Annotated in this window: 76 protein-coding genes (1 of these 76 running past the window's edge); 51 read left to right on the forward strand and 25 right to left on the reverse strand. The window is 69.5% G+C overall.

Features of this window, described 5'->3' with window-relative positions:
- Positions 1-27 precede the first annotated feature (27 nt).
- From AC07PR_RS02305 to AC07PR_RS02315, 3 genes are all read left to right on the forward strand, one after another.
- Positions 28-1,221: an elongation factor Tu gene (locus AC07PR_RS02305; protein ID WP_495134263.1), complete on the forward strand. Its 1,194-nt coding sequence runs from the start codon at positions 28-30 to the stop codon at positions 1,219-1,221.
- Positions 1,222-1,947: 726 nt separating this feature from the next.
- Positions 1,948-2,430, forward strand: coding sequence for a GreA/GreB family elongation factor (locus tag AC07PR_RS02310; RefSeq protein ID WP_495134264.1), 483 nt, complete (start codon positions 1,948-1,950; stop codon positions 2,428-2,430).
- Entirely contained in the window at positions 2,430-3,113 is a 684-nt protein-coding gene (locus AC07PR_RS02315; RefSeq protein WP_495134265.1) for a glutathione S-transferase, read from the forward strand. The genes AC07PR_RS02310 and AC07PR_RS02315 overlap by 1 nt, the downstream gene beginning before the upstream one ends.
- A 293-nt stretch (positions 3,114-3,406) precedes the next feature.
- Here the strand turns inward: AC07PR_RS02315 and AC07PR_RS02320 are convergent, their stop codons facing one another.
- Complete coding sequence (locus AC07PR_RS02320; protein ID WP_495134266.1) at positions 3,407-3,946, reverse strand: hypothetical protein; 540 nt, start codon at positions 3,944-3,946, stop codon at positions 3,407-3,409.
- Positions 3,947-4,085: 139 nt separating this feature from the next.
- Between AC07PR_RS02320 and AC07PR_RS02325 the strand changes: the two genes are divergently transcribed.
- Entirely contained in the window at positions 4,086-4,679 is a 594-nt protein-coding gene (locus tag AC07PR_RS02325; RefSeq protein ID WP_495134267.1) for a hypothetical protein, read from the forward strand.
- Positions 4,680-4,718: 39 nt separating this feature from the next.
- Here AC07PR_RS02325 and AC07PR_RS02330 read toward each other — a convergent pair whose 3' ends face one another.
- The 9 genes from AC07PR_RS02330 to AC07PR_RS02370 all read right to left on the reverse strand — a co-directional run bounded on the left by AC07PR_RS02330 (position 4,719) and on the right by AC07PR_RS02370 (position 41,165).
- Complete coding sequence (locus AC07PR_RS02330) at positions 4,719-4,934, reverse strand: putative motility protein (RefSeq protein ID WP_431103573.1); 216 nt, start codon at positions 4,932-4,934, stop codon at positions 4,719-4,721.
- Between the two features lie 43 nt (positions 4,935-4,977).
- The gene (locus tag AC07PR_RS02335; RefSeq protein WP_495134268.1) at positions 4,978-16,890 is read right to left on the reverse strand and encodes an amino acid adenylation domain-containing protein; all 11,913 of its coding nucleotides are present in this window, start codon (positions 16,888-16,890) and stop codon (positions 4,978-4,980) included.
- Complete coding sequence (locus AC07PR_RS02340; RefSeq protein ID WP_495134269.1) at positions 16,891-30,522, reverse strand: non-ribosomal peptide synthetase; 13,632 nt, start codon at positions 30,520-30,522, stop codon at positions 16,891-16,893. It lies immediately after the preceding gene.
- Between the two features lie 25 nt (positions 30,523-30,547).
- On the reverse strand, positions 30,548-34,039 hold the full coding sequence (locus AC07PR_RS02345; RefSeq protein WP_495134270.1) for a non-ribosomal peptide synthetase: 3,492 nt from the start codon (positions 34,037-34,039) through the stop codon (positions 30,548-30,550).
- Positions 34,040-34,043: 4 nt separating this feature from the next.
- The gene (locus AC07PR_RS02350) at positions 34,044-38,993 is read right to left on the reverse strand and encodes a condensation domain-containing protein (RefSeq protein ID WP_495134271.1); all 4,950 of its coding nucleotides are present in this window, start codon (positions 38,991-38,993) and stop codon (positions 34,044-34,046) included.
- 62 nt (positions 38,994-39,055) lie between these two features.
- The gene (locus AC07PR_RS02355) at positions 39,056-39,817 is read right to left on the reverse strand and encodes a thioesterase II family protein (RefSeq protein WP_495134272.1); all 762 of its coding nucleotides are present in this window, start codon (positions 39,815-39,817) and stop codon (positions 39,056-39,058) included.
- Positions 39,818-39,822: 5 nt separating this feature from the next.
- A complete protein-coding gene (locus AC07PR_RS02360) occupies positions 39,823-40,071 on the reverse strand; it encodes an MbtH family protein (protein WP_377155079.1) in 249 nt (82 codons plus the stop codon).
- A gap of 157 nt (positions 40,072-40,228) precedes the next feature.
- Positions 40,229-40,492, reverse strand: coding sequence for a DUF4880 domain-containing protein (locus tag AC07PR_RS02365; RefSeq protein WP_377155080.1), 264 nt, complete (start codon positions 40,490-40,492; stop codon positions 40,229-40,231).
- Between the two features lie 148 nt (positions 40,493-40,640).
- The gene (locus tag AC07PR_RS02370) at positions 40,641-41,165 is read right to left on the reverse strand and encodes a sigma-70 family RNA polymerase sigma factor (protein ID WP_495134273.1); all 525 of its coding nucleotides are present in this window, start codon (positions 41,163-41,165) and stop codon (positions 40,641-40,643) included.
- 115 nt (positions 41,166-41,280) lie between these two features.
- On the opposite strand from AC07PR_RS02370, the gene AC07PR_RS02375 reads away from it, so the two are divergent.
- From AC07PR_RS02375 to AC07PR_RS02420, 10 genes are all read left to right on the forward strand, one after another.
- Complete coding sequence (locus tag AC07PR_RS02375) at positions 41,281-42,093, forward strand: 4'-phosphopantetheinyl transferase family protein (RefSeq protein ID WP_495134274.1); 813 nt, start codon at positions 41,281-41,283, stop codon at positions 42,091-42,093.
- 97 nt (positions 42,094-42,190) lie between these two features.
- Positions 42,191-42,481, forward strand: coding sequence for a hypothetical protein (locus AC07PR_RS02380; protein WP_495134275.1), 291 nt, complete (start codon positions 42,191-42,193; stop codon positions 42,479-42,481).
- Complete coding sequence (locus tag AC07PR_RS02385) at positions 42,471-42,743, forward strand: hypothetical protein (RefSeq protein WP_377155084.1); 273 nt, start codon at positions 42,471-42,473, stop codon at positions 42,741-42,743. Before AC07PR_RS02380 ends, AC07PR_RS02385 begins: the two co-directional genes overlap by 11 nt.
- Positions 42,740-44,311 carry a PepSY-associated TM helix domain-containing protein gene (locus AC07PR_RS02390; protein WP_495134276.1) on the forward strand — a complete coding sequence of 524 codons (1,572 nt, stop codon included), beginning with the start codon at positions 42,740-42,742 and terminating at the stop codon, positions 44,309-44,311. The genes AC07PR_RS02385 and AC07PR_RS02390 overlap by 4 nt, the downstream gene beginning before the upstream one ends.
- Positions 44,312-44,349: 38 nt before the next feature.
- On the forward strand, positions 44,350-44,655 hold the full coding sequence (locus tag AC07PR_RS02395) for an NIPSNAP family protein (protein ID WP_495134277.1): 306 nt from the start codon (positions 44,350-44,352) through the stop codon (positions 44,653-44,655).
- A 331-nt stretch (positions 44,656-44,986) separates the two neighbouring features.
- Entirely contained in the window at positions 44,987-47,515 is a 2,529-nt protein-coding gene (locus AC07PR_RS02400; protein ID WP_483106396.1) for a hypothetical protein, read from the forward strand.
- A gap of 63 nt (positions 47,516-47,578) precedes the next feature.
- Positions 47,579-49,405: a GMC family oxidoreductase gene (locus AC07PR_RS02405; RefSeq protein ID WP_495134278.1), complete on the forward strand. Its 1,827-nt coding sequence runs from the start codon at positions 47,579-47,581 to the stop codon at positions 49,403-49,405.
- 53 nt (positions 49,406-49,458) lie between these two features.
- A complete protein-coding gene (locus AC07PR_RS02410; RefSeq protein ID WP_495134279.1) occupies positions 49,459-49,890 on the forward strand; it encodes a hypothetical protein in 432 nt (143 codons plus the stop codon).
- A 31-nt stretch (positions 49,891-49,921) separates the two neighbouring features.
- Positions 49,922-51,232 carry a hypothetical protein gene (locus AC07PR_RS02415; protein WP_495134280.1) on the forward strand — a complete coding sequence of 437 codons (1,311 nt, stop codon included), beginning with the start codon at positions 49,922-49,924 and terminating at the stop codon, positions 51,230-51,232.
- Positions 51,214-53,913, forward strand: coding sequence for a hypothetical protein (locus AC07PR_RS02420; protein WP_495134281.1), 2,700 nt, complete (start codon positions 51,214-51,216; stop codon positions 53,911-53,913). The genes AC07PR_RS02415 and AC07PR_RS02420 overlap by 19 nt, the downstream gene beginning before the upstream one ends.
- A 51-nt stretch (positions 53,914-53,964) precedes the next feature.
- Here AC07PR_RS02420 and AC07PR_RS02425 read toward each other — a convergent pair whose 3' ends face one another.
- Positions 53,965-56,814 carry a hypothetical protein gene (locus tag AC07PR_RS02425; protein ID WP_495134282.1) on the reverse strand — a complete coding sequence of 950 codons (2,850 nt, stop codon included), beginning with the start codon at positions 56,812-56,814 and terminating at the stop codon, positions 53,965-53,967.
- Positions 56,815-57,093: 279 nt separating this feature from the next.
- On the opposite strand from AC07PR_RS02425, the gene AC07PR_RS02430 reads away from it, so the two are divergent.
- Positions 57,094-58,740, forward strand: a complete 1,647-nt coding sequence (locus AC07PR_RS02430; RefSeq protein ID WP_495134283.1) for a lectin — start codon at positions 57,094-57,096, stop codon at positions 58,738-58,740.
- Between the two features lie 18 nt (positions 58,741-58,758).
- Here the strand turns inward: AC07PR_RS02430 and AC07PR_RS02435 are convergent, their stop codons facing one another.
- Positions 58,759-59,367 carry an aspartyl/asparaginyl beta-hydroxylase domain-containing protein gene (locus AC07PR_RS02435; RefSeq protein WP_495134284.1) on the reverse strand — a complete coding sequence of 203 codons (609 nt, stop codon included), beginning with the start codon at positions 59,365-59,367 and terminating at the stop codon, positions 58,759-58,761.
- Positions 59,368-59,532: 165 nt separating this feature from the next.
- On the opposite strand from AC07PR_RS02435, the gene AC07PR_RS02440 reads away from it, so the two are divergent.
- The 5 genes from AC07PR_RS02440 (at position 59,533) to AC07PR_RS02460 (ending at position 66,254) form a co-directional block, all read left to right on the forward strand.
- Positions 59,533-60,516, forward strand: coding sequence for a Tll0287-like domain-containing protein (locus AC07PR_RS02440; protein ID WP_495134285.1), 984 nt, complete (start codon positions 59,533-59,535; stop codon positions 60,514-60,516).
- Positions 60,513-61,826: a serine/threonine-protein kinase gene (locus tag AC07PR_RS02445; protein ID WP_495134286.1), complete on the forward strand. Its 1,314-nt coding sequence runs from the start codon at positions 60,513-60,515 to the stop codon at positions 61,824-61,826. Before AC07PR_RS02440 ends, AC07PR_RS02445 begins: the two co-directional genes overlap by 4 nt.
- 76 nt (positions 61,827-61,902) lie before the next feature.
- A complete protein-coding gene (locus AC07PR_RS02450; RefSeq protein WP_495134287.1) occupies positions 61,903-64,248 on the forward strand; it encodes a helicase C-terminal domain-containing protein in 2,346 nt (781 codons plus the stop codon).
- Between the two features lie 33 nt (positions 64,249-64,281).
- On the forward strand, positions 64,282-65,364 hold the full coding sequence (locus AC07PR_RS02455) for a zinc-binding metallopeptidase family protein (RefSeq protein ID WP_377155101.1): 1,083 nt from the start codon (positions 64,282-64,284) through the stop codon (positions 65,362-65,364).
- A complete protein-coding gene (locus AC07PR_RS02460; RefSeq protein WP_431103553.1) occupies positions 65,361-66,254 on the forward strand; it encodes a transglutaminase-like domain-containing protein in 894 nt (297 codons plus the stop codon). Before AC07PR_RS02455 ends, AC07PR_RS02460 begins: the two co-directional genes overlap by 4 nt.
- Before the next feature lie 34 nt (positions 66,255-66,288).
- On the opposite strand, the gene AC07PR_RS02465 is transcribed toward AC07PR_RS02460, so the two are convergent.
- Entirely contained in the window at positions 66,289-67,371 is a 1,083-nt protein-coding gene (locus AC07PR_RS02465; RefSeq protein WP_495134288.1) for a helix-turn-helix domain-containing protein, read from the reverse strand.
- On the opposite strand from AC07PR_RS02465, the gene AC07PR_RS02470 reads away from it, so the two are divergent.
- The 7 genes from AC07PR_RS02470 to AC07PR_RS02500 all read left to right on the forward strand — a co-directional run bounded on the left by AC07PR_RS02470 (position 67,370) and on the right by AC07PR_RS02500 (position 74,159).
- A complete protein-coding gene (locus tag AC07PR_RS02470) occupies positions 67,370-68,395 on the forward strand; it encodes an SDR family NAD(P)-dependent oxidoreductase (protein WP_495134289.1) in 1,026 nt (341 codons plus the stop codon). The genes AC07PR_RS02465 and AC07PR_RS02470 overlap by 2 nt on opposite strands.
- A gap of 11 nt (positions 68,396-68,406) precedes the next feature.
- Complete coding sequence (locus AC07PR_RS02475) at positions 68,407-68,703, forward strand: YciI family protein (RefSeq protein WP_495134290.1); 297 nt, start codon at positions 68,407-68,409, stop codon at positions 68,701-68,703.
- Between the two features lie 191 nt (positions 68,704-68,894).
- The gene (locus AC07PR_RS02480) at positions 68,895-69,623 is read left to right on the forward strand and encodes a GntR family transcriptional regulator (protein ID WP_483106383.1); all 729 of its coding nucleotides are present in this window, start codon (positions 68,895-68,897) and stop codon (positions 69,621-69,623) included.
- 108 nt (positions 69,624-69,731) lie between these two features.
- On the forward strand, positions 69,732-70,706 hold the full coding sequence (locus AC07PR_RS02485; protein ID WP_483106382.1) for a Bug family tripartite tricarboxylate transporter substrate binding protein: 975 nt from the start codon (positions 69,732-69,734) through the stop codon (positions 70,704-70,706).
- A 110-nt stretch (positions 70,707-70,816) separates the two neighbouring features.
- Complete coding sequence (locus AC07PR_RS02490) at positions 70,817-72,187, forward strand: MmgE/PrpD family protein (protein ID WP_495134291.1); 1,371 nt, start codon at positions 70,817-70,819, stop codon at positions 72,185-72,187.
- Positions 72,188-72,243: 56 nt separating this feature from the next.
- Complete coding sequence (locus AC07PR_RS02495; RefSeq protein ID WP_495134292.1) at positions 72,244-73,248, forward strand: zinc-binding dehydrogenase; 1,005 nt, start codon at positions 72,244-72,246, stop codon at positions 73,246-73,248.
- Between the two features lie 20 nt (positions 73,249-73,268).
- Positions 73,269-74,159, forward strand: coding sequence for an ABC transporter substrate-binding protein (locus tag AC07PR_RS02500; RefSeq protein WP_495134293.1), 891 nt, complete (start codon positions 73,269-73,271; stop codon positions 74,157-74,159).
- 13 nt (positions 74,160-74,172) lie between these two features.
- Here AC07PR_RS02500 and AC07PR_RS02505 read toward each other — a convergent pair whose 3' ends face one another.
- Together AC07PR_RS02505 and AC07PR_RS02510 are read right to left on the reverse strand one after the other, a co-directional pair.
- Complete coding sequence (locus tag AC07PR_RS02505) at positions 74,173-75,585, reverse strand: MBL fold metallo-hydrolase (RefSeq protein WP_495134294.1); 1,413 nt, start codon at positions 75,583-75,585, stop codon at positions 74,173-74,175.
- 3 nt (positions 75,586-75,588) lie between these two features.
- Complete coding sequence (locus AC07PR_RS02510) at positions 75,589-77,457, reverse strand: gluzincin family metallopeptidase (protein ID WP_483106377.1); 1,869 nt, start codon at positions 77,455-77,457, stop codon at positions 75,589-75,591.
- A 279-nt stretch (positions 77,458-77,736) separates the two neighbouring features.
- Here AC07PR_RS02510 and AC07PR_RS02515 point away from each other — a divergent pair, with 279 nt between their 5' ends.
- From AC07PR_RS02515 to AC07PR_RS02525, 3 genes are all read left to right on the forward strand, one after another.
- On the forward strand, positions 77,737-77,967 hold the full coding sequence (locus AC07PR_RS02515) for a DUF2789 domain-containing protein (RefSeq protein ID WP_377155107.1): 231 nt from the start codon (positions 77,737-77,739) through the stop codon (positions 77,965-77,967).
- A 119-nt stretch (positions 77,968-78,086) separates the two neighbouring features.
- Entirely contained in the window at positions 78,087-78,548 is a 462-nt protein-coding gene (locus AC07PR_RS02520; protein ID WP_377155108.1) for a DUF421 domain-containing protein, read from the forward strand.
- Between the two features lie 16 nt (positions 78,549-78,564).
- The gene (locus AC07PR_RS02525) at positions 78,565-79,125 is read left to right on the forward strand and encodes a DNA-3-methyladenine glycosylase (protein ID WP_483106376.1); all 561 of its coding nucleotides are present in this window, start codon (positions 78,565-78,567) and stop codon (positions 79,123-79,125) included.
- A gap of 84 nt (positions 79,126-79,209) precedes the next feature.
- On the opposite strand, the gene AC07PR_RS02530 is transcribed toward AC07PR_RS02525, so the two are convergent.
- Positions 79,210-79,596, reverse strand: coding sequence for a response regulator (locus tag AC07PR_RS02530; protein WP_483106375.1), 387 nt, complete (start codon positions 79,594-79,596; stop codon positions 79,210-79,212).
- A 55-nt stretch (positions 79,597-79,651) separates the two neighbouring features.
- On the opposite strand from AC07PR_RS02530, the gene AC07PR_RS02535 reads away from it, so the two are divergent.
- Positions 79,652-82,579 carry a hybrid sensor histidine kinase/response regulator gene (locus AC07PR_RS02535; RefSeq protein ID WP_495134295.1) on the forward strand — a complete coding sequence of 976 codons (2,928 nt, stop codon included), beginning with the start codon at positions 79,652-79,654 and terminating at the stop codon, positions 82,577-82,579.
- Here the strand turns inward: AC07PR_RS02535 and AC07PR_RS02540 are convergent.
- Entirely contained in the window at positions 82,485-83,495 is a 1,011-nt protein-coding gene (locus AC07PR_RS02540) for a YihY/virulence factor BrkB family protein (protein WP_495134296.1), read from the reverse strand. The genes AC07PR_RS02535 and AC07PR_RS02540 overlap by 95 nt on opposite strands.
- Before the next feature lie 219 nt (positions 83,496-83,714).
- On the opposite strand from AC07PR_RS02540, the gene yqhD reads away from it, so the two are divergent.
- The 6 genes from yqhD (at position 83,715) to arsH (ending at position 88,310) form a co-directional block, all read left to right on the forward strand.
- On the forward strand, positions 83,715-84,878 hold the full coding sequence (gene yqhD, locus AC07PR_RS02545; protein ID WP_495134297.1) for an alcohol dehydrogenase: 1,164 nt from the start codon (positions 83,715-83,717) through the stop codon (positions 84,876-84,878).
- 97 nt (positions 84,879-84,975) lie between these two features.
- A complete protein-coding gene (locus tag AC07PR_RS02550; protein ID WP_495134298.1) occupies positions 84,976-85,893 on the forward strand; it encodes an AraC family transcriptional regulator in 918 nt (305 codons plus the stop codon).
- A gap of 77 nt (positions 85,894-85,970) precedes the next feature.
- Entirely contained in the window at positions 85,971-86,297 is a 327-nt protein-coding gene (locus AC07PR_RS02555) for an ArsR/SmtB family transcription factor (protein WP_495134299.1), read from the forward strand.
- A 13-nt stretch (positions 86,298-86,310) separates the two neighbouring features.
- Positions 86,311-86,823: an arsenate reductase ArsC gene (locus tag AC07PR_RS02560; RefSeq protein WP_495134300.1), complete on the forward strand. Its 513-nt coding sequence runs from the start codon at positions 86,311-86,313 to the stop codon at positions 86,821-86,823.
- A gap of 4 nt (positions 86,824-86,827) precedes the next feature.
- On the forward strand, positions 86,828-87,526 hold the full coding sequence (locus tag AC07PR_RS02565; RefSeq protein WP_377155117.1) for an aquaporin: 699 nt from the start codon (positions 86,828-86,830) through the stop codon (positions 87,524-87,526).
- The gene (arsH, locus tag AC07PR_RS02570) at positions 87,519-88,310 is read left to right on the forward strand and encodes an arsenical resistance protein ArsH (protein WP_495134301.1); all 792 of its coding nucleotides are present in this window, start codon (positions 87,519-87,521) and stop codon (positions 88,308-88,310) included. Before AC07PR_RS02565 ends, arsH begins: the two co-directional genes overlap by 8 nt.
- Positions 88,311-88,334: 24 nt before the next feature.
- On the opposite strand, the gene AC07PR_RS02575 is transcribed toward arsH, so the two are convergent.
- A complete protein-coding gene (locus AC07PR_RS02575) occupies positions 88,335-90,095 on the reverse strand; it encodes a methyl-accepting chemotaxis protein (RefSeq protein WP_495134302.1) in 1,761 nt (586 codons plus the stop codon).
- Between the two features lie 358 nt (positions 90,096-90,453).
- Between AC07PR_RS02575 and AC07PR_RS02580 the strand changes: the two genes are divergently transcribed.
- Genes AC07PR_RS02580 through AC07PR_RS02595 form a run of 4 tightly spaced genes read left to right on the forward strand, consistent with a single transcriptional unit; the run spans position 90,454 to position 94,945 of the window.
- Complete coding sequence (locus AC07PR_RS02580; protein ID WP_495134303.1) at positions 90,454-90,828, forward strand: response regulator; 375 nt, start codon at positions 90,454-90,456, stop codon at positions 90,826-90,828.
- Positions 90,825-91,577 carry an HD-GYP domain-containing protein gene (locus AC07PR_RS02585; RefSeq protein ID WP_495134304.1) on the forward strand — a complete coding sequence of 251 codons (753 nt, stop codon included), beginning with the start codon at positions 90,825-90,827 and terminating at the stop codon, positions 91,575-91,577. The genes AC07PR_RS02580 and AC07PR_RS02585 overlap by 4 nt, the downstream gene beginning before the upstream one ends.
- Before the next feature lie 29 nt (positions 91,578-91,606).
- Positions 91,607-92,461, forward strand: a complete 855-nt coding sequence (locus AC07PR_RS02590; RefSeq protein WP_495134305.1) for an ABC transporter substrate-binding protein — start codon at positions 91,607-91,609, stop codon at positions 92,459-92,461.
- A 3-nt stretch (positions 92,462-92,464) separates the two neighbouring features.
- On the forward strand, positions 92,465-94,945 hold the full coding sequence (locus AC07PR_RS02595) for an ATP-binding protein (RefSeq protein WP_495134306.1): 2,481 nt from the start codon (positions 92,465-92,467) through the stop codon (positions 94,943-94,945).
- Between the two features lie 33 nt (positions 94,946-94,978).
- Here AC07PR_RS02595 and AC07PR_RS02600 read toward each other — a convergent pair whose 3' ends face one another.
- The 4 genes from AC07PR_RS02600 to AC07PR_RS02615 all read right to left on the reverse strand — a co-directional run bounded on the left by AC07PR_RS02600 (position 94,979) and on the right by AC07PR_RS02615 (position 104,116).
- A complete protein-coding gene (locus tag AC07PR_RS02600; RefSeq protein ID WP_495134307.1) occupies positions 94,979-100,168 on the reverse strand; it encodes a hypothetical protein in 5,190 nt (1,729 codons plus the stop codon).
- A gap of 345 nt (positions 100,169-100,513) precedes the next feature.
- On the reverse strand, positions 100,514-101,656 hold the full coding sequence (locus AC07PR_RS02605) for a hypothetical protein (RefSeq protein ID WP_495134308.1): 1,143 nt from the start codon (positions 101,654-101,656) through the stop codon (positions 100,514-100,516).
- 192 nt (positions 101,657-101,848) lie between these two features.
- Positions 101,849-102,550 carry a hypothetical protein gene (locus AC07PR_RS02610; protein ID WP_495134309.1) on the reverse strand — a complete coding sequence of 234 codons (702 nt, stop codon included), beginning with the start codon at positions 102,548-102,550 and terminating at the stop codon, positions 101,849-101,851.
- 9 nt (positions 102,551-102,559) lie between these two features.
- Positions 102,560-104,116 carry a helix-turn-helix domain-containing protein gene (locus AC07PR_RS02615; RefSeq protein WP_495134310.1) on the reverse strand — a complete coding sequence of 519 codons (1,557 nt, stop codon included), beginning with the start codon at positions 104,114-104,116 and terminating at the stop codon, positions 102,560-102,562.
- Positions 104,117-104,427: 311 nt separating this feature from the next.
- On the opposite strand from AC07PR_RS02615, the gene AC07PR_RS02620 reads away from it, so the two are divergent.
- The 9 genes from AC07PR_RS02620 (at position 104,428) to AC07PR_RS02660 (ending at position 112,564) form a co-directional block, all read left to right on the forward strand.
- Positions 104,428-105,156 carry a GNAT family N-acetyltransferase gene (locus tag AC07PR_RS02620; RefSeq protein WP_495134311.1) on the forward strand — a complete coding sequence of 243 codons (729 nt, stop codon included), beginning with the start codon at positions 104,428-104,430 and terminating at the stop codon, positions 105,154-105,156.
- 3 nt (positions 105,157-105,159) lie between these two features.
- On the forward strand, positions 105,160-106,269 hold the full coding sequence (sctU, locus tag AC07PR_RS02625; protein ID WP_483106362.1) for a type III secretion system export apparatus subunit SctU: 1,110 nt from the start codon (positions 105,160-105,162) through the stop codon (positions 106,267-106,269).
- Positions 106,266-108,332 (forward strand): type III secretion system export apparatus subunit SctV, encoded by a 2,067-nt coding sequence (gene sctV / locus AC07PR_RS02630; RefSeq protein WP_495134312.1) that lies wholly within the window; start codon positions 106,266-106,268, stop codon positions 108,330-108,332. Before sctU ends, sctV begins: the two co-directional genes overlap by 4 nt.
- A gap of 16 nt (positions 108,333-108,348) precedes the next feature.
- Positions 108,349-109,140, forward strand: a complete 792-nt coding sequence (locus AC07PR_RS02635) for a type III secretion HpaP family protein (RefSeq protein WP_495134313.1) — start codon at positions 108,349-108,351, stop codon at positions 109,138-109,140.
- The gene (locus AC07PR_RS02640; RefSeq protein ID WP_495134314.1) at positions 109,137-110,243 is read left to right on the forward strand and encodes a FliM/FliN family flagellar motor switch protein; all 1,107 of its coding nucleotides are present in this window, start codon (positions 109,137-109,139) and stop codon (positions 110,241-110,243) included. Before AC07PR_RS02635 ends, AC07PR_RS02640 begins: the two co-directional genes overlap by 4 nt.
- A complete protein-coding gene (gene sctR / locus AC07PR_RS02645) occupies positions 110,221-110,889 on the forward strand; it encodes a type III secretion system export apparatus subunit SctR (RefSeq protein ID WP_483106358.1) in 669 nt (222 codons plus the stop codon). Before AC07PR_RS02640 ends, sctR begins: the two co-directional genes overlap by 23 nt.
- A gap of 84 nt (positions 110,890-110,973) precedes the next feature.
- The gene (gene sctS, locus AC07PR_RS02650) at positions 110,974-111,237 is read left to right on the forward strand and encodes a type III secretion system export apparatus subunit SctS (protein WP_088404105.1); all 264 of its coding nucleotides are present in this window, start codon (positions 110,974-110,976) and stop codon (positions 111,235-111,237) included.
- Complete coding sequence (locus AC07PR_RS02655; protein WP_495134315.1) at positions 111,234-112,112, forward strand: hypothetical protein; 879 nt, start codon at positions 111,234-111,236, stop codon at positions 112,110-112,112. Before sctS ends, AC07PR_RS02655 begins: the two co-directional genes overlap by 4 nt.
- Entirely contained in the window at positions 112,109-112,564 is a 456-nt protein-coding gene (locus AC07PR_RS02660; RefSeq protein WP_377155129.1) for a CesT family type III secretion system chaperone, read from the forward strand. Before AC07PR_RS02655 ends, AC07PR_RS02660 begins: the two co-directional genes overlap by 4 nt.
- Before the next feature lie 331 nt (positions 112,565-112,895).
- On the opposite strand, the gene AC07PR_RS02665 is transcribed toward AC07PR_RS02660, so the two are convergent.
- The 3 genes from AC07PR_RS02665 to AC07PR_RS02675 all read right to left on the reverse strand — a co-directional run bounded on the left by AC07PR_RS02665 (position 112,896) and on the right by AC07PR_RS02675 (position 114,445).
- A complete protein-coding gene (locus AC07PR_RS02665) occupies positions 112,896-113,390 on the reverse strand; it encodes a hypothetical protein (protein WP_495134316.1) in 495 nt (164 codons plus the stop codon).
- Positions 113,391-113,394: 4 nt separating this feature from the next.
- Complete coding sequence (locus tag AC07PR_RS02670; RefSeq protein WP_483106352.1) at positions 113,395-113,517, reverse strand: hypothetical protein; 123 nt, start codon at positions 113,515-113,517, stop codon at positions 113,395-113,397.
- Between the two features lie 244 nt (positions 113,518-113,761).
- Positions 113,762-114,445, reverse strand: a complete 684-nt coding sequence (locus tag AC07PR_RS02675; protein WP_495134317.1) for a PEP-CTERM sorting domain-containing protein — start codon at positions 114,443-114,445, stop codon at positions 113,762-113,764.
- Between the two features lie 250 nt (positions 114,446-114,695).
- Between AC07PR_RS02675 and AC07PR_RS02680 the strand changes: the two genes are divergently transcribed.
- A protein-coding gene (locus AC07PR_RS02680; protein WP_495134318.1) for a hypothetical protein crosses the window boundary here: on the forward strand, positions 114,696-115,343 show its 5' end (the start). 873 nt of this gene lie beyond the right edge of the window; only the first 648 of its 1,521 coding nucleotides appear in the window; the start codon lies at positions 114,696-114,698; its stop codon lies off the right edge, out of view.

The raw sequence follows: 115,343 nt of genomic DNA on the forward strand, positions 1-115,343 counted from the left end.
CACTCATCAACGAACTGGAGAAACATCATGACCACCAAGGTCCACGTCAACGTCGGCACGATCGGTCACGTCGATCACGGCAAGACGACGCTGACGGCCGCCCTCACCGCCGTGCAGGCCGCACGCTTTGGCGGCCGCGCCCTGTCCTACGGACAGATCGACAACGCCAAGGAAGAGCGCGAGCGCGGCATCACGATCAACACCTCGCACGTCGAGTACGAGTCGGACAGGCGCCACTACGCGCACATCGACTGCCCGGGCCACGCCGACTACATCAAGAACATGATCACCGGCGCCTCGCAGATGGACGGTGCCATCCTGCTGGTGGACGGCACCGAAGGCGCCGCCCGGCAGACCATCGAACACGTGCTGCTGGCGCGCCAGGTGAACGTGGGCCACATGGTGGTGTTCGTGAACAAGATGGACCTGGTGCCCGAGAGCGACCGCACCGACATTGCCGAGCTGATCGAGATGGAGATCGGCGCCCTGCTGGCCACCCATGGTTATCTGGAGCCCGCCTTCGTCTTCGGCAGCGCCATGAAGGCGCTGGCTGCGGCCGAGCGCGGCGAGCTGGATGGCCCGGACGTGCAATGCATCGTCGAGCTGGTGAACGCCCTGGACGCGCGCATCCCTGACCCGGTGCGCGACTACGCCAGCCCGTTCATGATGCCCGTCGAGGCGGTGCACACCATCGCGGGCCGCGGCACCGTCATCAGCGGCCGTGTCGAGCGCGGCGTGATCCGCGTGGGCGACTCTCTGGAGATCGTCGGCCTCAGCTCGTCCGGCGACGACCCTGTCGTCGTCACCGGCGTGCAGTCCTTCCACAAGGACGTGGCCGAAGGTCGTGCCGGCATGAACGTGGGCCTGCTGCTGCGCGGCGTCAAGCGCGATGATGTCGTGCGCGGTCAGGTCGTGGTGAAGCCCGGTGCGCTGAAGCCCTACCGCGCGGGGCGTGCCCAGATCTTCGTCCTCAGCAAGGAAGAAGGTGGCCGCCACACGCCGTTCGGCTCGGGCTACCAGCCGCAGTTCTTCTTCGGCCCGACTGACGTGACCGGTGTCATCAGCGTCGACGCCGACGCCGGCGTTGTCGAACCCGGCGCGCAGGCCTTGATCAGTTTCGAGCTGAACAAGCCCGTCGCGATCGAGAACGGCATGCGGTTCGCCATGCGCGAGGGCGGCAAGACCGTCGGCGCTGGCATCGTGACTGAAGTGCTCAGCTGAAAGGCTCAGTTGAAAGGCTGAGCGCTCCCCGCCCCTGTTGCTTGCTTGTCAGGCAGCAGGGGCTTTTTTTCTTCGGCCGCTACTCGACACCTTGCTGAGCGCCCTCTGCTGGAACAGGCATAGGCGCCGCCTTCCTGAAGAGCCTCGGATAGAGTGCTCCATTCCACGAAGGTTGGCGAAGGAATCCAGTGACTGACACCCCCATGGCACTTCCTGAACGATTCGAAGTGCAACGATCCGAACGATGGGAGTTTCTTGCCGCGCCTTGGCTGTTCATCGCCTTGGCAGCGTTCTTCGTCGCCATGCCCTTCCTTCCCGGCGATGGGAAGCCGCGCAATGAAGCTTTCGTGTTGGGCTTCGCTGTCGTCGGTTGTCTCGCCTTCAGCGTCTGTGCGTGGTACGCCCGGCAGCTCGTTCGACAGCCTGGTCGGGGGCGGGAAGCCAGTGAAGCTCAAGGCGCTTGGCGTCCAGGCCGTGGAACTGCATCAGGTGCTTCAGACTTGCACCGGGGCAACGCCTGACCCTCCCAGGTGCCGTGGAATGCCTCCACGAGCACCGCCGCCCCTGCCCAGCAGCGCTTGCAGCAGCGATGCTTCGCTTTTCCTCGAAGACCTATCATCAACTCGCTCACGCTCCGTGACACGAAGCGGTCATCGGCTCAACTGACTGGGCCGTGGCATTCACACTCAAGAGGCCTCCGCTTGTTCGAGATGCCTACCTTTCATCATGGATAAATTCTTGCTGCAGCAGCAGGTGCTGGAACGGCTTGCCGAAGACCTGCTGCAAGCCGAACAGGCTGCACGCGTGGCGCATGAAACGGCGACTCACGAAGAAAACATCGCCGAGAACAAGTACGACACGCTGGGTCTCGAAGCCGCCTACCTGGCCACCGGCCAGGCTCGTCGCGCCGAAGCCATCCGCCAGGCGATGGCCAATTGGCGCCAGTTCCGCCCGCCCGCCTACGACGCCAGGTTGGGCATCCAGATCGGCGCGCTGGTCTGCCTGGTCGATGCCGATGACAAGCAGCAACAGCTCTTCCTCGGCCCGGATGGCGGCAGCATGAAGTTGGTGAGCGGCGCTCAGCTCGTTCAGGTCATCAGCAGCGAAGCCCCGTTGGGCAGGGCCATGCTGGGCAAATGTGAAGGTGATGAGGTGTCGATCCAGGTCGGTTCAATCCGACAGCAGTTTGAGGTGATGTGGGTTCATTGATGCTGACACCGCACGCGCCACTCGCCACCCCAATTCCGCAGTTGCCGCGGCTCTACACCTTTCGCCGCTGCCCCTACGCCATGCGCGCACGGATGGCGCTGCTGCAGGCCGGGCGGGCCTTCGACGCGGTGGAGGTCAGCTTGCGCGACAAGCCGGCAAGCTTGCTCGCCTTGTCTCCCAAGGCGACGGTACCCGTGCTGCAGTTGCCCGATGGCAGCGTGATCGAGGAGAGTTGGGACATCATGCGCTGGGCACTGGCTGCGCCCGATGCGCAGGGCTGGTGGGCGCGGGCGCAATCGCCCGCGAACCTCGACCTGGTACAGCGAAACGACGGCGACTTCAAGCATCACCTGGACCGCTGGAAGTACCCCCAGCGCTACGCGAGTGAGACCCTCACGCCAGACGCACACCGCGACAGGGCGCTGGATGTGCTTCTGCGGCCGTTGGAGGCACGGCTGCACAGCGAGCCCTTCCTTGGCGGCGCCACGCCATGCGCCACCGACTTGGCAGTGTTCCCCTTCGTCCGCCAGTTCGCCGCAGTGGAGCCGGAATGGTTTGCAACGTTGGACTTGCCATCGGTACGGTCCTGGCTGAACGGCTGGCTCGACAGCCCGCTATTCGTTTCGTGCATGTACAAGTTGCCCGCGGAAGGGGCGAATCGCTTTCCGCCGCTCCAGCGATAGCCGACAGACTCCTTCGGGAAGCGCAGCTGGAGTCTGCGCCTCTGGAACGCCGCATGAAGTCAAGGCTTGCGCATGACTCGCTGCCGGTAGCGGGTGTCCTCTGCAGCCTTGAACTCGAGCTTTGCACACCACGTCAAGAAGTACTGAGCGTCTTCGCTGCCGCACGGCACGCCGTCCACAACCAACCCGGACCGTTCAGCGAAGGCCGCTGCAGACCTGATCGTCAGAAGGGCTAGCAGCTATCGAAGACAAGTCTGGCGTCGGGCCAGTGCGTTGCACACGCACCGAACGCCCTACTTCGTCCCGCTCAGATAGGCGCCCACGAGACTCTTCGCGATGTCGCTCGCCACCAGGCGATCCAGGGTCTCCTTCGTCAACGGGTCCGCCTGCTCCTTCTTGAACGTCTCCTGACCAATCGCGTAGCTGGTTCCCGCCGGGGATTCCCGCTTCTCAGCGGTGACCGGATTGACCCGAAGCGTGCTCATGAACTGATGCGTCTGCTGATCCGCGTACATGGAGGCACTGACGATCAGATCGCAGCCTTCCTGTTGAGCCCTTTTCAGGAGGCGATCCGTGTTGGCAGCCATGTCGGTCGCCTCCACGGGATGGGGCATCTCGATCACCTTTCTGCCGGCGCCCTTGAACTCCGCGGACACGAACTGCCCGAAGCTGTTGTTCAGTTGATTCCACATCCGATTGACCTGCGGATCGCTGGAGGACATGTTCTTCCCTCGGCTGAAGACGACCACGCATTTGGATTCGGAAGCCTCCTGCGCGTGTGTGGCGCCGGATGCCAATGCCAGAAGGATGCTCAGCGAGAAAGTGAAGCGCATGGTGGTCGGTGCGAGACGGGGCGGACCGGATCCTAGCCGACGCGGCGGAGCGACAAGCCGCGGTGATCGGGGCACACTGCGTGAGCCCGCGAATCGCACTGGTCCGATTCGCGGTATCTCTTCCTCGTGGACCACGCAGATGCAACACCTGACCCGATGCATGGCGTCCTTGCTCATCGCGGGATATGCCGCCGCTTCTTTCGCGCAGTCCGCGGCCCGGCAGGATAGCCAGGCCGCGTCAGCCAGCGACCCCATCGACTGCGCGACGAAGTACAACGAAGTCGGTCCGGTGGCGACCAAGCTGCCGTATTGGGAGTTCGACCAGACCGAGAAAGGCTGGCGCTCGCTGGGCAACTGCTATCCGGAACAGACGCAACTGCTCAAGCGCTACATCAAGCGCCAGGAGTACGAAATGCGCGGTGTGCGCTGGCACCTCGCGCAGACGCTGGCGATGACCGGTGACAACGCTGCGGCCGCCGAGCAGGCCTTGCTGTCGGTCAATCCGGACGAAGCCACCCAGACGCCTGGTTTCAGCTGGAACACCTACGTGCTGGCGACGGCGGCCTTCCTTCGCAAGGACCGGATCGCGTTCGACGTGCAGTACGAGGCCCACCGCCGCGCGACCGAGACCAACGCCGAGAACGCGACCAACCTGAAGGTGTTGGCGGGACTGGCGGCGTGCTTCGACAAGCCGTACCGGGAGGCCTACGGCAAGTGCAGACCCCGCGATTGACCCGGCTTCCCACCCGCACCGGGTGGCGAAGCGACCGGGTCAGGCGTAGGTGTTGATGTTGCGGCCGAGACTGCCTTCGGTGGCCAGGGCAGTCGGCTGCGGCAGCGCCGCCAGCAGCGCGGCGGCGCCGGCTTCCTGGACGTCCATGGCCTTGCGGAGCACCAGCAGGCCGGCCGCGTTGCCGACCGTGCCTGGCGTGCCGTTGGATGCATTGCTGACCGCCGCGGCGACGCTGGGGGAATTGGTGATGACCATCCCTGCAATATCGGCGATTCCTGCGCGAGCTTGAGCACAGATCTCACGAGACCACGGCGCCGATGGGGTGAGTCCCGCAGTGCCCGATCAGCTCGACCAGCTGCGCCCGGAAGCCCTGCGCCAACCCCTCCATCGTCTCCGGCCTGAACATCCGATCGCTGTAGGACCAGTTCATCGTCAACACGCCGTCCATCACCTGGCCGATCACCTCGATCCAGTTCGGCAGCGGGCCGTTCTCGTCGCGCGCCATGCCGCCGGAATCGCGGGCGCGCGTGAAGCCGGTGCCCTCCTTCAAGGTCTGGTCGAACTGCCCCAGGTAGTTGAACGCGATGCCCGGCCGCACCGCCGCGAGCGAGTCGCGCACCGCCGCGTCGGCGTGCAGGTAGCGCAGCGCGCCGAAACCGACGCCTCGGTTCGGTACCGCGCGCAGATGCGCGGACACCGCCGGGATCGCCTCTGCCCACGGCCGGCCGTGTCCGGACAGGCGCACGGGATAGGCGCTGGTGAACCAGCCCACCGTGCGGCTCAGGTCGAGGTCTGCAGCGTCGCCCTCGCGGCCATGGCCCTCGAGCAGCACCAGCGCCTCCGGATGCCCGGTCCACGCGGACAGCGTGCGTCCCAGCGCGGTCAGCAGCAGCGCATCGATGCCGCTGCCGTAGGCGGCAGGCGCAACGCGGAGGAGCTGCTGCGTGAGCGCCGCGTCGAGCGACATCGACGCCGTGCGCCGGTCCCTGATCCAGCCGGGCGCCTCCGGGTCGTCGCGCGGGAGGTCCGGGATCGCGGCGATCTCGCGTTGCCAACGCGGCAGCTCGGCAGCCAAGGTCTCCGACTTCGCCCACTGCTGCAGATGCTCCGCCCACGCCTTGAACGGCGCGCTGCGGACCGGCAGTGTCGGCTCCGTGCCCGCCGCCAACGCCAGGTACAGCGACTGCAGATCCTCCAGCAGCACGCGCCAGGACACGCCGTCGATCGTCAGGTGATGCACCGCGATCAGCAGCCGTGCGCTGCCGTCGGCATGTCGCAGGTGAAGCATCCGCCAGAGCGGGCCCTGCGCGAGGTCCAGGCTGCGCTGCGCGAGGTCCGCCTCGCGTCGGATGTCGTCCGGGCTGGCCACATCGCGTGTCCACAGGACCTCCACGGCATCCGCCGACGAAGCATCCTCGTAGCGCTGCGTCCAGGTGCCGTCCGCATCCTGCTGGAAGCGCAGGCGCAGTCCGTCGTGATGCCGCGCGAGCAGCGTGATCACGCGTCGCAGCCGGTCCTCGTCGAGCCAGACCGGCGCCTGCAGCATCACCGACTGGTTGTAGTGGTGGCGCGCGGGAATGGGCTCGTCGAAGAACCAGTGCTGGATCGGCGTCAGAGGGACGACACCTTCTGCAACGGCGTCGTCGGTCACAGCGGTGGCGGAGGCGGAACCCGCCTGCGTCAGCGACTCGCTGTCCGACGTTGCCGACGTTGCTGTTGCTCTTGCTGTTGCTCTTGCTGTTGCCGTTGCTGTTGCCGTTGCCGTTGCGGACGCCGTGGCGGCCGCCACCGCGACGGCGGCACTCAGCCCCTCGATCGTCTGGTGGCGGATCAGGTCGCGCAGCCGCAGCTCGAAGCCGAGCTTGGCGTTGCGCACCCGCGAGATCACCTGCAGGCTCAGGATGGAGTCGCCGCCCAGTTCAAAGAAGTTGTCGCCGATGCCGACCTGCTCGAGGCCCAGCACTTCCTGCCAGATCGCCGCCAGCCGGCGTTCGACCTCGTTGCGCGGAGCGCGATGGGCGCCGTCGGTGCTCGCGATCGGATCGGGCAGCGCGCTGCGGTCCAGCTTGCCGCTGATGAGTCGCGGCAGGCGCGGCAGGACCACCAGATGCGCCGGCGCCATGTGCTCCGGCAACTGCTCGGCGATCCGCTGGCGGATGCGTGGCAGCAGCGCCGCCTCGGTGACATCGGGCAGCGCGACGACGTAGGCCACGAGCTGCTTGCCCGAGGGGCTCTCGCGCGCGACGACCGCAGCCTCGAGCACGCCCGGCACCTCGCACAGGCAGGTCTCGATCTCGCCCAGCTCGATGCGGAAGCCGCGGATCTTGACCTGGTGGTCGGCGCGGCCGATGTATTCGATGTTGCCGTCCGCCATCCAGCGGACCAGGTCACCGGTGCGGTACAGCCGGCCGCCGGCGGCGTCGAACGGATCGGCGACGAAGCGTTGCGCCGTCAGCCCCGCGCGGCCCAGGTAGCCGCGCGCCAGGCCGTAGCCGCCGATGTAGAGCTCGCCGACGACGCCCGCCGGCACCGGCTGCAGATCGGTGTCGAGCACATGGATCGCGCGGTCGCCCACCGGCCTGCCGATCGGGGCGTAGGCGCAGTCGAAGCTCTCCGTGGCGGCGGACTTCCAGATCAGCGGCGTGATCACGCACTCGGTCGGGCCGTAGCCGTTGATCATCGTGCGCGGGCGCAGGTGGCGGCAGACCTTGTCGTAGGCGGCCTTGGGCATGGCCTCGCCGCCGAAGACGTAGAGCTCCACCGGCGGCGCATCGCCCCGCATGCCGGCCCAATCGGCGATCTGGCCGAGGTAGGCCGGCGGGAACGCGGCGTTCGTGACCTCGTAGCGGTACAGCGCTTCGCTCGTCTGCTCGGCGGTCCAGAGTTCGTTGTCGCGCAGCGCCAGGCCCGCGCCGATGCACAGCGGCGTCAGCCAGCGCTCATGCGCGCCGTCGAACGAGAACGACATGAAGTGCAGCTCGCACGATTCGGCGCTCATGCCGTAGATCTCCGCCGTGGCCAGGCAGTGCATGGCCAGCGGACCGTGCGTCACCGCCACGCCCTTGGGCAGGCCGGTGGAGCCGGAGGTGTAGATCACATAGGCCAGGTGATCGGGATGGTCCGGCAGGTCGAGATTGGCGCCGTCGCCATCGGCGTCGCCCTCCTCTTCCATCGTGACGACGGCCAGTCCGTCGATGACCGGCAGACGCGATCGCAGCGCACGCTGCGTCAGCAGCAGCGACGCACCGCTGTCCCGCAACATGAACGCCAGGCGGTCGGCGGGATAGGCCGGATCGAGCGGGACATAGGCCGCCCCTGCCTTCAGCACCGCGAGCAGGCCGACGATGCTGTCCAGCGATCGCTCCAGCGCCACGCCGACACGCGCGTCGCGTTGCACGCCCAGGCGCACGAGGCGGCGCGCCAGGCGATTCGCGCGGGCGTTGAGTTGGGCGTAGCTCAGTTCGTCGTCGCCGAACAGCAGCGCGATCGCGTCGCCGCGTTCCGCGGCCTGGCGTTCGATCAGGCGGTGCACCGGGACCGGACGCGGCGCGGCCAGACCGTCGCGGCTCCGCCCGAGTTCACGCACCGTCGCGGTCGCGGTGTCGTCCAGCCAGCTCAGCTCGCCGAGCGGCGCGGAAGCGTCGGCGCTCATGCGGGCGAGCAGCGTCTCCATCTGCGCGCGCAGTTCCTCGACGAAGGCATCGTCGAAGTCGCGGCGGCTGTAGCAGTACTCGATGACCAGCCGGTCGCCGGCGACCACCTGCAGGTCCATCGCATAGCCGGTGAGGCCCTCGCCGCCGATCTCGGCGAACGCCAGGCCGTACTGGCTCAGCTGGCGCAAGGCGCGGTCGATCGGGGCGTTCTCGAAGACGATGATGCTGTCGAACAGCGGCCGGCCGGACGAGCCCGCCCAGCGCTGCACGTCGGCCAGCGCGGCGTGCTCGTGGTCGCGCAGCTGGAGGTTGGTGTCCTGCACGGCGCGCAGGTAGTCGCCGACCCGCTGGCCGGCGTCCCAGCGCACGGGCACCGGCACCGTGTTGATGAACAGGCCCAGCATCTCTTCGGCGCCCGGCAAGGTCGCGGGTCGGCCGGCCACGGTCGCGCCGAAGACGACGCGGTCGCGGCCCGTGTGCCGATGCAGCAGCACGGCCCACGCGGCTTGCACCAGCGTGTTCACGGTCACGCGCTCGCGCTGCGCGAAGGCCTGCAGCGACGCCGTGCCGTCGATGTCGAAGCGCGTGTACAGCTTCTGGAAGCCGGAACGGCCCGCCGCGGCGCGGGTGGACTCGGCCAGCAGCGTGGGCCCGTCCAGCTGCGCCAGCGCCGAGGTCCAGAACGCCTCGGGCGCGCCGGCGTCCTGGCGCTGCAGCCAGCGGACGAAGTCGCCGTACCGGGGCGGCTCGGCGGGCGGCGCTTCGCCGGCGTAGCAGCGCAGCCACTCGGCCATCAGGCGCGAATCGCTCCAGCCATCCGACAGCAGGTGATGGCGCGTCCACACCAGTTGATGACGGTCCTCGTCCAGCCGGATCACGGCGACACGCGACAGCGGCGGGCGCAGCCAGTCGATGGGGCGTACGAGCTCGGCACGGGCGAAGTCGGCGATGCGACGGGCCACCGCAACCGGGTCGCCGGAACCAACTGAACCGGCTGAAGAGTCGAGATCGCGCCAATCGAGCCGTTCCATCACGGCCGGCGCCTCGCGCAGCACCAGCTGCAACGGACGAGCCATGCCAGACTGCCAGAGCACCACCGTGCGCAGCATCGCGTGGCGGGCGACCATCACGCGCCATGCGGCCTCGAGGCGATCAGGATCCAGATGGCGGACCTCGACGTTCAGCTGATTCACGTAGAGCCCGGAGTCCGGCGCCTCCACCGAGTGAAGCAGCATGCCCTCCTGGGTCGGCACCAGCGGGTAGACGTCCTCGATCATCGAGGCGTCGATGCCAAGCGCGGCGATGGCCGTATCGTCGAGGAAGTCGCTCAAGTGGCCGCGCGCAGCGGGCGCATCGGCGGCAAGGCTGCTGCCATTGCCCGACGTGTCGTGCTCGACCAGACGCTCGGCCACCCCGCCCAGTCGCGCGACGGTCTGCAGCTCGAAGACCTGGCGCGGCGTGAGTCGCCAGCCCGCACGCCGCAGGCGCGAGATGATCTGCAGGCTGAGGATCGAATCACCGCCCACTTCGAAGAAGTTGTCGTGACGGCCCACGCGCGTCGCGTTCAGCACCTCCGCCCAGATGGCCGCGATGGCAAGCTCGACCTCGCCCTGCGGCGCTTCGTACTCGATGGCGGCCGCGACCTCCGGCTGCGGCAGCGCCTTGCGGTCGACCTTGCCGCTGGGGTTCAGCGGCAGCGTGTCCAGCACGACGATGACGGCGGGGACCATGTACTCCGGCAGCGCCCGGCTCAGCGCCTCGCGCAGGGTCAACACGTCGATCGAGCCGACGGCGCCAGCGTCGCCACCAACGCCATCAACGCGTCCGACACCGGCAATGCCGGCGGTCTCGGCGCTTGCCCCATCGTCCATTCCGGGCGTGACCGTGGCATTCGCGTGCGCCGACACGTACGCAATGAGCCGAGCACCCGTCGGCGCCGGCTGCGCCACGACGACGGCCTCGCGAACTCCCGGCTGAGCGAGCAGCTGCGCTTCGATCTCGCCGAGCTCGATGCGGAAGCCGCGGATCTTGACCTGATGGTCGATGCGACCGAGGTAGTCGAGCTGACTTTCAGCATTCCAACGCACGAGGTCGCCCGTGCGGTAGAGACGACTGCCTGCCGAAGCACCCGGAAGATCCCGCGCGGAATCGTTCACCGCGTCTTTGGCAACCGTGGCCATCGGGTTGGCGACGAATCGTTCGGACGTCAGCCCGGCGCGACCGTGATAACCACGCGCCAGTCCGATGCCACCGAGGTAGAGCTCGCCCGGCACGCCGGGCGGGACCGGGTTGAGGTCACCGTCCAGCACCCAGGTCGAGATGCCGGCGATCGGCGCGCCGATCGGCACCTGGCTGCGGCCGTCATCGCGGCACGTCCAATGCGTGACGTCGATGGCGGCCTCGGTGGGCCCGTAGAGATTGAACAGCCCCGCCTGCGGCAGTCGCCGGAACACGCCGGCCTGTGCTTCCGCCGGCAGCGCTTCGCCGCTGCACACGATGCTGCGCAGCGAGGTGCAGACCTCGACGCCGTCGTGCGCCAGGAACGCTTGAAGCATCGACGGGACGAAGTGGATCGTCGTGACCTGGTGCGCCTCGATCAGCGCCACCAGGCGTGCCGGATCGCGATGGTCGCCCGGGCCTGCGATGGCCAGCCGGGCACCTTCGGCCAACGCCCAGAAGAGCTCCCACACCGAGACGTCGAAGCTCAATGGCGTCTTCTGAAGCACCGTGTCCGACGCGTCGAGCGTGTACGCCTCCTGCATCCACGCCAGGCGGTTGTGCAGCGCCACATGGCGGTTCGCCGCGCCCTTCGGACGCCCGGTCGATCCGGACGTATAGATCACATAGGCGAGATTCTCGCCGTGCACCTCGACATCGGGGTTGACGGCTGATTGCTCCGAGACATCGATGGTGTCGATGTCGACGAAGCGGCGCCCTCCCCCGTCCGGCAGCCGTGAGCGCAAGTGCGACTGGGTCAGCACCAGAGACACATCACTGTCCTCGAGCATGTAGGCCAGCCGATCCGCCGGCAGCTCGGGATCGAGCGGCACGTAGGCGCCGCCGGCCTTCAGGATCGCCAGCACGCCGACCATCATGTCGAGCGAGCGCTCGACCGCCAGACCCACGCGCGCGTCGGCACGCACGCCCAGGGCGATCAGGCGATGCGCGAGCCGGTTCGCGCGCAGGTTGAGCTCGCCCCGCGTCAGCGCGGTGTTGCCGAACACCAGTGCCGGCGCATCGGGATCGATCGCCGCCTGGCGCTCGATGAGGCGATGCATCGTCGATGCGCTGGCAACAGCCTTCGAGCCTTCGCTCCATCGCGCCAAGGTCGCCATCTCGGCATCACCGAGCAACGGCAGCGCATGCAACGGCCGCTCGCCGCCGGCCGCCAGCGCGTCGACGATCCCGCGCACGGCGGCATCCAGGTAGCCGGCCATGCGCTCGGCACGCACCGAGCGCTCGACCTGGAGCACCAGCTCGAAGACCTCACCGCGGTCGTTGACCGACAGCGTGATCGGATAGTTGGTGCGCTCCTTCGCCCCGACCAGCGTCATGCCTTCCCAGGTCGTCTCCGCGCCCACCGTGTCGTTTGCGCCGCACGCGTCGTTTGCCTCATGCGTTCCATGCGCCTCATGTACGCCCCCGGAGCTTTCATCGCCTCGACGCGGGCCGCTGTGGCGATAGTTCAGCAGGCTGGAGAACAACGGCGTTCCACCCGGCAACCCACTGCAGCGCTGCGCCAGCGACAGCGGTGCGTGCTCGTGATGCAGCAGGCCGGTCAGGCGTTCGTGCGTCTCGCGCAGGCCCTGCGCGACGCTGCGGCCGCCAAGCCGCACCCGCAGCGGCAGCGTGTTGATGAACATCCCCATCGCGCGGTGCGCGTCCTCGCCGCCCTGCATGCGGCCGAAGAGCACCGTGCCGAAGACGACGTCGTCGCGCCCGGCGGTGCGGGCCAGCACCAGCGCCCAGGCGAGATGGAAGAGCGTCGCCGCACTGACGCCCTGGCGCCGCGCCTGCTCGCGCAGCGCCGTCGACAGCGTCGTGGGCAGCGTCAGTCGCGACTCCTCGTTGGCGCTGCTGTCCAGCCGCGCGTCCGCGAGCCCGAAAGGCGCGGTCAACTCGTCCACGTCGCCCAGCTGCGCGCGGAAGAAGGCCTCATGCGCGGCCGTGTCGATGCCGCCGCGCGCCTGCGCGACATAGCGGCGGTACGGGACCGGTTCCGGCAGCTCGGCCTGCCGGCCCTGGAGGATCAGCGCGATCTCCTCGATCATCAGCTTCTCGGCCGTGTGGTCGAGCGCCAGATGGTGGCTCGGCAACTGCAGCAGCCATTGACCGGCCGGCGCATCGTGCACGGCAATCGCGCGCACCAGCGGCGCGCGGCGGACGTCGATGCGGAAGCTGCGACGATCCACGTGCGCCGCCAGCCGCTCGGCCGCGAGACCCGCGGCGCGATCCGCCTCGTCGATCTCCAGCCACTCGAGCCGCAGCGGCGCCTCGCGGCAGACCACCTGGACCGGCGTCCGCAACCCTTCCCACAGGACGGCGGTGCGCAGGATGTCGTGGCGCGCGATGACCTCGTTGAGGGCGCCGATGAAGCGCAGCAGTCGCGGCTGCGAATCGAATCGCAGCAGCAGCGAGATGACGTAGGCGTCGCCCTGCTCCTGCATCAGGTGATGGAACAGCATCCCTTCCTGCAGCGGCGCGAGCGGATAGAGGTCCTGGATGTTGCCGGCTCCGCCGGGGATGGCGGATTCGATGCGACGCAGTTCGTCCGCGTCGAGGTCGATCAGCGGCAGCATGCCAGGCTCGATCGCGGCGCAGCCCGGAGGGATGGTGGCGGCGCTGTCGTCGATCGGCACGGTGTCCGACGACGACGCGCGGGCCGTCGCTACTGCGGCAGCGGCTGCGAAATCCGCCAGGCGCGGATGCAGGAACAACTCGCGCATCTCGGAGTGCCAACCGGCCTGCCGCATCCGCGCCTGCAGCTGGATCGCCAGCAGCGAATGACCGCCGAGTTCGAAGAAGTTGTCCTGGCGACCGACGCGCTCGACGGCCAGCAGGTCCGCCCAGATCGCGGCGATGGCGAGCTCGGCATCACCTTGCGGCGCTTCATACTCGACCGATGAAGCGGCCTCGGGCTGCGGCAGCGCCTTGCGATCGACCTTTCCGCTGGGGTTCAGCGGCAGCGTGTCCAGCACGACGATGACGGCGGGGACCATGTACTCCGGCAGCGCGCGGCCCAGCGCCTCGCGCAGGGTCGACACGTCGATCGAGCCGACGGCGCCAGCGTCGCCACCAACGCCATCAACGCGTCCGACACCGGCAATGCCGGCGGTCTCGGCGCTTGCCCCATCGTCCATTCCGTGCGTGGTCACCGCCCTGGCGTGCGCCGACACGTACGCGATGAGCCGAGCACCCGTCGGCGCCTGCTGCGCCACAACGACGGCCTCGCGAACGCTCGGCTGAGCGAGGAGCTGCGCTTCGATCTCGCCGAGCTCGATGCGGAAGCCGCGGATCTTGACCTGATGATCGATGCGGCCGAGGTAGTCGAGCTGTCCGTCGGCGTTCCAGCGCACGAGGTCGCCGGTTCGATAGAGCCGGCTTCCTGCCGATGCAAGCGACGCAGGCGAGCCACCCGCCGCATTCGTGGCCATCGGGTTGGCGACGAATCGCTCGGACGTCAGCCCGGCGCGATCGTGATAGCCACGTGCAAGTCCAATGCCGCCAAGGTACAGCTCGCCCGGAACACCGGGCGGGACCGGGTTGAGATCCCCATCCAGCACCCAGGTCGAGATGCCCGTGATCGGCGCGCCGATCGGCACCTGGCTGCGGCCGTCGTCGCGACACGTCCAATGCGTGACGTCGATGGCGGCCTCGGTCGGGCCGTACAGGTTGTAGAGGCTCGCCTTCGGAAGCCGCCGGAACACGCCGGCTTGCGCCTCCGCCGGCAGCGCTTCGCCGCTGCACACAATGCACCGGAGCGAGGTGCAGGCCTCGACGCCGTCGTGCGCGAGGAAGGCCTGCAGCATCGACGGCACGAAGTGGATCGTCGTGACCTGATGCGCCTCGATGAGCGCCACCAGGCGCGCCGGGTCGCGATGATCGCCCGGCGCGGCGATGGCCAGCCGGGCGCCTTCGGCGAGCGCCCAGAACAGCTCCCACACCGACACGTCGAAGCTCAACGGTGTCTTCTGCAGCACGGTGTCGGAGGCATCGAGCGCGTACGCCTCCTGCATCCACGCCAAGCGGTTGTGCAACGCCGCGTGGCGGTTGGCCGCGCCCTTCGGACGCCCGGTCGATCCGGACGTGTAGATCACGTAGGCGAGGCTCTCGCCGTGCAGCTCGACATCCGGATTCGCGTCAGCTCTCGTGTCTCGGTCCGCGTCCGACCGGGCGCTGAGTTCGATCGTGTCGATGTCGACGGCGCTACGCCCTGCCCCGACCGGCAACCGCGCGCGCAGATGTGACTGCGTTAGAACCAGCGACACCCCACTGTCTTCGAGCATGTAGGCCAGCCGGTCCGCCGGCAGTTCGGGGTCGAGCGGCACATAGGCGCCACCGGCCTTCAGGATGGCCAGCACGCCGACCATCATGTCGAGCGAGCGCTCCACCGCCAGACCCACGCGCGAGTCCGGGCGAACTCCCAGCGCGATGAGGCGATGCGCCAGACGGTTCGCGCGGACGTTGAGCTCACCGCGCGTCAACGACGAGGTCGCCGACACCGACAGCACCGACGCCGACGCCGATGAAGATGAAGATGAAGATGACTTCGCGTCGCCGAACACCAGCGCCGGTGCATCGGGATCCGCCGCCGCCTGCCGCTCGATGAGCCGATGTACAGGCTCCGCCGCGGCGACCGGCTCGGTGTTGACGCTGAGCTGCGCGAGCCAGTCCGATTCGACTGTCGACATCAGCGCGACATCGCCGACCGCGATCTGCGGCGTGTCGGCGATCGCCGCCAGCATCGCGGCGAAGTGGCCGGCCATGCGCTCGATGGCCGCGGGCTCGAACAGCTCGGCCGCGTAGCTGAAGCTCGCGCGCACCGTGCCGTCGGCGTTCTCGGTGGTCGTCAGCATCAGCTCGAACTGCGCGGCCTGCTCGCCGGAGGCATACGGTGTGACCGTCAGCCCCGGCAGCACCGCCTCGCCCTGGGCCCCACCGCGGCCGTGGTTGAACATCACCTGGAACAGCGGATGCACGCCGAGCGAGCGCTCGGGCTGCAGCGCATCGACCAGTTGCTCGAAGGGCAGGTCCTGATGCGCCTGCGCGCCGAGCGCGGCCTCCCGGGCCTGATCGAGCACCTGCCCCAGCGTGCGGCGCCCCTCCACGCGATTGCTGAGCACCTGCGTGTTGACGAAGAAGCCGACGACCCCTTCGGTCTCCGGCCGCTGCCGATTGGCCACGGGCACGCCGACACGGATGTCCGCCTGTCCGGCATGGCGGGCCAGCACCGCCTGGTAGCCGGCCAGCAGCGCCATGAACAGCGTGGCGCCGTGCTCCAGCGCGCGCTGTCGCAGCGCGCCCACCAGCGGCGCGGGCAGCGTCGTCACATGCTGGGCGGCGCGATACCGCCCATCCGATCGTCGGGGATGATCCGCCGGCAGCTGCAGCACCGGCTGCTCGCCGCCCAGCCGGTCCCTCCAGTAGCTCAACTGCCGGTCCTTCTCGCCGGCCTCCAGCCAGTGGCGCTGCCATGCGGCGTAGTCCGCGTACTGGATCGGCAAGGCCGGCGCCGTCGGCGTCTCGCCACGCACCCGCGCGCCGTACTGCACGACGAATTCGTCGACGATCACCTTCATCGACCAGCCGTCCGACACGATGTGATGCATCACGACGACGAGGACGTGGCGCTCCGCGCTCTGCCGCAGCAAGGCCACGCGCAGCAGCGGTCCCGCGCCGAGGTCAAACGGGCGGTCCACCAGACGCCGCGCCATCGCCCGCGTGCGCGCCTCCAGGTCACCGTCGACATCGACATCGACATCGATCGTTTCGACCTGGAAGCCCGTCTTCCCGGCCTCATGCACTCGCTGAGCCACTTGGCCGCGCTCATCTGCGTGGAAGGTCGTGCGGAGCGACTCATGGCGCTCGATCAGCGCCTCGAAGCTGGCGCGCAACGCCGCCTCGTCGAGTGCTCCCTGCAGGGTCAATGCGCCCGACAGGTGATACGCCGTGCTGCTCGGATCCAGCGTCCACAGGAACCACTGGCGCAACTGGGCGTGCGAGAGCGGCCGCGCGTCGAGGCGAGCAGCCTGGTCATCGCCGGAGGCCTCCACCACCGAAGATGCGTCCGCGACCACGGCGCCGGCCGCCACGCGCGGCGCAGGCACGATCGGCAGCATCGCGAAGTCGATGCCCTGCGCCTTCAGCGCCTGCAGGAACCCGCGCTGCTTGTCCGCGGGAAGACGCGCGAAGCGCTCCGCCAGCGCCCGCTTGGGATCCGCAGGAGCTGCGCCCGCCGGTGCGGCCGCGGCTGAGGTCGACGGCGAGACCGCTGCCGGCGTCGACGGTGCGACCGCCGGTGCGGTCGACGAGGCGTCGTTCTTGTCGATGATGCTCATTCAGTTCTCCCAGGTGTCCAGCAGTGCCGCCATGCGATCGAGATCGCCGCGCTGCGCCGACGCCGTCGCGTCGACCTCGCGCTGCACCGCCCCGGCCGCGTCGGCCAGCGTCGGGCTCTCGAAGTACGCGCGCAGCGGCAGCTGCACGCCGAAGCGCCGCTGCACCTTCATCTGCAGTTTCAGCAGGGCCAGCGAATGCCCGCCCAGTTCAAAGAAGTTGTCGTCGCGACCGACGCGTTCCACGGCCAGCGTCTCCGCCCACAGCGCGGCCAGCGCCGTCTCGGTCTCACCGCGCGGCGGCTCGTGCGCGCGGTCGACGTCGGCCTCGGGCGCCGGCAGCGCCTTGCGGTCGACCTTGCCGTTGGGGTTCAGCGGCAATGCGTCCAGCACGATGAACAGCCCCGGCACCATGTGGTCCGGCAACACGCGCGCGAGGCCCTCCCGCAGCGCGCGCGGCGCCAGCGCATGACCGGGCAGCGGCGACACGTAGGCCACCAGCCGCGCGCCGGCCACGCCGTCGGCGGCGACCGCCACCGCCTCGCGCACGCCGGGCTGCAGGCGCAGCTGCGATTCCACCTCGCCCAGCTCGATGCGGAAGCCGCGCACCTTCACCTGATGGTCGATGCGGCCGAGGTACTCGAGCTCCCCGCGCGCGTTCCAGCGCACCAGGTCGCCGGTGCGGTACATGCGTCCTCCGGCGCCAACGGACCGCTCGCCGATTGGATCGCCGAATGAAGCGTCGAATGGCGCGCCGGTTGGATCGCCGAATACATCGGCGAACGGATCGGCGACGAAGCGCTCCGCGCTCGCGTCGGGCCGTCCGAGGTAGCCGCGCGCCAGACCGCCCGCCAGGTACAGCTCGCCCGGCACGCCGGGCGGGCACAGGTTCAGGTCGCCATCGAGCACGTAGGCGCTGCGGTCGCCCACCGGCTTGCCGATCGGCATGTAGGACGCGTCGGAGCGCTCGCCGGCCAGCGCGATGCCCACCGTCGGCGTGATCACGGTCTCGGTCGGACCGTAGCCGTTGATGATGCGCGGCGGCTTCAGCACGGCCTGCACGAGATCGAGATTCGCGCGGGACATGGCCTCGCCGCCGACGGTGTAGGACCGGATCGGCAGCCGGCTCGCCGACTCCCCGAGCAGCTCGGCCATCTGCGTCAGGTAGCCCGGCGTGAAGCAGGCGATCGTGATGCCGTGGCGTTCGATCTCGGCGGCGGTCCGCTCCGCGGGCCACAGTTCCTGGTCGCGCGGCATCAGCGCCGCGCCGAAGGCCAGCGGCACCCAGGTGCGTTCATGTGCGCCGTCGAACGCGATCGACGCGAACTGCAGCTCGCGGTCCTCCGGCGTCATGCCGTAGACCTCGCCGATCGATTGCACGTGCATCGCCAGCGGCCCGTGCGTGACGGCCACGCCCTTCGGCCGCCCCGTGGAGCCCGAGGTGTAGATCACGTAGGCCAGATGCTCCGGGTGGAGTTCGACGGCGGGATCCGTGTCCGCGCCGGTGAAGGCGTCGCCGCCGTCCAGCGTCAGCACCTCGAGTCCGTCGTGGACCGGCAGCCGCGATGCGATCGCCTCCTGCGTCAGCAGCAGACGCAGACCGCTGTCCTCGACCATGTAGGCCAGGCGCTCGGCCGGATAGCTCGGATCCAGCGGCACGTACGCGGCGCCGGCCTTCAGGATCGCCAGCAGGGCGACCATCATGTCCATCGACCGCTGCACGGCCAGGCCGATGCGGTCCTCCGGTTGAACGCCCAGCGCGATCAGCCGGTGCGCGAGGCGATTGGCCCGGGCGTTGAACTGCGCGTAGGTGAGCTGTTGATCGCCGGAGATCAAGGCGACCGCGTCGGGCCGTTCGGCGGCCTGGCGTTCGACCAGACGCGGCACCGGCGGCGTCCGGCCGTAGCGATGCTCGTTGAGGCCCCAGCCCTTCAACCGGGCGAGCGAGGTGGGATCGAGCACGTCCAGCTCGCTCAACGTCTTCGCCGGCCGGTGCGCCAGCGCGTCCACCAGGCTGCCCACGACGGCCTGCATCAGCTCGCAGACATGGTCCGCATCCAGCGATTCGTGCACCTGCGCGACGAGACCGAAGCCTTGTCCATCGTCGTCCACCGAGAGGCCGAACGGGTAGTTCGACCGCTCCTGGGCGGCGCCGATCTCCATGCCTTCCCAGGCGCTCGAGGACGCATCGCGTCGACGGCCCGCATGCCGGTAGTTGAGCAGCGCCGAGAACAACGGCGTGCCGCCGGACAGCCCACTGCAGCGTTGCGCGAGCGACAGGCTCGCATGCTCGTGACGGAGCAGCGCGGACAGCGCCGCATGGGCCCCGCGCAAACCATCCGCGACGGACTGCGTGCCGACGCGCAGGCGCAGCGGCAGCGTGTTGATCGAAAGACCCAGCGCGCGTTCGGCGCCGCCTTCGGCCCGCAGTCGGCCCAGCAGCACGGTACCGAAGACCACGTCGGTGCGGCCCGTCGTGCGGCCCAGCACCAGCGCCCACGCGAGGTGGAACAGCGAGGCGACGCCGACGCCATGACGACGCGCCTGCCGGCGGGCCTCGGCCGCCAGCGAAGCGGGAAGCGCATGACGCGCCTGCCGCAGGCGCGAGCCGTCACCGCGGACATCGGCCACGCCGAACGGCGCGGTGGGCTCGGTGACATCGCGCAGCATGGCGTTGAAGAAGGCCTCATGCTCGGCGCGGCTGATACCGAGGCGAGCCTGCGCCACGAAGCGGCGGAACGGCACCGGCTCGGGCAGCTCGGCTGTCCGGCCCTGCTGGATCAGCGTGATCTCCTCGACGACACCGGCCAGCGTGCTGTGGTCCGTCACCAGGTGATGGCTGGGGAGTTGCAGCAGCCAGCGGCCCTGCGCCGCATCGAAGCCCGCGATCGCGCGGAGCAGCGGCGCGCGACGCACGTCGATGCGGCAGCGGCCGGGGCGCCCCACGGCCTCGAGCCGCGCGGCCACCTCACCGTCCTCGGGGGACAGCCACTCAATGTCGAGGCGCGCCTCGCGGCACACGACCTGCACCGGCTCCTCGAGGCCTTCCCACAACACGGCGGTACGCAGGATGTCGTGGCGCTCGATAACGCGGTTGAAGCTGTCGACGAAACGGCGCAGTCGCGCCTCGCTGTCGAAGCTGATCAGGTGGGCGGTGACGTAGGCGTCGGCATCGGGTTGCAGCAGGTGGTGGAACAGGATGCCTTCCTGCAGCGGCGCGAGCGGGTAGACGTCCTGGATGTTGGCGGCGCCGCCGGGGATGGCGGCTTCGATGCGGCGGGTCTCGTCGGGAGTCAGGGCGATCAGCGCCGCCCCGTCATCGATGGAGGCCGAAGTCGAAGTCGATGGGGAATCCGACTCCGACTCAGACTCCGACGTCGATGTCGATTGAGCCGACGTCGACACCGGTGATGCCGACTTCGGTGACGCCGACGACGCGATCGATTCGGCGAATGCCGCGAGTTCCGCGTGCAGGAAGATCTGACGGACCTCGGTGCGATATCCCCGTGTGCGCAGGCGCTCCAGCACGCGCAGGGCCAGCAACGAGTGGCCGCCCAGCGCGAAGAAGTTGTCGCGACGGCCGACGCGTTCGACGTCGAGGACCTCGGTCCAGATCGCGGCGACCGTCTCCTCGATCTCACCGCGCGGCGCTTCGTACTCAACGGCGGACGCGGACTCCGGCTGCGGCAGCGCCTTGCGGTCGACCTTCCCGCTGGGATTCAGCGGCAGCGTGTCCAGCACGACGATGACGGCGGGGACCATGTACTCGGGCAGCGCGCGGCCCAGCGCCTCGCGCAGGATCGACACGTCGATCGAGCCGACGGCGGCAGTGGCGCCAACGACGCCATCAACGCTTCCGACACCGGCAATGCCGGCGGTCTCGGCGCTTGCCCCATCGTCCATTCCGTGCGTGGTCGCTGCCCTGGCGTGCGCCGACACGTACGCGATGAGCCGAGCACCCGTCGGCGCCTGCTGCGCCACAACGACGGCCTCGCGAACGCTCGGCTGAGCGAGCAGCTGCGCCTCGATCTCGCCGAGCTCGATGCGGAAGCCGCGGATCTTGACCTGATGATCGATGCGGCCGAGGTAGTCGAGCTGTCCGTCGGCGTTCCAGCACACGAGGTCGCCGGTGCGGTAGAGGCGGCTGCCGTCGGCGGCCATGGGATTCGCGACGAATCGCTCGGACGTCAGCCCTGCGCGATCGTGATAACCGCGAGCCAATCCGATGCCGCCGAGGTAAAGCTCGCCCGGGATGCCGGGCGGGACCGGGTTGAGATCGCCATCCAGCACCCAGGTCGAGATGCCCGTGATCGGCGCGCCGATCGGCACCTGGCTGCGGCCGTCGTCGCGACACGTCCAATGCGTGACGTCGATGGCGGCCTCAGTCGGTCCGTACAGGTTGTAGAGGCCTGCATTCGGCAGCCGCCGGAACACGCCGGCTTGCGCCTCCGCCGGCAGCGCCTCGCCGCTGCACACGATGCGACGCAGCGAAGTGCAGGCTTCGACGCCGTCATGCGCCAGGAACGCCTGCAGCATGGACGGCACGAAGTGGATCGTCGTGACCTGATGCGCCTCGATGAGCGCCACCAGGCGCGCCGGGTCGCGATGATCGCCCGGCGCGGCGATGGCCAGCCGGGCGCCTTCGGCGAGCGCCCAGAACAGCTCCCACACCGACACGTCGAAGCTCAGCGGTGTCTTCTGCAGCACGGTGTCGGAAGCATCGAGCGAATACGCCTCCTGCATCCACGCCAGACGGTTGTGCAGCGCCACGTGGCGGTTGGCCGCGCCCTTCGGACGGCCGGTCGACCCGGACGTGTAGATCATGTAAGCGAGGTTCTCGCCGTGCAGCTCGACATCCGGATTCGCTGTCGAATGCGCCGAAACATCGATGGTGTCGATGTTGACGAACGTTCGCCCTTCCCCGCTCGGCATCCGAGCGCGCAGATGCGACTGCGTCAGCACCAGCGCCACGCCGCTGTCCTCGAGCATGTAGGCCAGCCGGTCCGTCGGCAGCTCGGGATCGAGCGGCACGTAGGCGCCACCAGCCTTCAGGATGGCCAGCACGCCGACCATCATGTCGAGCGAGCGCTCCACCGCCAGACCCACGCGCGTGTCCGGGCGTACGCCCAGTGCGATGAGACGATGCGCCAGACGGTTGGCGCGGACGTTGAGCTCACCGCGTGTCAACGATGAGGTTGCCGCCGACGCCGACGCCGACGCCGACGCCGATGTCGATGTCGATGTCGATGTCGATGTCGACGACGTCGCGTCGCCGAACACCAGCACGGGCGCCGTCGGATCCGCCGCGGCCAAGCGTTCGATGCGCCGGTGCACCGGCTCCGCCGCCGCGACCGGCGCGGTGTTGACGCTGAGTTGCGCGAGCCGTTCTGCTTCCCCCGTCGACATCAACGCCACATCGCCGACGGCGATCTGCGGCGTGTCGGCGATCGCCGTCAGCATCGCGGCGAAGTGGCCCGCCATGCGCTCGATGGCCGCGGGCTCGAACAGCTCCGCCGCGTAGCTGAAGCTCGCGCTGACGCTGCCGTCCTCCAGCTCCGTCGTGTGCAGCGCGAGCTCGAACTGCGCAGCGCGTTCCGCGACTTCCACCGGCTCGATGGCCAGTCCGGTCAATTGCCGTGCCGACAGATCCTGGCCGCGCTGGTGGTTGAACAGCACCTGGAACAGCGGATGAACTCCCAGCGAGCGCTCCGGCTGGAGCGCCTCGACCAGTTGCTCGAAGGGCAGATCGGGATTCGCCTGCGCGCCGATCGCCGCCTCGCGCGCCTGCGCCAGCACCTGCGTGAGCGGCAGCCGCGTGGCGATGCGGTTGTCCAGCACCTGCGTGTTGACGAAGAAGCCCACCACCGGCGCGATCTCGGGCCGGTCGCGGTTGGCGATGGGCACGCCGACGCGGATGTCCGTCTGGCCCGTCCACCGGGCCAGGACGGCCTGGAAGCCGGCCAGCAGCACCATGAACGGCGTCGCACCCGCGTCCCGCGCGCGCTGTCGCAGACGCTCCGCCAATGCCGGCGGCAGCGCGAGCGTGTGCCGCGCCGCGCGGTACCGGCCGTCGGCGCGGCGCGGATGATCGGTCGGCATCTGCAGCACCGGCTGGTCGCCGCCGAGCCTTCCCAACCAGTGATCGAGCTGCCGCTGCTGCTCGCCGTCGACCATGCGATGACGCTGCCACGCGGCGTAGTCCGCGTACTGGATCGGCCACGGGACCAGCATCGACTGCTCGCCGCGCAACGCGGCCTCGTAGTCGGCCAGGACTTCGTCCACGACGATGCGCATCGATCCGCCATCGGACACGATGTGGTGCATCACCACCACCAGCAGATGGCGGTCCGCGTCCCGCCGCTGCAGCCCGACGCGGATCAGCGGTCCCGCGCCGAGGTCGAACGGCGTGTCGACAAGCCGCCGCGCCTGCGCATCGTCCGAGAGCTCCGTCAGCGTGATCACCGCTTCGCCCGGACCTCGGACGCGCTGCATCACCGCGCCGTCCGGCGACGCGTGGAAGGTGGTCCGCAGCGATTCATGCCGGCGGACGAGCGCCTCGAAGCTCGCGCGCAGGGCCGCGACGTCCAGCGCGCCGCGCAGCGTCAGCGCGCCGGCGATGTGGTACGCGGTGCTCGTGGGATCGAGCTGCCAGAGGAACCACTGACGCTCCTGCGCAAAGGACGCCGGCATCGCCGCAGACCGCTCGGCGGCTGGCAGCACAGTGATGGCAAGACGCGGGGATCGACCGTCCACGGCGCGCGCGAGCGCGGCCACGGTCGGGTGCTCGAACACCTCCCGCGGCGAGAGCTGCCAGCCCCGACGGTGAGCCAGCGAGATCAGCTTCAAGCTCAGGATCGAATCCCCGCCGAGCGCGAAAAAGTGATCGTCACGCCCGACCCGCGACACGCCGAGAACGTCGGCGAAGAGCGCCGCGACGGCCGCTTCGGTGTCGCCGCGAGGTGCCTCGTAGGCACCCACCGAGCCGAGTTCGGGATCGGGCAGCGCGCGCCGGTCGACCTTGCCGTTCGGGTTGAGCGGCAACGCGTCCAGCACGACCACCAAGCTCGGCACCATGTAGTCAGGCAGTACCGCGGCCGCGCGTTCTCGCACCCCTTCCACGTTCTCAGTGTCCAGCACATGGCCGGCCCGTGCCACGACGTAGGCCACCAGCCGCGTGCCGGACGGGCCCGGCGCGGCGACGGCCACCGCCTCGCGCACGGCGGGCTGCGAGGTCAATGCGGCCTCGACCTCGCCGAGCTCGATGCGGAAGCCGCGCACCTTGACCTGGTGGTCGACGCGGCCGAGGTACTCGAGCTCGCCGTCCGCACTCCAGCGCACCAGATCGCCGGTGCGGTACATGCGCGCACCCGGTGCGCCGAACGGATCGGCGACGAAGCGCTCGGCGGTCTGGCCGCCGCGATCGAGGTAGCCGCGCGCCAGTCCGGTGCCGCCGAGGTAGAGCTCGCCCGGCACGCCGGGCGGGCAAGGCGACAGGTGGCTGTCGAGCACCCAGGCGGCACGATCACCGACGGGATGGCCGATCGGTGCGACCGGCCGGTCGCCGAGGCGTGCGATGTCGGCCGAGGGAACGCGCCACGCGCACGGCGTGATGACGGCCTCCGTCGGTCCGTAGGAATTCACCAGCCGCTGCGGCACGAAGGCGTCACGCGCCGCGCGCAGGTCGGCGGCGGGCCAGGCCTCGCCGCCCGCGATGCACAGCCGTACCGGCAGACCGCCGCCCGCGTGCTCGGCCGCCAGTTGGCGCAGGTAGGCCGGCGGCAGGTGGATGGCGGTCACGCCGTCGCGCCGGATCGTGCGCGCGACCTCGGCGGTCGACCAACCGTCCTGCGGCAGCAGCACGACGGCCGCGCCCCGGATCAGCGGCGCCATCCACTGCGAACCGGCCGCGTCGAAACTGATCGACGCGAACTGCAGCATGCGGTCGTCCGTCTGGAGGCTGAAGCGCTCCACCACCGCTTGCAGGTGCATGGCGAGCGGTCCGTGCGCCACCGCCACACCCTTGGGTCGGCCAGTCGATCCGGACGTGTAGATCACATAGGCCAGATGGTCGGGCGACAGCGTCACCTGAGGCGGCGAGGTCCACGCCGACGCCGCCGGGTCAACACGCGCCGGGTCAACACGCGCGGGGTCAACACGCGCGGGATCGACACGCGCGGGATCGAAACGCGCGGGATCGACATGCGCCGAGTCGATGCCTGCCGACTCCGCCTCCGGATGGAGCGCCGGATCGAGACTCGACAGGCGATCGAGCGTGCAGTCGGGCGCCGACTCGAGCGCTTCGATGCACAACGCCGTGAGACCGTCGCGCATCGGCAGGCGCGCCGCCATCGCATCGCTGGTGAGCAGCAGCGTGATCCCGCTGTCCGCCATCATGTGCTGCAGGCGCTCGGCCGGATACGCGGGATCCAAGGGCACGTAAGCGCCGCCGGCCTTGAGGATGGAGAGCAGTCCCACCACCATCTCCACCGACCTCGGGACGGCCAGCCCGACTCGCGATTCGGGCCGGACACCGTGTGCGATGAGTTGATGCGCCAGGCGATTCGCCCGCGCGTCCAACCGGGCGTAGCTGATCCGCTGTCCGTCGGCGATCAGCGCGATCGCATCGGGCCGTTCGGCCGCGCGGCGCTCGAAGAGCCTCGGTATCGGCAGCCGCTCCGGATGCAGGCCGATCCGGCCTTCTGTCGCATCCGAGCCGTCGCCCGCACCCGTGCCCGTGCCCGTGCCGGTGCCGGTGCCGGTGCCGGTGCCCGTGCCGGTGCCGGTGCCGGTATCGGCGTCGGTGCCCATCGCAATGCCACCGTCCCCCGTGGCCCACGCGCGCCATTGTGCGAGTGCTGCCGGCTCGATGCCGCCGAGCTCACACAGCGGCCGTTCCGGCTGCTCCGCGAGCGCACGCGTGATGTCCTCCACCGCCGCCAGCACGGACGCGGCGATGCGGTCCGGATCCAGCGAACGATGCACCTGCGCCACCAGCCCGAAGCCGTCGCCGAAGTCGTCGACGGACAGCGCGAACGGGTAGTTCGTGCGCTCCTCGCCGTCGAGCAGCCGCACGCCTTCGCCCAGCTGTACGCCGACGGGCAGGCGACGGCTGTGACGGTAGTTCAACAGCGCGGAGAACAACGGCGTCCCGCCCTGCAATCCGCTGCAACGCTGCGCCAACGACAGCGGCGCGTGCTCGTGCCGGAGCAGGTCCGCCAGCGCGGCGTGCGCGCGGCGCAGGCTCGCGGCGACGCCATGCGCGCCCACGCGCAGGCGCAGCGGCAGCGTGTTGATGAACAGCCCCAGCGCGCGGCTCGCGTCCTGTCCGGCCTGCATGCGGCCCAGCAGCACGGTGCCGAAGACGACGTCGTCGCGACCGGTTGCGCGCGCCAGCACCAGCGACCACGCGAGGTGGAAAACGGCAGAAGCGCCGACGCCATGGCGCTGCGCCTGGCGCCGGACGGCCGCGACCAGGTCGTCGTCCAAGGTCAGCCGAGACTCGCCCACGCCGGACCCGTCGCCCAGCACGTCGACCAGCCCGTAGGGCGCCGTCGGTTCGACGACATCGCCCAGCAGGCCGAAGAAGAAGGCCTCGTGCTCGCCACGGCCAAGGCCGAGCCGCGCGCGGGCGACCAGGTTGCGGAACGGGATCGGCGCCGGCAGCTCGGCATCGGCGCCGCGCTGCATCAGGCCGATCTCCTCGACGATCCGTTCCAACGTCGTGTGATCGGACACCAGGTGGTGGCGCGACAGCTGCAGCAGCCAGGAGTCCGATGCAGCCCCCTGCACCGCCGTCGCGCGGATCATCGGCGCCGTGCGCACGTCGATGCGCAGGCGGCTGCGATGCACATGGTCCCGCAGCCGCTGGGCAGCGTCCGCCGTCGGCGCGGCGCCCTCCCCGTCCAGCCACTGCAGCACGAGTGGCGCCGTCCGATGCACGATCTGCACCGGCTCCCGCAGTCCTTCCCAGGCAATCGATGTGCGCAGGATGTCGTGGCGAGCGATCACCGCGTCCAGATGCGCGACGAAACGTTCCAGCCGCTCCCGGCTGTCGAAGGCGAGCCCGCGCGAGGTCACGTAGGCATCGCCCTGCGCCTGCATCAGGTGGTGGAACAGGATGCCTTCCTGCAGCGGCGCCAGCGGATAGATGTCCTGGATGTTGGCGGCGCCGCCCGGCACCGCGGCCTCGATGCGCCGGAGCTCCTCCGGCGTGAGCGCCACCAGCGGCAGCATGGCCGGCTCGATGGCGGTGCAGCCGTCAGGAACGGCGTTCGGTGGAACGACGACCTCCGCCTCATCGGCGCTGCTCGCGATGGCGCGCGCGAAGTCGTCCAGGCGGGGATGCTCGAACACCTGACGCACCTGCGCGCGGTGCCCCTCGCGGCGCAGCCGTTCGATCAGGCGCAGCGCCAGCAGCGAATGGCCGCCCAGCTCGAAGAAGTGGTCGCGCCGGCCGATGCGCGCCGCGCCCAGCACCTCGGCCCAGGCCGTGGCGACTGCAGTCTCGACCGGACCGTCCGGCGGCTCGTGGTCGCCGGAACCGGCGGTCTCCGCGTCCGGCAGCGCGCGGCGATCGACCTTGCCATTGGGTGTGAGCGGCAGCGCGTCCATCACGACGAAGGCCGCGGGCAGCATCGCATCGGTCAGCACGCGGGAAAGGCGCTCGCGCAGCGCGGCGACATCGGGCGCAACGCCCTCGCGCCCGGTGACGTGCGCCACCAGCCGCGTGCCGCCCAGGCCCTCCTGGGCCGTGACGACGGCCTCGCCGATGGCGGGATCCGCACGCAGCTGGGCCTCCACTTCGCCGAGCTCGACGCGGAAGCCGCGCACCTTCACCTGGTGGTCGACCCGCCCCAGGTATTCCAGTTGACCGTCCGCCGTCCACCGCACCAGATCGCCGGTGCGGTACATCCGCCCGCCGAGGGCGTCGAACGGATCGGCGACGAAGCGCTCCGCCGTCTGGCCGGACCGCTGGTGGTAACCGCGTGCCAGGCCGTGCCCGGCGACATACAGCTCGCCGGGCAGGCCGGGCGGCAACGGCTGCAGATCCGCGTCCAGCACGCGCATCGCGCTGCCCGGCAGCGGGCGACCGATCGGCAGCGTCGCCGCCGAGCGGTCCGCCTGCGCCGCATCCTGCGTGAGCGTGCCGACGGTGGTTTCCGTCGGCCCGTAGTGGTTGAACACGCGCAGGTCGGGCCGCAACGACCGGATGCGCTCCAGCAGCGCCCACGGCGTCGCCTCACCGCCCAGCACCAGCCGGCGGCGCGGCAGGACCTCGACCGCGTCCCGCGCGCCCATCAGCGCCTGCAGGTGGCTCGGGGTGATCTTCAGCACGTCGATCGCACGGCGCCGCATCAGGGCCGCGAAGCCGTCCGGATCGAAGGCCCGCGCCGCGGAGACCAGGTGCAGCGTTGTCCCGGCGCAGAGCGCGCCGAAGAGCACGGTGTGCCCCAGGTCCGCCGCGACGGTCGACACCATGGCCATGCTGGTCACGCCGCTGACGGCGCTCTGGGTATTGGCTGCGGCATCGGTTTTTCCGCCTGCCGTCAGCACACCGGCGTTGCCGCCCTCCGCCTGGCGCTCGATGCCCAGGCGATGCAGCACACCGTCCACGTAATGCGCCAGCGCGCCGTGGCTGACGACCACGCCCTTGGGGCGTCCTGTCGAGCCTGAGGTGTAGATCAGGTACGCAGCCTGAGCCGCGTGCACCGGTGCGGCGCGATCGGACTCACCGCGCTCGACGATGTCGTCGGCGCCGTCGATCGCATCGATCGCATCGACGACTTCCGCCGGCAGCGCCATGATCTCGACGCCGTCGGTCCACGCGGGATCGGCGTCGCCGATCACCAGCGTCGCGCCGCTGTCGCGCAGCTGGAACGCACGCCGCTCCTCGGGCAGCGCCGGGTCCAGCGGCACCACCGCCGCGCCGGCGCGCATCACGCCGAGCATCGCGACCACCATGTCGATCGAGCGCTCGAAGGCCAGCCCCACGCGCGCGTCGGCGCCGATGCCGCGCGCGCGCAGCAGTGAGGCCAATCGGCCCGCACGGCGATCCAGCGCGGACCAGGTCAGCGACTCGTCCTCATGGACCAGTGCGGTCGCATGCGGCTGGCGGCGCGCGTGTTCTCGCACCCGCTCGTGCACCGGCACGATGGCAGGCACGGGCGCACGTGCGGTCGCCATCGTGTCGCGGCGCTCAGCCGTGCCCCAGTCGCTGAGCCGCCGCAAGTCGTCCGCGTCGGCCAGGCTGATCGATCCCACCACCCGGTCCGGCTCGCGCAGCACGGCCTCGAGCATCGCCACGCATCCGCGGATCAGGCGACGCGCAGTCGCCGGTCCGAACAGATCCGTGTTGTAGGCCAGCCGGCCGCCGGTGCGCGCGGTGCCGACCTGGAAGTTCATCGACAGGTCGAACTTGGCGTTGACGTCGCCCTGCTCGACGAATTCGACGGCCACGCCGTCGAAGGACAGGGCCGGGAGATCGCCCATCTGGACGCCGAACAGCACCTGGAACAGCGGCGAGCGCGTCGGATCACGGCGCTCGCCGCGCTGGGCGAGCAGCAGGTCCAGCGGCAGGTCGGGATGGGACATCGCGGCCAGCGCGTCGCCGCGGATCTGGCGGCACAGCTGGCGCAGCGTCTTTCCGGACGACAGCCGGGCCCGATAGACATGGGTGTTGACGAAGAAGCCGATCAGGCCGAAGACGTCCTCGTCCTGACGTCCCGCGTGCGGCACGCCGACGGCGAACTCGGACTGGCGCGCGAAACGCGCGAGCAGCAACTGCCAGGCCGCGAACAGGGCGACGAAAGGCGTGCAGCGCTCGGCGCGGCAGAACTGCCGCAGCGCGGCGTCCAGCGCGGGATCGAGGTCGAAGGCGATCGACGTGCCCCGGAAGGTCGGCATCGCCGGTCGCGGGGCATCGGTCGGCAGCTCCAGGGCCGGGACCTCGGGACCGAGGTGCGCGTTCCAGTGCGCGAGCGCGCGATCGAACGCGCCGCGCGCCATCGCGGCGCGCTGACGCACCGCGTGGTCGGCGTACTGCAGCGGCAATTCCGGCAGTCGGACCGGTCCGGCGTGCTTCAGCGCCAGCGCGTAGGCGGTCGACAGGTCGGCGGCGAAGACCGGGTTCGACCAGGCGTCGGACACGATGTGATGCAGGCACAACGCGAGGACGTGCTCCTCCGCCCCGAGCCGGATCAGCCGCGCCACCATCGCCGGCGCCGCGCCCAGATCGAAGACGTGGTTCAGCGTGGCCTCGACCTCGCGCGCGAGCGCGGCCTCGCGGGCTGGTGCCGGCTCGCCCGACAGGTCCACCTGGTCGAGCAGGAACGGCACGCTGGCCTGCGCCACCGCCATCGGCACGCCGTCGCGTTCGAAGAAGCGCGTGCGCAGGATCGAGTGGCGGGCGATCACCGCGTCGAAGGCGCGCCGCAGCGCCTCGATGCGCAGCGGCCCGCGCAGCCGCATCACGCGCGGCAGGTTGTAGGCGGTCATCCGCGCGCCGAGCCGCTGCAGGATCCACAGCGGCTCCTGCGTGAACGACAGCCGGACCGCGTCGCCGTCGGCCACCCGGAGGTGCTTGGAATGGGCGGACGCGCTCAGGTCGTCCCCGGCGGGCACGGGCGGAAGGGTCATGTCGTTCATCGGTCAGCCTGATGCGTCAATGGGGAACGGTCGCCGTTTCGGCGCTCTGCCAATCGGTGGCGGCCAGGCGCTCGAAGCCGGAGGTATCCCAGGGGCCGGCGCGCAGCGCGGCGGCGAGCTCGGCCACGGTGGGGTGGTCGAAGACCAGGCCGGGTTCGATCTCGATGCCCAGCAGCTTGCGCAGCCGCGCCACCAGCCGGATCACCATCAGCGAGTGGCCACCGAGCTCGAAGAAGTCCTCGTCGATGCCGATCGGGCCGCGGCCCAGCAGCAGGCCCATGCCCTGCGACAGCACGCTCTCCAACGCGTCGCGCGGCGCGCGCGGTGCGGCGGCATCGCCATCCCGCGACGATTCGAGAGCCGATGCGGTGGCACCGGCCGCCAGCGCGACGATCGCGGCACGATCGAGCTTGCCGTTCGCCAGTCGCGGGAAGGCGTCAAGCGCATGAAGGCGCGTCGGCACCATGTGCGACGGCAGCAGCGCCTTCAGCACCTCGCGCAGGTGCCCCGTGCGACCAGCTTGATCCGCTTGATGCGCGCGGTTCGTCGCGGCACCGGTGGCGTCGCCGCCAGACGTGTCCAGCACCACGCACGCCACCAGCTCGACCTCTCCAGCCGCGCCCTGCTCCGTGAGCACCGCGGCCTGCCGCACCGCGGGCAAGGTCAGCAACGCGACCTCGATCTCCGCTGGATCGACGCGAAAGCCGCGCACCTTCACCTGATGGTCGGCGCGTCCCACCAGGCGCAGGCCGCCCTCGGCCAGGACCTGCGCGATATCGCCGGTGCGATACAGCCGTTCGCCGGGATGGAAGGGGTCATCGACGAAGGCGCCCGGCGTGCGACCACTTGCGCCGTTCCCGCCGCCATCGCCGCGTTGGTCTCCATGGCCGCTCGGCTCGTTCATCTGGCCCAGGTAGCCGCGGCAGACCTGCGGACCTCCGACATGGACCTGACCCTGCCCGCCCGCGGGCACGAGCCGCATCGCCTCGTCCAGCACCAGGACGCGGTTGTTGGCCAGCACCTGCGTCAGCGGGAGCGCGTCGCCGCCCGGCAGATCGGACGCGCGGACGCGATGCACGAGCACGCCGACCGTGGTTTCGGTCGGTCCGTAGTGGTTGTGAATCGCCGTGTCGGGCGCCAGGCGCCGCAGGCGCTCGATGAGCGCGCGCGGCGCGGCCTCGCCGCCCAGCACCAGCGTGCGCGGCACGCGCGGCGCCTCACCTGCCGCCTCGCCTTCAAGCAGCGCCTCCAGGTGCGACGGCACGATCTTCAGCGCGTCGATACCCGCCGTCTCGACGAAGCGCGCGAAGGCGGCCGGGCTCCGCGTGTTGTCCTCGCTGGCGACGATCAGGCAGGCACCGTTGAAGAGCGCGCCGAACAGCGCCGTGTTGCCCAGGTCGGCGACGACCGAACTGGTCAGGCCCCAGCGTCGGCTGGCGGCGAGGTCCATCGCCGCGGTGCTCGCGACGACGTAGTTCAGCAGCTGGCCGTGCTCGATGGCCACGCCCTTGGGCCGGCCGGTTGATCCGGACGTGTAGAGCACATACGCCAGGTCGCCCAGCCGAGGCTGAGTGGCCGGAAGAGCACCGTCCAGCTCGCGCAGGTCGATCGCGGCCTGGCCGGCGGACGTCAGGACATCGCCTGTCAGGGTCGCTGCGCGGACCGACGGCTCGCTCGACTGCGGTGTCGCGGACAGGACCAGGGCGGGCGCGGCGTCCGACAGGAGCGCACGACGACGAGCCTCAGGCCAGCCGGGTTCCAGCGGCAGGTAGGCCGCGCCGGCTCGCCAGGCGGCCAGCATCGCGACGATGAGGTCCGCGCCACGCGGCAAGTTCAGCGCGACCAGCGATCCCGGCGTCACGCCCAGTGACGCCATCGCACGAGCGAGGCGGTTGGCGCGCTGGTTCAACGCGCGGTAGTCGAGCACGATCCCGCCGGCCTCGAGCGCCGGGGCCTGCGGCGACAACGCGGCCCATTCGGCCACATGCTGCGACACCGTCAGCGCGCCGACGTGGCGGCGCTCGCCCTGCGCCCCGCGCAGCAGGGCCGCGCGCTCCTCGGCGCCGACGGGATCGAGCTCGCGCACCGCCGCGTGCGGCCGATCGAGCACCTGCTCGACGAGCGTCGTGAACTGGCCCAGCAGGCGTTCGACCGCCTGCTGCGAATGACGCAGGCCGTCGGCGTTCAGCACCAGCTCGACGCGCTCGCCCCAGTGCACCTCCAGCGTGAGCGCGGAGCGATCGCCATCGCCATCGTCACCCTGCTCGACTGCACCCTCGACCGACGGCACGGACCAGCCCACGCCAGGCGCGGCGACACGCTGCCAACGGAACACCGCTTCCCGGAGAGACGTCGTGGCGGGCGACTCGACCGACCAGTACTCCTGAGCGTCGACGTGCGCGGCCACCGTGGCCGCGCAGTGCGTCAACCAGTCCTCGACACGCGTGTCCCCGGTCAGCGTCACCGCCATCGGCAGCACTTTCTCGAAGACGCCGACGGCGCCGCGCATCACCTCGTAGTCGTCGCGGCAGTCGTGGCGCCAGCCGGAGAGGAACCGCTCGAAGCCGTTCAGCCGTGCGAGCAGCAGCAGCCAGACGGCGTGCAGCAGCGGCTCGGCGCCAACCGTCGAAGCGACGATGCGGGCCACCACCGCCGAGTCAAGCACGGTCCGCGCTTCGACACGGCCGGCGCGCGGCGCCAGGGGTTGCGGCAGTCGCGGGCCCTGCCAGTCGGCATCGAGGTCGTCCGGCACGGCAGTCCCAGCGACACCAATGCCGAGATGCGCGCGCCAATAAGCCGCGCCGGTCCGGGCCTCCTCCCCGCTCGCCAGTTCGGCGCGCCATTCGACGTACTGGCCGTACTGGAAGACCTCCTCGGCGTCGAAGCCGATTGCATCTCCGCGCTCTCCGCGCTTTCCCCGTTCTCCGCGCTCTCCGACGCAGGCCGTCGCGATCGTTGCCAGCAGCGTGCGCAGGCTGCCTTCGTCCGCCACCAGCGCACTCGCATGCAGCGCCAGCACGTGCCGCGTGTCGGACACGCATGCGAGACCTGCGCGCAAGACCTGTCCCTCGACGATCGCCAGCGGCGCGGCCAATCGCGCGAGCCAGTCCTGCAACGCCGCCTCGTCCATGCCCCGCAGATCGGCGCTCGACCAGTCGAGCGCCGGCCGCACCGGCAGCAGCCATTGGCGCAGCCCGCGATAGCCGTCCACTGGCCCGAAGGCGGTGCGCAGCATCTCGTGCGCGCCCACGGCCTGATCGACCGCGTGACGCAGCGCGTCGCCATTGAAGCCGCCATCTGGGCCAGCAAGGTCAGCAAGGGCATCAAGAGCCCCATCGATCGTGACGCGCGCCGTCAGGCCGGGCACGGCCGCGAGGCGCGCCGCATCGATCCCCGCAGCATCCAGGTGCGTCGCATGCAGGTGCCGGACGACCGCGCGCTGCTCAGGGCTCAATCCGCTGCTGACGATTTCCTCGGCGGGCAGGCCGGGGGTATGGATCGCATTCATCGGATCACGCCTCCCCGCCCAGCGCCGCGCGATCGAACATCGCGCCCATCGCCACGACGATCTTGCGCGGTCCCTCGTACGGGTCGCGCGCATGGGCCGCCAGCATGTTGTCCAGCATGATGATGTCGCCCTGCCGCCAATCGAGCCGCACCGCGCAGGCCTCATAGGCCTCGCCGACGATGGCCATCGTGGCGTCCGGGATCGTCGAGCCGTCCCCGAAGGTGACGTGCCGCGGCATGCGGTCCAGCCCGACCAGGCCGAGCAGGTCCTCGCGCACATCCGGCTCCAGGCAGCTGACGTGGTGCAGCTGCACCTGGTTGAAGAAGACACGCTCCCCGGTCAGCGGATGCTTGACCACGGCCGGGCAGCGGGTGCGGGTCTGCAGCGTGTCGGCGTCCAGCCATCGGAAGGCGGTGCCGGCCCGCGTGAGCCGAGCCTCCACCTCCCCGCGATCGGTGGTCTTGAAGAAGTCCTGCCACGACACGTCCAGCCGCGGCGTGAAGGTGCGGACGTAGAGCAGGCCCTTGTGTTCGAACTCGTCGACGAGGTCGGCGGGCAGCCGGCGCAGCATCTCGCGGCAGTCGACGATCGGCGTCGCGCCGCCGACCGGCGACGGCAGCTCGCAGAAGAACCACTGCTTGCGCGGCCAGCGCTCCAGGTGGGCGCTCTCGTTGTGGAACAGGATCATCTGCCGCTCGGGATACGGCGTGGAGCGGTAGGTGTTGCGGCCGCCCTCCTTCTTCGGCAGGTCGCCGTAGCCGCCGAACAGCTCGGGCTCGATGGACTCGGCGAAAGCCTCGAACTCCTGCGGCGTCCTCAGCCCGAAGTTGCGGAACAGCAGACCCGCGTGCGTGAGCAGCGAGGTCTCGACGACGTCGCGGTTGGCGCGCGCCCAGGCGACGGCGTCGAGGTCGGGGCGCGTGGCCTCGACGATCAGGGGGAAGGGGCGATCGTCCGCGAACGTGGTCATTCGGACGGCGGGCACCGGGGTAGCAGCCGTCGCCGAAGCGCCGACGGCGCCCGGTCCCGCCCGCTTGCCGAGCGCGGCCAGTTTGCCCAGCTTGTCGAGCTTGCCCGGCTTGTCGACGACGGGAGGAGGAAGGGAAGACATGGTCGGCTCCTGGTGATGCGGAGGAGAAGAAGGTGGCGGGCCGGAGGACGGCTGGCTCGATGGCGACGGTCCCGAACGTTCCAAGCCGTCCAGCAGCGCGTCGATCGCCGTGTCCGGCTCGGCGGCGGCACGGCGCAGCAGCGTCCGCCAGTCCTGGGCGGCGGCTTCGACGGTGGCGCGCTCGTAAAGGGACGTCGCGAACACCCACTCGGCGCGGACGCCGTCGGCGGTGTCGGTGACGAAGACGGCGAGGTCGAACTTCGAGGTGACCGGAGGCCGCGATTCGAGGCGGACCGCCAACCCGGGCAGATCGAAGCGCGCGGCGGGGGTGTTCTGGACCACGAACAAGGTCTGCACCAGTGGCCCGTGCCGGCGCGAGCGCGGCACGCCCGCCGCGTCGACGATCTGGTCGAACGGCATCGCGGCGTGCTCGAACGCCGTCAGGCCGAGCTCGCGCACCCGTGCCAGCCACTCGGTGAAGGTCTCGCCGCGTTTGTCATCGGCACCGTCGGCACCATTCGCACTGTTGGTACTGTCGGCACTGTGGGTGCCGTTGGTGCCGCTGTTGCGATCGACGCCGATCCGCCGCGAGCGCAGCGGCACGACGTTGACGAAGAATCCGATCAGCGGTTCGAGCGCGGGCAGGTCGCGGCCCGCAACGTCGGTGCCGACCACGAGATCGTCGCTGCCGGTACGCCGGTGCATCAGCGCCAGGAAGGCCGCCATCATCACCAGGAAAGGCGTGCTGCCTTGCGACCGGGCCAGTCGCGTGATTGCATCGGTCTCCGTGCTCGACATCGTGATCGACACGGCATCGCCGGCCATCGATGCGACCGCCGGTCGCTCGCGATCGGGCGGCAGCGTGGACAGCGCGGGCGCGCCGCGCAAGGCCTCGCGCCAGAACGCGGCCAGCGCCGACTGCGTCGCGGCGAGCTGGCGCGTCTGCCATTGCGCATAGTCCGCGTACTGCACCGCCAGCGGCAACCAGGCCGGCGCCGTATCTCTCCGGATCGCCGCATAGGCGACGGTGAGATCACGGACGAACACGCCCACCGACCAGCCGTCGAAGGCGATGTGATGAACGCACAGCAACAGCACATGCCGGTCGGATGAGAGTCGCAGCAGCTCCGCACGCAACAAGGCATCGCTGGCGAGATCGAAGGCGCGGCCCTCTTGCGCGGCCAGCGCCGCGTCAACTGCGGCGTGCCGTTGCGGCTCCGGCAGCGCCGACAGACCGCGCAGCGGCAGATCGACGCGCGCGGCGGGCCGCGACTCGGCGATCGGTTCGCCCTCGTCGTTCTCCGGATAGACGGTGCGCAGCACCTCGTGCCGGTCCACCAGCGCGTCGAGCGCGCCTTGCAGCGCCGCCACGTCCAGATCGCCGTCCAGATGCAGCGCGGCGGCCATGTTGTAGGCCGGATGGGCTTCGCGCGCGGCGCGCGGCGTCAGGCGCTCGACCAGCCACAGGCGGCGCTGCGTCGGCGACAGGACCCGCTCTGCGGTCCGATCAACCGGAACCAACGAAACCAGCGGAACCATCGGCACGTGGTGTGCGTGGTGTGCGTGGTGTGCGTGGGGCACTCCCGCAAGAGCGCTAGGCGTCGCGGTGCCGGACATCGCGGCGGCGCGCCGCGCATCGATGCGCGCGGCGAGGTCGCCCAGCACCGGGCATTCGAAAAGATCGCGCAAGCCCAGCGTCACGCCCAGCCGCGCGGACACGCGCGAAGCCAGCTTTACCGCGGTCAACGAATTGCCGCCCGCGACGAAGAAGTTCGTGCTTCGCGCCGGCATCGCGGCGTCGGAGAGCGCCAGAGATTCGTGCCAGATCCCGGCCAGGACCTGTTCGGTCTCGCTGTAGGGCAGTTGCTCCGCGACGCCATGTCCCGCGACGGGCGACGACACGGGGTCGCCTTCTCCCCCTGACACGAAGCGACCCTCGGCATGTATCGCGAAGGCATCCAGCGTGCCATCGCGCCAGCCCTGCCGCGCCGCGGAGCGCTGGATCTTCCCGCTGGACGTCTTGGGCAGACCGCCCGGGTTGAGAAGGATCGTGACGCGCGGCGCTTCGCCGCAGTGCTCACCGACGACGGCACCGATCGCGGCCACCAGCGCCTGCGCCGTCATCGACTTGCGCGTGGCGCGCGACACCTCGGCCGCGACGCCGATGCCATCGCCGTCGGGTCCCGGCACCGCGAACGCCGCCACGCGTCCCTGACGCACGAGATCGGGCTGGCGCTCGATCGCCGCCTCGATGTCCTGCGGATACACGTTGTGGCCGCGGAGGATGATCAGGTCCTTGATGCGACCGGTCACGTAGAGCTCGCCGTCGCGCAGGAAACCCAGGTCGCCGGTGCGAAGCCAGCGCTCGGGGCCTTGCTCGATGAAGGTCTCGGCGCTGACCTCCGGCCGTCCCCAGTAGCCCTGAGCGACGCTGGGCCCGCGCACGCGGATCTCACCGACCTGCGCCTCGTCCAAGGCGACGCCGGTGGCCCGATCGACGATGCGCACCTCATGGTCGCGTGCGACCGCGCCGCAACTGACCAGCCGTTGAGCTCCGTCGCCCGTGGCATCGGCATCGACAGACGCGTCGACCTCGACGTCCACAGCCAGTTCCGCACGCTGCCGCTTCAGCGCCTCGGTGGAGAAGCGGCGAGAGACTGCGCCGTCCGCACGTTGCCCGCCGGTCACGAAGAGCGTCGCCTCGGCCAGTCCGAAGCTCGGGTAGATCGCGCCGGCGGGGAAGCCGCAAGGCGCGAAGGCCTCCTGGAAGGCGGCCACCGTGTCGGCCCGCACCGGCTCCGCGCCGGACAGCGCGATGCGCCACGTGCTCAGGTCCAACGCCGGGGTGGCGGTACGCCCTGCCCGCTTCATCCGCTCCGCACAGAGCCGGTAGGCGAAGTCGGGACCGGCGGTGATCGTGCCGCGATGGCGATGCATCGCCTCCAGCCAGCGCATCGGCCGAGCCAGGAAGAACGCCGTCGTCATCAGGATCAGCGTCCCGCCGGCGAACAGCGGCTGCAGCAGCCCGCCGATCAGCCCCATGTCGTGGAACAGCGGCAGCCAGGAGACATAGACGTCGCGCGCCGTGGTGCCGAGCGCCGTCTGGATCGCGCGCTCGTTGGCGATCAGGTTGCCGTGGCTCACCATCACGCCCTTGGGCGTGGACGTCGAGCCGGACGTGTACTGCAGGAAGGCGATGTCGGACAGTCGCGGAACGTGCGGCGTCCAGGCGTCGGCCAATGCGACGTCGATGTCGTCCACGGCGAGCGCCCGCATGCCATCGGGGTTGCCGATGGCATCAATGGCGCCGATCGCGCGCATCGCGCCGGTCGCGCCGGTCGCTCCGACTGCCCCGATTCCGCCGAGCTCGCCGAACGAGCCGGCCTCGATGACGTCGCGCGTGCCGAGCACCGCGGCCGCGCCGGCATCGCGCGCGATCGCGGCGAAGCGCTCGAGATGCTGCGGCCGTGCGCTCTCCGGCGGGAACACCGGCACGGCGATCATGCCGGCGTACTGGCAACCGAGGAAGGCGACGAGGTAGTCGTCCGTGCCTTCGAGCGCGATCAGCACACGCGCCCCCGGCTGCAGACCGGCGGCCTGCAGCGCCGCGGCCAGCGCGCGCGAGCGGCGGCCGAGCGCCTCGTAGGTGACGGGCCGTTCGTGGCCGTCGTGTCCGGCGTCGCCTCCGCCGTCCATCCCGCCGTCCACCCCGCGGTCTCCGACCATGATCAGGGCGGTATCCCCCGGCCTCGACGCGATGAGTCGGTCGAGGTGCTCAACGAGGGTCGATGCCGCGCCCTCGGGCGCCGGCAGGGACGAAGGAGTCGTCATCGCGGCAGGCATGTCGCGCTTCTTTCAGTGAAGGTCTCTGGGCAGCGGGGCCCGCGGCGCGTGGCGCCGCGCGGTCACGCGAAGGCGCCGGGTGCGGCGCGCGCGGGTGCGCCGACGGCGCTCAGGTGGCGAGCCAGCGCGGTCAGCACCGCGCCCTCCTGCTGCCGCACGAAGAAATGGCCGCCGTCGAACCAGTCCAGCGTCGCGGGCGCCTCGGACTCGAGCGACCAGGCGGCGAGCCGGTCCGGCGCGATCTCGTCCTGGCGCCCGGCGAAGACGTGCACCGGCACGGGCAGCGGCGGCCGTGGGACATGGCGATAGCTGTCGCACACGCGGTAGTCCGCGCCGAGCACATCGAGCGTCAGGCGCAGCAGCTCCGCGTTGTCGAAGACCTCGTCCGGCGTGCCGCCCTGGCGGCGCAGGTCGGCGGCCAGCGCCTGGTCATCGCCGAGCGCCTGCCGCAGGCGCGACGTGTCGCGCCGCGACGGCGCCGCGCTGCCCGAGGCGATCAGCGCGCGCGGCAGGCGCTCGCCGCGCTCACGCAGCCGTTGCGCCATGCCGTGCGCCAGCAGCGCGCCCATGCTGTGACCGAAGAGCGCGAAGGCCTGCGGCCCACCCGACGATCCGCGCATGACCGCGGCCTGCTCGTCGCAGAGCCGGTCGGCCAGCGTCCCGAAGTCCTCGACGAAACGCTCGCCCAGACGGCTGCCGCGGCCGGGCAGTTCCACCGGCACGATCTCGATCCAGCGCGGCAGCAGACGGCGCCAGCGCAGGTACATCGTCGCGCTCGCGCCCGCGCACGGCAGGCACAGCAGCTTGAGGGCCATCGCCTCCATGGGCCTCAGCCCGCGGTCGTCGGCTGGCCGGCCTGCTCCTGCCCCGCCATCCAGTCGCGCAGCGACTTCGGGCGCATGTCGGTCCAGGTGCGGTCGACGTAGGCGAGCACCGTCTTCTTGTCGCCGCGGACATCCGGCACCACGGACCAGCCGCCGGGAACGGCCTTCCAGTGCGGCCAGATCGAGTACTGGTCTTCGTGGTTGACGAGAACGATGAAGGTGTCGTCTTCGCGGTCGAAGCAGCTGGTGGACATGAGAACGCCTCTTGCAGGATGGGAATGTGGGCGTCCCCGCTCCCGGTGAGACCGGCGACGGGGCCCTGTCCTCTCAAGACGTTTCAGCGCGGCGGATGTTCACGCGGACCCTCCCGGGTCGGTCGCTGGCGTGGATCTTCGAACCTGGTGGCGCCGCTCAATCGCAGGGGTCTGCGTCCCTCGATCGGCGTGCCGCCGGCCGTGTCGCGGCGTCGTCCGGATCCTGCGCGCGAGCCGGCACCTGGCCCGCGAGCGCCCACAGGCGCGTCGCCTGCTGGTGCATCCGCACATGCTCGGGATCTTCGGCGAGCCAGCGCGCCAGCGCGAGCCGGGCGGCCTCGTCGAAGCGCTCGCGATCGAACTCGCGTTGCACCCACGTCCAGGCGGCTTGCCAGACGGGATCGTCCTGCTCTTGTGTCATGGGGGTTGGCGGCGGCGTGACCCGGAGTCGAAATCGCAGAGGCCGGATGACCCCTGTGGCGGCAGCTTACTCCAGGCTCGCGCGGCGCTGCGCGAGGTCCGCGCGCGGGGTCGCAGGGGTGCGCCAGGGGTGCGCGCGATGCGGCGCGTCAGTCGTCGGCCAGCAGGTGGCGGCACCCCGCGATCGCGCGCGCGGCGTCCGCGATCCAGGCGTTCACCAGCCCCAGCGCGCAGCCCATGCGCTGCGCGATCTCGCGCTGGGTCAGGCCTTCCAGCCGGTAGAGCTCGAAGGCCTGCCGCGTCTGCGCGGGCACGCAGGACAGCGCGCGGTCGATCGAGCAGATCACCTGCTTGTCGCGCATCGAGCGCTCAGGCGAAGCGGTGTCGGGGATGTCCAAATCGTCGGCCTCCACATCGAAGGAGCGGTAGTTCGCTTCCACACTGTGCTTGCGGCAGTGGTCGAGCGCCATGTTGCGGACCACGCGACTGCAGTAGCCCAGCGGCCGGTCCGCCTGCCGGGGCGATTCCCCATGGGCCAGCTTCAGGTAGGCGTCCTGCAGCACGTCGTCCGCCTGCTCCGGCGTCCGCACGATGCCTTGCGCGATGCGCCGCAGACGCGCCCGGTTCTCGATGAAGACGTGGGCGAGCGCCGGCTCGAGGTACTCGATGGTCATGACAGTGGTACTCCCTGTGACTTCGTGGTCACTTGAATGATAATGATTCTCAACAAGGCGCGACTCTACCGTCATCGCGCGACGATTCCCGCTATCCCGCCGACCGATCAGGGGCATGACACCAACGCTTCATATCGCAACAGTTGGCGACAACACGTGCCAGACCGAGAACGCCGTGCCGGTGCGCGAGTGGCTGCGCCGCCTCGACCCGTCGCGCCTGCGGGACATCGAGCGCCTGATGGCCCCTGCGCCGCATGTGCTGCCCGCGGAAGTCGTCGGACGCGGGATCGATCTGCAGCAGCTGGACCGGCTGACGCAAGACCTGACCCTGGACGGCCTGCCGGCGGCGATCAGGCGGTCCAGCCGCTCGCGCCGGCTCGGCTACCTCGGTGGCCGGCTGTGCGCGGAGACGGCCCTGCTCGCCCGCTCGGGCCGGTGCGAGGCGATCGGCACCGGCGACGGCGGCGCACCGCGCTGGCCGGACGGCGTCGTCGGCTCGATCGCCCACACGCGCGATGGCGCCTGGGCAGCGGTCGCCGCCAGCGCCGAGTGGCTGCGGGTGGGAATCGACAGCGAATGCATCGTCGACGAGAACGGCAGCCGCGACATCGTCGCGCTCTGCTGCACCCCGCGTGAGCGTGCGAGGTGGTTCCCGGCGGGCGCGGACCGGCTGCGGGCCACGCTGCTCTTCTCGGCCAAGGAGAGCGTCTACAAGGCCATCCATCCGCTCGTGAAGCGCTTCGTCGAATTCGACGAGATGGAGTGGATCGACGTCGGCGGGAACCGTGAGGACGGCTCCGCGCCGCTCAGCCTGCGATTCCGCCCGACGCCGGACGGTCCGCTCGACGGGCGGGTCCATGAGCTGCTCGTGCAGGCCCGCGTGACGGGCGACCAGGTGCACACGTCGGTCGCCGAACCCCGAGCCTGAAGCACCGCCATCCTTGCCGTGCAGTCGAGAATTCCTCGCATTTGCGAATTGCTTGCATTTACACTGCGCCGCTTCAACATTCGCACGACCTCGCCCGATGTCTCTGCTCTACCTCGCGCTGGCGGTCGCCGCGGCGATCGCCTTCTATCTGGGAAGCCGGCATCAGAGCCTGCGCGCGGTGGCCCGCCCGGGACGTCTGCGCACGGCGGGCTGGCTGCTGCTGGCCCTGGCCTGGGGCGCGGCCTGGCGCGCGCTGGGCGTCTGGGGCGGCGGTTTCGCGATGCTCACGGCCTTCATGCTGGCCGCCGTGGCCCTGCCGTATGTCAACGCCGGGCTCAACGCCTGGCTGGCGCAGCGTAAGGACGGCGAGGCGCGTCATGTGGGGTAAATCGCTCGCCGCCGCGCTGCTGGGCCTGCCGTTGACGGCCGCCGTGATCGGCCTCGTCACCCTGAGCTGGCCTGGCCGTTCCCAGGTCATCACCCTGCCCTGGCTGCTGATGTCGTTCCCGCTCTGGATCGGCGTGATGTCGGCGGCCTTCGCCGCGCGCAGCGGTCGCCGCGCCTGGGCATGGCTGGGGGGACTCACGGTGCTCGGCTACGCGCTGCTGCACGGGCTCAAGCTGCTGGGCTGGATCCAGGTCGTCGCATGATGAAGATGAAGCTCAATCCCGCCACCCTGCGCAGCTTCCTGGCGCTGCACACCTGGGTGGGCCTCGCGGCCGGACTGCTGCTGTTCATCGCGTTCTACGCTGGCGCGATCACGGTGTTCACGCACGAGCTCGACGGCTGGCGCCGCCCCTCGGGCGAGGTGAACGAGGCCGACAAGCTCGCCCGCGCGCAGGTGCTGCTCGACAAGGTGCAGCTCGCGCATCCGCATTCGCACAACCTGAAGCTGCAGCTGGAGCCGGCCAATCCCGAGCTGGACTGGTACAACGAGAACTACTCCGAGCACCGCCGTTATGTGCTCGACGAGTCCGGGCAAGTCCTGACCCCGGCGGCCGCGCACGGCGGCTTCATCCAGCTGATCTACCAGCTGCACTACACGGCCGGACTGCCCGCGCCGTGGGGCACTTACCTCTTCGGCGTCGCCTGCGTGCTCTATGGGCTGGCCCTGGTCAGCGGCATCGTCATCCACGCGCCGCTGTTGTTGAAGGACCTCTTCGCCCTGCGCGCCGGACGCAACCTCAAGCGCCTGTGGCAGGACGCGCACAACGTGATCGGCCTGCTGTCGCTGCCCTTCCATGTGATCTTCGCCTGGAGCGGCGCGGTGCTCGCGATCGGTTACCTGATGCTGGCGCCGTTCCAGTTCTTCGTGTTCGAAGGCAAGCTGCTGAAGATCATCAAGCCGGATCTGCAGGTGGCGGCGCACGTGGAGGCGGAAGCGTCCCCGCGTCCCCTGCTCCCGCTGACCGAGCTGCTGCTTCGCGGTCAGGCGCAGGTGCCGGGCTTCCAGCCCGACGAGGTGTCGTTCCACGACCCGGGCGACGCCAACGCGCAGGTGACGCTGGTGGGCCTGGTGGACCAGAAGAGCCTCAGCCGCCGCGTGGCCGTGGCCTTGAACGGCGCCACGGGCGAGGTGCTCGGTGTCGATCAGCCGAGCACCTACTCACCGGGCAAGCGCTTCCTGAACGGGCTGACCTCGCTGCACTACGGCAACTTCGGCGACACGCTGCTGAAGTGGCTGTACTTCGTGCTGGGGCTGGCGGGGGCCTTCCTCTTCTACAGCGGCAATCTGCTGTACATCGAGTCGCGTCGCCGCCATCAGCAGACGGAGCAGGCGCGCGGTCCGCGGCTCATGGCGAAGTTGACGCTCGGCGTCTGCCTGGGCTGCATCGCGGGGGTGTCCGCGCTGTTCCTGTCCGGCGCGCTGTTGCGGGACCAGTGGGACCGGCCGGTCTACTTCGGCGTCTTCTTCGCGAGCATGGCCTGGGCCTTCCTTCGCGCGCCGGCGCGGGCGGGGCACGAGCTGCTGTGGCTCTGCGCGGTGCTGACCGCGGCCATTCCGGCCGCGGCGTGGGTGGCGACGGGCGTCTCGCCGTTGGCGGCGCTGCTGGACGGTCATTCGCACCGGCTCTTCGTGGACCTGATGGCCGTGCTGCTGGCCGGGGCGTTCGCGCGGATGGCGGGGGCGACGCTGAGGCGCGGGCTCAACGGGCCGGCGAACAGTGTCTGGGCGCTGGCGCCCCGGCGGGACGTGGTGCCGGTGGCCACCGCCTGAAGGCGGCGGTCCCTGCCGAGCGCGGTCACAATCCGCCCATGATCACCTGCCACCTCCGCTACGTCCTCGACCCCTACAAGCTCAAGGAGTTCGAGCACTACGGCAAGCTGTGGATCCCGCTCGTGCGCAAGTTCGGCGGAGTGCACCACGGTTATCTGCTGCCCTCGGAGGGCGCGAACAACATCGCGCTCGCGTCCTTCTCCTTCCCGTCGCTCGCCGCGTACGAGGAGTACCGGATCAAGTCCTTCGAGGATCCGGAATGCCAGGCGGCCTTCCGCTACGCCGAGGAGACGCGCTGCATCCTCAGCTATGAGCGCACGTTCTTCCGGCCTGTGTTCGAGTGAACCTGGGTCGGAGGGAGCGTCCCCTGAGGCCGGGGCCACTTGTTGCCTTTCGCGACCGCCTGCCCGCCCTGCAGTCCGGGCAGACCGGAGCGGCAAGGCCTCGCGCAACCCTCGTTGCGCATCAGGTTTTCATGCGGACGCAACCTTCAATCTAGGGACTCGTCCCCTCTTGTCGCCGCGTTCCGCACTGCAAGTCCTTCCTCCTCCTTTGTGATGATGACGCTGCCAGTCTGACGGTCCATCGTCCCCGCCAAACGCCCGCGTCGCACCCGTGACCGGGCTGGGGACGGAGGCGAAACGCCGACCGGCCCCACACAGCTGGGAGGCCGTCATGATCCGTTCCATCTCGCGTTCCGCGCGCCGTGTGCCGACCTCGGCGCTGCTGGCCGCCGCCGCCTTCGCGCTGTTCACATCCTGCGGCAAGGGACCCGGCCCCGGCGAGGTCACCGACGAGGCCCGCCAGGCCGGCCGCGACGCCGCGTCCTTCAGCCATGCCGACGAGGACTACTTCAAGGAGATGGACGGCGGCCTCGCGCTCGACGCCAAGGAGATCCAGGGCCGCAACATGTGGCTGGTCTGGAGCGGCGGCAACGACCGCTTCTGGGACAGGATGACCGACTACACCTTCGGCGCCTTCGACCTGCTGAAGATCGTCAGCTCCCATCCCAGCCTCGGCTACAACCGCGAGAACCGCTGGCCTCGACTCGGCCTCGTCAACGAACCCTGCTTCGACCCCGCGGCCGCCGCCGATCCGAAGCGCTTCGGCCTGTGGCTGGACGTGCGTCGCACCGACTGCGCCGCGGACCCGTTCGAGAACGAGACCAAGTACCCCGGGGTCGCCCTCGGCGGGCGCGGCAAGAACGGCCTGCCGGTCGGCTCCTTCTACGGCTACGCCACCGGCATCATGGGCCTGCGCCTGTTCCCCAACCCGGCTTTCGACGAGAAGGCCGCCAAGGCCTGGGACGCCCAGCGCTACTACACCGACCCGTCCTACTACAACCGCAAGGACCTCGTGCGGCCCTACCGCGTCGGCATGTCCTGCGGCTTCTGCCATGTCGGCCCGAGCCCGGTGAACCCGCCCGCCGACCCGTCCCATCCGCGCTTCCCCAACCTCAGCTCCTCGGTCGGCGCGCAGTACATGTGGGTGGACCGGCTCTTCATCTTCAACGCCGACAAGCCCGAGGGCCGCGCCAACTTCATGTACCAGCTGGCCCACACCTACCGGCCCGGCTCCATGGACACCTCGCTGGTCTCGACCGACAGCATCAACAACCCGCGCACGATGAACGCGGTCTATGACTTCGTCGCCCGCATGGGCACCGCCAAGAAGCTGTGGCACGAGCCGCTGGCCGGCGGAGAACTCGACAACAAGCAGTTCAACGACTACGTCAAGGACGGTCCGCTGGCGGAGTACTTCGACAAGGACACCAAGATCGTCAAGACGCCACACGTGCTCAAGGACGGCGCCGATTCGGTCGGCCTGCTGGGCGCGCTCAACCGCGTCTACCTCAACATCGGGCTGTTCAGCGAGGAATGGCTGCTGCACTTCAACCCGGTGGTCGGCGGCAAGGACATCACGCCGATCAGGATCGCCGACGCGCAGAAGAATTCGTCCTACTGGAACGCGACCGAACGGGGCAACGTCAACACCGCCCTCTTCTTCCTGAAGGCGGCGCGTCCGGACCACCTCAAGGACGCCCCCGGCGGCGCCGCGCACCTGGCGGCCGACGATGCGACGCTGGCGCGCGGCAAGATCGTTTTCGCCGACACCTGCGCCCGCTGCCACTCGAGCAAGGCGCCCGAGCCGCCGCCGACGCTGGGACTGGACCCCGCCCGATGCGCCGGCGCCGGCTACCTCGACTGCTACAAGCGCTGGTGGACATGGACCCAGGGCGACGACTTCAAGGCGCGCATGCGCGAGCTCGTCCAGGCGAGCGACTTCCTCGACGGCAACTATCTGTCCACCGAGGCCCGCGTGCCCGTCACGCTGCTGCGCACCAACGCCTGCAGCCCGCTGGCGACGAACGCGCTGGCCGGCAACATCTGGGACAACTTCTCGTCTCAGGCCTACAAGAAGCTGCCTTCGGTCGGCACGCTGACGCTGTCCGACCCGTTCACCGGCGAGCCCCTGCCCTACGCGATGCCGGCCGGCGGCCGCGGGTACACGCGGGTGCCGTCGCTGATCAGCGCCTGGTCCACCGCGCCCTTCCTGCTCAACAACACCGTCGGGCCGTTCAGCACCGATCCGTCGGTCGAGGGGCGCATGAAGGTGTTCAACGCGTCGATCGAGCAGATGCTCTGGCCCGAGCGCCGGCAGCAGGACGAGCTCTTCGGCGCCAAGGTCCACGGCACCATCGACCGCACCGACGCGCGCAGCCAGGTGACCATCCCCGTCGGCTTCGTGCCGGAGAGCCTCTCGCCGCTGCGCGGCTGGGCGCACCGCTGGCTTCCCTGGCTGGTCGGCGACGGCGGCGACATCGTGCTCGGCCCGATCCCGAAGGGCACGCCGATCGGCGCGCTGGCCAACCTCAAGATCCGCTCGGAGAGCGACAACCTCGACGAACGCGCCGCCCATGTGAAGCTGCTCGGGGAGTTCGCGATCAAGCTCAAGGCGGACCTCGCGACCGCCCCCGCCGGCGCGACCGACGAGGAGTTGCGCAAGCGCTTCGCCAACCTGCGCGAGCCCATGCTCAAGCTCAGCAAGTGCCCCGACCTGGTCGTCAATCGCGGGCACTATTTCGGCACCGCGTTCTTCAATCAGCAGGACGGCCTGAGCGCCGACGAGAAGGCCTTCGGCACCGAGCCCGTGTTGAGCGACGAGGAGAAGCGCGCCCTGATCGCCTTCCTGAAGACGTTCTGAGCCACCGCCTCGGAACACCCGGACTTCGCCCGCATCGACACCGCACGCCTGCCCCCAAGCTCCATGGACCTGCCCGACGACAGCGAATGGGACGTGGTGATCGTGGGCTCCGGCGCGGGCGGCGGCACGCTCGCGGCCCGGCTTGTCGAGGCGGGCCTGAGCGTCTGCGTGCTGGAGGCCGGCGGCGATCCGCCGTCGGAACCCGGCGATCGCATGCCCGATGACTACGAGGTTCCCGGCTTCCACGCCTTCGCGTGCGAGCACCCGCAGAGCAGCTGGAACTTTCACGTGCGCCACTACGCCGACGAGTCCCGCCAGGCCCGCGACTGGAAATACCAGCCGGGCCAGGGCGTGCTCTACCCGCGCGCCGGCGCGCTGGGGGGCTGCACGACGCACAACGCGATGATCTTCATGCTGCCGCACGACGCCGACTGGGACCACATCGCCGAGCTGACCGGCGACGACACCTGGAATGCCAAGGCGATGCGCCAGCACGCCCGCCGTGTCGAGGCCTGCCGCCACCGGCCGATCTGGCGGGCGCTGAGCAGGCTCGGTCTCGATCCCACCGGCCACGGGTGGGACGGCTGGCTCCACGTCGAGGGCGCGCTGCCGCCGGAGGCGCTCGGCGATCGCGCGCTTCGCCTCCTGGTGGCGCTCACCGGACGCGCGCTGCTGCGCGGGCTGAAGGATCCTGTCGGCGGCCTGTGGCGCTGGCTTCGCGGGGCCGCCGATCCCAACGCCCGGCCGGTCGACGGCGGCAGCTTCACGGGCCTCTGCTACACGCCGCTGTCCACCCGCGGGCATCGCCGCACCGGCGCGCGCGAGCGGCTGCTGGAGGCGGCGCGCGCGTTTCCCGGCCGCTTGCACATCGAGCTGGACGCGCTCGCCACACGGGTACTGATCGACCGCGACGGGCGCGCCGAAGGCATCGAGTACCTGAAAGGCCGTCACCTGTACCGCGCCCATCCGTCGCCGAACGCGGAGCCTGGCCTGCGCCGACGCGTCCGCGCGCGACGCGAGGTGGTGCTCGCCGGAGGCGCCTTCAACACGCCGCAGCTGCTGATGCTGTCCGGCATCGGTCCCCGCGCGGACCTTGAGGCGCTGGGCATCGAGGTCCGCGTCGACCTGCCCGAGGTCGGCACCAACCTGCAGGACCGCTACGAGATCGCGGTGACGCATCGCCTGCGCCAGCCCTGGGCGATGCGGACCGGCGCGACATTCGATCGCGGCGACCCGCCCTGGCAGCGCTGGGCCGGGGGCGACTGCAGCCTGTACGCGACCAGCGGCGCGGCGGCCGCGGTGGTGCGCCGCTCGGCACCGGAGCGGCCGGAGCCCGACATCTTCTGCATGGCGCTGCCGGCGTCCTTCGAGGGCTACTACCCGGGTTTCTCGCAGCAGATCCGCGAGCGCAACGACAGCCTCACCTGGGCCATCCTGAAGGCCCACACCCGCAACCGGGCCGGCCGGGTGCGACTGCGCTCGGCCGACCCGCGCGACCCGCCGCTGATCGACTTCCACTACTTCGAGGAAGGCAGCGATGCGGCCGGCGAGGACCTCGATGCCGTCGTCAGCTCGATCGAGTTCATCCGCACGCTGACGGCGCCGCTGGTGGAGCGTGGCCTCGTGACGGAGGAACTGCGCCCGGGCGCGCAGCTCACGGACCGGCAGGCGCTGGCCGACTACGTCCGCGACACCGCCTGGGGCCATCACGCGTCGTGCTCCTGCCCGATCGGGCCCGTCCTCGACAGTCGGCTGCGCGTGCGCGGCGTGCGCGGGCTGCGCGTCGCGGATGCCTCGGTCTTTCCCCGCATCCCCGGCTTCTTCCTGGTGAGCGCCGTCTACATCGTCGGCGAGAAGGCCGCGCAACTCATCCTCGACGACGACGGCTGAACGCCGCCGTCCTTGTTCATCGACCCGACCCTTGACCGAACGGAGGTGACCCCATGGCTTACGACGTCGCGCAACTGCTGGCCATGTCCCAGCAGGAACTGGACAAGCTCTTCATGGACAGTCCTGCCGGCGACATGCCTGACGGACCCGCGCAGGGCACCGCGATCATCGCGCCCGGCACGAAGTACACCGAGAACATCGCCAACTTCGTGACCCACTTCGGCTGGCAGGGCAAGGTCTTCGACGCGGAGAAGGGCCTGCTCAAGAACAAGATCCTCGCCTTCGGGCTGCAGGCCATCGTCGCCAAGGTCTACCGCGGGCCGAGCTGGCTGGACCAGAAGGAATGCATCGTGCTGGACTACTCGGACACCTCGCTGCTCGCGCACTGGATCCGCGACGAGATCCGCCAGATCGGCCCCGGCTTCTATCTCGGCAAGGTGTACTGGGGCAAGGACCGCCTGATCGACTTCTGCCTGCAGTTCTGAGCCGGGCGTCGTCGACGCGCAGCCCCGGCCCATGACCCCGCAGTCCCCGATCATGCTGGTCGCGCCGGTCGTGCCCGGACGCGAGGCGGGCCTGCGGGCGCTGCTCGACACGATGACGCTGCGACCGGGCGTCGCGGATCCCGACAACCGCATCCTGCCCTTTGGCGCGATCAAGACGCTGCACTTCGCGCGCCTCGTGCTCGTCGACGACGCGCTGCAGGCCGACCTGCGCTTGCACGACGTCAGCCGGCCGGCGCGCCTGCCGACGACGCTGCTGTTCATGGCGGACTGCGACGGCACCGCGCGCGACTGCCTGGAGGCGATCGCGCAAGTCGCGGACGCGGGGCTGCGCGAGCTGTTCTCGCATTGCGAGGCCCCCCCGTCAGGCTCGGACCTGCTCGCGTGGATGCTCGATCACAACCGGCCGGTCGACGTGTTCTACGTCAACTTCCGGGGTCGCACGGCGCTCCAGATCTGCGAAGAGCAGAAACTGCACCAGGCGCTGTCCGACCGCGTCCCCCGCGAGTCGATGGCCGACGCCGCGCAGGCTCGCGCGGTGCGGCAGACGCTGCTGGACCACGTCCACGCGGAGCAGCGGGCGCAACGCCTGACCCTGACGCCTGAAGCGCCCACGCCGGCCAGCTGGCAACTGAGCGAGGGCCTGCATGCGGCCCTCGGCCTCCTGCTGGTGCTGCTGGCGGTCGTGCTGCTGCCGTTGACGGTGCTCATCGCGATCCCGGTGCTGGTGCTGCTGCGCTGGCGCGAGACCCACGACCCCGAGTACTGTCCCCGCCCCGACGACGCCGCGGTGGAGGCGCTGCAGCGGGACGAGGACTGGGACGTCACCAACCAGTTCAGCGCGATCGGCGCGGTGAAGCCGGGACTCTTCCGGCGCTGGCTGCTCATCGCGATCCTGGCGGCGATCGACTACGCCGCGCGCCATGTCTTCAACCGCGGCTTCCTGGGCCGGGTGCGGACCATCCATTTCGCGCGCTGGGTCTTCCTCGACGACAAGACCCGCGTCGCCTTCGCGAGCAACTACGACGGCAGCCACGAGGCCTACATGGACGACTTCATCAACAAGGTCGGCTGGGGGCTCAACCTGTCCTTCAGCAACGGCGTGGGCTGGCCGCGCACCGCGTGGCTGCTCTTCCAGGGCTGCCGGCACGAGCAGCGATTCAAGCGCTACCAGCGCCGCCACCAGGTGCGCACGCAGGTCTGGTACAAGGCCTACCCCGGCCTGACGCTGACCGACATGGAACGCAACCGCCAGGTCCGGCTGGGCTTCGAAGCCCGGTCGCCGGACGACGCGGAGGTCATGGCATGGCTGCGACTCCTGTGACGGCCGCGGCGACTGCCTCCCGCCAGTCCGGCGCGTCGGGCACTCCAGGCGCGGCGCCCGAGGTCGATCTCGACGACATCCAGGGCCTGCTGATGCGCGGTTATGGCGATCATCCGGAAGCGGTGTTCCTGCTGCTGCGTGTGCGCGACGCCGCCGCGGCGCGGCGCTGGTTGTCGCAGGTCGAGGTGAGCGTCGCGCGGCGCGACCCGGGCAACCGGCACGACGCCCCGGCCTTGCAGCTCGCCTTCACCGCGCAAGGCCTGCAGGCCTTGGGCGTGCGCGAGTCGGTCATCGACGAGTTCGCGCCGGAGTTCCGCGTCGGCATGGACAGGCCGGAGAACCGGTCCGACCGTCTGGGCGATGTGGGCGGCAGCGCGCCGAAGACCTGGTCCTGGGGCCATTGCGCCGGCATGCCGCACGCGCTGCTGATGCTGTACGCGCGGCTTGGCGAACTGGCCGCGTTCCGCGCCCGCGTCGACGCGGCCTGGGCCGAGGGCTTCGAGCTGCTGACGGCGCTTCCCACCATCGACGCGATCGACGCGGATGGGAGAGAACCGTTCGGCTTCAAGGACGGTCTCTCGCAACCCCTGCTGGACTGGCGGCGCGAGCGGCCGGTCGACGACCGGACGACACAGACCTACAGCAAGCTCTCGTCTCTCGGCGAGTTCGTGCTCGGTTATCCCAACGAGTACGGCGCGCTGTCCGACCGGCCGCTGCTGAATCCGGGCCGCGACCCGGGCGGGCTGCTGCCGCGCGATGCGCTGTTCGGCATGGCGGACCTCGGCCGCAACGGCAGCTACCTGGTGATGCGCCAGCTGGCGCAGGACGTGCGTTCGTTCCAGCGCTTGTCCGACGACGCCGAGCGCATGGTGGGACGCACGCACGACGGCGTGCCTTTGACCGCGACACCGGTCGACGCCGAGGCGGACTTCACCTTCGATGACGACCCCGAAGGTCTGCACTGCCCGATCGGCGCGCACATCCGGCGCAGCAATCCGCGCAACGCGGACCTGCCCGGCGGTCCGGCCTGCCCGTTCACGACCTTCACGCGCACGATCGGGCTGGACGCCGAGGCCCGCGCGCTGGACCTCGTCGCTTCGACGCGTTTCCATCGGGTGCTGCGTCGCGGGCGCAAGTACGAGGGCGGTCTGCACTTCATCGCGCTGAACGCCAACATCGGCCGACAGTTCGAGTTCGTCCAGGGCGCGTGGCTCACGAGCTCACACTTCAACGGCTTGAGCGCCGAGAGCGACCCGCTGCTCGGGCCGCGCGTTCCGCGCGTCGACGGCCAGCCCGTCGACGCGTTCTCGATACCGCGGGTCGACGGTCCCGCGGAGCGGCTGACGGGGCTGCCTCGATTCGTGACCGTGCGCGGCGGCGCCTACTTCTTCCTGCCCGGCGTGCGTGCGCTGCGCTTCCTGGCCACCGAGCCGGAACCACGGGATGACGCGCTGCCGCGGCACGACGTCGGTGCCGACAGCGGTCGTGCCGGCCCTATCGAGCGCGGCGTGCACGACGGATTCGTCTCGCTGATGCGCGTCGAGCGACGGATCGATCCGTTCATCCGTCCCGCGCTGGACGCGCTGCTGCGCGAGCCGCTGACGCGCCTGGTGCAGGCCTTGATCGTGCGGCGCTTGCCGGCGGCGCTCATCGGCGCGCTCGGCGAGGAGCGCCCGCTGCCGTTCGAGGCCGAGGCGGTCGACGAGATCGTCGCCACGATGGGCGACTACCTCGCCTCGCACTACCGCGGCATCCCGTGCCAGCGCGCCGGCAACACCAAGACGCACGGCGTCGTGCGCGCCGAACTGGAGGTCCGCGACGACGTCCCCGAGGCGCTGCGCCACGGCATCCTGGCCGAGCCGTCGCGGCGCTTCCCGGCCTGGGTGCGATTCGGCGGACCGGGGCCGGACAGCCCGCCGGACATCGACGATGTCGGCGTGCTCAGCATCGGCGTCAAGCTGATGGGCGTGCCGGGTCCGAAGCTGCTCGACGACGAGCGCTGGACGCAGGACCTGACGGGGATCAGCACGCCGGTGTTCACGACGCCGGACGTGCTGGAGAACGCGCGGCTGCAGGCGCTGATCCGGCGCGGCACGCCGCTGTATTTCTTCTCGTCGCCGAAGAACGGGCGATGGCTCAACGGGCTGATGCAGGCGCTGTGGTCGCGCACGCAGACCAGCCCCTTCGAGACGTCCTACTGGAGCTGCACCGCCTATCGGCTCGGCGAACGCGGCGCGATGCAGTACGCCTTCGTGCCGCGCGCGCGGCGTGTCAGCCGCGTGCCCGGCCTGCCGGGCCGGCCGTCCGACAACTACCTGCGCGAGGCGATGGTGCGGGCGCTGTCGGCGGGCGAGGTCCTGTTCGACGTGATGGTGCAGCCGCAGACCGACCCGCGACGCATGCCCATCGAAAGCGCCGGCGTGCGATGGCCCGCGTCGCTGTCGCCCCCGGTGCACGTGGCGACGCTGCGCCTGCCGCAGCAGGTCTTCGATTCACCGGCGCAGCTTGCCTTCGCGCACCGGCTGTCCATCAATCCCTGGCATGCGCTGCCCGCGCATCGCCCGCTGGGCAGCCTGAACCGCGCGCGGTGGCGCGTCTATCAGTCGCTGTCACGCATGCGGCAGCGCATGAACGGGACGCCGCATGTGGAGCCGACGGGGGATGAGACGTTCGAATGCTGAGCCACCAGCGCCAATGTCCCAGAGAAAAATGGACTGCAGGACGCCGGGACGTCAGTGGGATGGCAACTTGGGAGGCAACTGCCACGGCGCGACCACCCCCATCCGTTCGAGCATCAGCTTGTCCAAGGCCCGCAGGATCTCCGGCTTGAAGACCTTGCCGCCCAGGTGGGCGCCCAGCGAGCGGTAGCTCTCCCACTGCGCCTCGTCGAAGAACTGGTCCGCCGTCGGCTCCTGCGGGAAGGTGCCGTGCTCGACGGCGTACTGGCGGACGTCCTCGTTGGCATCCCAGGGCACGTTGGGCTTGATGACGATGATCTGCGTGCAGGGCATCGTCTCGCCCCGGCGGGTGGCCCACAGCAGCAGCGCGGTGGGCGTCGCGCGAGGCGTCACGGCCGGTGTGTCGTCGCAAGGCGCCATGCGCTTGAACGCGGCCGGCCCGGCGAAGACCTGACCCAGCTCGCCGGTGAAATCGGTCTGCACGTCGACCTCCACCTGGAGATCGATCCGCGCCAGCCGCATCAGGTTGGCGAGGTCCTCGAACCGGTAGAGCGGATCGGCACCGCTGTCGGTGGCAAAGATCCGCAGCACCTGGCGCTCCGGACGCAGCAGTTCGTAGAGGCCGGTGTTCTCGAAGTGGCCGCCGTCGGACAGGTACTGCAGCACGCGTGCCGTGCCGAAGAATCGGGCGCGGAATTCGTAGGACAGGTAGGTCTGGGTCCGGAACAGCGCGCCCACCGCGCGACGCAGATGGTCGCCGATGCCGTGCACGTTCTGCCGTTCCAGGCCGGAGCCCCACCAGGTGCCGAGCCGCACGTTGGCCGCGCCCATCAGCAACGACATGCCCAGCGAGGTCCCGCGGCCGATGCCGGTGCTGAAGGCGGCGCCCGAGGTGCCGATCCAATGGCCGATCGACATCTGGCCGCTCGCGCCGATGTTCTTCCAGGTCTGCTTCGGGAACGGGGTGATCGGGTGGGTGTCGAGCTGGAAGCCATGCGGCATCACCGCCATCGGCTGGCCCTTGCGGTCGCGCTGCACCAGTTGCTCCGCCGGATCGACCGTCTTGTTGACGGTCACGTTGATGAGGTGCAGCGGCGCGAACGTGGTCAGCACCTTCTTCCCGCCATCGGTCCGCCGTCCGTAGTAGTCGGAAGGGGTCAGGTTGTCCCCGGCCAAGGGTTCCGAGGCGCTGCGCGCGGCCTTGTCGGCCGTCCTGAAACGCTGACCGTTCGAGGCGCCCAGGTAGGCGCGCGTGAGACGCGAGCTGTAGAAGGCCTGCAGCGACGAGAGGTTGATGAAGCCGGCGAACTGGCCGGTGGCGACGGACAGGACCCCGCTGAGCAGCAGCAGGTACATCAGCGTCGTCAGTTGCTTGTCATCGAGGAAGAGCGGCCCGATGTCGGGCGCCTTTCCGTCCCACACGATCGCGTTGACCACCACGCTCCACAGCGCACCGACCAGCACGAAGATCAGGATGCCGGCGAGGCCCGCGAGCGTGTGGAACGGGATCCGGGACAACCATCCCGGCAGGCCGCCGTCCTTGGACGCGGCGCGCTGGGCGAGCCACACCAGCACGGCTGCCAGACCGGCGGGCGTCAGGATCGGCCCCGCGTGATTCTGCGCCGAGGCCAGCAGGTACACGGTCTGCCCCAGCGTGTCGATCACGGCCAGAGCGACGATCACCACCGTCGCCACCAGGACCGCGGCCAGCATCCGGGTCAGCTGGACGCGCTGCGCGGACGCGGAGCGGTTCCAGCACGCAAGGAGGACGTACACGACGTTGGCTGCCGCAATCTCCGCCGCGATGACCAGCAGCAGCAACTGCCGGTGCCACGGCACCGGGTCGGGCTCCGCCAACCGGAAGTTCTCGATCGGGCTGTTCCTGAAGGACAGGAAGGCGATGCCGACCAGGAACGCGATGATGCCCAGGCTGCCCAGCATGGCGCGGTTGATAGGCCAGCTCTTCCCGTCCAGGCGCTCGCTGACGAGCCAGAACGCGATTCCCAGCGGCACGCCGGCCAGCATGACCGGCGCGACGCTCAGCGGGAACAGGGGGCTCCACCAGATCCGACCGATCAGGGAGCCGCCCGCGCCGAGCGACGCGAGCGCCGCGGTCAACGCGTCGAACTCCCAGTCCATCACCGGGTTCCAGGCCAGGGCCAACGCGATCCTCACCGCGCCGATGGCCGCCATCAAAGCCAGCAGCACCACGCCGATCACGTAATGGACGGCCAGCCAGTTGCGGATGCCGAGGGCCGCCGCGTAGAAGGCGTCACCAGTGCCTGTGGGAATCAGGTAGCGCCCGTTCTCGCGCAGCCAGGCCTTGGGAGCGCGCAGGATCTCGTCGCCCGCTTCGTAGTCGGTGTCGGAACGGATGCGACCCGGCGCCCCCGATCGCAGCACCTCGACGGCATCGTCGGCCGCCTTCGCGGCCTGTTGCGCGGTGATCCGGCGCTCGGGCCGGCGATTCGTCATCGCCGAGACGAAGCGATGAAACCAGGAGCCGACCTCCGGTGCCGGACCGGGCTCCGGCGACGGTGGCGCAGGCCGCAGTCGGCCGGGCTGGAACAGGCTGCAGAGGAACGCGCCGACGTAACCGCCGCCGCTCACGGTCGACAGGTAGTCGAACCGGGACAGGAACGAGGCCCGGAACGTGCTTCCCGGCGTCGGCGCGGCCGGCGGCGCGGGCATCGCTCCCGGCACCGGAGCCGGCACCTTCATCCTCGCCAGCGCCTCCAGCACGCCGAGCGCGAACGTGGCACTGCGGATGCCACCGCCCGAGATGGCGAGGGCCAGGTGTTGCCCACCGGTGCCGCCGTTGCCGCCGGGATCGATCTCCTTGCGTCTGTCCGAGAGGAGATCCGCCTCCGGTCGAAGCGTTTCCGGCTCCTTGATCTCGTTCATCGTCGTGCCTCCCGGATCGTGCCCGCGCGCACCAGTGCTCGGCGTGGGTGATGCTAGGCAGCCGCGTCGATGCGGGCATCGTCAGAACTGATGAGGCCCTCCTCCTGGGATCCTCCGAAGAGGTAGAGCCCCACGCAACCCTCGTTGCATCTCTGCAAGCATTGCAACCGGGGCGTCGCATCGGCGCCCGCACGACGCACCTCGACACAGCGCCCGGTCCCGCGTCCCTACAGTGCCTCCACCTCGACGCCCTGATGGCGCCGCTGCTGGAGAACTCCCGTGACCTTGTCCCGTCGTACCTTCCTGGGCACCGCCGCCGCCGGCGTCGCCGCTTCCACGCTGCCCTTGTCCAGCGCCATCGCCGCCAGCCCGGTCGGCGACGTGGTCGGCAAGATCACCGTGGGCTACCAGGGCTGGTTCGCCTGCGCCGGCGACAACGCGCCGATCAACGGCTGGTGGCACTGGGCCCAGGACTGGAGCCGCACGCCCTCTCCCACCAACCGCGCCATCATCTCGTGGCCCGACGTGCGCGAGTACGCCTCCGGCTACCCCACCGCCTTCGCGGCGCTCGGCAACGGCGCGCCAGCGACGCTGTTCTCGTCCTACGACCAGTCCACCGTCGACACGCACTTCCGCTGGATGCAGCAGAACGGCTGCGACACCGCCGCGCTGCAACGCTTCAACCCCAACGGCGGTGAAGGCGCGACCCGCGACGCCATGGCGCTGAAGGTGCGCAGCGCCGCCGAGTCCTACGGCCGCAAGTTCTACGTCATGTACGACGTGAGCGGCTGGCGCAACATGCAGCCCGAGATCAAGGCGGACTGGCTCAACAAGATGTCGGCGCTGGTGGCCTCGTCGGCCTATGCGCGGCAGAACGGCAAGCCGGTGGTGGGCATCTGGGGCTTCGGCTTCAACGACGACAACCATCCCTGGTCCGCCGCCGCCTGCCTGGACGTCATCAACTGGTTCAAGGGCCAGGGCTGCTACGTGATGGGCGGCGTGCCGACCTACTGGCGCGAAGGCAAGAACGATTCGCGCGCCGGCTACCTGGACGTCTACCACGCGCTGAACATGATCTCGCCGTGGATGGTCGGCCGCATCGGCGACGCCGCGGGGTCCGACTGGTTCTACCAGAACGTCAACCTCCCCGACCAGGCCGACTGTAATGCGCGCGGCATCGACTACCAGCCCTGCGTGCTGCCCGGCGACCTGAGCGTGCGCCAGCGCGCGCATGGCGACTTCATGTGGCGCCAGTTCTACAACATGGTCCGGGTCGGCGCGCAGGGGATCTACATCTCGATGTTCGACGAGTTCAACGAGGGCAACCAGATCGCCAAGACCGCCGAGACCGCGGCCTTCGTGCCGGCCGGCTCCGGCATCCTGGCGCTGGACGAGGACGGCACGGCCTGCTCGTCCGACTACTACCTGCGCCTGACCAACGACGGCGGCCGGATGCTGAAGGGGCAACTGCCGCTGACGCCGACGCGGCCGACGCCGCCGGTGGTCGGCACCACGACGCCGACGACGCAAGTCGTGACCCTGCGTGCGCGCGTCAACAACCGCTACGTGACGGCCGAGAACGCCGGCGGCGCGCCGCTGATCGCCAACCGCGACGCCATCGGCGGCTGGGAGCAGTTCGACCTGCTGGACGCCGGCAACGGCAACATCGCGCTGCGCGCGCGGGCCAACGGCCGGCTGGTCTGCGCCGAGAACGGCGGCGGCTCCGCGCTGATCGCCAACCGGACCGCGATCGGGCCGTGGGAATCGTTCAAGCTGATCCGCAACGCGAATGGCTCGGTGACGCTGCAGTCGATCGCCAACAACCGATATGTGACGGCGGAGAACGCCGGCGCCGCCTCGCTCATCGCCAACCGCACGGCGATCGGGCCGTGGGAGCAGTTCGACCTGATCACGGCGGGGCGTTGAACGTGGCCGGCCCGGCGTTCAGCCCATGCGCAGACGCCGCGAGAACTCCATGTAGAGGATGACGCGATCGGTCGGCGACTCGTTGAGCACGAAGTGGTCCAGCGAGCCGTCGAAGATCAGCGGCTGGCCGCTGACGAACTGGCGGAACTCGCCTGCCACGTTCAGATAGGCGTAGTTGCGGTGGGTCGCGGTCACCAGCGGCAGGTGCAATTGCAGCAGCTGCTCCTCGCCGATCTCCGGATGCGTGTGGACCGGCAGCATCGCGCCGGCATTGAGCTGGGCAAACGCAGCGACCTTGATGAGGCCGCCCAGCGAGCCCAGCATCGCCATCGTCCGCGCAAGTACCGGGTCGACGCACGGCACCGGCGCCCCGAAGCCCATCAGGGCGTACTGCAGCCAATCCGGGTTGCCGCCGCCCGGGCCCCAGCCCTCCATCCAGCCGAACGCGTGCCCGGCCGCCAGATAGCCTTCCAGGTCGCGCAGGACCTCCTCATGGCGCTTTCCGTGCCGGTTCATGGCCATCACCGGGGCGCGCAGCCGGAGGAATTCGTCGCGGATCGTCTCCCATTGCCCGCACAGGATCCGCAGCTGCGGGAAGTCGTCGATGTCGTGGAATGTCGTCTTCATGGTCCGTGCGTAGTGCGGACGATGGGTCCATGTGTTCTCCCAAGTTGATGCCAGTCGCCCACCGTCGCAGCGACATGCATCGACGACTGCATCCGTCCGGCCGTCGGCTCCGTAAGTCCTTCATCGAGACCGACATCCACCACCCGGTGGGAGCCAAGGACACGCATGAGCCGCATCGACGACCCCCTCTCCAGCCGCACCGGGGCAGGCCTCCCGATCTCCCCCTCGCGCCGCGTTGCCGTGCACCGCCGGCCCGGGTACCGCCTCCCGCCCCTGAGCCTGCTGGCGAAGTTCAACCTGATCTTCCTGGCGGTGTTCCTGGTCGGGTTGGCGGCCACGGGCTTCCTGGCGCGGCGATGGCTGCAGGACGGCGCGCAGGAGCAGGTCGCCGACCGCGCCCGGCTGCTGATGCGCAGCGCTGGCGCCGTCAACCAGTACACCGCGGACCACATCCGTCCGCTGCTGGAAGGCCAGTTGCGCGAGCGCTTCGTGCCCGAGGCCGTCCCCGCGTTCTCCGCGCACGAGGTGCTGGCCACGCTGTCCAAGGCCTATGAGGACTACAGCTACAAGGCGGCCATGCTCAATCCCACCAACCCGCGCAACCGGGCGGTGAGCTGGGAGGAGGACGTGATCTCGCAGTTCGCGCGCCGGCCCGCGCTGACGGAGTTCATCGGACGCCGCGAGACGCCCAGCGGCGAGGCGCTCTACATCGCGCGGCCGATCCGGATCGGCAACGCGGCCTGCCTCGGCTGCCATGCGTCGCCGCAGACCGCGCCGCCGACGCTGGTGGCGCGCTATGGTCCTTCCAACGGCTTCGGCTGGCGGCTCAACGAGACGCTGGGCGCCGAGGTCGTGAGCGTGCCCATGACGCTGCCGCTGAAGCAGGCGTCGCAGACCTTCTGGCTGGTGATGGGCGCGCTGACGGCGGCCTTCCTGGTCATGGGCGCGGCGCTCAACCTGATGCTCTGGTACCTGGTGATCCGGCCGGTGACGAGCCTGGCGGGCATCGCCGATCGAGTCTCGCTGGGCGAGGACGCACCGCCCTTCGAGGCCGGCTCGAATGATGAGATCGGCGTGCTGACCGTGTCCTTCGCGCGCATGCGCCGCAGCCTCGATCAGGCGATGGCGATGCTGGAGGGCCGCGCATGACCGACACGAAGACCCCTGGCGATGCCGCCTTCCACGCCGACCCCGTGAGCGACCCCGCGGGCGGCCCGGCCCGCATCGGCAAGTACCTCCTCCGAGGCCGGCTCGGGGAAGGCGCGATGGGCGTCGTCTACCGCGCCTTCGATCCGCACATCCAGCGCGAGGTGGCCATCAAGGTCCTGCGTCGCCAGTTCGAGGACGTCATCGGCGAGACGGCTCCCGAAGACTCGATCACCGCGCGCTTCCGCAACGAGGCGCGCGCGGTCGGGCGCATCGCCCATCCCGGGGTCGTGACCATCTACGACTTCGGCGAGGTGACGGAGGCGTCGTCTTCACCTCCGAACTCGGGCTCGGGTGCCGATGCCGGCACCAGCGCCCTCGCCAGTGCGGGCGGCTTCGCCTTCCTCGTCATGGAGCTGGTCGACGGCCGCGGGCTCGATCAGATGATCAAGATCGCGAGGCCGCCACTGGCCTGGTCGCTCGACGTGATGGACCAGTTGCTGGATGCGCTCGGCTGCGCGCACGACCGTGGCGTCTGGCACCGCGACATCAAGCCCGGCAACCTGCTCATCACGCGCGACAACCGGGTGAAGCTGACCGACTTCGGCATCGCGCGCATCGCCGACCGGCACCTCACGCAGGTCGCCTCGCAGATCGGAACGCCGGGCTACATGGCGCCGGAGCAGTACCTTGGCGGTCCGATCGACCACCGCGCCGACCTCTTCGCCTGCGGCGTGCTGCTGTACCGGCTGACGACGGGACGCTCGCCCTTCAGCGGCGCGCCCGAGGCGGTGATGTACCAGACGCTGCATCAGGAACCCGCGGCGCCGAGCGCGCTGCGGCCGGGCGAACTGCCGACGGCGCTCGATGCCGTCGTGCGACGCGCGATGGCCCGGGATCCGCGCCATCGCTTCGCCGACGCGGCGGCCATGCGCGCGGCGCTCGCGGACATCGCAGCGGCCGGCGGCCCGGCGGCGGGGTTGGCCGACAGCTTTGGCGATCGCACGGTGGTCCAGCCTCGCCACGATTCGGCTGCAAATCCGATCACAACGTCGACGAGAGGGGCCGGCGCAGGATCGAGTGCAGGGCGCGGTCTGGATGCGGCCCTCGTCTCCCAGGTCGAGCGCGCCCTCGCAACGCACATCGGACCGTTGGCCAGGCACCTCGTCTCGCGCGACCTCGCGCAGAGCGCCAGCGTCGAAGCACTCTCGCGATCCCTCGCGCGCCACATCGCCGATGCGCCGGAGCGGGAGCAGTTCATCGCGACCGCTGCCGCGCTGGCAGCCACGGCCGCCGCCGGCAAGGCGCCATGAGGCGCATGACACGGCATGACGCCTCGTGATTTGAGATACTGTATGCATCAACAGTGATCAAGCCTGACCCCATCCCGTGCCCTACACCGTCGCCGTCCGCGAGCTCTGCGAGTTCACCGCCAAGCAAGGCGACCTGGACCTGCGCTTCACGCCCGCGCCCACGGCGCAGGAAGGCATCGCCGGACATGCGCTCGTGTATGAGCGCCGGGGACCCAGCTACCGACGGGAACTGACGCTCAGCGGCGAGTTCGGCGAACTCCGCGTGCGAGGTCGCGCCGACGGCTTCGATCCTGATCGTCGACGCCTCGAGGAGATCAAGACCTTCCGCGGCAGCCTCGATCGCCAGCGGCCCACGCACCGCCGACTGCACTGGGCCCAGGCCAAGGTCTATGCCTGGCTGCTGTGCCAGGCCGAAGCACTGCCGGACATCGAGGTCGCGCTCGTCTACCTCGACCTCGGCAGCCAGGAGGAGACGCTCCTGACCGAACGCTGCAGCGCGGAGGAACTGCGCGCGCACTTCGAGTCCCTGTGCGAGCGATTCCTCGCGTGGGCGGTTCTCGAGCTCGCGCACCGGCAGCAACGCGACGCGGCGCTCCAGTCGCTGCAGTTCCCGTTCGGGGACTTCCGCGTCGGACAACGGCCGCTGGCCGAGGCGGTCTATCGCGCCGCCGCGACGGGCCGCTGCCTGCTCGCGCAGGCGCCGACCGGCATCGGCAAGACGATGGGCACGATCTTCCCGTTGCTGAAGGCCGCGCCCGGGCAGCGCATCGACAAGATCTTCTTCCTGGCGGCGAAGACCTCGGGACGGCAGACCGCGCTGGATGCGGTCGAGCGGCTGGTAGAGCGGCGGATCGAGCGCGACGACGCCTCGAAGCCATCGGTGCCGCTGCGCGTGCTCGAACTCGTGGCTCGCGACAAGTCCTGCGAGCACCCGGACAAGGCCTGCAACGGCGAGTCCTGTCCCCTCGCCAAAGGCTTCTACGACCGCCTGCCCGCCGCCCGTTCGGCCGCGCTGCAGGTCGACCAGGCGACCGGCCATGACGCCGGCGTCGCACTGACGCGGACCGCCGTGCGCGAAGCGGCCTTGGCACACGACGTCTGCCCGTACTACCTGAGCCAGGAACTGGCGCGCTGGGCCGACGTGGTGGTCGGCGACTACAACTACTACTTCGACCACGGCGCCCTGCTGTACGGACTGACGCAGGTGAACCAATGGCGCATCGGCCTGCTCGTCGACGAGGCGCACAACCTCGTCGAACGCGGCCGCAAGATGTTCAGCGCGACGCTGTCGCCGGAGCGGCTGTTCCAGGCGCGACGGTCGTCCGGCGCGACGGCGTCGCCGCTCGTGCGCAAGGCGCTCGACAAGGTGCGCCGCAGTTGGCGCGCGATCGACAAGGCGCAGGCCGAGCCCTATGCGGCCTACGAGGCCTTCCCCGAAGCCTTGCTGAGCGCGCTCCAGCACAGCATCGGCGTGGTCTCGGAACACCTGGCCGCCCATCCCGACGAGGTCGATCCCGCGCTGCTCGATTTCCATTTCGAGGCGCTGCACGTGACCCGCGCGGTGGAGTCCTTCGGGCCGCACTCGCTGGTGGACGTCCAGAAACCGGCGGGCTTCGGCGCCAAGCCGGGTCCGTCGGTCATCTGCATCCGCAACATCGTCCCCGCGCCGTTCCTGAAGCCGCGGCTGGCGGCCGCCCACACGAGCACGCTGTTCTCCGCCACGCTGCAGCCGCAGGCCTTCCACGCGGACCTGCTCGGACTGCCGGAGAACCACGTGAGCATCGAGGTGCCCTCGCCCTTCGACGCGCGCCAGCTGCAGGTGCACGTGGCCTCGCACATCTCGACGCGCTACCAGCATCGGCGCGCCTCGCTGCAGCCGATCGCCGACCTGATCGCGGCGCAGTACCGCGTCGCGCCCGGCAACTACCTGGCCTTCCTCAGCAGCTACGACTACCTGGAACAGGTGGCGGAGCTGCTCGGCGACCGCCACCCCGACGTGCCGCAATGGCGCCAGTCGCGCCGCATGAGCGAAGGCGAACAGCGCCAGTTCCTCGATCGCTTCACCGATGAGGGGCGCGGTGTCGGCTTCGCGGTGCTGGGCGGCGCGTTCGCGGAAGGCGTCGACCTGCCGGGGCGCCGGCTCATCGGCGCCTTCCTGTCGACGCTCGGCCTGCCGCAGGTCAACGCGGTCAACGAGCAGATCCGCGCGCGCATGGAGAAGCTCTTCGGCGCGGGCTACGACTACACCTACCTCTACCCCGGCTTGCAGAAAGTCGTGCAGGCGGCCGGCCGGGTGATCCGCACGACCGAGGACCGCGGCGTGGTCCACCTGATCGACGACCGCTTCGCGCGGGCGGAGGTGCAGCGGCTGTTGCCGGCGTGGTGGGCTCAGCCAGGGACAGCAAGACACGCCAGGGAGTGAGGCAGGCCCCATGCTTGCCAAGGGGAGGCTGACATGACCTCCCCCCGCGTCTATCGCTGCACCTGCGGCCACCGCCTCTACTTCCGCAACAGCGCCTGCCTGATGTGCAAGGCGCCGCTCGGCTTCCTCCCCGACGACCTGGTGCTGCACGCGCTGCTGCCCGGCCCGGCCACCGCGACCTGGCAAATCGAGGGCGTGGACGGCGTCTTCACCCGCTGCGCCAACTTCCACACCGCCGCCGGCTGCAACTGGCTGCTCCCGCTGGATGACCGGCGCAAGGGCCCGTTGTGCGTTGCCTGCGCGCTGAACCGCACCATTCCGAACCTATCGGATCCCATCAACGCCGAACTCTGGGGACGCATGGAGCGCGCCAAGCGGCGGCTGGTCTCGCAGCTCCTCGGGCTGCGCCTGCCGGTGGTGCCGAAATTCGAGGCACCGGACCGCGGGCTCGCCTTCGACTTCCTGCGCACCCTGCCCGGCCAGCCGCGCGTGATGACGGGACACGCCTGGGGCGTCATCACCATCAACATCGAGGAGGCCGACGACGCCAAGCGCGAAGCCGCCCGGCAGCGCATGGGCGAGTCCTACCGGACGCTGCTCGGGCATTTCCGCCACGAGATCGGTCATTACTACTGGGACCGGCTGGTCTCGGGCACGTCCTGGCACGAGCCTTTCCGCGTCCTGTTCGGCAACGAACGCCAGCCCTACACCGACGCGCTTCAGCGTCATCACCGCACCGGCCCGCCGCCGGACTGGTCGCAGCGCTTCATCACCTCGTACGCCAGCGCGCATCCGTGGGAGGATTGGGCGGAGACCTGGGCGCACTACCTGCACCTGCGCGACACCATCGATACCGCCGGCAGCTTCAAGCTGCTGAGCACCGTCGACGAGATGCGACCCTGGCCCTACGGACTCGACGACCTCTGGTCGCCGGGCCACGCCACCGGACCCGACTTCCTGCGCCTGCTGCGCGACTGGCTCGCCATCACCAGCGTGATGAACGAGATGTCCCGCGCGATGGGCCAGCCCGACTTCTACCCCTTCGTGCTGCAACGCCGGGTCGTCCCGAAGCTGCACTTCATCCATTGCGTCGTCGAGAACGGCAGGACCCCATGATTCGCCTCGATCTCCACTTCGAACTGGACTACCGGATCGACTCGCCGCATGGCGACTTCGTGTTCAACATCCAGCCGGCGCACACGGCGGCGCAACACGTCCTGCAGGAGAGCGTCGTCCTGACGCCGGAGGTGCCGTGGCGCTCGGAGACGGTCGCCAGCACGCGCAACCGCCTGCTGCGCCTGCGCGCGCCGCAGGGCGATCTCCACCTGACCTACACGGCCAGCGTCACGATCGAGCACGGCATCAGCGAACCGGCCTTCATCGACGAATGCCCGATCGATCAGTTGCCCGTCGAGCTGCTGTCCTACTTGGCGCCCAGCCGCTATTGCGAATCCGATCGCCTCATCCCCTGGGCCGAGGCCGAGTTCGGTCATCTGCCCTCGGGATACGCGCGCGCCGCCGCGATCGCGGCGTGGGTGCAGCGGCACATCGCGTATTCCTCGTACGGATCGACCACGCAGACCACCGCGCTCGACACGCTGACGGACCGGGTCGGCGTCTGCCGCGACCAGGCGCACGTGATGATCGCGCTCTGCCGGGCGCTCTCGCTGCCGGCGCGTTACGTGACCGGCACCGACTACGGCGCCGACCCGACCAAGGCGCCGGACTTCCACGCCTACGTGGAGGTCTACCTCGGCCGGCGCTGGTACACCTTCGATGCGTCGGGCACCGGCATCCCGATGGGCTTCGTGCGCATCGGCACCGGACGCGATGCGGCGGACGTGCCGTTCGCCACCTTGTACGGCCAGGTCCAGGCGCCGTTCGCGCCGCTGGTGCGCGCGAGCGCGTGCGAAGGGCCGGGGCTGCGGCTGCCCGTTCACGTGAGCAGCGCCTTGTCCACCGATGGCGATTCAGCGGGCTGTCATCTCGCGCCCGCCGCCGCGTGATCGCCTGCGGCCGGCCGCCGTTTCCGCGCGGGTGTCACGCCTCGTTCGCCGCGCCCGCGGACGCCAGGAAGCTCGATCGCACCGCATGCGGCGTGCTGCCCGTCCAGCCTTGAAACGCACGGATGAAGGAGTTGGGATCCTCGAAGCCCAGCAGGAAGGCGATCTCCGCGCCGGACAGCGAGGAGTTCTGAAGGTAGTGGTGGGCCAGCGCGCTGCGCAAGCCGTCCAGGGTCTGCTGGAAGCTGCTGCCCTCCTCTTGGAGTCGCCGTTGCAACGTGCGGCTGCTGACCCCCAACTTGCGACAGATCGCCTGCATCGACAACTCCCCGGCGGGCAGCGCCTCGAGCAGCGCACTGCGCACCCGCTCCGCGGTGGTGGCGTGCCGGTCCAGATCGGCGAGGCGTTGCCGCAAGGCGGGCTCGAAGAAGGACCACATGCCGTGATTGGCGGTCAGGAATGGACGTCGCGCGTCCTCTGCCGAGAACACGACCGTGGGCATCGGTGTTCTTTCGACCGGGACGCCGAAGTAGTCCGCGTAGGCCAGCGCCTCCGGTGCCGACTGCGGCGGCTGGGGCCATCCCACCCTCACCACGTGCATCGGACTCCGAGTGGCCAGTCGCGCCAGTTGGACGAGGAAAACAATCTTGAAGGCCATCAGCACGGGCGGGGGCGCCAAGGCGCGGTCCAGGAACTCCAGCGCCACCGTCGTGCGACGCTCGGTGCGCTCGACATGCAACGCCATGGGGCCACTCAGGCGCTTGTACTTGGCCAGGCGTGCGAGTGCGCCATCCATGTCGTCGCTGCACAGCGCCACGAAGAGTTCAGGCTCGAACCAGTCGGACGACATCCTCTGCGCCAGGCGCAAGGGCACGGGCAGTTGCCCGGCAGTCGCCTCTGCCTCGATCGCCGCCCATAGCTTGAAGTAGGTCTGGGAGTCGAGGCGCGTGCTCGCGCGCCCGAACAGATCGCCAGGCAACTGGGCCCGGCGCAATACGTTGGCGCCATTGACACCCGCGTCGTGCATCAGCAGCAGCCAGCCCGGCCAGATCGCAAAGGTGCCTGCGTGCGCCAAGCGGCCCCCTGGCAGCTTGGGGGCGACGGCGTTGTCGTCTTTCATGACTTCAGTTTACGAGCGGCCTTCGCCGGGCACACCAGCGGAACGCGCCAAGCTGCGCGGTCTTGCTGGCGGGTTTCGCATGTCGATTGGCGCGATGAGCGAGTGCGCTGGCGCCGATGCCTGGGCACAGTGGCCCTGTTCCTTGAACCCGTCCCCGGGCCCGTCGCCCGGCCACCCCACCGCTGGCAGAAGCCGACGGCTCGGCAGCAAGAAAGCAAAGACCATGAAAAAGACCGTTTTGATCACCGGCGCCTCGTCCGGCTTCGGCCTGATGCTCGCGACACGCCTGCAGCAACAGGGCTTCGAGGTGATCGGCACCAGCCGCGATCCGGAGAAGGCGGCCAAACTGCCGTTCAAACTGCTGCGGCTGGACATCGACGATGACGCGTCCATCGAGGCCTTCACGCGCGAGTTGTTCCGGCACGCCCCGCGGGTGGACGTGCTCGTGAACAACGCCGGCTACATGGTGACCGGCCTGGCTGAAGAGACGCCCTTGGCGCTTGGACGCCAGCAGTTCGAGACGAACTTCTGGGGCACGGTCAAGGTGACCAACGCCTTGCTCCCGCACTTCAGGGCGCAGAAGTCAGGCCAGATCATCACCGTCAGTTCCATCGTGGGACTGATCGGTCCGCCGAATCTGTCTTACTACACCGCCTCCAAACATGCGGTGCAGGGCTATTTCAAATCCCTTCGCTTTGAACTGGACCAGTTCAACATCAAGGTCAGCATGGTCGAGCCTGTGTGGTTCAAGACCAATCTGAGTCACAACGCCGTCGCGGCCAAGGCCGGCAGGATTGCGGACTACGACGACTATCGCAAGCAGGCGAACGCCGCCACGCAAAACGGCATCGACGAAGCGCAGTCGCCCGCCCCCGTCGTCGCGACCATCGAAAGGCTGATCAAGACCCGGCACCCGAAGTTCAGCAACCCGGTCGGCAAGATGACGGGAATGATTCTCTTCCTGCAAAGCTACATGCCGAAGATGTTCGAGAGCGAGATTCACAAGAGTGTCCGCACGGCTTGATCGGGACCACGATGAAGTACTACCTCTGCAAATTCATTCCGCCACGCAAGGATTTCCTCGCCACGATGTCGGACGTCGAGAAGGATCTGATGAAGCGTCACGGCGCTTATCTGAACCGTCTGTTGGCGGAGGGATTGATCGTTGCGCACGGCCCGGTCATGGATCCGGCCGGCGGCTACGGCGTCTCGCTCTTCCGGATTGCCGACGAGCAGACCATTGAGGCCCTCACTGCCGAAGATCCCATCGTCAAGAACGGCGTGGGCCACTATGAGCACCACGTGATGCTCAGTCTGGCGATGGGCGCCTGAGCCTTCATCGCCATCGAACACACGGACCCAAGCGCGGCGCAGGCGCGCCGTCGTGTGCCATGCTGCCACGTGATCGTCGCGCGCCGTCGCGCCATGGCGCGCGGCGGCGCCGCTGACCGCAGTTCGCACCGTGACAGGCAAGGCCTGGATCCCGGCCTTGTCCATTTCGTCTGATCGTATACGATAGACGAATGCTCCCCTGGATCACCGACACCTCCCCCGACCTGCTCGCCGATGTGCGGGACACGTCGCTCGCCAAGCTCGTCCGCGACGAGGTGCTGAACGCCATCCTCCGCGGCGACCTGCCGCCGGGGCAGCGCATCAACGAACCGGATGTCGCGGCGCGCCTGCGCGTCTCCCGCGTCCCCGTGCGCGAGGCGCTGCGCGAGCTCGAAAGCACCGGTCTGGTCGCCGCGCGCAAGCACGCCGGCGTCTTCGTGCGGGTGCTCGATCCCAAGGAAGTCGCCAACCTCTACGAGCTGCGCAGCCTGCTGGACGGCCACGCCGGCCGCCGCGCCGCGGCGCTCGACCGCCCCCGGCGCGACGCGCTCGTGAAGCGGCTCGTGACGCTCGGCCGCGAGATGAAGGCGAATGCGCGCCGCCGCGACGTGCAGGCCTATTACGCCGCCAACCTGGCCTTCCACTGGGCCATCGTCGAGGCCACCGACAACGAGCCCCTGACGCGCACCTACCAGGGCATCGTCCAGCAGCTGCACCTGTCGCGGCTGCGGAACCTGTCGCGCGACGTGGGCATGAAGGTCTCGATCCTGGAGCACGACCAGATCGTCGCCGCGCTCGACGACGGCGACGCCGCGCTGTGTCAGCGGCTGCAGGAACACCACGTCAACGCGGCGCATGGCCGGCTGCTGGAGACGGAAGGAAAGAGCGAGGACGCCAGCGGGAGCGACAGCAAGAGCTAGCAAAGGCTGGCCGGAGCCGGCAAGACCTGGCGCCAGCATCCATCAAAGCAAGAACGAGGGCCATCACAAGAGCCCCGCCTTACCGCGCTTCACCCCGGAGACAAACCGATGACCAACCGACGATCCGTGCTGATCGCCGCCCCCGCGTTGCTGCTCACCGCAGGACGCTCGTGGGCGGCGGACAGCTTCCCCAGCAAGCCGATCCGCTACATCGTGCCCGTGGCCGCGGGCGGCGGCAGCGACTTCATCGGCCGCGCCGTCTGCGACCGCTGGGGCCATGCGCTGAACCAGACCTTCGTGGTCGACAACATCGGCGGCGGCGGCGGCGTGATCGCCACGCAGGCCACGGCCAAGGCGCCGCCCGACGGCTATACGCTGATGCAGGGCTACGTGGCCACGCACGGCACCAGCCCCGCCACGCGCAAGCTGCCCTACGACGCGGTCAAGGACTTCAGCCCCATCGGCATGATCGGCGGCACGCCCAACGTGCTGGTCGTCAACAGCGCGGTGCCGGTCAACGACCTCAAGGGTTTCATCGAGTACGCCCGCAAGAACCCCGGCAAGCTGAGCTACGGCTCCTCGGGCGTGGGCTCGCTCACGCAGCTCGTGATGGAGCTGTTCAAGCAGCAGTCCGGCGTGTTCATGCTGCACGTGCCCTATCGCGGCATCTCGCCCGCCTTCACCGACCTGATGGGCGGCCAGACCCACGCGATGTTCCCGGGACTGGCCGCGGCGCTGCCGCACATCCGCTCCGGCCGCGTGAAGCCGCTGGCGGTGACCGGCACCGCGCGCAACCCGACGCTCAAGGACGTGCCCACGCTGATCGAGGCCGGCTTCAAGGGCTTCGACGCGATGCAGTGGTACGGCGTCGTCGGGCCAGCGGGCATCCCCGCGCCGCTGGTCAAGCAGCTCAACGCGACGCTGAACACGGTGCTCAAGGCGCCGGACATGCGCGACAAGCTGGCCGCCGAGGCCGTCGATCCGACGGCCATGAGCCCCGAACAGTTCGGGCATCACATCCAGGCCGAGGTGGCCCGTTGGACCGCGCTGGCGCGCGACCGGAAGATCCAGGTCGACGACTGAGACACCCGATGAACAGACGACTCGAAGCCGACCGGACCACCGACCAGACTGCCGGCCGGACCACCGACTGAAGAGCCCCCCGACACACGACTGAAGGACGATTGAACCCCATGGCACGCAATACCCAGGTCGCCGCCGACCACAACGCCCCGCCCATCACCCAGATCCTCGCCCGCTACGTGGCCACGCATCCGTCGCGCGGCTGGAGCGACGCGGTGGACCACGAGGCCCACCGCACGTTCATGAACTGGGCGGGCTGCGCCGTCGGCGCCGCCGGTCACGAGGCGATGCACGCGGCGCTCGCCGCCGTGCAGATGCTGCAGCCCTCCGCGCAGGCGAGCATCCTCGGCCGCGCCGAGAAGGTCGACATGGCCGGCGCGGCGCTGCTCAACGGCATCAGCTCGCACACCTTCGACTTCGACGACACCCACCTGAAGACCATCATCCATCCGGCGGGCCCGGTGGCCTCGGCGGCGCTGGCGCTGGCCGAGCACCTGGGCCTGTCCGGCCGGCAGCTGATCGACGCGATGGTCCTGGGGATCGACGTGTCCTGCCGCATGGGCAACCTCGTCTACCCCGAGCACTACGACCGCGGCTGGCACATCACCGGCTCCACCGGCACGTTGGGCGCCGCGGCGGCCTGCGCGCGGCTGCTGGCCCTGGACGAGCACCAGACCCAGATGGCGCTGGGCATCGCCGCCTCGCAGCCCGTGGGCCTGCGCGAGCAGTTCGGGACCATGACCAAGCCCTTCCACCCGGGCGGCGCGGCGCGCGCCGGGCTGCTGTCGGCGCTGCTGGCCAAGCACGGCTTCACCGCCAGCCCGCGCGCGCTCGAGGCGCCTCGCGGCTTCGCGCAGGTGGTCTCGACGAAGTACGCCTGGAACGAAGCCACCGACGAGCTCGGCGAGCGCTTCGAGATCTCCTTCAACACCTACAAGCCCTTCGCCTGCGGCATCGTCATCCATCCGAGCATCGACGCCGCCGTGCAGCTGCGCGAACAGGGCGTGCGGCCCGAGGACGTCGAGCGCATCGAGCTCAAGGTGCACTCGCTCGTGCTGGAGCTCACCGGGAAGAAGGAGCCGGCGGACGGCTTGCAGGGCAAGTTCAGCGTCTATCACGGCGTGTCGGCCGGACTGATCTTCGGCCGCGCCGGCGAGCCCGAGTACGACGATGCGATCGTCAACCGCGAGGACGTCGTGGCGCTGCGCCGCAAGGTGGTGGCGACGGTGGACGACGGCATCGACGAAGCCTCGGTCGACATGACGGCGGTGTTGCGCGGCGGCCGCCGCGTCCACGTGTTCGTCGAGCATGCGATCGGCTCGCTGCACAAGCCGATGAGCGACGCGGCGCTGGACGCGAAGTTCCACTCGCAGTCGGATGTCGTCATCGGCGCCGCGCGCAGCGACGCGCTGATCGCGGCCTGCTGGCGGCTCGGCGAGCTGGCCGACGTGCGCGAGCTGACCGCGCTGGCGCGGCCTTGACGCCGCGGCGCCCCAGTCACCACACGAATCACCGCACGAATCACGACACGAGTCACATGACCGGCGACGACACGATGCGCGGCTACTGCCTCCAGCACCGGGACGGCCACGCGGAGCTGCTGCTCCGCGACGACCTGCCCCGCCCTTCCCCCGGTCCCGGTCAACTGCTCGTCCGCGTCCGCGCGGCGGGCTTGAACCGCGGTGAGTTCCTGGCCGGCCATGGCCTTCACGGCGCCGGCGGCGCGCCGAAGCCGGTGGGCGCGGAAGCGGCCGGCGACGTGGTTGCCGTCGGTGACGGCGTCCAAGGCTGGCGACTCGGCGATCGCGCGATGGGCCGATGTGCCGGCGGCTTCGCCGACTTCGCGCTGATCAGCGAGGCGGAGGCGCTGCATGTGCCCGAGGCCCTCGATTGGACCGAGGCGGGTGCGATCCCGCTGACCTTCCTCGTCGTCTACGACATGCTCGTGGTCCAGGGTCGGCTGAAGGCGGGCGAGACCCTGCTCGTGGCGGGCGGCAGTTCCGGTGTCGGCGTCGCGGCGTTGTCCGCGGCCAAGGCCATCGGCGCGCGCGTGATCGCCACCTCGGGCAGCGCGGCCAAGCTGGCGCGGCTGATGACGCTGGGATTGGATCTCGGCCTCGAGACCCGCGCGCCGGACTTCGCGGCCGCGGTGCGCGAGGCCACCGACGGTCGTGGCGCGGACCTCGCGATCGACACCGTCGGCGGCAGCGTGTTCGCCGAATGCGTGCGGGCGCTGGGCTTTCAGGGTCGTCTCGCGATGGTGGGCTATGTGGATGGCGTGCTCCAGGCCGAGCTCGATCTCGAAGCGCTGCATGCGCGGCGTCTCCATCTCTTCGGCGTCTCGAACAAACTCCGCACACCGCAGCAGCGCGCGGAACCGGTGCCCGGCTTCCGGACCGACTGGCTGCCGCTGTTCGCCGACGGCCGCCTGCGGCCGGTGGTGGACCGCGTCTTCCGCTTCGAGGACCTGGCGCAGGCCAAGGCCTCGATGGAGCAGGCCCAGCACCTCGGCAAGATCGTGCTGGCGGGCAGCGAGGACTGATCAACCCCAAGGACATCGACATGAACGTTCAACGTCGTGAACTCTGCGCGGCAGGCGCCGCCACGCTGCTGCTGAGCGCCTGCGCCTCCGCGCCGGCCGGATCGACGGCCGGGTCGACGGCCGGGTCCACCGATGGATCGAGGGCCACAGCCACGGGCGGATCGGACATCGGCTCGGCCGCCTCGGCCGATGCCCGGGCGGCCGCGACCGAACTGACCGGCACCGGCAAGCTCCGCGCCGCGATCAACCTCGGCAATCCCATCCTGGCCAGCCGTGGCCCGGACGGCGAGCTGCGCGGCGTGTCGGTCGACCTCGCGCGCGAGGCGGCCCGACGACTGGGCGTGAACATCGAGCTCGTCGCCTTCAACGCGGCGGGTAAGGTCGTCGAAGCGATCAAGGACAGGCAGGTGGATCTCGCCTTCGTCGCGATCGATCCGCTGCGCGGCGCCGACACCGACTACACGGCGCCCTACGTGATCATCGAGGGCGCCTACCTGGTCCGCAACGACTCGCCGCTGCAGCGCAACGAGGACGTCGACCGCGCGGGTCGGCGCATCGTCGTCGGCCGCGGCAGCGCCTACGACCTCTACCTGACCCGCGAGATCAAGTCCGCCACGCTGGTGCGCGCGCCGACCTCGCCCGCGGTGACCGACCTGTTCATCGCCGACCAGCTCGACGTGGCCGCCGGCGTGCGTCAGCAGCTGGAAGCCGACGCGCGCCGCGTGGGCGGCGTGCGGCTGCTGCCGGGCCGTTTCATGGTGATCGAGCAGGCGATGGGCGTGCCCAAGGGACGCATCGCGGCGCAGCGCTGGCTCGGCGCGTTCGTCGAGGAGATGAAGGCCTCCTGCTTCGTGGCCGAGGCGCTGCGCCGCCACGGCATCGAAGGCGCGCTGGTGGCGCCGACTCGCTGATCAAGGCGGCACTTCAGAATTCGATCCTGATCACCTCGCAGAGCTGCCCGCCGATCAGGTCCTGCGTCGAGTGAAGATGGGTGTCGTGGGCAAGCTGATCGACGAGCCTCTTCCTCGGCACCTCGGTCTTCTTGGCTGCGTCGCCGTGCTTGCCGGACATTGTCGACAGCACCGCCGTCATCCGATCCTTCCTCGCGACGCCGCCCCGCTTCTTGAAGCCCTTCCATAGCGTCTGGGGTGTCGCATTCGTGCTGCCGTGGTGACCGACCTTGTAGACGTCGACCTCCTCCAGCAGTCGTCTCACGTCAGGCTGCTTCAGTGCATAGGTCCAGTTCTCGATCTGCGCGTCGCCCGGGAACAGCAGGCGCTTGCCGCCGACCTCGATCAGCAGGATCAAGCTGGTGTTGTTCATGGCCTTGTCCAGCATCGTCACGATGCCCAGCATCTGCGCGCCGCGCGCCTCCTGGATGCGTCTGGCGGCCCAGCGGATCTCCCGCGGCAACTTGCCTTGATTCTTGAACCTGAACTTCTCGGAAAAGGGGGACGCAGCTTGGGTTCCGGCCTTGGTCGCACGCTTGCCCCCGCCCGCTTCTGCGTTGCTCACCTTCGCCGCGGCTTGCCCGCTGTCGAACGCTCGGACACGGAACTTCCAGAACTCGTCATCGTCCGAAGAGCGTTGCTTCTGGACCTCCGGGCTCTGCTTCACCGTAGGCGGCCCCAGCACATGGGTCTTCACGCCGGGCAGCAGCCTCCTGAACGGATCGGGCGTGCCGAAGTGGGCATAGACAGCCCGCCCCGCTTCGCCCATTTGCGCCAGGTTTTCCACCGCAGGCAAGTTCTTCGTGTTGTCCCGGCCCAGGAAATCCAGCCGCTCGACCACGCCGACGGGCAGACCTTTGATGCCTGACGCCCCTTTTTCGCTATTCGCCGCCTGCGCCGTCATGCCGGCCACCCGCTGGGCGAGCTCGTTCATCGACTGCAGCGCGCGGAACGCCCGTTGATTGTCGGCGTCCGCGGACACGCCTTGCCGCGGTGCCGTGGCGTTCTCGTCCAGGGACAGATCTTCGGTCCAGGGTTGCAGGACCATCTTCGGCTTCAGATCCCGGATGACGTCGCCAGGACCGCTTCCGTCAGCTTTCGTCGCGAACCCGCTGATGTGATCCGCGTGGCGGTGCGTCGCCACGACCGCCATCAACGTACCGCCGTCGCACTTCTGCGCGATGTCCCTGGCGATCGCAAGCATGTGCGAGCCAGTGTCCTCCTCCCGCGTCCCGGTCGTTCCGAAGTCGATCAGCACATGACGCCTTCGCGCGCTAATGCTTCTTCCGTAGACGAATTCGAGCAGGAAACAATCGCCGAAACCCACCTGATACACATACAGGTTGAGGTGGGTCGGCGCCTTGTCCTTGTCAACGGTCTTGGCCATCTGTCACCTCCCAGTGCTTGTCTTGCGGCCGCGCGCCTTCCCGGTCCGCCGGTCAGCCTTCGCGACCTTCCCGGTCTCCGCCGCCTGCCGACGGTCGCACGCGGCGCAGTACGCGCGCAGCCGATGCAGTCTGGCGAAGGCGTTGACGCCCTCGTCGTCGTCCTGCCCGGCGCCGAACAGATACTCCAGGCGCCTGCGCTGGCGAACGCCGTCCTTCAGGTGCCGCGCGATGTGGTACTTGACCTGGCCGTATTGATCGAAGACCAGCGTACCCGCGCCGTATACGGTCAGTGCGGTCGTCGTGTCGATGCCCTCCGGGCGAGGATCGACGTCGCAGGTGTTCCCCAGTTCCGAGCCGAAGATGTCCGCGCGGCAGATGTACTCGCAGATCGTCTCGCGCAGGACAAACCCCTCCGGACCCGCGCGCACGCTCGGACGGACGGAAACGACCTCGGTGTCCGACCGGTCATCGACGTGCAGTACTTTCCGGTTCTCCCAGATGAAACGGAAGACCTCTTCCGCGTCCCGCAGCATCGATTCGAAGTTGGTGCGCCGGTATTGAATCTGCGCCTGGTCCTCGAACCCTGACCAGCAGCCCTGCGCATCGGTGCGATCCGCCGGCGGCGTGATGCCAAACGACGCGAAGGCGTCGAGTACCGCGTCACGGTAGCGATAGCGGCTGTCATCGGGAGCAACCTCGGCATCCACGGTCAGCAACGCGGCAAGGTAATCGCCGAATTCCAGGTCCAGCGGCGGGCAGTAGTCCAGCGCCCGGATGGCCATCGTCAGCAGGTGGTCGGCCACCTTGGCGCCTTCCGCGGCCACCTCGTCCAGGTTGTAGAAGCCGTCGTCGAAAGTGCCCAACTCCTCGATGCGCGCTCGCCATAGTCGGAGCAGGGCGCGCATCATGGCGGCCACGAGAACCTCTCCGCGCGTGTGGGCTTCGGCATAGTCCGGATCGTCGAGGATCGTCTGCGACGGCTCGATCTTCACCGAGCGTCGCAACGCGTTCGCGCGCAGCTCGCCGATCGCGCGGCCGAACTGCTCGGCCAGACCCGACAGCGCGCCATCGGCGAGCGCTTCGGTTGTCAGCGCCTCGCCATGGATCAGCCGCCTGGCGCCGCGTCGGACCAGCCACTTTCGCCGCTTGCCCGCGGCATGATCGACCTGACACAGCGCGATCTCCACCACCTCGCGCAACGAGAAGACCGAGAGTAGCGCCACCACGTCCGCAAAGCCTTCGTGAAACGCGGCCTGATCGGGACCGGACAACGTGAGAAAACCCTCGCGCAGGCCGTCGAGCACGGCATGGGTAGTCTCGTGAACCACGATGTCGTGCGAGAGCGCCGTGAACACCCAATCGCCGTCGACAGCCCCCTCCGACGGAAAGTAGCCGAACATGAGGGCACGATCCTCGCGGGAATAGAAGGCATTGGCGTCGACGAAGGCATGCGGTGCGACGTGCAGTTGGTGACCCCCGAACCCCCAGCCCACGCGGCGGCCCAAGGCGCGTTCAAACCTCGCCAGCGTGCGCATGACCAGCGCATACACGTTCTGAGCATGAAAGGCGGGATCGTCCAGCAAGGCTTGTTCAGCGTGCTTGCGATCCGCCCCGTCCGGCGCCGGCAGGCTTGCGCCATAGTCATCGATCAGACGTCCTTCGTCGTCCTCCCGGTATTCGTGGGCCCGGTACAGCACGCCGCGTTCGGCGTCGTAGTCGACGACCTTGACCCTGTATCCCGTCGGTCCCCATGTGAGCCGTTCCAACGGCACTTCGACCCTGGCGAATACCCGCTCGCCTGCCGGGCCGGTCACGCCGGGATCCTGGGCCAGTATCAGGAAGGCCTGCTTGCCCGGTTTGATCATCGACATCTTCGCCTCCTCACTGTCTTGTTCGGTTCGACCTGCCGGCTCGTCCAGCATTGCGGACCCGCAGTGCGGCGATTGGAACAAGCGCGCCCCGAGCCCGGCAAGCGGGGTCTGGCGCGTGCGACGCGATTCACCATCAATCTTGATGATCTTCCAAGGTCCGCGTTGCGCGGCGTACCCTTCGCCAAGCCACGGCCCAATGCGCAATGCGCCTCGGTCCTACACCGCCAGGATGGACGCTGCGTTAGGCTAATCGCGGACACCCTATCGAAGGAGCCCCCCATGGAAGCGACCAACCACCAGTTCCACGAGCTGTTCGACCAGCTCGGCCTGCCCTCCTCCGAGGCCGAGATCCGCGAGTTCATCGGCCAGCACCGCCCCCTGCCCGGCGACGTCAAGATCACCGAGGCGCCGTTCTGGTCCGAGCAGCAGTCGCGCCTGCTCAAGGAGCTGCTGCTGCAGGACGCGGATTGGGCGGAGGTCGTCGACCAGCTGAACGTCGCGCTTCACTGAACTTCCGGGGCCACGCGCGTCGCTGGTCTCGACGGGCTCAAGGCGATCGACGCGATCGGCCCCTCGCGCTCCGAGCGCCCGCCTCGGGAGCGCCGACGAATCGCAAGGAGGCATGCCTCATGTTCGACCTGCACGTCCACTGGTGGGAGCTGCTCGCCCGCGCGGCGCTCATCTACCTGGCGCTGTTCCTGATGGTGCGCTTGTCGGGCAAGCGGACCATCGGGCAGTTCACCCCGTTCGACCTGCTGGTGGTGATGCTGCTCAGCGAGGCCGTGAGCAACGGCCTGAGCGGCGGCGAGGACTCGGTCACCGGCGCGTGGATCCTTGCCGCGACACTGATCGTGATGAACGCCTTCATCGGCTTCCTGGGCTCCCGGAGCAAGCGCCTGGAGGCGCTGCTGGAAGGGTCCCCCGTGCTCATCGGACGCGACGGCGAATGGTTCCCGCAGGCGCTCCGCCGCCATCGGCTCGGCACGGCGGATGTCGAGAAGGCGCTGCGCGAGGCGGACTGCGAGCTCGAGGAACTGCACATGGGCGTGCTCGAAAGCGATGGCAGCATCAGCATCCTCAAGCGCAAGTAGGTTCTCCCCATTCCGCATGCCAGGTGCCGCAAGAATCGACTACTCCAGCTCGCCCGTCGACCTGGCGCGTTCCCTGATCGGCTGGACGCTGCTGGTCGACGGCGTGGGCGGACGCATCGTCGAGACCGAGGCCTACGACATCGATGACGAGGCCTCCCACAGCTTCCGCGGCATGACGGCGCGCAACGGGGCGATGTTCGGCCCGCCGGGTTCCACCTACGTCTACCGCTCCTATGGGTTGCACTGGTGCTTCAACATCGTGTGCCGGGAGGTCGGCCACGGCGCCGCCGTGCTCATCCGCGCCCTGGAGCCCACGCATGGCCTGGATCTGATGCGGCAACGACGGCGAGCCGAAGATTCACGCCAACTCTGCTCCGGTCCGGGCAAGCTGGCGGAGGCCCTGGGCATCACAGGCGCGCTGGATCGCCATCGGATCGACCAGCCGCCGTTCGCCGTCCTCCCTCCGGCGTGCGACGCGGAGGTCGCTTGCGGAGCACGCATCGGCATTTCGAAGGCGCAGCACCTGCCGTGGCGCTTCGCACTGGCGAAGTCAGCGTTCCTCAGCAGAAAGGTCTGAACTTCCCCGGCGTGGGTCCGGTTGCCGTCAACCGGGAGCTGGCCGCGAAACCCATGTCCGCACGGCGCCGCCGGGCGCCGACGTTCACCGGTAGGCGTCTTCCGCCAGTTCGCACAGCTGTCCGCACCCGATGGGCTTGCTGACGTGCAGATCGAACCCGGCGCTGGCGACCAGGACGCGGTCGCTCTCCTGGGTCCGGGCGGTCAGAGCGACGAGCCGGGCGGGAGCCTGGACCTCGGTGCCCCGGATGCACGCCGCGGTCTCGTAGCCGTCCATGCCGGGCATGTCGATGTCGAGCAGGACCAGGCGTGGCCGCAGCAGCTCCGCCAGCAGGACGGCCTCGGTGCCGCTGTAGACGGCGCAGGCGCAGAAGCCGTAGGCGTCCAGCAGCGCGACGAGGGTATCGGCCGCATCCCTGTTGTCGTCGACCACGAGGATGCGGCACGGGGCGGTCGAATGCTTGGGCTCCATGCCTCCACAGGGCAAGGCGCGGGCCAAGCCCCTCGCTCAAGTAGCATGTCCGCCCATGAGCCTGCCCCACCCGACGCCCTCGCCTTCCCCCACGGAGCGCCTGCGCTGGCTCGACGGCGGCGGCGACATGGGCGCGCGCATGCGGGCCATGGACTGGCGCGACCAGCCGCTGGGGCCGCCGGAAACCTGGCCCCAAAGCCTCCGGTCGGCCGTCAGCATCTGCCTCGGCTCGCGTTTTCCCATGGTGGTGCTCTGGGGCCCGCGGCTCGTCATGCTCTACAACGACGCCTATGCGCCGCTGCTCGGCGACAAGCATCCCGGCGCGCTCGGCTGCAGCATCCACGAGGTGTGGACCGAGATCGCCGACGTCATCGCGCCGCTGATGGCCGGCGTCATGGCCACCGGCGAGGCGACCTGGGTCCCCGACGGATTCCTGGCGCTGGAGCGGCACGGCGCGGCGGAGGAGACCTATTTCTCCTATTCGTTCGGCCCGGTGCGCGTGGAGGACGGCAGCGTCGGCGGCATCCTCGCCGTCACGATGGAAACGACGCAGCGCGTCGTCAGCGAGCGGCGGCTCGCCTTCCTCAAGGCCCTGGCGGATGCCACCGCCGGCGCCACCGATGCCCTGGACGTGTGCACGCGGGCGATGGTCGCGCTGGGCGCCGGCACGCCGGACATCCGGCACGCCGCCGTCTACCTGCGCCAGCCCGGCCGTGGCGACCGGCGGGTCGCGGAGACCGCGTCCGGAGGCGGACCGCGGATCGCCTGGGCCGCCGAGTTCAGCGGTGAGGCACCGGATGTCCCCTGTTCGATCGCCGTGCCCATCCAGATCGAGGGCCGCGCCGAGCGGCTGGGCACCCTCGTCGCCGTGCTCAATCCGCAACGGCCGCTGGACGACGACTACCGCGAGTTCATTGCGCTGATCGGCCGGCAGGTCGCGCGCGCCATCTCGGACATCAACGCCCTGGAGCGGGAACGCGCCCGCGTCCATGCCGAACAGGAGCTCCGCCGCATCTTTGAACAGGCCCCCAGCTTCGTGTGCATCATGAAGGGGCCGGACCATGTGTTCGAGTTCGTCAACCGGGCCCATCTGCAGTTGTTCAACAGCGCGGCGTGGCTCGGCAAGCCGGCGCGGGAAGCCTTCCCCGACATCGCCGGCCAAGGCTATTTCGAGCTGCTCGACGGCGTGTACCGGACCGGCAACCGTTTCGTCGCGGCGTCCGCGCCGCTGCGCTACCGCTACGCGCCCGAGAGCGCCGAGGAAGAGCGCCTGCTGGACTTCATCTTCGAGCCCATCCGCGACGAGGGCGGCCGCATCACCGGCGTCTTCTGCGAAGGCTTCGACGTGACCGCGCAGCGGCGCGCCGAAGCCGCCCTCGCGGCGGCGCTGCAGCAGACGCAGGGCCAGCGGCGGCTGTACGAGGCCATCCTGGCCAACACGCCGGACCTGGCCTACGTGTTCGACCTGTCCCACCGCTTCGTCTACGCCAACGAGGTGCTGCTGCGGATGTGGGGCAGGACCTGGGACGAAGCGATCGGCAAGAACTGCCTGGAACTGGGCTACGAGCCCTGGCATGCGGCCATGCATGACGAGGAGATCGACCGCGTCGTCGCCACCGGCCAGCCGGTCCGCGGCGAGGTGCCGTTCGCGGGTGCCTTCGGGCGGCGCATCTACGACTACATCTTCGTGCCCGTGCTGGGGACCGACGGCGAGGTGATCGCCGTGGCCGGCACCACGCGGGACATCACCGAGATCAAGGCGATGGAGGAGACGCTGCGCAGCCAGGCGGACCAGTTGCGCGAGAACGACCAGCGCAAGGACGAGTTCCTCGGCATCCTGGCGCACGAGCTGCGCAATCCGCTGGCGCCGCTGATGAACGGCCTGGAAGTCTTCCGCCGCCTGGCGTCGCGGGACGAGCCCGCCCTTCAGAAGGTGCAGGCCATGATGGACCGCCAGCTGGTGCAGATGGTGCGTCTCATCGACGACCTGCTGGACATCACGCGGATCTCCAGCGGCAAGATCCGCATGAGCAGGTCTCGCCTGGCGCTGGCCGAGGTGTTGCAGGCGGCCGTCGAGACCAGCCAGCCGGCGATCGACCAGTCGGGGCACACCCTGACCCTGTCCGCGCCCGGTCGCCCCGTCTTCGTCGACGCGGACGCGACGCGGCTGGCGCAGGTGTTCCTGAACCTGCTGACCAACGCGGCCAAGTTCACCGCGCCCGGCGGGCACATCCAGATCACGACCGAGCGGCACGGGAGCGAAGTCGTCGTCACGGTCCGCGATGACGGAGAGGGCATCCCGCCCGACATGTTGTCGAGGATCTTCGACATGTTCGTCCAGGTGGACCGCTCGCAGGAGCGCGAGCGCGAACGCAGCGGGCTGGGGATCGGGTTGTCGCTCGCCAGAGGGCTGGTCGAGCTTCACGGCGGCAGCATCGAGGCCCGCAGCGACGGCCCGGGGCAAGGCAGCGCCTTCATCGTGCGTCTGCCGGCGGCCGCCGATGCCGACCGGCCGGCCGGCGAGGACGACCGACCCGCCGACCCGGACACCTTCGCCGGGCGCCGCGTGCTGATCGCCGACGACAACGTCGACGCCGCGGACAGCCTGGCCCTGCTGGTCGAGCTCATGGGCGCCCAGCCGCGCGTCGTCCACAACGGCCTGGACGCCGTGGCGCAGGCCGGGCAGTTTCAACCGGAGCTGGTGCTCCTCGATCTCGGCATGCCGGGGCTCACCGGCTACGAGGCGTGCGCCAGGATCAAGGCGTCGCCCTGGGGGCGCGACATGATGGTGGTCGCGCTGACCGGCTGGGGGCAGGAGAAGGACCGCCGCAAGTCGCGCGAGGCGGGTTTCGACGCGCACCTCGTGAAGCCGGTCAGCACCGAGGCGATCAAGGCGCTGATGGCGTCGAACGTCCCGGCGCCGTGCGATCCCGCGCGGCAACACCTCGTCGCGAGCCCAGACGCTGCGCATAGAGCCACGTGAATTCGGCGCCGACCAGGAACACCTGGGCCGAGTAGTAGACCCAGACGAACACGACGGCCACGGAGCCGGCCGCGCCGAAGCCGCTCGCCACGCCGGTCTTGCCGATGTACAGGCTGATCAGGATGCGACCGATGGTGAACAGCGTCGCCGTGACCGCGGCGCCGACCCAGACGTCGGACCAGGCCACCTTCACGCGCGGCATGACCTTGTAGATCAGGGCGAAGACCGCCGCGGTCATGGCGAAGCCGACGACGGCGTTGAGGCTCTGCAGCAGCCATTCCCAGCCGCCGAACCAGCCGCCCCACCACTTGCCGAGCGCCGCGACCACGGCGCCGGTCACCAGGGAGACCAGCAGCAGGAAGGCCACGCCGACGATCATCCCGAAGCTGAGCAGACGGGCGCGCACCAGCGTCCAGACGCCGCTCGTCCGGTGGCGCACCGGCGCGCGCCAGATCCGGTCGAGCGCGTCCTGCAGTTCGCCGAAGACGGTCGTCGCGCCGATCAGCAGCACCCCGACGCCGAGCACGGTGCCCAGGATGCCGGTGCTGGGCTTGCTGACGTTGCTGAGCACCTCCTGGATGCCCTTGGCCGCCTCGGGCCCCATCACGCCCTCGATCTGGCCGAACAGCTCGCCGCGCACGGCGTCCTCGCCGAAGACCAGCCCCGCGATCGAGATGACGATCACCAGCAAGGGCCCCAGCGAGAACACGGTGTAGTACGACAGCGCCGCCCCCATGCTGGGCGCGTAGTCGTCGATCCAGGCCGACAGGGAATCCACCATCAGCGACCACCAGGTCTTGAGCGAGCGGCCCGACCAGGAAGGGACGGCGTCCGCCGCGCCCGCGGCATGGCCGGTGTCCTCGGCGCGCGCGGCGTCCGGGACGTTCGCGACGTTCGCGACGTTCGCGACGTTCACGGAGAGGGTCGATGGGTCCGGCGATGGCGGTGTCATCCCTTCCCCCGGCAACGGGCGCGCCCAGCCTCGACCTCGATCGATGCCTTGCCCATTCATCGCCCCCGCAGCAGGATTGGGCAAGACAAAGGCAGCATCGTGCGTTGCCCTGGGAGCGGGCGGCGACGAACAATCCACCTCATCGACACGAATCCTCGTTCACCCCTTGCGGAGCCGACAGCCATGAACAACTTCAGCCTCAACACGCCCACCAAGATCCTGTTCGGGAAGGGCCAGATCGCCGAGCTCGGCCGGGAGATCCCCGCGGACGCCCGCATCCTCGTCACCTACGGCGGCGGCAGCATCAAGAAGAACGGCGTGCTCCACCAGGTGCGCCAGGCGCTGGCCGGCCGCACGGTGGTCGAGTTCGGCGGCATCGAGCCCAACCCCACCTTCGAAACGCTGATGAAGGCCGTGGAGGTCGTCAAGGCCGAGCGGATCGACTTCCTGCTGGCCGTGGGCGGCGGCTCCGTCGCGGACGGCACGAAGTTCATCGCCGCCGCCGCGCTGTACGACGCGGCCCGCGACCCGTGGGAGATCCTGCTGACCCGCGGGGCCAAGGTCACTGGCGCCGTGAAGATGGGCGTCGTGCTGACGCTGCCGGCCACGGGCTCGGAATCCAACAACGGCGCCGTCATCAGCCGTCAGGCGACGGGCGACAAGCTGCCGTTCTTCTCGGCCTTCACCTACCCGGTGTTCGCGGTCCTCGACCCGGTGACGACCTACAGCCTGCCCGCGCGCCAGGTGGCCAACGGCGTCGTGGACGCCTTCGTCCACACGGTCGAGCAGTACCTGACCTACCCGGCGGAAGGCCGGATCCAGGATCGCTTCTCCGAAGGCATCCTGCTCACGCTGATCGAGGAAGGTCCGCGGGCGCTGACCGAGCCGGAGAACTACGACGTCCGCGCCAACGTGATGTGGAGCGCGACGCAGGCGCTGAACGGCCTGATCGGTGCCGGTGTTCCGCAGGATTGGGCAACGCACATGATCGGCCACGAGCTGACCGCGATGCATGGCCTCGACCACGCGCAGACGCTGGCGATCGTGCTGCCGTCGGTGCTCGAGTACAAGAAGGAACAGAAACGCGCGAAGCTGCTGCAGTACGCGGACCGCGTCTGGGGCCTGCGCGACGGCAGCGAAGCGGCGCGCATCGACGGCGCGATCGCGGCCACGCGGGCCTTCTTCGAGCAACTGGGCGTCGGCACGCGCCTGTCCGCCTACGGGCTGGACGGCAGTTCCATCCCGGCGATGATCGCCAAGTTGAAGGAACACGGCGGCACCGCGCTGGGCGAGCACCAGGACATCCGGATCGAGGACAGCCAGCGCATCCTCGAAGCCGCCCGTTGATCGCCGGCTGATTCCTCACCGAGCCTTCGCTGACTCCCCGCTTTCGTGGCGCACGCGGCCTGCAGACCGCGTGCGCCCGAAGCCTTTTGAAGCACCCATGGCGACCATCCTCAACGACAGCATCCGCCAGCGGATCATCGACGCCGCGACCCGCTACCGGTCCGCGTCCTTCTCCACGCCGTCGCCGGTGGCCGGCGTCCGGATCCTCTATTCCGAGACCTCGCACCCGCGCACGCCGGTGCTCTACGAGCCGTCCATCGTCATCGTGGCGCAGGGCGCGAAGGTGGGTTTCGTCGGCGAGAAGACCTTCCGCTACGACGCGGACAACTACCTGCTGCTGACGGTCCCCCTGCCCTTCGAATGCCAGACGATCGCGAGCAAGACGAAGCCCTTCGTCGGCGTATCGATCGACATCGACACGGCGGTGCTGCAGGAGTTGCTGATCGACCTGGAGGACGAGGGCCTCGACCGCCGCGCGAGCCTGGAGTGCACCGGCGTCAACAGCGCGGCGTTCACCGAGGAAGTGCTCTGCGCCATCGAACGCCTGTTCGACGCGATGCACCAGCCGCGCGACGCGAAGGTGCTGGGCAAGCTCATCCTCAAGGAAATCATCTATCACGTGCTGTGCGGCGACAGCGGCGCGGCGCTCCAGGCGCTGGCCAACCGGCACACGCATTTCGCGCAGGTGACGAAGGCGCTGCAGCACATCGAGTCCCACTACGCCAAGCCGCTCAGCGTCGAGCAACTGGCGGGCCTGGTGAACATGAGCGTGTCCGCCTTCCATCACAACTTCAAGGCGGTGACCAACACCTCGCCGCTGCAGTACGTGAAGAGCTACAAGCTGCACAAGGCCCGGCTGATCATGCTCAACGAAGGTGTGAAGGCCGGCGTCGCGGCCACGCGCGTGGGTTACGAGAGCCCGTCCCAGTTCAGCCGCGAATTCAAGCGCTACTTCGGCGCCACGCCGGTGGATGAGGTGGCGCGGCTGAAGGCGTTCAGTCCGTCGGTCAGTTGACCCGCAAGCGCTAGCGGCAGCGGGCGGCCTTCGTCAGGCCCTTGCCGTTCATTACAATTTTTGTTGTAATGTTGATCATGGACAAGACAACTGCCCTGGCCGGACTCGGCGCACTCGCTCATCCCATTCGACTCGACGCGTTCCGCGCCTTGGTGGTGGCGGGTGAGCACGGCCTGACCCCGGGTGCCCTCGTCGAGATGCTCGGCATCGCCTACGCCAAGCTGGGCTTCCATCTGAAGGACCTCGCCGAGGCGGGGCTGGTGACCTCCGAGCAGGTCGGGCGCAACGTGGTCTATCGGGCCGTGTACCCGCAGATGAACGCGCTCCTGGCCTACCTCACCGAGAACTGCTGCCAGGGCGCCGCGTGCGCCGTGGCGCCGACCTCGGCCCGTTGCGGCTGCTGACAGGGGATCCACCATGGCATCGACGCTCTGCAACGTGCTCATCCTCTGCACGCACAACTCCGCGCGCAGCGTGCTCGCCGAGGGCATGCTGAATCATTGGGCGAAGCGGCTCGGCAAGGAGGTTCGTGGCTTCAGCGCGGGCAGCGCGCCCAGCGGCCGCCTCAACCCGTTTGCGCTGGAGGCCTTGCAGGCCGCCGGCGTCGACACCGCGGGCTATCGCAGCAAGAGCTGGGACGAGTTCAGCGCGCCGGACGCGCCGCCGCTGTCCATCGTCATCACCGTGTGCGACAGCGCCGCCGCCGAGCAATGTCCCGTCTTCTTCGGCGGGACAGGACAACCGGTCAAGGTGCACTGGGGCTATCCGGACCCGTCCGACGCCGAAGGCGGCGATGAAGGCAAGCGCCGCGCGTTCGAGCTCACGCGGCAGGCCATCGGGTATCGCATGCTGCAGCTGGTGCAGTTGCCCTTGTCGACGATGAGCCAGGCGGACCTCCAGCAGGCGCTGGGCGAGATCGCCCGGAGCTGACGCGATGACACTGTCCCGCAAGCTGCTGGCAGAGGCCTTGGGATCGGCGCTGCTGCTCGCCGTCGTGATCGGCTCCGGCGTGATGGCGGAACGCCTCTCCGGCGGCAACGCGGGCATCGCGTTGCTGGCGAACGCCCTGGCCACGGTGGGCGGCCTGTACGTCCTGATCGAGGTGCTCGGCCCCGTCAGCGGCGCCCACTTCAACCCCGCCGTCAGTGCCGTGATGGCCTGGCGCGGCGAGCTCGCCAGGAGCGCGCTGCTGCCCTACGTCGCCGCTCAACTGCTGGGCGCCGTGCTCGGCGCCTGGCTCGCCCACGCCATGTTCGACCTGACCCTGCTGCAGTTCTCGACCAAGCTGCGCAGCGGCACGGGCCAGTGGATCGCCGAGGGCGTCGCCACCTTCGGGCTGTTGCTGGTCATCCTGCGCGCGCCTCCCGCGCGCGTGGCGGCGATGGTCGCAGCCTATATCGGCGCGGCCTACTGGTTCACGGCATCGACGTCCTTCGCCAATCCGGCGGCCGTCTTCGGTCGCATGTTCAGCGACAGCTTTGCCGGCATCGCGCCGGCCAGCGCACCGGGCTTCATCGTCGCCGAACTGGTCGGCGCCGTCCTCGCGGCAGGCGTGCATCACCTGTTGTCGCCCCCTCGGATCGTCGATCGCGACGCCTCCTCCACCCCATCGACGCCTGCACCCCATGTCTGAACGCCTCTTTCCCGATGCCACGTTCCCGGCGCTGACCGACGGTCTGCTGGACCTCCCCACGCCGGATCGCCTGACGGTGCCGTCACCCTCCGCGCATCCACCGCGCATCCTGATGCTGTACGGCTCGCTCCGCGAGCGCTCCTACAGCCGGTTGCTGACCTTCGAAGCGGCGCGCCTGCTCGAAGCCATGGGCGCGGAGGTCAGGATCTTCGATCCCTCCGGCCTGCCTCTGCCGGACGACGCGCCCGATGCGCATCCGAAGGTGCGGGAACTGCGTGAGCTCGCCGCCTGGTCCGAGGGCATGGTCTGGTGCTCCCCCGAGCGGCATGGCGCCATGACGGGGATCATGAAGACGCAGATCGACTGGATCCCCTTGTCATCGGGCTCGGTGCGACCCACGCAGGGCAAGACGCTGGCGGTGATGCAGGTGTCCGGCGGGTCGCAGTCGTTCAACGCCGTGAACCAGCTGCGGGTGCTGGGCCGCTGGATGCGCATGCTGACCATCCCGAACCAGTCGTCCGTCGCCAAGGCCTTCGCCGAGTTCACGGACGAGGGTCGGATGAAGCCCTCCCCCTACTACGACCGCGTGGTCGACGTGATGGAGGAGCTGTTCAAGTTCACCTTGCTGACGCGCGATCTCGGTCCCTACCTGACGAGCCGCTACAGCGAGCGCAAGGAGAGCGCTGAGGAACTGGCCAAACGTGTCAACCTGAGTGCGGCGACGGGATGCGCGCCTGCGGCAGGAGCACCCGGCTGCGGCTGCGCAGCCGCTTGCAGTCCCTGAGCGCGCGCTCCCGTCCACGCCACGTCAGAAGTTGCTCCATTCATCGCTGTCGCCTGCCGCCACTGCCGTGCGGCGCGGCGTCGGGGCGTGGTGTGACGCCCCCGGCTGCCGGAGAGTCTGAGGCAATCGAGCCGGTCCCGCGGGACGATCGATGGCAAGGTGCCCCCTGCGATTCGACTGCTGCGTCGCACGGTCGGCGACGGACGGACGCCCGCCCTTGTCCAGCGAGAAGACCGAGACGGCCTGCACCAGTTGAGAGGCCTGGACGCGCAGGCTCTCCGCGGCCGCGGCGCTCTGCTCGACCAGCGCGGCATTCTGCTGGGTCACCTGGTCCATCTGGGTGACGGCCTGACCCACTTGACCCACACCGGCGCTTTGCTCATGGCTGGCGGAGCTGATCTCGCCCACGATGTCGCTGACCCGTCGGACGGCTCCGACCACCTCTTCCATCGTCTGTCCCGCGCGATCCACCAGGATCGAGCCTTGCTCGACCTCATCGACGCTCGCGGAAATGAGGGTCTTGATCTCCTTCGCCGCCTGCGCGCTGCGCTGTGCGAGATTGCGGACTTCGCTGGCCACCACGGCAAAACCGCGCCCCTGCTCGCCGGCCCGGGCGGCCTCGACGGCCGCATTGAGCGCCAGGATGTTGGTCTGGAACGCGATGCTGTCGATCACCCCGATGATGTCCGAGATCTTCCTGGAGCTCTCGTTGATCCCCTTCATCTTGCTGACGACCTCGCTGACCACCTCGCCCCCCTTGATCGCCACGGTGGAAGCCCCCAGCGCCAGCTGGTTGGCCTGCTGCGCGTTGTCCGCGTTGTTGCGCACCGTGGTGCCGAGCTGGTCCATCGTCGCCGCCGTCTGTTGCAGGGCGCTCGCCTGTTCCTCGGTACGCTGGCTGAGATCCGCGTTCCCGGTCGCGATCTCCGACGAACCGTTGGCAATGGAGTCCGACACGTCGCGCACCTGCGCGACGATGGCCGAGAGGCTGGCCTGCATGGCGCCGAGCGACGCCAGCACACTGCCCGCCGGCGCCACGTCCGCGCCGACGACGGGACTCAGATCGCCCTCGGCGACCTTGCGCGCGGCAATGCTCAGATCCGCCGGTTCGGCGCCAAGGGCGCGCGACAGCCGTCTGACGATGAACAGGCCGGCCAACGCCGCCGCCGCGAAGGCGATGGCACACGCCACCAGCAACAGGTTCCTTTCGACCTCGAACTGCTGCGCGGCCGCCTGAATCATCTGTTCCGCGCGTCGCTCCGTGTACTGGGAATACGCGTTCGTCTCGTTGACCAAGGCGGCCAGGAGAGGACGGCATTGCTCATTCATCTTGAGCACCGCCTGCTCCGTCTGCTTCTTGAGCGCAAGATCCACGATCGCCAGAGCGACCGGTGCGTACTTCTCCTCGATGCGGGCAATGCCCTGGATGAGGTCGCGCGCCTTCTCCGGGACGCCTTCCGCCGCGCCCATCTGCACCAGCTTGGCCATGTGCTCGGTCACGTCCTTGTGAGCCCGCATGACCTCGTTCTTCTCTGCCTCGAGATCCTCGGGCTTGCTCACCAGCACCAGATTGCGGGCGGCGATGGCACGCCGATCGACGGCAGTGCGCACGTGTTCCGCCATGGTGGCTCGGGCATTGATGCCCTGGACAAAGCTGACGAAGTGCTCATTCGCGTCATGGAGCGCCTTCAGCGACAACCCCGCCACCAGGAGCATCAGCAGCGCGAGGCCACTGAATGCCGCGATCAATTGGCTCCGCACGGTCAGTTGCCTGCGGCTGACCATCGTTGAATCCGTCGTCATTTCTGCGCTCCTCGTTCGTTTCGGTGGCGCCAGTGTCTGACGCCGTACGACGGAAAGAAAGCATTTCAATCACTTCACATGTGATGAATTCGATACTTTCTCACACCAAGGGAGCGTGTGGGGACGGAACTCGCATCGCGATCGACATCGCCGAGGACAGACGACAGCACCTCGCTTACGGGGAAATTACGCGAAAACCACGGGAAACGACGGCAGATTGGAGCCGTTTCGCCGCGCCGCGTGCGAACTTTTTATCAATTACAGACCCCACCGCAATTCGGCAGTTGAATGATAAAACTGAAACCCCTACAGTGCATTCATCGCATGAAGGAGATGGGCAATGAGAAAGGTCCTGATCGTTGACGACCACGCTGACATACGGCGCCTGGTCCGATTGACGCTCGAATTCGAGGACGTCGAAGTGCAGGAAGCAGCCAATGGCCCGGAGGCCTTGCAGGTGCTCGAGCGATGGCGGCCCGATGCCATGCTGGTGGACGTGATGATGCCCGGCATGGACGGCATGGCCCTGTGCAGGAGTGTCCGGCGCAACCCCGTCACCAGCCGCATTCCAGTCCTCTTCCTGACGGCGCGTGGTCAGGCGCAGGATCGCGAGCAAGGCCTCCAGGCCGGCGCGAGCGCTTACCTGATCAAGCCCTTCAGCCCGTTGCAGCTGATTCGCGAACTCGATCGCGTCAGCGCGGGGACGGCGGCATGAACACGTCGGCGCGGGGAGTGGAGAACTCCTACGACGATCAGGCCATCGCCCAGATGGAGCGGATCGTCATCGACCTGAAGCTGATGTATCGAGAGCGCAATGAAGCCCTGCGGGAAGTGGCCAGCGCCCACCATGAAGCGTTGCTGCGCCTGTCCCGTGCCGCCGAGTATCGCGACGACGACACGGGTGTTCACATCGTGCGGATCGGTTTCCTGTCGGAGGCGCTCGCCCTGATACTCGGGGAAGGCCCGATCTTTGCCCGGCTGCTTCGCAACGCTGCCCCGATGCACGATGTGGGGAAGATCGGCATTCCCGACCATGTGCTGAAGAAGCCAGGGGCGCTGACAGCCGAAGAGCGGGTGATCATGAACCGTCATCCCGAGATCGGCGCGAAGATTCTCGGTCGTTCGCGCATCCCCCTGTTCCAGCTGGCCGCCGAGGTGGCCCTCCACCACCATGAACGCTGGGATGGCGCCGGCTATCCTCAAGGCCTGGCCGGAGAAGCGATCCCGCTGTCCGCTCGCATCGTGTCCGTCGCGGACTTCTGCGATGCACTGACGATGCAGCGGTGCTATCGACCGGCATTCCCTCCGTCGACCGCCTTGGAGATGCTCGCCGCCCAGCGAGGCGCCGCGTTCGACCCGCGCGTGGTCGACGCGTTCATCACGCATGCCGACGATCTCTTCGCGCTGCGCGCGCGCATCGACGCATCGCCTGCCAGCTACGACGATCTCGTCGTCACGGACTGAGGTTTCCCATGGACATCGCAAGACGTGTCATGCCTGCCCCCGCGGCCGGCGGGCCCCGACCGGTCCGCTGTGGTCTGGGCGCATGCGCCTGGCGGCTCCTCGTCGCCGTGGCGCTGTTTCCGATCTCCTGGTGCTTCGCCGCCGCGGAGGTCGCGCCGGCCGACTCGACGCTCTCCAAGGTCCGCGCGTCGGGAGAGCTTCGCGTGTGCATCTGGCCGGACTACTACGGCATCACGTTCCGGAATCCGCGCAATGGGCAACTCGCCGGCATCGACATCGACCTCTCCGCGGAACTGGCCAGGGAACTGTCGGTCAAGCTGCGATACGTGGAGTCGTCCTTCACCGCGCTGATCGACGATGTCACGCAGGGCCGCTGCGACGTGGCGATGTTCGCGGTCGGCATCACGTCCCAGCGTCGCGAGAAGCTGGCGTTCAGTGCGCCCTATCTTCAGAGCGACATCTATGCGATCACCACCCGATCCAATCGCGTCGTCAAGCGGTGGGAAGACATCGATCGACCGGGCGTCGTGGTCGCGGTGCAGGCGGGCACCTTCATGGAACCCGTCATGGCGTCGCGCCTGCGCCAGGCCAGCTTGCAGATCGTGCGACCGCCCGCCCGGCGCGAGGCGGAGCTTGAATCCGGCCGGGTCGATGTCTTCATGACGGACTATCCGTACAGCAGGCGCCTGCTGGACAACTCCGACTGGATGCGGCTGCTGGCGCCGCCGACGCCGTTCCACGTGCTGCCATACGGGTATGCGGTGAGATTGGGGGACCCGGCCTGGCTGTCACGCATCGACGAGTTCGTCGCGGCGATCAAACGCGATGGCCGACTGGCGTCGGCGGCCCGCCGCCACGGTCTGACAGACATCGTGGTGCGCTGAAGCATGCCGCTGACCCTCACCCCATCGACCCGGTTGACGCGCTCGGTCCGGCTGGCTGGGGGACTGCTGGCGCTTGCGGCGTTGCTGGGCATGGCGCTCATCGCCTGGAAGACCAGGTCGAACGCCTTCGAGGTGGCCACCGGGCGGACCCGCCTGCTGGCCCGCGTGCTGGAGGACCAGGCCACGCGCACCATCGACTCCGCGGCGCTCGCCTTGACGGCGGTGGCCGACACGCTCCCGCCACGGACCGCGGTTGAAGCCGGGCGGGTCGACCCCATGCTCCATCAGACACTGACCGCGCTGCCGCATCTGCGGGCCGCTGCGTTGCTGGACGATCAGGGACGGGTCATGGCCAGCTCATCGCCCGGCGACGTGGGGCGGCAGGTGCCGCTGCAGGCGTGGGGGACCTTGCCGGCCATGGGCAAGACGGCGTTGCTGCGCCTCCAACCGGGCCGCGGACTGTCCGATGCCGCTGCGGACAGCCGCATCGCGGGGACTGCCTTTCTGCCGCTGGCGTTGACGCTGAGCGCCGGTGGGAGAACGTTGTACCTGCTCGCGCTGATCAATCCCGATGCCATCGCCAACTACCAGCAGGGGACGATTGAATCCGACGGACAGGCGGCCGCCCTGTTCAGCTACGACGGTCAACTCCTCGCCGGGACGACCGACATGCCGGTGACGCCGGGAACATGGCAACGCGAGCATCGCCTCTTCCGGGAGGCGCTGCCATCGCAGGATCACGGCGACTGGCGCGGGGCCGGATTCCGGAAGGGACCGCAGATCGTCGCCTACCGGGTCTCCCGCACCCGGCCGCTGGCCGTGGTCGTCGAGCAGTCGGAAGACTCGGCCCTGGCGGCCTGGCGGGAGGGGCTGTGGTGGGATGCCTGCGGCCTTCTGGTGCTCGAGGTCCTGGTCCTGGGAGCCACCCTGGCCACGCTGCGGGCCCTGCGGACCCGAGCAGTGGCCCGGAAGATCCTGGACGAAGCGCACGTCAGACTCGCGGCGAGCGAGCGCGAGATGGCGGTCGTCCTTCGCAGTGTCCAGGAACTCATCTTCCGGACCGACGCGGACGGACGCCTCAGTTTCGTCAACGCGCGCTGGGGACTGGTCACCGCCGATGCGCCGGACAAGGTGCTGGGCCGATTGGTGTCGGAACTGGCGATCGAATCGGATCAGGCGCGCGTGGCCAGCCTGTTCTCGGCCGTCTCGCGCGTCGGGGTCCGAGCGGAGGAAGCGACGTTCCTGACGACCCAGGGCGAAGCGCGACGCTTCGCGCTCGCGGTGGTCCCGCTGCTCAAGGGCGGAGTCATCTCGGGCTATGCGGGATCGGCCGTGGATGTGACTGACCGGTTTGCCGCCGAATCACGCCTCCAGCATCAACTCGATCTCGTGGCGCTGCTGCTGGAGCTGAGCCCGCAACCCACCTCCATGGTCGATCGGGACGGCCATATCGTCACTGTCAATCGCGCCTGGGAGCTGTTCACCGGCCTGGCCAGGGAAGAAGTGGTGGGCCGGCCCGTCCGCCCCTCCATGCCCGAAGCGGACGAAGAGCCTCCGACCTCCGACTGGGTGCCCTTCGAGGCGGTCAGGGGAAGAAACCTCTTGCGCTATGAGACGCAGATGAGGGGCCGCGACAAGGATTGCCGCGACGTCGTCGTCTCGAAGGTGGTGGTGCCGGGCGACCGGCGACAGGCGGCCGGCGTCCTTTTCACGTTGACTGATGTCTCCGAATTCCGCCGCGCTGAACGGGCGATCCGCGAGGCCAAGGAGGCGGCAGAGGAAGCATCCCGCGTCAAATCGGAATTCATCGCCAACATGAGCCATGAACTCCGGACGCCGCTTCAATCCATCATCGGCTACTCGGAACTGGGCAAGGCCCGGGGATCGGAAACAGCCCCCCGGCTTGCGACCATGTTCGGGGAGATCCATGCGTCGGGCCACCGCATGCTGGCATTGGTCAACGATCTCCTGGACGTTTCCAAGCTCGAGAGCGGCGTCGGCACGTTCGATCTTGAACGCTGCGACCTGCGCGCGCCGGTGGCCAGCGTCGTTCGGGAACTTGAACCCCTGCTGGCATCACGCGGCCTTCGCATCGACATCAGCCAGTCGGACTCGCCGCTGATCGCGCGGGTCGACCCCCTTCGTTTCCAGCAGGTGATGCGCAATGTGCTCGCCAATGCGATTCGTTTTTCTCCGGAAGGCGGCGTGATTGAAGTGCGGACCGATCAGACCCCCTCGGTCGAAGCGCATGTCGTCATCCTCGATCGCGGACCTGGCATCCCGCCCGACGAGCTGGATCGGATCTTCCACGCCTTTGTGCAATCGAGCGCCACCAAGGACGGATCTGGAGGAACGGGCCTGGGCCTGGCGATCAGTCGCAAGATCATGGCGGTCCTGCGTGGTCGCATCTACGCCCGGAACCGGCCCGGCGGCGGGGCGGAGTTCCACATCGAAGTGCCCCTTCGCGCCGCCTCGGCGTCATGACGCCGCAGGGGACCGGGACCGCGTATCACGGCCTCACAGCCGTGCCGGCTGCGCATCGATCGTGATCAGGTCCCGCCCGCCGTGGGCGGTGTTGATCTTCCCGCCCAGCGTGACCTTGCCGCCGCCGAGGAAGCGTTCGGCAAAGCCTTGCGGACCGGCCTCCTTGTCTTCTGCCGCCTTCGGCGTCGCGCGGAACTCGCCGCTCGCCACCGACGAGTCCCGCGCGCGCTGATTCAACTCGTTGACGAACAGCCGGAACGGCTGCCAGCTGGCCTCCGCCTCGACATGCGCCGCGATCTGCTTCTGCAGGTCCTTGATCTGCGTCGCCGCGCCCTCGTCCACCGGCGCCCCCGGCCGCTGCAGCACGTTGATCCGCTCCAGGCAGGCGTTGATCGTGTCCGCCGCCTCCGGCGTCAGGCACTTGCGTTCGATGAACAGGCGGTTGTTGCCCGGCGGCAGATTGACCATCTGTTGGAGGAAGCCCTTCAGCGCCTCGTCGCCGCCGCGCAGCACGCCGTCCGGGCCGCGCTGGCCCAGCCGCGCCTGCCACTGGCCGCTCTCCTTGTTCACCAGCTTGATGAAGTCGTCCTGCACGGCGTACTCGCGGTGCTTGTACGAGATGTTCGGCTTGACCTTGCCATCCTCCGTGGTGATGCGCACGAAGCCGTTCTTCGCCTGGATCACCAGCTCCGTCTCCACGCCGACCTTGTGCCGCGCGAAGACGCCGACATCGGGCTGGTCGGCGCGCTTGATCGTCGGATGCGAGACGCCCACGCTCGCCGCCGCGCCCAGCGAGGTGCGCGACCCGCTGCCGGCCTGCACCGTCCGCGTCGCGCCGGCTTCGTCCTTGGCCTTGCTGCGGTTCATGAAGGTGTGCTTGAGCGCGACGCCCGCCGTGCCCGACGCGCTGGCCACGCCCAGGATCTTGCCGCTGCCGCTGCCGTCGACGCTGAGCGAGCCGTTCACCTGGTGCGACTTGCCCTCGTTCCAGCCGAAGGAGATGTCGCGGTAGTCGCCGACCTTGCCCACCATCTGCGCCCACATCTCGCCGCCGTTGGCGGGGCGCGCCGGCGCGCCGTTCTGCCCGTTCTGCGCGGCGAGCGCGAAGATCGAGTTCACCGTCAGTTCGCTCATGCGCTTCCAGCTGCCCTCCGGCGCCCGCATGGCCGTCGACTGCGCGGGCGTCAGCGAGGCCGTCAGTTGCCGGTGCTCCGTGCCTGTCTTGTTGGTGCGGATCATCAGCCCCTTGCTGAACAGGTGCGCGCCGCCCAGCCGCGCCATCGCCTGCACGCTGCCGCCCAGCTTGCCGACCTGCGCGCCCACGCGCACGCCGCCGCCCAGCATCTCGGTGACCTTGGTCTCGTTGCCGAGGAAGATCACGCCGGTGTTGGAGGCCACGCCCGCCTTGAGCACCGCCGTGCGGCTGCGGTCGACGTTGAATTCGCCCACCGGCGTGATGCCCGTCGTCAGGCCGCCGATCCCGTCCACGCTGGCCACGCCGTAACCGAACATGCCGCCGACGCCGAACTTGCGGCCGTCGCTGTAATCCGTCATGTCGCCGCCGGCGACGACGGTGACCAGCACCTGGCGCAGGATGTCCTGACGAGCCTGCGGCGTGGCGGCGTCGAAGTCGCGCTGCAACTGCGCGAGATCGCTGTCCATCGCCGCCTTGCCGCGCAGGACCTTCAGGTCTCCCCGGAGCTGCGTGACCTCGGCCGCGCCGCCCTGCGGCACCGATCCGGGCGCGCCGGACGCGCTGAGCCGCCCTGCCTTCACCCAGTCGTTCAGCGTCCCGGGCAGCAGCGCCTTGTCCGCGTGCGCGGCGGCATCGGCATCCACGAGGGTCTGGTTCAGCGCCGGGGGCGCCACGTGCACCGGCGGCGGTGCTCCCGCGGGCGTTCCGGCCGGCGGCGGCGGATTGGAGATCTCGTCGTTGACGCGGGCCGCGGCCGCGCCGATCTCGGCCTGCGTGAGCCGCAGCCCCTGCGTCAGGTCGATCAGCGGATCGGCAGCCGCGGGCACCTTCGCGTTCCATGCGTCCATCACCGCCAGGCGCATGACCGCGCGGGTGCGCTCGTCGCCGGTCATGGTCGCGGCATTGGCCCGCACGTCGTCCAACAGCAGCGTCCTGCTCCGGTCCAGCGCCCCCTTGAGCCGCTTGGCATGCTCGCCCGGCACGGTGCCGATCTCCGACCCGAGCGGTCCCGCCTGCATCAGCGTCTTCAGCGGCGTCTTGTCCTTGCCGACCTTGCGCCGCATCGAATCGATCGGATGACGGAGCGAGTCCCGCACGCCGGGTCCCGAAACCTGCGTCTTGCAGGCGAGGTCGATGTACTTGCAGAACTTGTGCAGCCGCTTGGCCATCAGGTGGAAGTCGGAGCCCGACCCGCTCTCCGTGAAGCCGTTGCGCAGCGCGACGTAGGCGGGCTTCATGTCCGGATTCGGATCGGCCGCGCCTCGCGCGCGGGTGAGGTTGTCCGCCGCGTAGAGAAAGGCCTGCGTGGGCAGCGTGGCCGGATGTTCCGGATCCCGGCGCTGCGCCGTGCCGCGGCGCATGTTGCCCGTGCCCAGGCGCCTGTGGTCGATCAGCTTGACGTGCTCGGGATGCGCCGCGATGGCGGCGCGGAAGTCCGCCGGTGTCTGGTTGCCGCCGACGTTGAATCCCTGCGCCAGCAAGGCGCTCTCGGCGCGCAGGCCGAGCTTGTAGTGCTCGACCGCATGCTCGGCATGCTGGCGCGTCTGGAAGGCCGCCAACGCCGCGTTGTGGGTGGTCTGGGCGGCGGGGGTCGGATTCGGCCCGAGCGCCGCCGGCATCGGCGCCGCCGGCGGCAGCGACAGTCCCTGCAGGTCCAGCAGCGCCTGCATGCCGCCGGACGTCGCGGCGAGCGCGCGCTTGGCGGCATTGGCCAGCCGCTCCACCTCCGGCCCGGGCGGCGCCGTCGTCACGCCGGCCAGCGGCGACGGCGCCGGGCCACGCGGCACCATGCCCGGCAGCGCCGGGCCGCCGCTGTTCCAGAGCGCGTTGTAGACATGCGCGGCGACGGTCGGATCGTCGGTGACCGTGCGCAGCGTCGTCGCGATCAGCAGCGCCTGCTCATGACGCAGCGGATGACCGTCGGGCCGGCCGGCCGGGTCGGGATTGGGATGGGTGAGCAGCGCCTGCGCCAGCATCGTCCCGACCGGCGTGGACTCGGTCGCGTGCGTCTCGGTCGCGAACATGCGACCGACCTCGGACGCGAAGGCCGCCGCATTGCCGAAGGCCGGTGGTGTCTGCGCCGCGCGCTGGGTGCGGATGGACGCGTCCGTCAGCAGATTCGCCGCGCCGCCGGCGGCGACCTTCACATGCGCATCGACGCGCTTCAGGGCGCCGTCGCTCAGGACCTTGTCCGTCGGTGTCCGGGCCGGCGGAACGCCATTGTTGAACTTGGTCGGCGCGCTGCCGCTGGTGGAGCCGGTGATGGACCCGACGGCAAAGTCGACCTTGACCGGTGCCATGCGCCGCTCCACCGCGGCCAGCGGTCGGCTCAGCAGGGTGTCCTTGGCCTTGTGCCCGATGGAGCGCTCGTCCGGATGCGGCGGCGCGGCCTTGGGACGGATCTCCTCGCACAACGCGTCGATCGCGTGCCCGACCCGCTGCTGTGCCTGATCGGCGGCGAGCTCGCGCGCGTCGCGCGCCCGGGCGCTGGCACGGGCGGTGGCATCCGCATTGTCAGCCGCGACCCGGTGCTGGTCCCGCTGCTGATTGGCGGTGGTCTCGAGGGGTCCACTCGTCTGCACATGGTTCTGGCACGTGGCCAGGTTGCCACGCTCGACATTGGCTGCGGTGAGGAGTTGCGCCACCACCGTCTGCTGCGTGTGGATGGCGTTCTGCGCCAGTGTCAGATCGGCATTGGCCCGCTGCAGGGCCCGGCTGGGCGCCGGCGGAGGAGCGCCCGGCGCTGGCGCGGGCATCGCGGCCTGGGCGGCATTCACGGCCTGCTGGCAGGCCTGGTGGTGGGCGTGCAGATCCCCGCCGGGCTGCAGGCGGTCGCGCGCCTGCGCATGGCGGTCGATGGCCGCGTCGGTGATCCCCTGCTGCTTCGCTTCCGCATCGCGATGCGTGGCGGCCGTGCGGGTGCTCTCCGCCGCATCGGCCGTGGATTGCGCCAGCGTGCGATGCGCCTGCGTCGCGGCGACCGCATGGGGCACGGCGGTCTGCGCGGCTGCGGCATGGTCCTGCATGGCCCGCTGCTCGGGCGAGTTCGCGGCGGTCAGCGTGGCCAGCGTCTGGCTCGCATGGGTGAGTCGCGCGATCGCATCGTTGGCCGCCGTCACCCGCTGCTGGGCGGCGGCATGCGCCGCGATGCCCGTGCGCTGGTCCGCCTGTGCGGTCGCGAAGTCGGTGGCGTGCGTGTCGATGGCGGTGTTGTTGAGCGTCCGGCGGTTCTCCGCCGTGGTGATCGCCTGCCTCAGCTGCTGAAGGGCCGTGTTGGCGTTGTCCCGATCCGCCGTCGCCTGCGCGATCCGTTGCGCGCGGGTGGGCGCCGCGGGACCGGCTCCCGCAGGGGCGGGCTGTGCCGGCGCCGGCGGATCTGGCGGAGCGCTCTGCGCGAGCCGCAGCGCGCGCTCGGCGTTGTTCAGGTTCGTCCTCTCCCTTCCCAAGGCGGGATCGTTGCGGGCGGCGTGCACTGCGGCGTCGAGCGCGGGGACCTGCGCCCGCGCCGCGTTCAGCAAGCCCTGATGCCGGTTCACTTCCGTCTGGAGATGGGGCAAGGCCGCCGCGGTCTGCTGGGCCTGCGCCTGCGCAGACGTCAGCTCGGCCTGACGCCGCGGCGCTTCGGCCACCGCCGCGGCGGCCGCGGCGGTGCCGCGCTGCTGGAGGTCCTGGATCGATTGCTGGCGCTTGTTGAGCGCGGCGTTGGCCGAGGCCTCGCCATCGACGCGCGCCGCCACCTGGCCATGCGCGCCGTGGGCCTGCCCCATCGCCGTCGCGATGTCGGGCAGCACGGCCGGCGTCTGCGCTTGCGCCTGCGCATTGCCGGTCCGGCCGAGCAGGTTCATCCGCGGCCGCTGGCTCTGCCGGGTGGCGACGGTGCCGCCGGTCGGGGTCAGGCCTTGCAGGGCGCCAGGCACGGTCGCGTTCTGCGTTCCTGCGGTGCCGGTGCCGCCGGTCGTGGGCGGCAGCGGCGTGGTCAGGGGCGGCGGCGGCATGCCGGCGCGGTTGCGTGCGAAAAACTGGACCATCGACCGTCCCCTGATGTCTTTCGCGACACTGTCGGGCGTAGTCCGTTCGGGCAGTCGCTGCGAGCCGAAGCGCCTGTCGACGACCCGAAGTCCCGCCGAGAGGCGCTACCGTGCAGAAGCTTGTTGACTGCCGAGTCCGCTGGCCCTCACCCCCGCCCTCTCCCGCAAGCGGGAGAGGGAGCGAGCGTGCACCGAGCTGACCTGCAGAATCACTCTCCCGCCAGCGACAGAGTGAGTGATGCCCGCACCGTTCTCACTCCCTCTCCCGCTTGCGGGAGAGGGTTGGGGTGAGGGCCAGCGGCGGTGGCAGTACTGAAGGCCGTCGGCGATCGCCGACTGCCGCGATCAGGTCCGGAGCGGCGCGCCGGTCAGGACCTCGCGCAGCCGCGCGATCGCCCGCTCGATCGTGGCGGCGGCGGCGTCGGCCGCCTCGCGTTGATCGTCGAAAGTCCGCGCGCTGGCCTCGGCGCGTTGGTCCGCCTTGGCCGCCGCGCCCCGGCGCGCGGATCGGTTCTGGATGGCCGCCGCCTCGGCGCCCTGGTGGCGCATCAGGTCGTTGCGCCGCATCACCACGACGATGTGCTCCGCGTCGACCTCGCCGGCGAGGCGGCGAATCCCCGCCCGCTGCATCGCGATCGCCGCCCCGCAGTCCTGCGCCTGCCACTGCAGCCGAGCGCCGGGCGCGATGGCCGCCACTGCGTCGGCATGCGCCTGGACGCACTGCGCGTGTTGCGCCAGTTGCGCCGTCAACGCATCGCTGGCCGCGTCGGTGTGGCCGATGTCCTCGACCACCCGCGCCGCGGCATCGACCGCGCGCCGGTGCTCGGACAGCGCCTTCCTGGCATCGTCGAGCGCGATCTCGGCCGCGCCGCCCAGCGCGGCCAGGGCCAGCGAATGCGGGCGGACGGTCCGGTTCATCGCGCCGATCGCGTCGCGCAGCCGCATCTCCGCCGCTCGCGCCGCGTCCCGGCGCGACAGCGCGGCCGCCTGCGCTTCCCGATAGGCGCCGGTCGCCCTCGCCAGCGCGGCGGCATGTTCGGACAGCGCGGGCGAGCGCCGGCGCATCCGTTCCTCGCTGCGTCGCAGGCTCCCGGCGGCGTCATCCAGGGCCTCCTGGGCCTTGTTGCTCACGGCCTGCCGCGCGGCCAGTTCAGCCCCGGCGGCGGCAAGCGCGGCCGTCACCTGATGCTGGATCGCCAGGATCGCGGCCTCGCATTCGGCCTGGGCGGCTTCTGCCGCCAGCACCCGATCCATGCGCAGTGGCAGCGCCTGACGAGCGTCGCGCATCGCCTCGATGGCGGCGGCCAGCTCCTTCACACGCGCCGCCTTCCGGGCCTGCAACGCCTGCGCGGCCTGCCGCGCGCGCAGCCGGGCGCTGACAGCGGGCTGCGGCGTATTGGAAATGACGAAGAGTTCCGCGGCGTCGGTTCCCGCCGCGCCGCCCGGCATCGGCAGCGGCTGCGCACGCCCCTGGTAGACATCGAACATCAACCTTCCTCCTGATACGTTTTCACACCACTGTGGAGGGATTCGCATCGGGAGGTAACCGCGGAACGAAGGGCCCTTCGACGATGCGAAGGGGGTCTCCCGCTTGCGGAAGAGGAAGCAAGAAGAGCGTCGGTCGAACTCCCTCTCCCGCTGGCGGGAGAGGGTGGGGGTGAGGGCCAGCGGACTCGGCAGTCAACGGGCCTCGCCATGCTGAGGACTGATACGCCCGCTCTCCCCGGCCGCATCGCCAGACGATCCATGAGGCGCGATGTCCAGCCAGCCCGCCGCGATCATCACGACCAGCGCCGCGACCGCGGCCAGCACCGCGCCCCAGCTTGCGATGCGCATGCGTGGCGAGCGACCGACGCGCTCCGTGGCCTCGGGCCGCACGCCCTCGATGCGCGCCGTGCTGCGCCCCGGCTGGATGCGCGATTCGGGACCGACGACGCGACCGGCGCCATCCGCCGCATCAACGCTCTGCGCCCACACGTCGTCCTCCGGCGGCGGCGGACGGCGCGCCGACGACGCGCCGCGACGCACGACCGGCCCCGGCGTTCCGCGCGGCGGTGCCTTGCCCTTGCCGCCGCTGGCCGACGCGCGCACGCTCGCCTTCGCGACACCGTCCGACCCCGAGTTCGGCGCCGCCGGTGCCAGGTGTGAACCCCGGTCGTGCGAGGCGTCCCCGGTGACGCGTTCCTCCTCGTCATCGAGCAGATGCCGCGTCACCACGCCCATCAACCGGCTGGCCGAGGCCTGGCGACGACCGCTGGCCTCATCCCGCCGGCGTGCCGACGGATCTCCGGGCAGCGGGCGGACCTCCTCGGCCGAGGCCGCCGAGGAACTGGCCGACGCCGACGACGGCCGCGCCGGGAGCCGTGGCGGATCGCCGCGCATGGCGCGTGCTCAGACGCCGTCGACGGAGAACACGCGTCGACCGGCGTCGGCGCTCATCCCCACGCCCGTTCCGGAGCCGCTCCCGGCGACCGCCGCCGCCACGGTGGCCGCGATGGACGGCAGCTCCGCGAAGCTCGGCAGGCTCGCCGTGGCGCTCGGGGTCTCGCCGAACTGCTGTCGGTAGTTGTGGGCCAGCGTCGAGCGATTGGCCATGCCCCAGCGCGCCGCGACCGCCAGCACGCTGTCGCGACCGGCCATCTGCTGCAGCTCGGTCCGGATGCAGGCCATGCGCAGCTTGCGGATCACTTCCGCTGGCGTCAGGCCGAGGTTGGCGCGGAAGGCCATCTGCAGCGCGCGCTCGGTGACGTCGATCTCCGCGGCGATGCGACGGACCGACAACGCCCGGTCGTGCAGGTGGTCCAGGATGTATTGGTAGGCACGGCGATAACGCGGGGGCAGACGCAGTTGATCCGCATCGGCCTGTTCGGCGCGCTCCTGCTGCTCGAGGAAGCGCGAGTACGGCACCCGCGTCAGCTCGAAACGCAGCCGCGCCAGCGACAGCTGCGCATGCTGGCGATAGCAGCGCAGCGCGTCGGAGTGGCGGCCGTTCATCGCATGCAGCTTCGACGCGCAGTAGCGCAGCTCGATCGCATGGCGGTGGTGGAGCTGGCGCGCATCGTCGATGGCCAGCGGACCCAGGATGTCATAGGCCGTGCGCGCCTGGCCGCGGTCCAGCAGCGCCAGCGCGGCTTCGACGCGGGCGCGTTCTTCCATCGGCGCGAGGCGGCGGTCGCGATACCAGCGCACGCCGTCGAAGAGACCGTCCACGCTCTCTCCGCCCTGCCCGCCCTGGCCGCCGATCAACGCGGGCTCGGGCGCCACGAGCGCGATCAGGAACTCGAGTCGCGCCACCACACCCGGCAGTGCCGCCAGCGCGCGCGCCGACGATCGCAGCGCCGCGCGCACGTCGCGGTCCCGCGGCAGCTCCGCGCCGGCGAGGTCGTCGTAGTGCCGCAGCGCGCGGCAGACCTGGACCTCCAGCTCGATCGCCGTCAGCAGCGGCATCATCAGCGAGGGCGCGTCCATCGCGTCGGCCAGCGCCATCGCGAAGGCCAGCGTGCGCGCCGCCCGGCGGTGCTCGCCCATGGACTGCATCGCCTGCGCCATGCCGGCCAGCGCCTCGACCCGCAGCGCCGGCGGCGCGTCGTCCGCATCGGCCACCACGTTGAAGGTCTCCGCCGCGCGACCCGGCTTGTTCAGGTGCAGGAACAGGAAGCCCCGGTCCATCGACGACAGCCAGCGCACCTGCGCGCGCGGCAGTCCCTCGTACATCTTGAGCTGCTTCTGGAAGAGCTCCTCCGCCTGCTCGTCGCGCCCGGCGGCCAGCAGCGCCTGCCCCAGCACCTGGCCCAGCGCCGCGAGCCGCTCGGGATCGCCGCCTGCCCCACGATCAAGCCGGCCCAGCCCGAGCCGCAAGGCCTCCTGCACATCGCCGCGCGCCACCGCGGCGGCGACGTCTCCATCCTGCTCGGCAAGCCTCAGGCTGCCCAAGGTCAGCAACAACATGTGAACTCCCCTTCCATGCGTATCGAGTGCGTTGTCGGATACATCCGGATGCGCCTGAACGTGCATTGATCACGCATTCATCGCGGCCGTATCGCCCGCCGTGTGCGTTTCGGCGTGGGCTCATGCTAGGCAGCCGCCCACTTCGGCGGCCTCATGTCTTCACGATGAAATCCTCAACAATCCTCAACACGAAGTGAGCGCCGCGCCGGCTCATCGGGCACGGATTCGCGTCCGCGCAAATCGCTTCGCCCCCTCCTCGCCTCGCGCCGGTGCCGGCAGGGACAGTGCGCCTCAACCCCGAGGAGCCCCCCGTGTCCCTAGCCCTTCCTCTCGCCGAGAAGAACGCCAACGCGATCTCCGACCTCATCGCGTTGCGGCCCGCCACGACGCAGGACGCCACCTCGGTCGCGGCGATCTACAACGCCTCGCTGCGCACGCAGCCCTATCAGCCCGCCGGCGTGAGCGAGGCTGACGGCGCGCGCTGGGTGGCGGAGGAACTCGCCAAGGTCAAGGACAAGGACGCGGTGAAGGACGCCAACTACATCGGCCCGATGAGCGTGCCGATGGCCAAGCTGCAGATCGAGCTCCACCAGTTCTACCGACGCCCGATGGTGATCGCGACGCAGCGTGGCGAGACCGTCGGCTGGATGGGATCGCTGGGCCTGCATGACCGGCCCGGCCTGTCCTCGCTGTTCGAGCTGGCCTACTACGTCGCGCCGCGCTGGCGCGGACGCGGCGTCGGCACGCGGCTGATCAAGCACCTGATCACGCAGGCGCCGGTGTGGCGCGTGGACCGGCTGCTGGCCATGGTCTGGAGCGACAACGCCGCCAGCCTGTCGGTGCTGCGGCGGGCCGGCTTCAGCGCCTGGGGCGAGCTGCCCGGCGCGGTCACCGCCTTCGGCAAGCGGCGCGACATGGTGCTGCTCGGGATGACGCTGGCCGACGTCGTGCGGGACTTCGACGAGACGCAGCCCGCCGAGGCCCTGGACCTTCCGGACGTCACGGACGTCACTGACGTCGCGGACGCCGCGACCCCTTGAGCCATGGGGGAAAAGACCGAACAACCCAGCCAGAAGAAGCTGGACGATGCGAAGAAGAAGGGCCAGTCGCCCAAGAGCCAGGACATCAACGCCGCGGCCGGCCTGCTGGTGATCACCGTCTGCCTGAGCGCCGCCAGCGCCACCGCGCTCAGCCATCTGGAGCGGCTGTTCGCGCTGGCCAGCGGCGTCGGGCTGCAGGCCAAGACGGACAGCGACGTGTTCGCCGTGGCCTACGACATCGCCATCGAGGGCTTGTGGATCGTGCTGCCCTTCGTCGTCGCGGCGATCTTCGTCGGCCTGATCGCGTCCTTCGCGCAGGTCGGCTTCAACATCACCTTCGAGCCGCTCACGCCCAACTTCGACAAGGTCAACCCGGGCTCCGGGCTGAAGAAGCTGATCTCGCTGCGCTCGATCATCGAGTTCGTGAAGACCGTGTTCAAGGCCATCCTGGTCGGCTGCGTGATCGCGATCATCACCATGGGCCTGATCCCGCTGATGGTCGGCGCCGCGACACAGACGCCGACAGGCGTGGCCACGGTCGCATGGACCGCGATGCTCAAGCTCTTCGTCGCCGCGGTGATCGCGCTGGTCGTGCTGGGTCCCGTGGACTTCGCGCTGCAGCGCTGGCTGTTCATCCGCGACCAGCGCATGGACAAGGACGAGCTCAAGCGCGAATACAAGGAAATGGAAGGCGATCCGATGGTCAAGGGCCAGCGCAAGCGCCTGGCCTTCGAGATGGCCAACAGCGATCCGAAGAAGACGGTGCCCAACGCGACCGTGGTCGTCACCAATCCGACGCACTACGCCGTCGCGCTGCGTTACCAGCCCGGCGTGACGCCGCTGCCGCTGATCGTCGCCAAGGGCGCGGACGCGCAGGCGATGGAGATCCGCCGCATCGCGGAAGCCTCGGGCGTGCCCATCGTCGGCGATCCGCCGCTGGCGCGCGCGCTGTTCAAGGTGCCCGTCGACGAGACGGTGCCCGAGGCGCTGTTCGAAGCCGTGGCCACGGTGCTGCGCTGGGTGGCGATGCTCGACGGCGTGGGGGCGAAGAGCAGTGGCGGTGGCAGTGGCGGTGGTGGCAGTAGCGGCAAACCAAGCGGGAGCAAGGCATGAGCAAGGCACTGGGTGACAAGAGCACCCTCGGCAACGACCTCGCGATGAGCTTCCTGGTGGTGGCGATCGTCGGCCTGATGATCCTGCCGCTGCCCACGGTGGCCATCGACACGCTGCTGGCGGTCAACCTGGCGGTGAGCGTGCTGCTGCTGATGACCTCGCTGTTCATCCCGAACGCGGTGGCGCTGTCCTCGTTCCCGTCGCTGCTGCTGTTCACGACGCTGTTCCGGCTGTCGCTGAACATCGCGTCGACCAAGTCCATCCTGCTGCACGCCGACGCCGGTCACCTGATCGAGAGCTTCGGTGAACTGGTCGTCGGCGGCAACTTGGTCGTGGGCATCGTGGTGTTCATCATCATCACGGTGGTGCAGTTCATCGTGATCTCCAAGGGCTCGGAGCGCGTGGCCGAGGTCGGCGCGCGTTTCACGCTGGACGCGATGCCGGGCAAGCAGATGAGCATCGACGCCGACCTGCGCGCGGGCCTGCTCACCGGCGACGAGGCGCGCCGCAAGCGCGCGCTGCTCGGCATGGAGAGCCAGATGCACGGCGGCATGGACGGCGCGATGAAGTTCGTCAAGGGCGACGCCATCGCGGGCCTGATCATCACGCTGGTCAACATCCTGGCGGGGATCGTCGTCGGGATCATGTACCACGGCATGACGGCGGGCGAGGCGGCCAACCGCTTCGCGGTGCTGTCGATCGGCGACGCGATGGTGTCGCAGATCCCGTCGCTGTTCATCTGCGTGGCCGCGGGCGTGCTGATCACCCGCGTGGCCGACGAGCATCAGAAGAAGCCGCGCTCGCTGGGGCAGGAGATCGTCGCGCAGATGACCGCCAACGTGCGGGCGATGTACCTCGCGGCGGGACTGACGGTGGCCTTCGCGGCGGTGCCGGGCTTCCCGGCGCTGCAGTTCCTGGCGCTGGGCATCGGCCTGGCGGCGGCGGGCCGCTACCTCGCGCGCCAGCGCAAGAGCGGCGAGGCGCAGAGCGTCTCCGCGCCCATCGCCGCGCTGCAGCGCGAGGGTGCCAAGGGCGACGCGCCGTCGATCATGCAGGAGGCACCGCACTTCTCGCGGCCGCTGGCCGTGCGCATGTCGCCGGCGCTGGCCGCGCTGCTGCTGCCGCACATGCTCGACCAGGCGATGGAGCGCGAGCGGCTGCAGTTGCAGGCCATGCTGGGCGTGCCCTTCCCCGGCGTGTGCATGTGGGTCGAGCCGAGCCTCGAGGACCTGCGCTTCGAGGTGCTGATCAACGACGTGCCGGTGCGGCACATCGAGCTGCCGGGCCGCCTGCTGCTGGTGCCCGCGGCGCTGGCGGGCGAGCCGTGGGCCGCTTCCGCAGCGACGCACGGCGCCCTGCTCGACCAAGCGCAATCGCAGTGGCTGCCGCCCGCGCAGGTGCCCGACGCGGAGCGCGCGAAGTGCCTGGACATCGAGCAGGTGATGGCGCGCCAGGTGATGCTGCTGCTGCGCCGCAACGCCCACCAGTTCATGGGCGTGCAGGAGATCCAGTGGATCGTCGACAAGGCCACGGCGGACTACCCGGGCCTGGTCGCCGAGGTGCAGAAGATCCTGCCGGTGCAGCGCATCGCCGAGGTGATGCGTCGGCTGCTCGAGGAGCAGGTGCCGATCCGCAACGTGCGCACGATCTTCGAGAGCCTGATCACCTGGGGCCCGAAGGAGAAGGACATGCTGCTGCTGACCGAGTACGTGCGCGGGGACCTCGGGCGCTACCTCGCGTTCGAGGCCAGCGGCGGACGCAACTACGTGTCGGCGATCCTGCTGGACGCGGGCGTCGAGCAGGCGATCCGCCAGTGCATCAAGCCGACGCCCACCGGCAACTACCTGGCGATGCCGCCGGAGAGCGCCGCGGCGATCACGGAGAAAGTGCTGCGCATCGCGGGCGAGACGCCCGAGGCGGGCGTGGCGGTGATCACGTCGATGGACATCCGGCGCTACGTCAAGAAGATCATCGAGTCGCGCCTGGAGGGACTGCGCGTCTACTCGTACCAGGAGCTGGGCAACCAGGTCGAGTTGCGGCCGCTCGGCCGCGTCGCGGCTTGAGCGTGACCGGACGAGCATGAACGACGAAGAGATCCGCCGCATCCGGCGCCTCGTCGTCGCGGATCCGCAGATCCCGCCGCTGCCGCTGCCGGTGGACCCCCGACAGGCGGAGCGCTTCCATCGCGCGCTTGGCGCCGTGCGGCGCGCGACGTCGTCGGCTGATGCCCCGCCGGAGACGCCGGCAGCGGCGCCCCCGCCCGCTCCGGAGCAGGCGCCGCCGTCGCGGCATGAGGCGATGCACGCGCCGGTCGTCGCAGTCGCCCTGCCGTCGCGCGAGCGCTCGGACCGCACCGACCGCAACGACCGGAAAGAGTCCGGCTCGCCTTCCCGCAGGAAGGACGCGTCGCGCAACGACGCTGTCCTCCTCGTCGACGGTCATCGTCCGCGACCGCCCGTGATCGCCGCGGCGGAGGCCGGCGCGCGGGAGGCCAGCGAAGCGCAGGAAGCGGAGGCCGAGCAGGACGCCGCGCTCGATCAAGCCGTCACCGCGCCGCCGATGCCCATCCCTCACGTGGCGTGGACGCCCCTGCCCGAGGGCTGGGAGCGCGAGCTGACCGACACGGTCGCCACGCTGTGCCGGAGCAGCGAGCCCAACTTCCACAGCTGGACCATCCAGGTGCCGGTCGACGCCGAGACCCTGCCCCACACCGAGCTGCGCCTGTCGTTTTCGCCTCACCAACTGACGCTTCGCTTCAGCACGCAGTCGACGCGCTCGCTCGCCCTAATTTCGGCCCACCAGTCGCAGCTGCGCGCGTTGCTGGTCCGCGCGCTGCCCGGCGACCGGCACATCGAGATCGACATCACATGAACCGGCCGACCTCCTCCGCATCGATGCTTCCTGCGAGCGCCGCCACGGCTGGCGTCGCTGGCGGCGCCGCCTTGGCGGACTCGACGACGCTTGCCGGCCGCCTGCCCGCGATGAGCGCCGCCGACGCCTCGCTGTCCCGCGTGGCGCACGATGCGCGCTTCGCCGACTGGCTGCGTGCCACGCTCCAGCATGCGGGCATCGGCATCACGCGACAGCGCGACGCGATGCCATGGCGTCTCACCGTCGAGTCGGCGCAGGGCCGTTTCCAGCTCGGGCTCGACGCGGTGGATTCGCCGGCGTTGCAGCTCGCCTGCGCCCATCAGCCGCGCGACACGGCCTGCGCGGTCGTGACGCTGCTGCTGGCCGGCTGGGCCGAGGCCTTCGCGCCGATGCTCGGGACGCTGCGCGTCGTGGACATCCAGCCGCTGGCCGACGCGGACACGCCGGAGCGCCTCGTCCCCCTCGTCCTTGGCGGCGCGATGCCCGTTGCCCTGCTGGACGCCGATCCCGGCGTGCTGGAGCGCGTCATCGCGACCGTCGCCGCTTCCGGCACCGACCTGACCCCGCTCGCGCAACTGCCGCTGCGCCCGGTGATCCGCCTCTTCGCGCGGACCTTCCCGCTGCGGGTGCTGCGCGGACTGCGTCCGGGCGACACCGTCCTCGCCGGCGGCCAACCCGCGCTGCTGCGCTGCGGCGTGGGCCGCGCGCTGCGCGCTTCCCTTCACATCGATCCCCAGGAGTTCACCGTGCACCTTGCCGAGCCGCCCGCCCTCTCCGACGACCCGGCTGCCCACGAGGCCGGGCACATGGCCGCACAGCTGTCCGGAGAAAGCACGGAAGCGCCGCAATCCGCCGGCTCGCTCGACGAGCTGCAATTGCCGGTCGCCTTCGAGCTGGACACCGCGCGCGTCAGCCTCGCCGAGCTGGCCAGCATGCAACCGGGCTATGCCGTCGAGCTCGACGTGCCGCTGCGCGAGGCCACGGTGCGCCTGGTCTGCCACGGCCGCACGCTGGGCCAGGGACAGCTGATCGCCATCGGCGACCACCTCGGCGTGCGCATCACCCGGCTGGAGTTCGCGCATGACGCCGCTGCAGCACGCTGATCCGGTCGCGCTCTTCCTGGTGCTGCTGGCGCTGGCGGCGCTGCCGTTCGCGGCGATGGTGGTCACCTCGTACACCAAGATCTCGATCGTGCTGGGCCTGCTGCGCAACGCGATCGGCGTGCAGCAGGTACCGCCGAACATGGTGCTCAACGGCGTGGCGATCATCATCTCCTGCTACATCATGGCGCCGGTCTTCATCGAGGCGACCAAGGGCATGAGCGCCGCGTCCGCCGGCAATCCGGCCGGCGGCTCCAGCACGCAGACGCTGATGGAGGCGGCCGATTCGGCGCGCGAGCCCTTCCGCAAGTTCCTCGACAAGCACGCCGAGGAGCGCGAGAAGCAGTTCTTCCTGAAGTCCGCCGCCATCATCTGGCCGGCCGACAAGGCGGCGGCGCTGAAGAAGGACGACCTGATCGTGCTGGCGCCGGCCTTCCTGCTGAGCGAGCTGACGGCGGCCTTCCGCATCGGTTTCCTGCTCTACCTGGCCTTCATCGTGATCGACATCGTCATCGCCAACGTGCTGCTGGCGATGGGCCTGTCGCAGGTGACGCCGAGCAACGTCGCCATCCCCTTCAAGCTGCTGCTGTTCGTCACGCTGGACGGCTGGTCGCGGCTGGTGCACGGGCTGGTGCTGACTTATCGATGAGCGACCGATGAGCACGCTGAACACGATGAAGACGCCGCCGACGCGGCAGACGCGCGCGACATGCGTCCGTGAGGAGGACCACCCATGAACTACGACGTGGTGGTGCAGCTCACCTCCGAGGCGCTGATGATGTGCGTGCTGCTGTCGCTGCCGGCGGTGGTGGTGTCGGCGCTGATCGGGCTGATCGTGTCGTTCTTCCAGGCGATCACGTCGCTGCAGGATTCGAGCATCTCGCAGGGCATCAAGCTGCTGGCGGTGACGGGCGTGGTGGTGGTGACGGCGCCATGGGCCGGGTCGACGCTGATGAAGTTCAGCGAGAACCTCTTCACGGCGGTGTTCCAGAAATGAAGCTCGACCGCGCGCGCCAGGGCGCCGAGGCCCAGCAGGCGCGGGAAGCGCAGGAGGCCGCGGGCAAGGGGCACACGCGCGGGAGCGGCTCGTCCGGGTATGCGGGCGGGATGCACAAGGGGAACGCGTACCGGCACGCGCCGCGGGCACAGGTGCCGACGCGACGCAACACCGGGCCGGCGCCCAAGCCGCGGCCTCGTCCGCCATCGACGGGCGCGCAAGGAGCGCACCCAGAGGACGAGCACCCGCAGATGCCGATGGACGATCCGCGGCAGATGGCTGCGGGCGGCGCGGGCGCGAACACGATGCGACCGGTGCAGGGTGCCGGCGGCAAGCAGCAGAAGCCGGATGCGGGGGAGCGTCAGGAGCAGGGATCGCTGAGCTCCCCGCCGCGCACGCGCATGCCGCCTCCACCGCCGGAAGTCCGCGAAGGCGCGGCCCTGCGCCGCAGCGCGCTGCCGGCGGCGGTGATGCTGCGATCGATGCCGACACCGGAGGGCAAGCCCCCGACGGTGCTGCTCGATGCGTTGGCGTCGCTGTACTTCAAGGGTGGCGGCACCGGCATCGCGGTCGGCGCGATGCGGCTCGCGGCGATGACCGCAGTGGCCCGACATCTGCCGGCGGACGCGACGCCGTCGCTGTCGGTCGTCAAGGCGGCGGCGGTGGCCTGGTGCGCGGCCAACGGTCCGCCGCCGTCGGCGACCGAGGCCCAGCGGAACGCCAACCTGCTGTTCCCGCTGAATGGTCTGCGCGCCCTCTTCCGTCCGCTCGACGCGCTGCGCGACGGCGTCGAGGCGCGCAGCAGTCAACTGCAACGGGCGCTCAAGCCGCTCCCCGCCGCCGAAGCAGCCCGCACGAAGGACTCTCAGTCATGAACGTCGAGCACTACCAGCAGCTCATCGTCGGCCTGTGCGAAGCCGTCGGACTGCCCGACGCCGAGGCCGCGCTCGCGCGCAGCGCGATCGAGGTCGAAGGCTTCGAGGTGCTGCTCGGCTACTACGACAACGACCCCGAGGCGATGTACCTGAACTTCACCTTCGGCAGCGTGACGTCGGGGCGCAGCCTGCGTGTCTATCGGTTGATGCTGGAGGCCAACCTGAGCCTGTATGCGCAGGACCAGGCGCAGCTCGGCCTGGATGCCGATTCAGGCGTGGTGCTGCTGGTGGTGCGGGTGCCGATGCTCGACGGGGTCGATGGACCCTACCTCGCGGACACCATCAACCACTACATCGAGCACGGCCGCTATTGGCGCGAGAACATCCTGCTGGCGGAGGATGAGATGTTCGAGAGCCTGTCGTTGGGGGAGTACACGTGGATGAGGGCGTGAGGGCCCTCATCTACTGAACCTCACTGCGCTGCCGGGGCCGCGTCCTCATCCACTTGATCGACCGGACTCACCCGGTATCCAGCACGCTGCAGATCTGAAAGAAGGCCCTCACATTGATGAGAGGTCCCTCTGTAAGGGAACAAGTGGGCTACACCGAGCGCAAGAAAATGGTTCTGTCCATCGCCCATTACTGACAGGCGATCCATCCACATCTCGTTGCGGGAGCACACGAAGGCGTCGTAGAAGAAACTAGGAGAAGTTCGATGCTCGATGAAAAGGTTGTGGATGGATTCATCGACTTTTGGGACCGCCAGGGCCTCGACCAAATTCTTCAGACCTGCGTGACGCCCTCGCGCCACTCGACGATCCATGGATGCGCGAGCAGTTCTGGCGCCATCTGAGCCATGGCCCCGAGGAACGTCTCCAGCGTCGTCGACATCAGGTCGATGACGTCGCGCGTTGAGACCGTCTGCACCGAAGGATCCGGTTGCCAGGTCGACCAGCTTCGGCAGGTCGCCACGCAGACCGGTCCGGCCGGCACCCAGTCGACGGTGCGCTCGACGCCTTGCTCGTAGAGGTCGATCTGCGCGGTCTGACCCGCTTGCAGTCGACGCAACGCATAGGGCAACTGCTCCAGGAAGATCCCGAGGTCGCACGACACGTCGACCGGCCAGCGTTGCTGACCAAAGCCGGACACACGGCACTCGCTCCGTGTGTCGAGCGCGCGGCAGATGTCCATCAGGATCGAGCGGACGTCATCTTCTCCGACACGATAGTCGCGCGCCTTGAAGCGCGGCGGCGCAATCAGATGGAGCTCGATGCGCATGTCGTCATGGCTCACCAAGCACGGCCTTCCTGATCTTCAAGACCAGTTCCTCCGGTCCCTCAATGGAAAGCCCGATGTAGGTCTCCGACTCCACGGTCAACACCTCACCATCGACGATGAAGCTCATGGACTCGAACTCCTGAGAGCCAGCGATTCCGCGAGTCTCTGTCGCTTCCTTGCGAGCTCCGAATTGGCGCAGCACATCGCCGAGCCTTAGGCGAAGCGCGTCATCGAACTCGTCGCCAAGGAAGTGGGTGGCCAAAGGAAAGCGGGGGCATCAGGGCGAGTCGATTCTCTGTGCGCTCGCGCACATGCCCACCACGGGAGTTCCCTTGGTGGGCATCCGAAGACAAGCAGGAGGCGGATGAGCGCTATCGCCGCGGCGCAGACCGCCGCCGCGCCACCAGCGCCAGCAGCCCCACGCCGGCCAGCATCAACCCGTACGTGGCCGGCTCCGGCACGACCGCCAGCGTCCAGACGCCGCGCGATCCGCTCAGTTGACCGGTGGAGTTGGTGAAGGTCTCGTAGAAGCCGTAGAGCTGCTCCTGCGAATCGGTGCTCCCAAGCCCCAGATAGTCATGCCGTCCGGTGGGCAGGATGTAGCGCCGTGACATGGACAGGTCCCAGTCGGTCGGCAACGCGAACATGCCGATGGCACCGATCGTCAGCGATGCCTCCATCTCCCGCTGCACCGGGCACTGGTCGCAGTACGGCACGAAGGGATAGACCAGTGTCTCGCTGTAGCGCGAGCCGTTGTCGTTCACGTTCAGCGTCATGGTGAAGCGCGACACGTCCTCCAGCGTGTCCCCCGCCGCCAGCAGGCGCGTGACAGGCATGTAGATGTCGGCATTCAGCACCACGTCCATGAACCGGTACTGGTCAGGATCCCCGGGATTGGCGCGCACGTTCTCCACGCGCATCTGGAAGACATTGCTGACGTAGTGATAGCGCAGCTCTTCCGCGGCAGCGGGCGACGCGCCCATCGACAGCGCCACTGCGAGCGCCAGCGCACACAGCAAGCGACAACGGGAAAGGAACGATGACAGTGCGTTCATGACAACTCCCTTCAAGACTCTTCGTCGACCGGAGCGGTCGCGGCAAGAAGCCTAAGCGGGCTGTCAACGCCTTTCCATCCGTGAAGCTGGGATCAGGGGCGCGTGATCAAGGCGGGAACGCCAACGTGCATGCCGCTCGCACGCCATCGTGTCCTAAGCATCTTTGCCTGGAGAACTCAGTTTCCCGCCGATGGCTCATCGCCCGCTGTGCCAGCACCATGGCTCGCCTATCGGAGAAACGATGCCAGACGTGCCGAAGCTTGCCGTCACGAATGCCGACGATCTGCGGCAAGAACCTGCGGCCTTGCGTCCCGGCACAGAAACCGTGCCCGCGCAGCGCAGCCGCGCGACGATGCCCGCGCTCGACACCAGCCCCCGCCAGTCGGCCCAGCGCCGACGCATCGCACAGCTGTTCGGCCCGGCCGCGAGACTTCCCGGCAAGACCGTCATGCAGCGCAAGGTGGGATTCGAACTGGAGTTCGGTGAGATTCGCGCCAAACCGGTCCCCAAGAGCACGGTGGTTCCAAGCAAGGGCCTGGCGATCAGTGGGGACAAGGGCGGGCACATCTACACCTTGGATGTCTTGACCTCGGGCAAGGACTTCGATGTCGAGGCCATCATTCCGGAGCTCGACGAGGAGACCGAGGGCAACAAGCACGTCATGTTGACGGCGCTGCGCAGCATTGACCGCCACGTCACGGACACGGCGTCAGCGCTGGGCAAGATCAACCCCGGCGGCAAGGGACAGTACGCACCGGAGCGCAACGGCGCCAGATTCGGATGGTCTCCCGACTTCAATTTCTACAAGCTTGGCGAAGGATTGAGCGGCAAGCTTCAGGCCACCGTCGGGTTGAGCCTTCCGGGCTTCTCCGAACTGAGACACGCGGACCCGGTGACC

The sequence above is a fragment of the Roseateles sp. GW821-FHT09H11 genome (assembly GCF_059415845.1).

Excerpts from the sequence above, each read along its gene's own strand:
- AC07PR_RS02525 (WP_483106376.1), top strand. The coding sequence starts at position 78,565 with ATGCCAGGTGCCGCAAGAATCGACTACTCCAGCTCGCCCGTCGACCTG.
- AC07PR_RS02330 (WP_431103573.1), bottom strand. The coding sequence starts at position 4,934 with ATGGTCATCACCAATTCCCCCAGCGTCGCCGCGGCGGTCAGCAATGCA.
- AC07PR_RS02510 (WP_483106377.1), bottom strand. The coding sequence starts at position 77,457 with ATGTCGATGATCAAACCGGGCAAGCAGGCCTTCCTGATACTGGCCCAG.
- AC07PR_RS02615 (WP_495134310.1), bottom strand. The coding sequence starts at position 104,116 with ATGTTGTTGCTGACCTTGGGCAGCCTGAGGCTTGCCGAGCAGGATGGA.
- AC07PR_RS02345 (WP_495134270.1), bottom strand. The coding sequence starts at position 34,039 with ATGAATGCGATCCATACCCCCGGCCTGCCCGCCGAGGAAATCGTCAGC.
- sctR (WP_483106358.1), top strand. The coding sequence starts at position 110,221 with ATGACGCCGCTGCAGCACGCTGATCCGGTCGCGCTCTTCCTGGTGCTG.
- AC07PR_RS02600 (WP_495134307.1), bottom strand. The coding sequence starts at position 100,168 with ATGGTCCAGTTTTTCGCACGCAACCGCGCCGGCATGCCGCCGCCGCCC.
- AC07PR_RS02340 (WP_495134269.1), bottom strand. The coding sequence starts at position 30,522 with ATGACCCTTCCGCCCGTGCCCGCCGGGGACGACCTGAGCGCGTCCGCC.
- AC07PR_RS02560 (WP_495134300.1), top strand. The coding sequence starts at position 86,311 with ATGGCATCGACGCTCTGCAACGTGCTCATCCTCTGCACGCACAACTCC.
- AC07PR_RS02585 (WP_495134304.1), top strand. The coding sequence starts at position 90,825 with ATGAACACGTCGGCGCGGGGAGTGGAGAACTCCTACGACGATCAGGCC.
- AC07PR_RS02480 (WP_483106383.1), top strand. The coding sequence starts at position 68,895 with ATGCTCCCCTGGATCACCGACACCTCCCCCGACCTGCTCGCCGATGTG.
- AC07PR_RS02575 (WP_495134302.1), bottom strand. The coding sequence starts at position 90,095 with ATGGTCAGCCGCAGGCAACTGACCGTGCGGAGCCAATTGATCGCGGCA.
- AC07PR_RS02660 (WP_377155129.1), top strand. The coding sequence starts at position 112,109 with ATGAACGTCGAGCACTACCAGCAGCTCATCGTCGGCCTGTGCGAAGCC.
- AC07PR_RS02395 (WP_495134277.1), top strand. The coding sequence starts at position 44,350 with ATGATCACCTGCCACCTCCGCTACGTCCTCGACCCCTACAAGCTCAAG.
- AC07PR_RS02595 (WP_495134306.1), top strand. The coding sequence starts at position 92,465 with ATGCCGCTGACCCTCACCCCATCGACCCGGTTGACGCGCTCGGTCCGG.
- AC07PR_RS02455 (WP_377155101.1), top strand. The coding sequence starts at position 64,282 with ATGACCTCCCCCCGCGTCTATCGCTGCACCTGCGGCCACCGCCTCTAC.
- yqhD (WP_495134297.1), top strand. The coding sequence starts at position 83,715 with ATGAACAACTTCAGCCTCAACACGCCCACCAAGATCCTGTTCGGGAAG.
- sctV (WP_495134312.1), top strand. The coding sequence starts at position 106,266 with ATGAGCAAGGCACTGGGTGACAAGAGCACCCTCGGCAACGACCTCGCG.
- AC07PR_RS02380 (WP_495134275.1), top strand. The coding sequence starts at position 42,191 with ATGTCTCTGCTCTACCTCGCGCTGGCGGTCGCCGCGGCGATCGCCTTC.
- AC07PR_RS02675 (WP_495134317.1), bottom strand. The coding sequence starts at position 114,445 with ATGAACGCACTGTCATCGTTCCTTTCCCGTTGTCGCTTGCTGTGTGCG.
- AC07PR_RS02655 (WP_495134315.1), top strand. The coding sequence starts at position 111,234 with ATGAAGCTCGACCGCGCGCGCCAGGGCGCCGAGGCCCAGCAGGCGCGG.
- AC07PR_RS02465 (WP_495134288.1), bottom strand. The coding sequence starts at position 67,371 with ATGAAAGACGACAACGCCGTCGCCCCCAAGCTGCCAGGGGGCCGCTTG.
- AC07PR_RS02375 (WP_495134274.1), top strand. The coding sequence starts at position 41,281 with ATGACACCAACGCTTCATATCGCAACAGTTGGCGACAACACGTGCCAG.
- AC07PR_RS02550 (WP_495134298.1), top strand. The coding sequence starts at position 84,976 with ATGGCGACCATCCTCAACGACAGCATCCGCCAGCGGATCATCGACGCC.
- AC07PR_RS02535 (WP_495134295.1), top strand. The coding sequence starts at position 79,652 with ATGAGCCTGCCCCACCCGACGCCCTCGCCTTCCCCCACGGAGCGCCTG.
- AC07PR_RS02385 (WP_377155084.1), top strand. The coding sequence starts at position 42,471 with ATGTGGGGTAAATCGCTCGCCGCCGCGCTGCTGGGCCTGCCGTTGACG.
- AC07PR_RS02520 (WP_377155108.1), top strand. The coding sequence starts at position 78,087 with ATGTTCGACCTGCACGTCCACTGGTGGGAGCTGCTCGCCCGCGCGGCG.
- AC07PR_RS02505 (WP_495134294.1), bottom strand. The coding sequence starts at position 75,585 with ATGGCCAAGACCGTTGACAAGGACAAGGCGCCGACCCACCTCAACCTG.
- AC07PR_RS02500 (WP_495134293.1), top strand. The coding sequence starts at position 73,269 with ATGAACGTTCAACGTCGTGAACTCTGCGCGGCAGGCGCCGCCACGCTG.
- AC07PR_RS02665 (WP_495134316.1), bottom strand. The coding sequence starts at position 113,390 with ATGCGCATCGAGCTCCATCTGATTGCGCCGCCGCGCTTCAAGGCGCGC.
- AC07PR_RS02610 (WP_495134309.1), bottom strand. The coding sequence starts at position 102,550 with ATGCGCGGCGATCCGCCACGGCTCCCGGCGCGGCCGTCGTCGGCGTCG.
- AC07PR_RS02530 (WP_483106375.1), bottom strand. The coding sequence starts at position 79,596 with ATGGAGCCCAAGCATTCGACCGCCCCGTGCCGCATCCTCGTGGTCGAC.
- AC07PR_RS02670 (WP_483106352.1), bottom strand. The coding sequence starts at position 113,517 with ATGAGCTTCATCGTCGATGGTGAGGTGTTGACCGTGGAGTCGGAGACC.
- AC07PR_RS02440 (WP_495134285.1), top strand. The coding sequence starts at position 59,533 with ATGAGCCGCATCGACGACCCCCTCTCCAGCCGCACCGGGGCAGGCCTC.
- AC07PR_RS02370 (WP_495134273.1), bottom strand. The coding sequence starts at position 41,165 with ATGACCATCGAGTACCTCGAGCCGGCGCTCGCCCACGTCTTCATCGAG.
- AC07PR_RS02360 (WP_377155079.1), bottom strand. The coding sequence starts at position 40,071 with ATGTCCACCAGCTGCTTCGACCGCGAAGACGACACCTTCATCGTTCTC.
- AC07PR_RS02605 (WP_495134308.1), bottom strand. The coding sequence starts at position 101,656 with ATGTTCGATGTCTACCAGGGGCGTGCGCAGCCGCTGCCGATGCCGGGC.
- AC07PR_RS02320 (WP_495134266.1), bottom strand. The coding sequence starts at position 3,946 with ATGCGCTTCACTTTCTCGCTGAGCATCCTTCTGGCATTGGCATCCGGC.
- AC07PR_RS02435 (WP_495134284.1), bottom strand. The coding sequence starts at position 59,367 with ATGAAGACGACATTCCACGACATCGACGACTTCCCGCAGCTGCGGATC.
- AC07PR_RS02420 (WP_495134281.1), top strand. The coding sequence starts at position 51,214 with ATGGCTGCGACTCCTGTGACGGCCGCGGCGACTGCCTCCCGCCAGTCC.
- AC07PR_RS02310 (WP_495134264.1), top strand. The coding sequence starts at position 1,948 with ATGGATAAATTCTTGCTGCAGCAGCAGGTGCTGGAACGGCTTGCCGAA.
- sctU (WP_483106362.1), top strand. The coding sequence starts at position 105,160 with ATGGGGGAAAAGACCGAACAACCCAGCCAGAAGAAGCTGGACGATGCG.
- AC07PR_RS02390 (WP_495134276.1), top strand. The coding sequence starts at position 42,740 with ATGATGAAGATGAAGCTCAATCCCGCCACCCTGCGCAGCTTCCTGGCG.
- AC07PR_RS02475 (WP_495134290.1), top strand. The coding sequence starts at position 68,407 with ATGAAGTACTACCTCTGCAAATTCATTCCGCCACGCAAGGATTTCCTC.
- AC07PR_RS02590 (WP_495134305.1), top strand. The coding sequence starts at position 91,607 with ATGCCTGCCCCCGCGGCCGGCGGGCCCCGACCGGTCCGCTGTGGTCTG.
- AC07PR_RS02445 (WP_495134286.1), top strand. The coding sequence starts at position 60,513 with ATGACCGACACGAAGACCCCTGGCGATGCCGCCTTCCACGCCGACCCC.
- AC07PR_RS02490 (WP_495134291.1), top strand. The coding sequence starts at position 70,817 with ATGGCACGCAATACCCAGGTCGCCGCCGACCACAACGCCCCGCCCATC.
- AC07PR_RS02355 (WP_495134272.1), bottom strand. The coding sequence starts at position 39,817 with ATGGAGGCGATGGCCCTCAAGCTGCTGTGCCTGCCGTGCGCGGGCGCG.
- AC07PR_RS02335 (WP_495134268.1), bottom strand. The coding sequence starts at position 16,890 with ATGAGCATCATCGACAAGAACGACGCCTCGTCGACCGCACCGGCGGTC.
- AC07PR_RS02410 (WP_495134279.1), top strand. The coding sequence starts at position 49,459 with ATGGCTTACGACGTCGCGCAACTGCTGGCCATGTCCCAGCAGGAACTG.
- AC07PR_RS02350 (WP_495134271.1), bottom strand. The coding sequence starts at position 38,993 with ATGCCTGCCGCGATGACGACTCCTTCGTCCCTGCCGGCGCCCGAGGGC.
- AC07PR_RS02325 (WP_495134267.1), top strand. The coding sequence starts at position 4,086 with ATGCAACACCTGACCCGATGCATGGCGTCCTTGCTCATCGCGGGATAT.
- AC07PR_RS02635 (WP_495134313.1), top strand. The coding sequence starts at position 108,349 with ATGAACGACGAAGAGATCCGCCGCATCCGGCGCCTCGTCGTCGCGGAT.
- AC07PR_RS02425 (WP_495134282.1), bottom strand. The coding sequence starts at position 56,814 with ATGAACGAGATCAAGGAGCCGGAAACGCTTCGACCGGAGGCGGATCTC.
- AC07PR_RS02365 (WP_377155080.1), bottom strand. The coding sequence starts at position 40,492 with ATGACACAAGAGCAGGACGATCCCGTCTGGCAAGCCGCCTGGACGTGG.
- arsH (WP_495134301.1), top strand. The coding sequence starts at position 87,519 with ATGTCTGAACGCCTCTTTCCCGATGCCACGTTCCCGGCGCTGACCGAC.
- AC07PR_RS02485 (WP_483106382.1), top strand. The coding sequence starts at position 69,732 with ATGACCAACCGACGATCCGTGCTGATCGCCGCCCCCGCGTTGCTGCTC.
- AC07PR_RS02460 (WP_431103553.1), top strand. The coding sequence starts at position 65,361 with ATGATTCGCCTCGATCTCCACTTCGAACTGGACTACCGGATCGACTCG.
- AC07PR_RS02415 (WP_495134280.1), top strand. The coding sequence starts at position 49,922 with ATGACCCCGCAGTCCCCGATCATGCTGGTCGCGCCGGTCGTGCCCGGA.
- AC07PR_RS02470 (WP_495134289.1), top strand. The coding sequence starts at position 67,370 with ATGACTTCAGTTTACGAGCGGCCTTCGCCGGGCACACCAGCGGAACGC.
- AC07PR_RS02305 (WP_495134263.1), top strand. The coding sequence starts at position 28 with ATGACCACCAAGGTCCACGTCAACGTCGGCACGATCGGTCACGTCGAT.
- AC07PR_RS02515 (WP_377155107.1), top strand. The coding sequence starts at position 77,737 with ATGGAAGCGACCAACCACCAGTTCCACGAGCTGTTCGACCAGCTCGGC.
- AC07PR_RS02400 (WP_483106396.1), top strand. The coding sequence starts at position 44,987 with ATGATCCGTTCCATCTCGCGTTCCGCGCGCCGTGTGCCGACCTCGGCG.
- AC07PR_RS02405 (WP_495134278.1), top strand. The coding sequence starts at position 47,579 with ATGGACCTGCCCGACGACAGCGAATGGGACGTGGTGATCGTGGGCTCC.
- AC07PR_RS02495 (WP_495134292.1), top strand. The coding sequence starts at position 72,244 with ATGACCGGCGACGACACGATGCGCGGCTACTGCCTCCAGCACCGGGAC.
- sctS (WP_088404105.1), top strand. The coding sequence starts at position 110,974 with ATGAACTACGACGTGGTGGTGCAGCTCACCTCCGAGGCGCTGATGATG.
- AC07PR_RS02640 (WP_495134314.1), top strand. The coding sequence starts at position 109,137 with ATGAACCGGCCGACCTCCTCCGCATCGATGCTTCCTGCGAGCGCCGCC.
- AC07PR_RS02580 (WP_495134303.1), top strand. The coding sequence starts at position 90,454 with ATGAGAAAGGTCCTGATCGTTGACGACCACGCTGACATACGGCGCCTG.
- AC07PR_RS02555 (WP_495134299.1), top strand. The coding sequence starts at position 85,971 with ATGGACAAGACAACTGCCCTGGCCGGACTCGGCGCACTCGCTCATCCC.
- AC07PR_RS02315 (WP_495134265.1), top strand. The coding sequence starts at position 2,430 with ATGCTGACACCGCACGCGCCACTCGCCACCCCAATTCCGCAGTTGCCG.
- AC07PR_RS02565 (WP_377155117.1), top strand. The coding sequence starts at position 86,828 with ATGACACTGTCCCGCAAGCTGCTGGCAGAGGCCTTGGGATCGGCGCTG.